Raw genomic sequence first — 114295 nt, 5'->3', positions numbered from 1 at the left:
GTGGGTCGGATCGTGCCAGTCCACGTCGGCGACGTTGCCGAGCATCAGGACCGCGACGACGACGAGCGCGATGTGGGACGCGTACAGCGGGATCGCCGCGGCCAGCGGGACGATCGCGAGCGACGCGAGGAAGAGCGCGGCGACGACGAGCGCGGTCAGCCCCGTCCGGCCGCCCTCCTCGATCCCGGCCGCGGACTCGACGTAGGCCGTGACCGTCGAGGTCCCGAGCACGCCGCCGACGGTGGTCCCGACCGCGTCGGCCATGAGCGGCTTCTCCATCTCGGGAAGGTTCCCGTCCTCGTCGAGCAGCCCGCCGACCTGCGCCACGCCCGTGAGCGTCCCCGCCGTCTCGAGGAAGTCGACGAAGAAGAACGTGAGGACCACCAGCGAGACGGAGAGCGCCTCGACGTTTCGAAGGCCGTCGACGAACGCGCCGGCGAGCGGCGAGATGTCGTACTGGGGCGAGGGGATCGACGGAGCGAGCGGCGTCCCGGGATGCGGGCTCTGCACGCCGGCCGACGCGGCGATCCAGCCGGCGACGGCGGTGAGGAGGACGCCGACGATGATCGACCCGCGAACGCCGCGGGTGTACAGCCCGAAGGAGAGGAAGAGCCCGAAGACCGAGAGGAGCGCGACCGGATCGGCGCCGATCGAGCCGAGTTGCACCAGCGTCGTCTGGTCGGCGACGACGACCTTCATCTCCTGTAAGCCGATGAACGCGAGGAACAGCCCCAGCGCCGCGCCGACGGCGAACTTGACCGGCTCCGGAAAGAGCCGGATGACGTACTCTCGAGCCCCCGCGAGCGTGAGCCCCATAAAGAGGATTCCCTCGATGACGATCGCCGCGAGCGCGGTCTCCCACGGGACGCCCATCGCGCCGATGACGGTGTACGCGAAGAAGGCGTTGAGGCCCATTCCGGGCGCGAGCGCGAACGGTCGGTCCGCGTAGACGGCCATGACGAGCGTCGCCGCCGCCGCGGAGAGGATCGTCACGACGGCCAGCATCTGCACCGTCTCGGTGTACGTGGCTCCCGCGACGTCGATACCGGGCTTCTCGCCCCTCGCGGCGAGGATCGCCGGATTGACGACGACGATGTACGACATCGTGAGGAACGTCGTCAGCCCGGCGAGGAGTTCCGTTCGGAGATCCGTAGCGCTATCGTCGAGATCGAAAAGAGCGACGAGCGATTCGCGTATCTTCATTTGCTACCCCTACGGGGAAGCCGAGACGGCCATTTAGTCCCTCTGAATCGAACCGTCCGAGGGGTGCGTTCTCGTCTAGCAGCCGGCCAGAGCGGCGACGCAACGCCGCGTCTCGCCCGTCGCCTTCCGGTCACAACGCTCGGCCCGTCGGCTCCGGTTTCCATACACCCAAAAGGTCGCGTTCCGTCTGTGAATGACGATGACTACCAGAGACGTTCACCTGCCGGTCGCGGCCCAGCCGACCGTCGACTCGATCGTCGACTACACGCGACGCGCGGAGGAGGGCGGCTACGACTGCGCGTGGCTCCCCGAGACGTGGGGTCGGGACGGCGTCACCGTCCTGACGGCGATGGCCGAACGCACCGCGGAGATCGATATCGGCTCGAGCATCCTCAACACGTACTCCCGGTCGCCGGCGCTGCTCGGCCAGACGGCGGCGACGCTGCAGGAGGTCTCGGACGGCCGATTCCGACTCGGACTCGGCCCCAGCGGCCCCGTCGTCATCGAGAACTGGCACGGGATGGAGTACGGCAATCCGCTCCGGCGCACCCGCGAGACGGTCGAGATCGTTCGACAGGTGCTCTCCGGCGAGACGGTCGACTACGACGGCGACGACTTCCAGCTCTCGGGCTTCCGGCTGCGCTGCGAGCCGCCGGAGACGCGGCCGCCGATCGAGGTCACCGGGATGGGACCGAAGGCCGTCGAACTCGCGGGCCGGTTCGCCGACGGCTGGCACGGGATCATGCTCACCCCCGAGGGGATGGCAGACCGCGTCGAAGACATCGAGCGCGGTGCCGAGCTCGGCGACCGGGACCCCGACGAGGTGCAGGTCACCGCCGGCGTCACCTGTTGTGCCCTCGAGGACGCCGAGCGAGCGCGCGAACTCGCCCGCCAGCACGTCGCCTTCTACGTCGGCGGGATGGGCACCTTCTACCGGGACGCCCTCGAGCGCCAGGGCTACGACGCGGCCGGCGACGTCCACGACGCCTGGCAGGACGGCGACCGCGAGCGCGCCCTCGAACTGGTCGACGAGCACGTCCTCGACGATCTCTGTGCCGTCGGCGATCCGGAGACCGCACGGGAGCGACTCGAGCGCTACGAGGCGGTCGACGGGATCGACGCCGTCGCGGTCAGCTTCCCGCGGGGCGCCGACGAGGAGGAGATCCGGCGGACGATGGACGCGGTGGCGCCCGACGCCTGAGTCGATTCACAAGTCGGTGGCGGGTTCAGTAAGTATGTCTGCGAACTGAACGTCGGTATCTCTGGTAGGTACTGATACTGTTCGCTGGATCGTGCTGAATACATCGCGCGTCTCTTGCAGAAACAGGAGAGTTCGATCGAGGCTATTGAATTGCCGATACGGGGAGGAACTCGGTATTCGCTCGCGGACTTCAGTGATCGAACCAATCGGTGATTCCCTACACGAGTGGGCTCGCATCGTCACCGAACCCGCTCCCGTATGTCTCGACGACTTCCGTAACGGTGACCTCATACGCATCGTACCACTCCGTCCACCGCTGTTTCGCGCGTTCGTGGTCCGCATCCGCTCCAAACGACTCGAGTGCGTCCAACGACTCCCAGTAGTAGACGACGAGAACCTCCTCACTCTCCGGTGCATGCCACGTCCGCTTGCCCAGATATCCCTCCGTGTCCTCGGCTGCTGCTTGTATCGCGTCGTTCAACTCGTGGAACTCCGCGTCGTACTCACCCGGAGCGAGGCGGAACGTCACCAAATACATCAGGACGATTCACTCGTCCACGCGAACAAAACGCTTCCCCTCGGAGCAGACGACGGTTAGCAACCAACGACTCGCTGCCCCACGTCGAAGCGGGTTTGGGTTCCTGGCCACCCTCGCCGGGAACTTCACGCCTATCTTTCGCAACTGAAAACATTCCTATGAACGTCCCGCTAAATCGGGTCCGAGCGGGTCCCGTGGTGAGTATCTGATGACACGACACGATAACCAGTCCGACAGGAATCGATTCGCGACCACCGCAGTCGGCGCAGCTGAAACCGAACCGCATCCTCACAGGGATGGTACTAACGACGTCGTCCCGCCGATTCACCTTTCGACTACGTTCGAGTGGGCCAGCGGGGAGGACGGTAATGAACACGACTATTCGCGCGAGAGCAATCCGACGCGGGCAGTCCTCGAAGAGCGGTTAGCCCGCCTCGAAGGCGGCGAGCACGGGTTAGCGTTCGCCTCCGGAATGGCCGCCACATCGACGACGATGCTGTCGCTGGTCCCCCCGGGAGGCCACGTCGTCTCCTCGGACACCATCTATAGCGGAACCGAAAAGCTCCTCACTGAACACATGGCCGGACATCTCGGCGTTGACGTCGACTTCGTTGACGCCCGCGACCCCGGCAACGTCGCCGATGCAGTCGACGCGGACACTGACTTGATCTGGGCAGAGACGCCGTCGAACCCCTTGATTAGGTTGTGCGATATCCGAACGATAGCCGACATCGCCGATGACCGCGATGCGCTGTTCAGCGTAGACAGTACCTTTGCGAGTCCGTACTATCAAACCCCACTCGAACTGGGTGCTGACGTCGTCGTTCACAGCACTACCAAGTATCTCAACGGGCACTCCGACTCGATCGGCGGTGCCGTTATCACCGACGACAGTGGGGTTTTCGAGCAATTAGCGTTCGCGCAGCGGGTCGGGCTCGGGAATATGCTTTCGCCGTTCGACTGCTACCTCGTTGCGCGAGGCATCAAGACGCTGCCCGCGCGGATGGAACATCACGAGCGGAACGCGATGGCAGTTGCCCGGTTCCTCGAAAGCCACGATCGGGTCGCTCGTGTCCACTATCCGGGTCTCGAGAGCCACCCGCAACACGAGCTCGCGAGCGAGCAGATGTCGGGGTACAGCGGGATGCTGTCATTCGAGTTCGACGGGACACTCATCGAACTCGAGGCGTTCATCGAGGGGCTTGAGGTATTCACCCCGGGAGCGAGTCTCGGCGGGGTCGAGAGCCTTGTCGAGGTACCGTCACTAATGATCCCAGACGAGTTCAGTCGTAGTGAGGAGTCGGCGGAGATTCCCGAGACGCTGGTCCGAGTATCCGTTGGCCTCGAAGACGCCGATGACCTCTGCGAGGATCTCCGGACGGCGCTACCGTAGGTGTACGTTCCCCTTCCACCCGACCGTCCCGATCCGCAAGCGGGTGGATCGTCCACCAGATGGGGTAGCCGCAACGGGAATGCGAACTGTTTCTAAACGAGAGAGTGCGGATTATTCGAGCGGTTCGATGACGTCTCCGGGGCGAATCATCCCGTCTTCGAGGATGTCCGCTCGGAGCCCACCTCGATGAGTGAGTGCCTGCAATACGCCGTCCTGAGTGATGCGTTGCAGATGATTACACGGTTCACACAGTCGATCCCCTCGACAGATGGCGTCACCGACTCGGAACCGTTGTCCAACGAGATGATTGAGTGCGACATCGCGGGTTTCGATGTTCCGTCGGTGTTCGCCCGGGGCGAGTTCGATTCCCGCTTCACGTTCGATTGCTGTGACAGCCTCTTGCTCGATCAACGTGAGGTCGTACCCATCGTGACGTTCCTCATCTGGCTCCCACTCGACGAAGGTTCCCGTCTCAATCTCGCTAAAGTAGCGGTCACCGCGGAGTCCCTGTCCGGCGACTGCTTCAGCGTCGGTCTGTTCTTCCATCTCCGCTTCGGCTTCAGGTGCGATAAAAACCCGTTCGACAGTGCCGCTCCCGGTCATGTGTGCTATGCGCGTTTAGCACGGGATAAACACTCGGGTGGAGGTATCGTTGACAAGGACTTCAGCGTGCGATTCTTAGCAGCCAGCAGATAGATCGACGGCTCTGCTGGTAACGCTCTCACCGAGACTGAACGCGAGTTTCACAACCGATTTCGCATGTCGAAACTGCGCGACTAGCGATCATCGGCCGCGGTCGACAGCTACAAACCGCGGATCGACGGAGTTCGTAGTATGCCCGGCAAGGTGAGCCCGGACGACCTGCTCGCGCACGTCTTCGAGCGGACGGGAACCGACGACGAGACGGTCCTCCAGGGGCCGGCCAACGGGGAGGACGCCGCCGCCATCGCTCCGTTCGACGGCGACGAGACGCTCGTGGTCAGCTCCGACCCGATCTCGCTGGCCGCGGCGGGCGTCGGCTCCCTCGCGGTGCCGATCGCGTGCAACGACGTCGCCGCCTCCGGCGCCGACCCGCGGTGGCTGACCGTCGTCATCATGCTCCCCGACGAGGAGACGGACCTCGAGGCGATCACTAGCGACCTCGACGCAGCCGCCCGGGACGTCGGCGCGACGATCGTCGGCGGCCACTCGGAGTACGTCGACCAACTCGAGCGCCCCCTCCTGTCGCTGACCGCGATGGGAACCGCCGAGTCGTTCGTCCCGACCGGCGGCGCAGAACCCGGCGACAGCGTGCTCATCACGAAGGCCGCAGGGCTCGAGGGAACGGCCATCCTCGCGACCGACTTCGGCGACGAGTTCGACGTCGCCGAGGCCGTCCGCGAGCGCGCCGAGGGATTTCTCGACGAGATCAGCGTCGCCCCCGACGCCCGCGCGGTCCGCGAGCACGCGACCGCGATGCACGACCCGACCGAGGGCGGCGTCGCGGCCGGCCTGCTCGAGATCGCCCGCGCCTCCGGTGTTCGACTCGACGTCGATCGGGAGTCGATCCCGATTCGCGAGGAGACGGCGCGGTTGTGCGAGGCCGCCGGCGTCGATCCGCTGCGGATCTTCGGCTCCGGCGCCTTGCTCGCGACCGTTCCCGACGACGCGGTCGACGACTGCCTCGCGGCGCTCGAGGCGGCCGGCCTCGAGGGGAGCGAGATCGGAACGGTCGAAGCGGGCGATCCGGCGCTCGTCCTCGACGGCGAGTCGATCACCGAGCCGATCGCGGACGATCTCTACCCCCTGTGGGAAGGCGCGGACGCGGACGACTGAGCGCCGGTCCCGTCGGACCCGAGGAGCGCGTCGACGGTCGCGTCGGCCAGCACGGCCGCCGGATCGACGACGGCGTCCGCCCCAGCCCGCTCGAGCGACTCGCCGGCCCCGGCCGCTTCGGTTCTCGACTCTCGGTCCTCGACGACGGCGATTCGAGCGTCCGTGCGCGACCGGGCCGCGGCGACGGTCTCGCCCGCGTCGATCCCCGCGGCGACGACGAGCACCGCGTCGCACGCCCCGAGACCCGCCCGCTCGAGCGTCCGGTCGGCGGTCGGATCGCCGACGATCGGGGCCGCGCCCTCGGGGAGTCGCGGTGCCGTCTCCTCGTCGGTCACGACCGCGACCGACGCGCGCTCCGCGAGCGCCTCGACGACGGGAGCGAGCGTCGCGTCGAAGCCGAGCGCGACGACCCGCGCCGGTCGCGCGGTTCCGTTTCCGGCCCCGCTACCGGGATCGGCGACTCCGGATTCCGGCTCGAGATGCGCGGCCGCCCGGCGTCCGGTCCGCTCGAAGTGCGTCTCGAGCAGCGGTGCGAACAGGCTGCCGACGGTGGCGGCGAGGGTCGCGGGTCCGAGCACGACCAGCGAAACGGCGAACAGCCGCGCCGTCTCCGTGGCCGCGTGTACGTCACCGTACCCGACGGTGCTGGCGGTCACGGCGGTGAAGTAGACCGCGTCGACGACGGTCTCGACGCCGTCGAACTGAGCCCTGAGCGCGTACGCGCCGGCGGTCCCGTAACAGAACACGCCGACGATCGCCAGCACCGCACCGACCTGCGTCGCGTCGAGCACGACCGACCGCGTGAACCGCCGGCTCGTCGCCGCGAGAACGAGGAGCCCGCCGGACGAGAGGACGACCAGCGGGACGGCCAGCGCCCGGAACTGGACGACGCCGTGGGCCGCGGCGAGGGCCACGAGGACCGCGGCCGCAGCGTACGCGAGTCGATAGCCGCGGCGCATTCCCCACGCGGCGACGAGGAGGGCGAAGCCGACGACGGTCCCGCTGAACTCCGCTACCGACTGGAGCTGCCCGAGCGAGCCACCGGCCTCGACGGCCGGCCGGGTGAGAATGGCGGCGACGCCGGTGGCGATCGACGCGAGCGCGATCGCGACGACGAGCCGGACCGTGACCCGCCGGTCCGGTCGAGGGAGGCGCAACGTCTCGAACATACCGGTCCCATACCGCCGACGGCGGTAAATCCCGGGGCGCTCGGGGGCGCCGTCGCGTGCCCGAATTCGCTTGCATGCGGCTTATTGGCACGGCTACGTTTCCACGATCATGGCGACAATCGCGTACGAGGGACCGGACGGAACCGCCGAGGAAACGGTCGACGCCGGCAACATCACCGATTCGGGCAAGGTTCAGGGCCTTCGGATCAAACTCGAGGACGGCTACATCCACCTCCCCTACACCCGCGTGTACTGGGTCCGGATGAGCGAGGACGAGGGGAAGGCCGACTACTCGTCGGCGTAGGAACGGGCGCCGCTGCGGTTCGAACTCGGTTTTACCGGGGGACTCGATCGGCGACTCGACGGCGGGCCGGACGCCGTCCCCCGTTCCGCCGGGCTCCGTCGGGCGCGTGTCGACGACCCCTAACTCCTATCCCAGATGAAACTACGGTAGAAGGTTTTACCCGGGCCTTCGCCTTATACCTCCCCAATGGATTCGACGCCCGACGCCGACGCGGAGCTCCGCCGTCGGGTTCGGCAACAGGAAGTCGTCGCGGAACTCGGACAACGAGCCCTCGAGACCGACGACCTCGACCGATTGCTGCACGAGGCCGTCGTCGCCGTCTCGGACGTCCTCGAGACCGAGTACGCGGAACTGCTCGAGTTACTCCCCGACGGTGACGAGTTCTTCCTGCGCGACGGCGTCGGGTGGCGCGAGGGACTGGTGGGGTCGGCGACGGTGCCCGCGGATACGAACTCGCAGGCGGGGATCACGCTCCGCACCGAGGCGCCGATCGTCGTCGACGACCTCCGCGCCGAGGACCGACTCTCCGAGCCCGCGTTGCTCGACGAGCACGGCGTCACCAGCGGCGTCAGCGTGATCATCGGCTCGGTCGACGACCCGTGGGGCGTGCTGGGCGCGTACGCGAGTGAGCGTCGCGAATTCGCGGAGGGCGACGCCGCGTTCCTCCGGAGCGTCGCGAACGTCCTCGCGTCGGCCCTCGAGAACGAGCGGACGCGGCGTGAACTCGAGGAGATCTACGGCCGCATCTCGGACGCCTTCTTCGCCCTCGACGAGGAGTGGAACTTCACGTACCTCAACGAGCGCGCCCACGAACTGATCAACCCCGAGGGGCGGACGCTGGTCGGCAAGCGCGTGTGGGACGAGTTCCCCGAGGCGATGGGCCAGCAGTTCAAGCCGAAGTACGAACGCGCGATGTACGAACAGGAGACCGTCTCGTTCGAGGAGTACTACCCCGAGCCGCTCGATCGCTGGTTCGAGGTCCGGGCCTACCCCTCCGAGACGGGGCTGTCGGTGTACTTCCGGGACGTCACCGAGCGCAAGGAGCGCGAGCGGGAACTCGAGCTGTTCCGGACGCTGCTCGATTACTCCACCGACAGCGTGCTGGTGATCGACCCGCAGTCGGGCCGGTTCCTCGACGCCAACGAGACGGCCTGTCGCAACCTCGGCTACGACCGCGAAGAACTGCTCGAGCTGACGGTGCCCGACATGGATCACGTGTTCGACGACATCGCGGACTGGCGCGCCCACGTCGAGGACGTGAAGGCCGAGAACTCGATGACGATCACCGGCGAACACGTCCGGAAGGACGGGACGACCTTCCCGGCGGAGGTCAACGTCGCCCACGTCGAACTGGATCGCGAGTACATGATCGCGATCGCCCGCGATATCACCGAACACCGAGAGCGCGAACGCGAACTCGAGGCATCGAACGAGCGCTTAGAGCAGTTCGCCTACGCGGCCAGCCACGACCTGCAGGAACCCCTGCGGATGATCTCGAGTTACCTCCAGCTGATCGAACGCAGGTACGGCGACGCGTTCGACGAGGACGGCGAGGAGTTCCTCGCCTACGCGATCGACGGCGCCGAGCGCATGCGCGGGATGATCGACGGCTTGCTGGAGTATTCCCGCGTCGAAACGCGGGGCGATCCGTTCGAACCGGTCGACCTCGAGTGCCTGCTCGAGGACGTCCTCGAGGACCTCTCCCTCCAGCTCGAGGAGACCGACGCCGAGGTCGAGACCGAGCCGTTGCCCCGCGTGCGGGGCGACGCCAGCCAGCTGCGGCAGGTGTTCCAGAACCTGCTGGCGAACGCCCTCGAGTACAGCGGCGACGAGCCGCCGCGGGTTCACGTCGAAGCGACGCGGCGCGAGAGGGGGCGGTGGGAGATTTCGGTCATCGACGAGGGGATCGGGATCGACCCCGCCGACCAGGACCGCGTCTTCGACGTCTTCCAGCGCCTGCACAGCCGCGAGGAGTACGACGGGACGGGTATCGGCCTCGCGCTCTGTGAACGCATCGTCGAGCGCCACGACGGCGAGATCTGGGTCGAGTCGGAGCCGGGCGAGGGCTCGACGTTCTCCGTGACGCTGCCCGCGGCCGACGAGTCGGCGTGAGCCGCTCGAGCGACCCGGCCGCGAACCCGCTCAGCCGTCGACGAGCAGCGTGTTCAGGGCGTCCGGAATTACGAGGACCTCGCTGCCGGGCTCGAGGGCGTCCGCGACGTCGTCCGCAGCGTGCATGAGACACTCCTCGACGACCTCGGGCGCGTCGCTGTTCGTCACGTAGAGGTCGTGATCCCGGAGGACGCGCGCGACGACGAACGCTCGCTGGGCGCCGGGCTGGTACCCCGTTCGCATCGCCTCGTAGAGCGATTCCGGATCGGTCGCGCCGCTCAGTCGTCGGTAGAACCGCTGCTCGCCGGTTCCGTCGCCGACCCCCTCCGGGAGCGCGGCGGGGACGACGAGCCGGCCCCCCTCGCGGAGCGGATTTCGGTCGCCGAGCGCGACGTAGGTCGCGGCGCGGGTCGTCTGGTAGAGGTTCGCGTCCTTCGGCGCGCCGACGCCGCAGACGACGGCGTCGTACTCGCGGTCGATCGGCACCGAGAGGGCGCCGCGGGCGATCGACGCGAGTTCGCGGACGACGCGACGCCCCTCGCCGGCGCGGACGCCGAGGACGCCCGCCGGCCCGTAGCTCAGGTTGATCGAGAAGTCCAGTCCAGCGAGGTCGCCGGCCGCGTCGATCGTCTCGCGGAAGGGGTTGTCCTCGACGCGGCCCAGTCGGACGCCCTCGCGGGCGAGCATCTCGGGGCCGTGCGTGTAGCGGATGATCGACTCGCTGCCGGCCCCGATAACGACGGTCTTCGCGCCGCCGCTGAAGCCCGCGTACTGGTGGGGTTCGACGACGCCCGTCGAGAGCACCGCGTCGGCTTCGACGACCGGCTCGCCGATCTCGACCGGCACGTCGTCCTCACTCACTGTGCCGACCTCGACCACCGATTCGGGATCGTGGTTGACCGCCAAGTCGGCGTGGGGTCCCAGCATCGCCTCGATCTCGTCGCCGGTCATCGGTCGGTGCAGCCCGAGTCCGACGACCACCGTCACCTGCTCGCGGGCCACGCCGCAGCGCTCGAGGCGCTCGAGCAAGACGTCGAGCAACACGTCGTCGGGCGCCTTGCGGGTGATGTCGGTGACGACGATCGCGACGTCGTCGTCGGGATCGACGCGGTCCGCGAGCGGCGGCCCGATCGGGTCGTCGAGCGCGCGTTCGGCGGCCGCGCGAACGTCGACGGGGGCGCCGCCGGCCGGTCGCGCGACCGTGACCTCGCAGTTAGGCAGGGAGACGTCGATCGCGCCGGTTCCGAGGGGGAGATCCATGCGTTCGGTTCGCACGCGGATCGTGAAAAGCGTCGCCGGTTCTCGCCGGGGACGGACGGCGCGAGAGGGATCGACTACGCCCGGAACGTCCCGGTCGCACCGATACCGAGGCGGCCGACCGCGATCGGCGCGAGGAACACCCACGCGACGAGCGCGGCGTAGAGCGCGACGAGCGCCGGCACGAAGGAGACGGTCGCCTCGGCGACCTGGATTGCAGCGGCGCCGCCGCTACCGACGGCGACGAGGGCGCCAGTCTCGAGGCGAGTGCGGAGGTCGGGAAGGCGATCGATCCACCCCGCGGAACAGAGTCCGCCGATCGCCCCGCCGAGGCCGAGCAGCGAGTCCTCGGTGGCTCCCGCGACGACGACGGTGACGAGCGCGAGTCCGAACGCGATCGCGAAGCCGCGGCGGGGATCGTCCCCCGCGAGGCGGGCCATAGCGGCGAGGAACGCGACGCCGAGGACCGCGCCGACGATCACGTCGCCGAGGTAGTGGACGCCGAGCACGACCCGGGAGAGCGAGACGAGCGCGACGAGCGTGCCGGCGGCCGCCAGCGCGCGGACGTCCCGCGTTCGGTCGGACGCGGCGACGAGCCCGCCGTAGACGACCGTGGCGGCGAAGGCGTGGCCGCTGGGGAAGCCGTACCCCTCGCGTTCCTCCTCGAGGGGGAGTAGCAGGACGTCCTCCGGCGGCCGCGGCAGGCCGAACAGGGCCTTAATCGAGAGCAGGAGGGCGAGCCCGGCGACCGCGTAACTGATCACGAGTGCGCTCCGGCGACGCCACCCCGACCAGAACAGGACGGCGAGGACGGCCATTAGAACCGTCGTTCCGCCGAGTTCGGTGACGGCGACGACGAACTCGGCGTACTCGGCGGGAAACAGTTCGCGGACGATCGCGCTTTGCTCCTCGAAGCGCATGTCGAGTGCCGTTTCTCGTCCCCGGAAGTAAACGTTCGTTTCTTCCCGCTCTCCGCCCCCGGCTGCAAGCGTCTCCTTTATTTCGGCGCGGATGGCACTCGCTGCCACGGAATGGCAACGTTCGTCGAATTGGAACTGCCGGCGGCCGAAACCGCGCTGGGCGAGACGTTCGACCGCGTCCGATCGTGTTACTGCTACCTCGAACGGGCGGTCGTCAGCGAGACGCCGGGCCTCTGGTTCGGCGGCGCCGAGCGATCGGCGATCGAAGCGGCCCTCGAGGCGGACCCCAGCGTCGACGCGTACTCGCGGATACGGGCGGCCTCCGACGAGTGGTTGTACGAGGTTCGGTTCGCGGCCGAGATCTACGAGATCGGGGCGCTGCCGTTCGAAGAGGGCGGCACGATACTCGCCGCCTCGGCCGATAGCGGCGTCTGGTCGATCCGAATGCGATTCCCCGATCACGAGAGCGCGACCCGGACCTACCGTCGATTCCTCGAGCGAGACGTCGACGTCGACGTCGCGAGCGTCCGGAAGGGGCCGAAAACTGGGCCCGAACGGCCCGGGTTGACCGTCGAGCAGTACGAGACGCTCGTGGCGGCCGTCGAGCGCGGCTACTACGAGGTTCCGCGGGAGGTGTCGGTACAGGAACTGGCCGACGAGTTCGGTATTTCGGACCAATCGGTCTCCGAACGCCTCCGCCGCGCGTCCTCACAAATTCTGGCGACGGAATTGAACGTGGCCGACGCGAACTCCCGCGCCGACGACCGGTGACGGCGACGCCCTCGCATCGCGCGGTCGAGCGCCGACGGCGGGTCGGTTCTCGAGGGGACTTGAACACCCTGACCATCCGCATGATAGCATCACGGACGCGTATCACGAACGGTTCGTAGATGGCCACCGATCGCTGGCCCCCAACCGACGGAGACGGCTCGACCGTGATCGAATACGCGCCCGACGACGAGACGCCGATCAGCATCGCGATCGTCCGCACGATCGCCGCGATCGAGAACGTCGATCCGACAGCCCTCGAGTTCACGCTGTACGACTACGTGAATCCCGAAGCGCTCGATCTACTGATCGAACACGAGGGGAGCGGCGGAGCGGAGATCCGGTTCACCGTCGACGAGTACGACATCTACGTTTTCGAAACGGGAGAGATCGTCGTCCGCGAATCGACGTGAGAGCCGCCGAGGTCCGACTGTAACGCCGCCGTCAGCGGGTCGCCCACTCGAGCATCCGCTCGTAGACGGGGTCCGTCGCCAGCGCGTTCGCATCGCCGACCAGCACCAGCGCGCGCTTGGGCCGCGTGAGCGCGACGTTAATTCGCCGGTAGTCCTCGAAGATCGGCCCCTCGAGCGCGCCGGTCGCGGTAAAGGAGACGATAATGACCTCCTGGCTCGAGCCCTGGAAGCGGTCGACGGTGTCGACGGCGACCTCGTCGGGGACGTGTTTCGAGATCTCCGAGACCTGCGCGCGGAAGGGGGCGATGACGCCGATATCCGTGCGCTCGAGCCCCGCGGCCTCGTAGGTCTCGATCAGGTCGGTGATTCGCGCGGCCTCCTCGCTGTCGGTGTACCGCCCCCCGTCGCCCTCGACGTCGACGAACGCGACCGGGTCCCGGAGGGCGGCGGGGAGACCTTCCCGGGAGACGCCCTCGAGGTCGTCGAGGGTTCGAGCGGCGACCTCGGGCTCAGCGGGTCGCAGCTCCCCGTCGTAGAACTCGGTGGAGGCGAACGCCTGAATGCGCTGGTTCATCCGGTACTGGCGGTCGAGCATGACGCCGGCGTCGGGGTGGAGGTCGACGAGTCGCTCGAACAGCGACTCGGTCAGGTCGTTCTCCGCCCGCACCACGGGCGGCAGCTGCTCGTGGTCGCCGACGAGGACGAACCGCTCGGCCAGGTTCGTCGCCGCGTGCGTTCCGGGTTCGGTCAACTGGGCGGCCTCGTCGACCAGCGCCGCGTCGAACGACTGCTCTTTCATGATTCGAGAGCCGCAGGTCGCCGTCGTCGCGGCCACGACCTGCGCGTTCTCGAGTTCGGCCACCCGGTCCTCGGGGTCGCCGGCGCGCTCGAGGCGGTACGGCTCCATGTCCTCGCGAACGCCGCTCTCGGATCCGACGCGGACGACTCGATCCTCGTCGATCACGTCCTCGAGTTGCTCGAGCAGCGCCTCGAGGGCGTTGTCGACGGCGCGATTGGTAAAGGCCGACAGCAGGACGCGCTCGCCGCGTTCGACCATCGCGCGGATGGCCCGAGCGATGGTGTAGGTCTTGCCGGTGCCCGGCGGGCCGTGGATCAGGGCGACGTCCTCGGCGCCGACGGCCAGCCGGACGGCCTCGTCCTGCGCGTCGTTGTTGCCGATGAAGGTTTCGTCGACGGATTCGAACTCGGGAGCCGCGCGGTCGAAGAGCACGTCCTTGCGTCGGTCGCTGCCCTTCAGGAGGAAGTCGTGCATGGCGACGAGCAGCCGGTCGGTCGTCAGCTCGGAGGGGTAGACGTCGAGCCGAGTCACCTCGACGGGTTCGTCGGCCGTGAGGACGATCTCGTCGTCGAGTCGCTCGATCCTCGCGAGTTCAGCGTCGCCCCGCACCGGGTCGCCGTCGCTGGCCAGCACCAGATCGCCCTCCCGGAGCTTCGAGTTGGCGCCGCTCGTCCGGCGGGCGCGCAGTTCCCACCGTCCCTCCGCGAGCTTCCGCTGCTCGAGGAACTCGAGGTCGATCAGCGCGCGGTCGTCGTCGGCCCGCTCCTGGGCCGTCTGTTCCCAGAGCTTGGCGTACTCGCGGTGGACCTCGCGGCGTTCCTCCTCGATGGCGCGGTAGAAGCGGTCGAAGTACTCGCGTTCCTCCTCGGGCAGGGCTTGTCCGATCTGGCCGGCTTTCGACTCCTGATCGAGCCGTCCCGAGACGACCATGCAGGTGTCCTGCTCGAAGCAGTACTCGCACTTGGCCGACCCCTCGTAGCCGGTCGGGACCTCGCCCTTGACCTCCATCGCCGCGAGTTCGTTGCGCAGGCGGACGACGAACTTCAACAGTCCCTGCCCCATCGAGAACTCCTTGGCCGGCGTGAGGTCGCCGGTCTCCTCGTTGCGCTCCAGCGTGGAGTTCTTGGTGTAGAGCAGCGTGCCGGTGTCGACGTCTCCCCCGTGCTCCTCGAGCAGGAGCGCGTAACACGCGGCCTGCACCTTGTCCTTGAACCGGGGTTCCTTCTTCAGGTTCTTCCCGGTCTTGAGTTCGACCGGCGCGCCCCGACGGATCGCGTCGGCGCGGCCCCGAATCCCGAAGGTCTCGCTGATGAGCAGTTGCTCCGAACGCCAGCTATCCTCTTCGGTCAGGCGACCCTGCTCGAGCCAGCCCTCGATCGCTTTCGCGTTCTCGCGGACGTCCTCCGCTACGGCCTCCGGGGTCTCGCCGAGCAGGCCGAGCTGGAGACCCCGCTCCTCGACGCGAGCATCGATGGACTCCTCGAGGTCGCGACCCCGCAGCAGATCGCCGAAGACCTCGTGGACGAGCGTCCCCTTCACGACGGGGTAGTTCAGCGGCACCCCCGAGAGCTTGTTCAGATAGTACAGCCGGGGGCACTCGACCCAGTTGCGCAGCGACGTCACGTTCACGAGGAAGGAGGGCTCGACGACGACGTAGGAGTCGCCGGTCGTCGCGTACTGCGTCTCGCCCCGAAACTCCGTCTCCTCGGCGTCCGTGACGAGCAGTTCCATCCCCGGCTCGAGGTACTCGGCCGACTCGGTCCACTTCCCCCATAGCGTCACCTGCGTCGTCTCGTGATCGCCCTCGACCGCCGTCGCCGCGCCGCCGTCTCGAGCCAGCGTCTCGCCGTTCGGGGACTCGCCGTCGGCGTCGTCCGCGAGGCGCAACGGCACCTCGGCGAGTTCGCTCCCGCTGACCGACTTCGTCTCGACCTCGCCCGCGACGGTTCCGCGTACGTGCACGGCTATCCGTCACGGCCGAGCCGTCAAAAACGCTATCGGTCGCGGCCGAGTTCCGCCGGGAAGTCGTCCCCGCGCCGACTCCTATATATCGAATCACCGGCACTCGCCGGTGTAACGATCGATTACCGGCGGGTAGCCGTTCCAGTCACTGGAACAGTCGTCGCCGTTTTTGCCGAGCCGATCGAATCGACGACCCACATGAGCAACTCGAACGGCGACGACCGCGATCGAGACCGATCGGACGGCGTCGAGGGGGGAGCCGACCGCGACGAGGGGATGCGGTCGCCGTCCGACGACGTCGACTCCGGGACCGGGGTCGGAGACCGGGACGATCCCGGGCGAGACCGCCGCGACGAGACGACCCGGGTCGCAAACGAGGAGCGCCGGCGAAAGATCTCGGTCATCAGCGGGATCATCGCCGTCATCGGCGCGTGGGTCGCCCTGTCGGTCGTCGCCCTCTACGACGTCTCGTCGGCCGCGTTCTGGAACAACGTCCTCGTCGGGGGCGTCGTCTTCGCCGCGGGGGCCTACAACTACTACCGGCTCGCCAACGACATCCCGCTCAGCGTCGGCGTCTCGGGACTGGTCGCGCTGCTCGGAATCTGGCTGATCGTCGCGCCCGCGCTGCTGGAGATGCCGGCCGGACTCGGGCTGACGGAGAGCCCGTTCTGGAGCACGCTCGCCTCCGGGCTACTGATCGCGGCCCTGGCCGGCTACAACGCTTACGACGCGCGCGAGGCGCGGTCGGTCGCGACGGACTCCGCGCGGGCCTGAATCCGGGCGACGCGGGCACGGACCCGTGCCCGAGTGGTCGGGTAGAAACGGACGTACGGAACGGGGGTCGACGCTAACCGCTGATTACCGCGTCGACCGGAGATCGGCCTCGAGGTCGCCCTCGAGTCGCCGGAGCCGGTGTTCGGCGGCGTGATGGCGCGTCGCGACGACGGCGAAGCCGATCATGACGACGGCGAAGCCGACCGAGACGGCGGGAGAGATGCCGTTGACGTAGCTGTTCCCGAGTTGACCGAGCGCCAGGGCGAGCGGGCCGAGCGCGAGGAGGGAACTCTTCGCTGGTGTAGCGAGAAACAGTTCGACGAGCGAGAGTGGTTGCCGGACGGACATGGGGAAAGCGTCGGTTACTTTCCTTGCTTCGAGGAGGCATCGTATCCCTTTTGGTTCGATTCGGCTCCTCGGTGGTGACGAAAACGGTCCCGATCGGCGCCGGCGGCGACGGTCGGCGCGACCGATACGTTCATTCTGTCCGCATCACAACCCACACGTATGCGGATTCGCGAGTGGCAGGACATACTCGAGGACGTCACGGAGCGAGACGTCGACCCGGAGCAGTGGCGCGCAGTCGCCGGCGATCGCGCCGCCGGCGTCGGCGAAGACATGTACCTCGCGCATCCCGGCGCCGGGGTCTTCTTCCTGAAGACCTACGCGAAGAACCCCTTCGAGGTCCGCGGGGTCGGCACGCGGGTCGCCCGCAACCTCGACGACGAGATCGGCGCCTTCCTCCCCGAGGCGGACACCGGCGGGCGGTTCGCCGTCCAGTCGCCCCCCGAGGACGAGGAACAGGCCGAAACGGTCTCGAAGCGCCTCGAGACCGTCCTCGAGACCCACGCCGACGCGCCGACGCGGCCCCAGGACCTGTTCGACGACGTCATGGAGGCCCTCGAGAGCCCCGCGTTCGGGCCGATGGAGTACGACCAGTACGACCGTCCCGACGAACTCGAGGACCTCTCGGAGCGGTTCGAGGAGGCCGACGAACTGCTGAACGCGGAGCTCGAGGACCTGATCGAGACCGACGAGGTCGATCGGGGCTTTATGTAAACCGAACTTTTTCCACCGAACTTTTTCCGCCTCGGGTTCGTTCGCTGCACTCACTCACCACTCGGCGCAAAAACTTCGATGAAAAAGGCCGCCTGAGCGGGGCGTTGCCTCGCTCAGGCGGCGAATCGTTCACTTCGTTTGTGAACAGTCGTATAGAGCGTCCGCCGCTCGACGCGTGGACAGACGTACTATGACCCGAACGCGCCTGCGACTGCGTCCGGTGACTCTATGGGGTCGGCTTCCGACGCCTCGGATATGAGCGACGGAAACGCTGACGGAGCCGAGGCCGTCGTCCGCGACTACTACGACGCGCTCCGGAGCGGCGACCCCCTCGAGCCGTACTTCCTCGAGGACGAGTCGACCGTCAAATTCGGGATCAGCGAGGCCCTGTTCGGGTCCGAGTCGGTCCGCGAGGCACTGGAGGAACAGACCGCGACGACCACGGACTGGACCGTCGAGAGCGACCACCTCGTCGTCGCAGAACGCGACGCGTTCGCGACGTTCGCCGACGAGGTGACGATGGCGTGGACGGACGCCGAGACCGGCGCGAACCGACAGTTCGAGACGCGGTGGAGCGGGACGCTCGTCCGGGACGGGCGCAGCGAACGGGACGCGGCCGGGGACGGAGCGGCGCCGCAGTGGCGATTCGCCACGATGCACGTCAGTACGGCCGACGACCTATGAGTCGCGGCCCCGATCGCGATCCGAGGCGTCGGGCCGCCGACTCGAGTTCGCTGACGGAGCCGTCGGCCCGACTCAAGGCCCTGTTCGTGCTGCTCGTCGGTCTCTCCGGCGGCACGATGGCGCTCGGGGGCGGCGCGTCGCCGCGCATCGTCGGGCTGTTGACCGTCGGCGGCGTCGTCGCCGGCGCCGCGTTACTCTGGTATCTGCTCTGGATCCTGGGCTAGGGAGCCGCGGCGAGGAACGACTCGAGTCGAGACGGAAACGGCGTCTCGATCGGTCGGTGATCGGCAATCGACGCTAGTCCGGGCCGGCGGCGATCAGCGATCGACGCGCTGGAGCCACATCGTCGGCGCGTCGAGTTCGTCCTGCGTCGGGAGGTTCTCGGGGCCCTCCCAGACGAGCGCCGCGGTCTCGAGGTCGCGGTTCTCGACGATCGTCTCGAAGAAGTGCTTTCCGCGCTCGTATTGGCGTTCCTTGAGTCCGAGGCCGAGCAGGCGACGGAACAGCTTCTGGAGCGGCCCCCGACCCTGCCGACGGGCGTCGAGCTTCCGGCGCAGATCCGCGTACTCGTCGTCGAAGGCGTGGTCCATCAGCAGTTCGGCGTACCCCTCGACGACGGTCATCGCGGCGTCGAGGTCCTGGAACGACGCGCGATCGAGCGAGCCGTCCGAGAGCTTCGCGATGCCCTCTTCCATGCGCTCCTCTAAGTGGTCGGAGAGCCACGGCGCGGCGCCGAACTCCGCGGCGTGGGTCACCTCGTGGAAGGCGATCCAGCGGCGGAACCGGTCGGCATCGACGTCGAGTTTCTCGGCGGCACCGAGGATGTTCGGCCGGACGAAGTACAGCGCGTGGGTCTCCTCGGGGTCGTTCGCCAGCAGCAGGGGATCGTACTGCCCGAGGACGTTCCGTCCGAGGAAGGCCAGCAGGACGGTCATCGTCCCCGTGTTGATCGTTCGGGCGACGCCGGGGAAGGCGCCGGCCGGCACCTGCTCCTCGAGGGTCCCCATCACGCGCTCGAAGGTCGCGATGTTCGCGTCCATCCAGTGGTGACGGTTCTGAATCTCGATGGAGTCGGGAACGTCGAAGTCGACGCCCGACACCGTGCGGATGCCGTCGCGAGCCTCCCGCACGTCGCGGGCGAACGCCTCCCGCTCGCCCGGCTCGAGGTCGAGGGAGCCGGGCTCGGTTACCGCCTTCGCGGCGTCCGCCGCGGACTGCCAGTCGATCATATCGTCACCGGACGCCCCGGCAACGGCCCGGGCGCTACGATAGAGATTCACACCGCGGAGTACGTGCAGGAAGCGCAAAAGCGTTCTGTCGGACGGCGACCGACAGTGAGTCGATCGCCGGACGGTCGGCGAGTCAGTTGACGATGACGTCCGGCTCCTCCTCGGCCTCGAGGTCGTCCTCGTCGTCGCCGCGGAACTTCTTGGCGGCCGCCGCGATGGCCACGAGCGTAACGAGCGCGATGACGGCGCCGATGGCCTTGCTGCCGCCGGACTCCTCGTCCTCGGAGTCGTCGACGTCGGTCTCGGGCTCGTACTCCGGCGTCTCCTCGGACTCGGTTTCGCTGGAGCCGAACGGCAGTGCACTGCCGATCGATCCGGGGCCGAACTGGGTGTCGCCGTCCAGATGCAACTCGACGAGGGTGAACTTCGTGTCGCCCATATGTAGGGTCTCGTGGAGTAGCCACTTATAGTGTTTGCTGGATGTCGCACAGCGGACTCGAGTCAGCGGGCTCTCGACCTCGGAACGTTTTCCGAGATCGATCGATTGTGTCTTCCACCACTAGTCTGGGACAAAGAATGGGGGTGACCGAGCCAGAAACCAACGCAAGGACAACAGTACTTCTGATTTTCGTCATGAACGTGCTCCTGCTCGCTGGAATCGCTTTTCTCGAGTAGCGCGTGTACGAAGTCACGTTCGTGTACTGGGTTGAGATCGGGTTGACCATACATCATAAGTCACTCATTGTAGAAAAGTCAACCGGATTTATGGCTCAAATTACGGCCGGGGTTTTGGGAACCGTATTTATCGGTGGGTTCTTTCTCCGTTCCGCTAACCGAACAATACATAGCGCGAACGTGTTCCGGTCAGTCTTCTGGGGTGGAGCAGCTACGTCTCACGAGCTCGCCGATGGCGAACCGGCAGTGATACGGGGAACTGTCATCGTCGACGAATCCGCATACGAAGCCGATAGAGTCGTTGAGGAAACCAGTTCTGCGGTTGCGCTATATCTATGGCGAGCTACATACCCTAATACAGAGGGCAGAGTGACCTTTGAATCCGGTATCGAGTCAGGTCAATTCAGTGTTAGTAACAACGGAAGGTCGGTCACTGTCGATCCGACATGGCTCCTCGGAAACTGTACTCGGCTGTCGGAGTTGTCCGTTGACGGCTGGAACTTCAATTTGAATATCGCTATTCCGCTTAGTGAGTCTCCGTATATCCATCTGACAAGCGCGATAACCACGAGAACGTTCAATGAGATCCTGGATCTAACCAGTGTAGACGAACCACAGCCAGCGAATAATAGAAGTGACGCTAAGCAATTTCAAGTCGACGTGAAGCCAATTCGTGAGGGGACAACGATCACTGTGTATGGCAACGTTCGGTTTGAGGACGGTGAACCGGTGATTTACGGAACCGATACGGTCCCGCTCATTATGTCGGACCAAGAGTTTGACAACCTCCGAACGGATCTCAGAACGACAATGCTCAAGTCAGGACTTGTCTCCGTCATTCTGATAACGATGCTCGTCAGTTTTTGGCTCGTTATTTTGGGATAATCTTCACCATAACTGATTCCACTCGATTGATTTAACGGCTATTGCTGAGATCGAATCTGTGTCGGTAACATCCGTCGTTCAGTGTGCCAGACCTCTAGAATGTGGAACGAGGGCAATTCGCGACGGCACCACGATGGAGACGGGACGATTCGCATCGAGCGAGGCTGGCCTGTGATATACGGGATCGATACGGTACCGCTCTCGATCTCGGATCGGGGGTTCGACGGACTCCGAAACGATCTCAAAGCGAGCGTGGCGACATCGGGATTCGCCGCCCTCGCTCTGCGAACGGGTATCGCCACCCTCTGGATCGTTTCTAGCCAGCCCCGATCGTGGCGTCTCGCGACGGAAAATCCCGACCGCATCTCCGTCGAGGGCGGGAATGCGGACACAGGACCGGTACGATTAAGTGTCCGTCACCTGCGGTCTTTCGTATGAGTGGACGACCGCTGGACGTCCTCGAGGCGTCGCTCGGCGAACGCGTCACGGTACGACTCAAGAGTGGCGGCGAGTACGTCGGCGATCTGGCCGGCTACGACCAGCACATGAATCTCGTGCTCGAGGACGTGACGATCCCCGAAGCCGGTGTCGACGAAGAGGCGCCGGTCGAAGACACAACGATTATACGCGGCGACAACGTCGTTTCGATCACTCCATGACTGGCGCAGGAACCCCAAGCCAAGGAAAGAAGAACAAGACGACGCACACCAAATGTCGTCGCTGCGGAGAGAAGTCCTACCACACCAAAAAGAAGGAGTGCTCGTCGTGTGGCTTCGGCAAGTCCGCCAAACGCCGCGACTACGAGTGGCAGTCGAAGAACGGCGACAACTGACGGATCTTCTCTTTCCTCCTTCACACTGCACGTTCCGTAGCGGTGCGGCTCGAGCCGATTGACTCGGCGTGAAACCGACTGGCACGGTGTGAGTCGGACTCGAGGCGAGACGACCTCCGTTCGAGCGGGGACTCATTCGAGGCGTGACGATTCGCACTCGAGACGAGAGATAGCGGCTCGTAAACACTGTTGTTTTTTGACCGAACTGATCACCGATAACTCGATTACACGGCTAAAGGCCCCAAATCTATCGATCTTCGTGTCTAACGTACGTTTATATAGTTGTCAAGCGTATACTATGTCGACCACGCCGGAGACGGCAGTCGGTCGAGGACGAGTCATGATCACTAACGCGGTCACCTACTTGAAGAACAGCGACGACGTCTGGAAGACGGCGATCATCGGCGGGCTGCTCGTACTGGCGAGCGTCCTGGTGCTCCCCGCCGTTCTCGTCTGGGGCTACGTCGTCCGAGTGCTCGAGCGAACGGGCCGCGGCGACGACGAGGCGCCGCGGTTCGACGACTGGCGGGCGCTGACGATCGACGGCGCGAAAGCGGTCGCGATCCTCCTCGCGTACGGCCTGCTTCCGTTCGTCGTCGGCGGCCTCCTGTTCGGGGGCGTCTGGCTGGCGGTCGGCGGCGACCCGGGAACGATCGGCACCGCGGCGCTCGGCATCGCGAGCCTGCTGACGCTCGCGACCGCGATCGCGGTCGCCTACGCCGTCCCCGCCGCGCTGGCTCACTTCGCGACGGCGGGCCGACTCGGCGCCGGCTTCGAGTTCGCCGCGCTGCGCCCGAGTCTCGCGACCGGGACCTACGCGGTCGGCTGGCTGCAGGCCGTCGGGATCGTCTTCGCCGGCGCGTTGCTCTCCGGACTGCTCACCGAGATCCCGATTCTCGGGGCCGTCCTCGGCGCGATCGTGTCGTTCTACGCGCTCGTGAGCGCCTACTACGTCATCGGGCAGACCTGGGAGCGGCTCCACCCCGTCTCGCTCGAGGGGACGCGAGAACAGCCGTCGGCCGAACGCCCGGCGATCTGAACCGCATTCGTTTTTTCCGCCGTCGGATACAGTCCCCCGTCAAACGACGGTCAGCCGCGGCGAACGACGGCCGTCCACCGATGAACAGCCAACTGTCGCCACTGCAGCGATACCCACCTGTTCGCAGTTCCGCGAGCGAGTGGGCATTGACTTCCAGTGACTACAAGTTCGGGCCCGCGAACACTCGCGTATGGAGACGACGGACGCCTTCGCCGGACTCGAGTGTGTCGACTGCGGGGCTACCTACGACGCCGCGGACGTATCTCACCGCTGTCCCGACTGCGACGGCTTTCTCGACCCGACCTACGAGTACGACGCGATCGATCTCGACCGCGAGACCCTCGCGGACCGACCGTTCGACTCGCAGTGGCGCTACGAGGAACTGCTCCCGTTCCCCCGCGAGTCGGCGGTGACGACCGACGAGGGGGCGACGCCGCTGGTCGACTGCCCCGACCTGGCCGACGAACTCGGCGTCGAACGCGTCCTGATCAAGGACGACGGCCGGAATCCGACGGGGTCGACGACCGACCGCGGGGGATCGGTCGCCGCGACGGCCGCCGCCCAGCACGGCGCGACCGACGTCGCGCTCGCGTCCACGGGTAACGGCGGACAGGCGGCCGCGGCCTACGCCGGCCGGGCCGACCTCGAGTCCCACGTCTACGTGCCCTCGCGCTCGAGTTTCACGAACAAGGCGATGATCAACGTCCACGGCGGCGACATGAACGTCGTCGGCGGCCGGTTCGACGACGCCGTCGGCGCCTACGAGGAGGGGATGGGCGAACACGACGACTGGTACTCGCTGCAGCCCTTCGAGACGCCCTACCGCCACGAGGGCGCGAAGACGACCCTCTTCGAGATCGTCGAGTCCCTCGAGTGGGCGGTTCCCGACGCGATCTGTTATCCGACCGGTATCGGCGTCGGGCTGGTGGGAGCGTACAAGGGGGCGACGGAGCTTCGCGAACTCGGGCTCATCGACGAGCTCCCGCCGCTGTACGCCGCCCAGGCCGCGGGCTGTGCGCCGATCGTCGACGCCCTCGAGGACGACCGCGACGACCACGAGCCGATCGACCGACCCGACACGATCTGCGGCGAGATCGAGATCGCCGATCCGCCGGCGAGTTCGCGCGTCCTCGAGGCCGTCCGCGAGACCGACGGCGGCGCGGTCGCGACCGAGGATCGGGACATCCTCGAGTCCGGCGTCCGCGTCGCCACGCACGAGGGCCTCGAGCTGGCGCCGAGCCCGGCCGCGGCGGCCAGCGGGGCGTGGGAGCTGGCCGAGCGCGGCGAGTTCGACGGCGACGAGACGGTCGTCATCGTCAACACGACCGCCGGCAACAAGGAGGGCGACGTGCTTCGCAGTCACCTGATGAGCCAGGGCGTCTAGTCGCCGATCGAACCGCGCCGTGCCGAGATCGGACTGACCGCCGTCCGGGCGTCACGTGGACCCGTCTGATCGTCGAAACGACACCGCCGGGCGTCAGTCGTCGTCGGCCCGCTCGGTGCCGGCGTCCTCGAGCGAGCCGGCGTTCGTCTCGTCGACGACGTCGATCGAGACGCCGGCGTCCATCCCGCGGTTGCGGCTCGCGTCGCCGAATCCGGCGCTGAGCACGCGCGTCAGGGCGTCCTCGACGTCCTCGTCGAGTTCCGTGATCCGGTCGGATTCGACCTCGACGACGAACCCCGTCGTGATGTTCGGCGACGTCGGCAAGAAGAGCACCTCGCGGCCGTCGTCGGTCACCTTTCCCGTTTTGAACGCCGTCATCCGAAGTCCGTTCCAGGTCTCGATCTTGACCGGTTTCTGCAGCGAGTCCTGTTCGCCGAAGGCGGTCTCGGCGGCCATTTTCGAGGCGTTGTAGACGACCCGCATCACGGGGACGCGGTTCGCGACGTTGTCGACGACCCGTTCGACGAGCCCGCCGACGGTCGTCCGCATGAGATAGCCGATGGAGAAGGTGAGGATCGTGAAGACGGTCAGCGCGACGATGACCCGGAGGAACTGCGCGAGCTGCTCGCGGGTCTGCTCGGCCTGCGCTCCGTTGCCGGGAATAAACGGCTCGAGGGCCTCGGGCTGGAGAATGAGCCCCGGCGTCAGCCCGGCGACGAGACCGTAGAGCCAGTAGATGACGTAGAGAGTGACCAGGATCGGGCCGAGGACGATCAGCCCGCTCGCGAAATCCCGCTTCCACGAAGCCATGTGGAGCAACTCTCACTAGGGGCTAATGAGCCCTTCCCTTTAGCGGTCGAGAAGCGCGCGGAGCGCGAACCGGACGTTCCCCGTCCGTTCGGTCAGCCGGCGGTAGAAGTACGATTTCCACCGGTTGCCGTACGGGACGTACTGGGAGACGGGATACTCGGCGGCGAGGTCGTCCTGAGCGTCCTCGCGGACGCCCATCAGCATCTGGATCTCGAAGTCGGTGCCGTACCGCTCGTGGCAGTCGATCGCGTGCTCGATCATCGCCGGATCGTGGCTGCCGACGGCGACGCCGCCGTCGTACCGCTCGAAGGCGTACTCGAGCAGCGACTCGTACTCCCGATCGATCCGGTCGCCGTCGCGGTAGGCGATATCGGCCGGTTCGTCGTAGGCGCCCTTGACGAACCGCACCTTCCCCGGCACGTCCGCGAGCCGTTCGACGTCCTCCCGGGTGCGCTCGAGGTTCGCCTGCACGCAGACGCCGACGCCGCCCTCGTGCTCGCGAGCGAGCTCCTCGAACGCGTCGAGGGTCGCGTCGGTCGTCGTGTGATCCTCCATGTCGATCCAGACGAAGACGTCCTCGGCGGCGGCCGCGTCGACGATGTCCGCGAGCGTCTCCCGAAACACGTCCTCGCCCAGATCCAACCCCAGTTGCGACGGCTTGACCGAGATGCAGGCCTCGAGGTCCGACGCGGCGATGTCCCGAACCAGCGCGCGGTACTCGGCGGCGTCGGCCCGGACGGATTCGCGGTCGTCGTAGTGCTCACCCAGGAGGTTGACGATCCCCGCGATATCGCGCTCGTTGAGCCGTCGGACGTGCTCGAGGGCCGTTGCCGGGGACTCCCCGGCGACGAAGCGGTTCGCGATCGGCGGGAGCATGGTCGTCCGTTCGACGGCCGTCCCTAAGGGAGTTTGTCCGGTTCGCAGCGCGAGACGTTCCGTCCCGTCGATCCCGCCGACCGGGCGTAGCGGATCCCGGTCTCGCGGCCGGGCAGGTGGAACGCCTTTACCGCCAGAGCGTTACCGTTGGGACGATGGCTACAGAGGCGACGTTCACGGTGCCCTCCGACCAGTTCCCGCTGGGGAGCGTGTTCGAGCAGTTACCCGACGTGACGGTCGAACTGGAGCGAATGATCCCGGCCCGTGACGTCGTCGTTCCCTACTTCTGGGTCCGAGGAACCGTCGTCGACGACATCGAGAGCGCGTTCGCCGAGCATCCGGGCGTGACGGACATCCGGCTCGTCGATTCCGTCGCCGACGAGTACCTGTTGCGCGTCGAGTGGGCGCTGGCGTACGACGGCGTCCTGAGCACGCTGACGGAGACGGAGATTCCGGTCGTCAAAGCGGTCGGCACGAGCCGGCAGTGGACGTTCGACGTCCGCGGGGACGATCGAAGCGACATCGCGGACTTTCAGCGACGCTGTCGGGAACTGGACATCCCGATCACGCTGACGAAACTCCACGCGCTGACGCCGATCGATACCGAGACCGAGACCGCACTGACCGACGCCCAGCGGGAGGCTCTCGTCCTCGCCTACGATCGCGGCTACTTCAACTCGCCGCGGGACGTGACGATGGCGGAACTCGGCGACGAACTCGGGATCACACAGCAAGCCGTCGCGTCGCGGCTCCGACGCGGCCTCGATCAGATCCTCGAGACGACCCTCTCCGAGTGAGGTGTTCCTCGCGCGGCCGCACTTAAACGAGTTGTATACTAAAAAGCGAGCCTGAACAGCGCGGCGGCCGTCTGTCGGTCAATGAGCAGGCGTTCCTTCGAGTTCGGCGTGGATCTCGAGTCTCCGGGAGACGAGATCGGCAGTTGGCGGTACGTGATTCCGGTCTTCGGCGTGGTTTTGCTCGTCAGTGCGATCGTTAAATCGGCCCTCGCGCTGGTGAGCAGCGGCGTGCTCCTGGAGGCGGCGCTCGATCTAGCGCTGATCAGTACGCCGGGAATCGCGATGCTGTATATCGGTCACTGGCTGCCGGAGACGACGATCCCGTCCGAGCTCTATCCGCGTATCGTGACGTGGGTGTTCGGCGGGGTCGCGGTCATGGCGTTCGTGATGGGGCTGCGAGTCATTCATCCCGGAGTCTCGGTCCGGTTCACGTTCGGGACCCAAGCCGTCTTGCTCTCGATCGGGTCGCTCGCGGGGCTGGGGATCGGGATCCACGAGGCCCAGGCGCTCACCCACGCCAGAACGCTCGAGGAACGGAACGAAACGCTGAACCGGACCGAACGGCGCCTCGAGGAGGTCGTGGCGGAACTGGAGGCGTCGAACGAGCAACTCGAGCAGTTCGCGCACGCGGCCAGCCACGACTTGCAGGAGCCGCTGCGAATGGTGACCAACTATCTGGAACTCCTCGAAGACCGGTGCGGCGACGAACTCGACGACGACGGCGAAGAGTTCCTCGCGTACGCGGTCGACGGCGCCGAGCGGATGCACGCGATGATCGACGGCCTGCTCGAGTACTCCCGGGTCGACACGCAGGGGGAGCCGTTCGAGGCAGTCGATCTGGACGCCGTGCTCGACGACGTGCTCACCGACCTGCAGTTCAGGATCGACGAGACCGATACCGAACTCACGCGAGAGCCGTTGCCCACCGTCGAGGGCGACGAGCGGCAGTTACAGCAGCTCTTCCAGAATCTGTTGACGAACGCGATCGATTACAGCGGCGACGACCCGCCGCGAATACACGTGTCGGCGACCCGAGAGGGGGCGACGCGGACGGTTTCGGTCCGCGACGAGGGGGTCGGCATCGATTCCGACGACGCCGACCGGATCTTCGACGTCTTTCAACGCCTCAACTCGGCCGACGAACGGGCCGGTTCGGGAATCGGGCTGGCGCTGTGTGACCGAATCGTCGACCGCCACGGCGGCGAGATCCGGGTCGATTCGGCGTCCGGCGCGGGCTCGACGTTTTCGTTTACGCTCACGTCCGGCGAACGGGCGGCCGATCCCGCCGCCGTCGAACGGCCGGATGCTCCCGACGACGTCGAGCGATCGGAATCGAACGCGCAGTTCGGCGGAAAATGCCCGACGGATTGACCGCCGATCTACGCTCCTCCGCGGGCTACCGCACCACGACCTATCGCAGTCCGTCTACGATCTTCGACACCCCTACACGCAGTAACGGGTTCCGAAATCGCACTTGTACCCAGTATCTGTATACGTACTATATGGATACTGTGGACAAGTTATTTATAATCGTTTCACCTGTGCCTACGTATGACGCGCGGACCGCCGATCGACGAACTCCACTTCGATGACGCACCGACCGTCGACTCCGTCCCGGGGCCGAACACCCGAGAGCTGCTCGAGAAGCAGCGCGAGATCGACAGCAGCGCGGTCGCGTACCCCGACGACATCCCGATCGCCTTCGAGGAGGGGAAGGGAGCGACGGTCCGCGACGCCGACGGCAACACCTACATCGACCTCTTCGCGGGGATCGGCGTCCTGAACGTCGGCCACGCGAACCCGTACGTGCTCGAGGCCGTCCACGAGCAGGCCGACAAGTTCGTCCACACGGTCGACTTCCCGACGGAGGCCCGACTCGAGCTGATCGAGAAGTTAGACGAGATCGCCCCCGACGGCCTGCAGGGCAACCAGAAGGTGGTCTTCGGCGGGCCGACCGGCAGCGACGCCATCGAGGCCTCGATCAAACTCTCCAAGTACAACACCGGTGGCGACGGGCTCATCGCGTTCCGCGGCGCCTACCACGGCGCGACGACGGGAGCGATGAGCGTCACCTCGAACAAGAAGTTCAAGGGTCACTACACGCCCCTGCTCTCGGACGTCGTCCACGCGCCCTATCCCCACCCGTTCCGGCAGGGCAAGACGCCCGAGGAGGCGGTCGATCACGCCCTCGAGGAGGTCCAGGCGATCGTCGAGGACCCCTACGGCGGCCTCGCGAACCCCGCGGGGATCATCGTCGAACCGATCCAGGGCGAGGGCGGCATCGTCACGCCGCCGGAGGGCTTCCTCCAGGGACTGCGCGACATCGCGGACGACAACGACGTCACGCTCGTCTTCGACGAGATCCAGAGCGGGCTGGGCCGCACCGGGCAGTGGTGGGCCAGCGACTGGGAGGGCGTCACCCCCGACGTGATGACCTCCGCGAAGGCGCTGGGCGGCGTCGGCTTCCCGCTCTCGGCGACGATGTACAGGGAGGAACTGGACACGTGGGGGTCGGGCGACCACGCCGGCACCTACCGCGGCCACGTCGTCGGGATGCGCGCCGGCACCCGCGCCATCGAGTACATTCAGGACCACGACCTGCTCGCCCACGCCCGCGACCTCGGCGAGTACATCCAGGGCCGACTGCGGGAGGCCGCCGACGGCACCGAACGGCTCGCCGACATCCGCGGCAAGGGGCTGTTCATCGGCGCCGAGTTCGTCGACGAGGACGGCCGGCCCGACGGCGACCTCGTCGACGCGATCCAGCGGTACTGCTTCGAGCACGGCGTCCTCGTCTGGACGGCCGGCCGGGAGGGCAACGTCCTGCGGTTCCTCCCGCCGCTCGTGCTGACCCACGACCTCGCGGAGACCGCGCTGGACGTCGTCGTCGAGGCGATCGAACAGGTCACCGAGGAAGCGAAGCAGACGGCCTGATATCCGAGTGAACAGCACCATGGCAGACACCGACCCCATCGAGACCGACGGTGCACCGAGCAACGACAACCCCTACTCGCAGGGCGTGGTGGCCGGCGACACGTGCTACGTCTCCGGCTACGGCCCGGTCGACCCCGAGACGGGCGAGACCGTCGACGGCGATATCGAGACCCAGACCGAGCGCGTCCTGGCGAACATCGAGAGCGTGGTCGACGAGGCCGGCGGAAACGGCCTCGAGGACGTCGTCAAGGTGACCGTCTACCTGACCGACCTCGAGGACTACGAGCGGGTCAACGAGGCCTACGGCGCGCAGTTCGGCGACGAACCGCCGGCCCGCGTCTGCGTGGAGGTCTCGCGGCTGCCCGAGGACGTCCGCGTCGAGATGGACGCGACGGCGTACGTCGGCTGAGGCCGCGGGCGTCCGTCGCTCGTCGCTGCCGGCAGCAACTGACTATCGAGACCTCTCACAGCAAGAACTGCCGAGACGGTCCGCCGAACCTGATTCCTCTCCGCAATCGTATACCGTCAGCGAGTAGCAGATATACGATTATTGACCACGATTAAGTAGTTCGGCCGCCTAGATGCGGCAATAATGGCCTACGACGTGCGAACGAGACTGCGTGATCTCCGCCGGGACTTTCACCGCCACCCCGAACCGGGGTGGCGCGAGTTCAAGACCACCGCCCGCGTCGTCTCCGAGCTCGAGCGGCTCGGCGTCGACGAGATCGCCGTCGGACGGGAGGCGCTGGCGACCGACGACCGCATGGCCGTCCCCGACGACGACGAACTCGAGCCCTGGCTCGAGCGGGCCCGCGAGGCGGGCGTTCGCGAGGACGTCCTCGAGCGAACCGCGGGGGGTCACACCGGCGTCGTCGCGGTCGTCGACCGCGGCGAGGGGCCGACCGTGGGGTTGCGAGTCGACCTCGACGCGATCTCGATGGCGGAGTCGTCGGCCGACGACCACCGGCCGGTCGCGGAGGGCTTCCGCTCGGAGCACGACGGCTACATGCACGCCTGCGGTCACGACGCCCACATCGCGATGGCTCTCGGGACGATCGAAGCCGTACAGGATAGCGACTTCTCGGGGACGCTGAAGGTGTTCTTCCAGCCCGCCGAAGAGATCTCCGGCGGCGGAAAGGCGATGGCCGAAGGCGGCTATCTCGACGACGTCGACTACCTGCTGGCCGTTCACGTCGGCCTCGACCACCCCACCGGCGAGATCGTCGCCGGCGTCGAGAAGCCGCTGGCGATGGCCCACCTGACGGCGACCTTCGAGGGCGCGAGCGCCCACGCGGGGAAGGCGCCCAACGAGGGCGGCAACGCGATGCAGGCGGCCGCGACCGCGATCCAGAACGCGTACGGGATCCCCCGCCACAGCGACGGCATGACTCGCGTCAACGTCGGCCACATCGAGGGCGGCACCGCGAGCAACGTCATCGCCGAGGAGGTCACGATCGAGGCCGAGGTGCGCGGCGAGACGACCGGCCTGATGGAGTACATGCGGACGGAACTCGAGCGGGTCTGCTACGCGGCGGCGGAGATGCACGACTGCGACGTGACGCCGCGGGTCATCAGCGAGTCGCCGCGGGCGGACAGCCACCCGGCGCTGCGGGATCTCGTCGGCGGCGTCGCCCGCGAGGTCGACGGCGTCGAGCGCGTCGTGCCGACGACGGAGTTCGGCGTCAGCGAGGACGTCACCTACCTCATGGACCGCGTGCAGGACGACGGCGGGCTCGCGTCGTACGTGCTCGTCGGCACCGACCACCCGACGAACCACCACACGCCGACGTTCGACATCGACGAGGCGAGCCTCGAGATCGGCGTCTCGGTGCTGGCCGAGACCGCCATCGAACTCTCGAAGCGACCGGTCTAAGAAGCGTCGCGGAGAGGTCACCTGTGGTTCAACCGTCACGTTCTTCGCAACAGAAACGTTAATTCGGCGGCCGACTGTGTGTCCTGTATGAGCCAGGACGACGTGCCGGAGTCCTTGCGGACGGCGGCCGACTCGGATCGACCGCGCGGCATTCTCACACCCTCCGATCGCGACTTCCTGCTCGGTCGGAAGACCGACTACACGGACCACTCGAAGAAACAGAAGCGAAATCGCATCCGGCGGCGGGTGCGCAACGCGATCCTCGATTTCAGCATCCTCTTCGAGTACATGGAGGAGCGCGACCGCGAGACGGTGTTCGATCCCGACGACGAGGATCGGGACGCCTACACGCAGGGGATCACCGACATGCTCGCCTTCCTCCACCTCGGGACGATGGGGTACCACACCCCCTTCAAGGACATGCTCTCCGAGGGCGTCGGCAAGGCCGAACAGCGGCTCGCGGGCTCGAACTACCGGATGGTCAACGTCGAGTTCAACGTCGAACCGGTCGGCCAGATCGACGTCGACGAGGTCGTCGAGAAACTCGACAACGAGGAGTTCGCCCAGTTGACCGACGAGGAACTCCGGGCGTTCGTCCGGCTGCTGACGATGTCCGACGGGTTCTCGCCCGAATCCGCCCGCGAACAGATCAAGGACCGGGTCGACGAGTTCTCCGAACGAGTCGCCGAGAGCGCCGCGGCCCGCGACGAGAAACTCGAGGAACTGACGAACTGACTGAATACGATCACTGTTGATCGCCGGCCGATCGACGCCGTCCGTCTCCGAATCGGCTACCGATCGTGCGGCCGCCTCGAGTCCGTCCGGTCGTCGGCCGGCACGTCCTCGCTGGCAGCGGTCGTCGTCCCGCGGCGCCGGATTCTGCGCCCGCCGCTGTGCTGCAGGTCGGGGATTCGAATCCGCTCCGCTACTCCGACAGCGGCCCGTGAAGGGTATTTTTGAGAGCGTTCAGGGAACGAATATACGCTAATTCCGGCATCGGTGGACGGATATCTAAAATCTCGAGAGCGGGCCCGATCTTCACGAGCGATCGTCCAATAAACACAATTCGTATGTGTTTTGGCACAGTGAGAAACACTTATTGTGTACGCAGTAGATTGACCCGGTATGCCATCACACAGCATGGCGATCGGCAGGTGGAGGCACGCTCAATCAGCACGCTGTCGGTCGATCGCGGGGGGGAAACGATGAGCGACGCCGAGAAGGGGGCGGTCGGTACGTTCCTCGAGGAGATCGATCCGATCGTCTTCGCCTTCGGAGCGTTGTTGACCGTCGGTGTCATCGGGACGTTCTTCATCAACCAGAGCCTCGTCGAGAACACGATTTCGACGCTCAACACCGTGATGCTCGAGTACCTGAACTGGGCATTGCTGGCGATCGTGTTCGCGATCGTCGTCTTCCTGTTGTTCCTGATCGTCAGTCCGTGGGGGAAGCTTCGCTTCGGTGACGATCCACCCGAGTACAGTTTCCTCTCGTTCTTCGCGATGTTGTACTCCGCAGGCTTCGCGGCGGGCGTCGTGTTCTGGGGGCCGACCGAGGCGCTGTTCTACTACGACAACCCGTCGCCGCTGTTCGACGTCGGCAGTCAGTCCGGGGCGGCGATGAGCGTGGCCATCCAGCAGACGCTCTTCCACTGGGCGCTGCCGCAGCTGGCCGTGTTCACGATCATGGGGATCGCGATCGGGTACTTCGCGTACAACTACGAGAACGTCCCTCTCCGCGTGTCTTCGGCGCTCACGCCGGTCCTCGGGAAGGAGAACCTGGACGGGCCGGCCGCGAAGGTCATCGACATCCTCGCCGTCTTCGCGACGATCGGCGGCGTCGCGACGTCGCTCGGCTTCATCGGGAGCCAGTTCGTCAGCGGCCTCAACTACCAGTGGGGGATCGACCTGGGTAACGCCGGGATCATCCTCGTGGTGACGACGATGACGCTCCTGTTCACGCTGTCGATGGTGCTCGGGGTCGATAAGGGGATCCGGCGGCTCTCGAACTTCAACATGATCCTCTTCGTCGCCTTGCTGCTCGCGACCTTCATTCTCGGTCCGTCGATCTTCCTCGTCATGCTCGGAACGCAGGCGATCGGCGGGATGATCACCGACTTCGTCGCGATGAGCCTCTTTACCGGTGCCGGCGTCGAAGGTGGCACCGAGTGGGCCAACACCTGGACCGTCTTCTACTGGGCGTGGGCGCTCTCGTGGTCTCCGTTCGCGGGACTGTTCATCGCGCGAATTTCCCGCGGTCGAAGCGTTCGCGAGGTCGCGTTCACTGGTATCGTCGCGACCTCAGCAGCGACGATTCCGTGGTTCATTTCGCTCGGCGGAACGGCCGTCTGGATGCAGCACAACGGGATCGCCGACTTCAGTGAGGTGATGGCGTTCGAACTCGGCGCCGAAACGACCGGCTTCATCATGTTCGACGCGTTCCCGCTCGGGACGGTGTTCATGATCGCGTTCATGTTCCTCGTCACGACGTTCTTCATCACGTCCGCCGACTCCTCGACGCTCGCCGTCTCGATGATGACGACCGGCGGGAAGGCACACCCCTCGAACATCAACCGGATCTTCTGGGGCGTGGTCCTCGGGATGACCGCCGCGATCCTCATGATCCTCGGCGGCGTCGACGCCCTGCAGTCGGCGGCGATCATTACCGGCGCGCCGTTCGCGTTCGTCTGCTTTATCGCCATGCTCGGGCTGATCAAACACTTCAGTTCGACCGAGGGTCGACTGTTACTCCAGGAGGAAACCGTCCTCATCGGCTCGAGCAGGAAGCCGGAAACGGAATCGCCGTCCGGTCCCGGCGGCGCCGTCGAAACGGACGACGACTAGCCGCTTTCGGCCCTCCGCCGCGCCGACCGATTCGCGGCGGCCGTCATGCTGTTCGGTTGTTCGCGTGGACCCGTCGCGTCTCATCCTCGAGAATCGATAACAAGATTTAATGTATGACGTACACATAAACTGTGTATGGATAGGGACACGGCGGAACCCGACGCGGACGCGCTTCCGGGCCCGAACGCCCAGCAGTGGGTCGACTTCCACCAGGAGTACTCCGCGCCCAGCGAGTACTCTCACGAGTTCGTCTGGGACGTCACGCGGGCGGCCGACGGCCCCTTCGTCACCGACGTCGACGGCAACGTCTTGCTCGACTTCACCTGCCACATCGGCGCGGCGCCGCTCGGGTACAACAACGAGAAGGTCCTCGAGAAGGTCCGCGAGTTCGACCTCGTCGAACCGATGAAGATCGCGGGCCAGGACATGTACTTCGGCTCCGGCCCGAGCCCGGAAGAGGCCGAGTTCCCCGGCTCGAGTCACCTCATGGAGAAGCTGACCGAGTTCTCGAGTCAGTACGGGATGGACACGGTCTTCCTCTCGAACTCCGGCGCCGAGGCGATGGAGAACGCGATGAAGATCACGAACGACCATCGGGCGCCATCCAAGTACGGCGTCGCGTTTGCAGGCAGCTTCCACGGCCGCACGCTCGGGACCCTCTCGCTGACGAAGTCCAAGGAGGTCTACACGCGACACTACCCGGAGATCGGCGGGATCGAAACGGTCCCGTTCTGCGCCGATCGCGGCTGCGACGCCGACGGCTGCGACTGCGGCTTCTTCGCGGGCGGCGGCTCGCAGCTCCGGAACATGCTCTCGCCGGAGGGCGGTCACGTCAACCCCGACGAGATCTCCTTCCTCGCGCTCGAGCCGATTCAGGGCGTCGGCGGCTACCGGTTCCCCAGCGAGGCGTTCATGCAGGAGGTCGCAGACGTCACCGACGAGTACGACATCCCGCTGGTCGTCGACGAAATCCAGTCCGGAATCGGCCGCACCGGCGAGATCTGGGCCTCCGACCACTACCCGATCGAACCCGACGTCATCGCCAGCGCGAAGGCGCTGCGCGTCGGTGCGACGATCTCGCGCTCCGAGGTCTTCCCCGGCGAGAAGAACCGGCTGGGGTCGACCTTCGGCGGCGGCGACCTACTGGGGTCGATGATGGGCGCGTTCACCCTCGAGGCCATCGACGAGTACGATCTGCTCGACAACGCCACCCGACGCGGCGAGCAGGCGAAGGAACTCCTGCGCGACGACGCACCCGAGTACGTCGAGGACGTCCGCGGCAAGGGCCTGATGCTCGCCGTCGAGTTCGACTCGGCGGAGCGTCGGAGCGCAGTCGTCGAAGCCGCGCTCGAGCGCGGCCTGCTCACCCTCGGGTGCGGGAAGAAGACGATCCGACTGCTCCCGCCGCTGGACTCGACCGAGCGCGAGATCGAACTGGGGGTCGGGATCTTCCTCGAGGCGATCGAGGCCGTCGGTCCGAGCGCGAAGGTCGCCGACTGATCCGTCTGCTTTCGATTTTCGTTTTCGCGGCCGACTCGAGCGCGGTCGCTGATCGTCTCGAGGAGAGCGATAACCGAATCCTGTGATGGCGGATCGTCGCCGGATTCTGTAATTCGAAGTCGATGCGGTCCCTAGTCGGAGTCGCTCGCCGCCGGCAGCGTGAACGTAAACGTCGAGCCCTCGCCCGGTTCGCTGGTAACCCGGATTTCCCCGCCGTGGCGCTCGATGATCCGCTCGCAGATCGCGAGTCCGATCCCGGTTCCGTTGTACCCCTCCCCCTCGTGATAGCTCTGGAAGACGTCGAAGATCTGGTCGCTGTACTCCGGATCGATGCCGACGCCGTCGTCGCTGACCGAGATTTCCCATTCGGGGTCGGTTTCGGACCGGCGCTCGGCGGAGACGCGGATGCGAGGCGGGCCGTCGCCGCTGTACTCGATGGCGTTGTCCAACAGGTTCTGAAACACCTGCCGTAACTGTCCGCTGTCGCCCTCGACGGTCGGGAGGGACTCGGTAGTCACCTCACCGCCACTCTCTTCGAACCGAAGTTGGAGATCGTCGAGAACGTCCTCGAGGACCGCGTTCAGATCGACCGGTTCGAGAGGGGCGCCCTCCGTCTCGACGCGAGAGTACTCGAGGAGGCCGTCGATCATCTCGCGCATGCGGTCGGCGCCGTCGACCGCGTACGCGAGGAACTCTTCGCCGTCCTCGTCGAGGTCGTCCTCGTACCGCCGCTCGATGAGTTGCAGGTAACTCGAGACCATCCGCAGGGGCTCCTGGAGGTCGTGACTGGCGGCGTAGGCGAACTGCTCCAGGCGCTCGTTGGAAGTCTCCAGCCGTTCGATGAGCTCCTCGAGCCGCCGTTCGCGTTCCACCCGTTCGGTGACGTCCGTGAAGAGGACACCCACTTGCGCGTCCGTTTCGCCACCGACCGGAAACGCGTAGCACTCGAGGACGAGACCCCGCGTCACCAGTTCGCGCTCGAACCGGACCGGTTCCCCGGTCTCCACGACGGTGTCGTAGGTCTCGAACCACTCCTGTCGTTCTCCCGGTACCACTTCTCGGATCGTCTTTCCGACGATGCCCGTCAGTCCCGTGTGCTCTTCGAACGCCGGATTCGCCTCGATATAGCGGAAGTCGATCGGCTCTTCGGGCGGCGTGTCGACCCGCTCGATGACGCAGTACCCTTCTGACATCGAGGTGAACAGGTCCCGATACCGCTCCTCTCGCTCTCTGAGTTGCTGCTCGCGCTGCTTTCGTTCCGTGATATCGGTGACGGCGCCGTGCATCCGGACCGGGTCGCCGCTCGCGTCGTACTCCACCTCGCCGCGGGAGACCATCCACATGAGATCGCCGTCGGCGTTTTCGACGCGATACTCGGCGCTGAACACGCCCGTCTCCAGCGCGCGGTCGAGTTGTTCCCAGATTTCGTCCTTGTCCTCCCCGGGAACCGGGTCGAAGAACGCCTCGATCGGGGCGCCCGTCGTCACCAGCTCCGGCTCCATCCCGTACGATTCCGCGAGGAATTCGTCGGCGGTGAAGACGTTCTCCCGAATATCCCACAGCCAGAGCCCGATCGACGCGGCGTCGGTCGCGACGCTCAGTTGGGCCTCGCGCTCGCGGAGCTGATCTTCCTTGCTCGCGCGCTCGATCGCCGCCGCCAGGATGTTCGCGGCGCTTTGCACGAAATTCGCTTCGTGCGTGGTGAACTCCCTTCGGTCGGTCGCGTGCGTGCCGAGCACTCCCCACGGCCCCTCGACCGAGCCGATGACGACGCTGATCCCGCTGACTACGTCGTGGTTCGTGAGCAGTTCAGGCCCGGAGAAGCGCTCCTCTTCGCGAAGATCGTCGACGATGACCGGCTCCTCGCTGATGAGCGTGTAGCCGGCCTGCGAATCGAGATCCGTGGGCACCGTCGCCGACCCGACGAGCCCGTCTCGCCAGCCGATGCCCTGCCGGAGGAAGACTTCGTCCCCGCCGGGTAAGCGCTCGAGCACCTTGCAGTACTCGTTGTCGAGCGTCTCGGCGACGGCAACCGAGACGTCGTGCATCAACTGATCGAGATCGTTGGTCTCTAACGCTCGCTGGCCGAGTTCCGCGATGACTTCTTGCTGCCGGATTCGGTCCTGAACCCCGGAGTCGATCGAGGAGGGCGATTCCATTCTACTACCGTATTCCGTCGCAGGTTACAAAGCCCCCTCGGTTACTACGGTGGGACGTTCAGTACGACCGATCACTGTCGTCAGTTTCGCCGTCGTTTTTGGTTCTCCGCACGCCTCGAGCGCGTTCACTGATCGTCGCCTCGCGACGGTCGAACCGCGACGTCACCGCGGTTCAGCGCGCCAGCGAGAGCGGGAAAGCGGCGGCGAACGAGCGGCTACTCGAGCGAGCGCTCGAGGACCGCAATCCCCTCGAGCGCGTCCAGAGACTCCAGAACCCCCTCGAGATGCTCCGGGCCGCTGCCCTCGAGGCCGACGGTCACGGGAACCCGGTTCGGTTCGTCGATCGACGTGCGACGGGCCCGTTCGAGGACGTCCAGTTCGGCGCCCGCCGACTCCACGACGTCCGCGATGTCACCGACGGCCGTCGGCCACCCCGCGACGGCGAGCCGCGCGTCGGCGTAGCGCTCGAGTTCGTGGAGCCCGGTCCGGGTGAGTTCGGCGTGCTCGGTGAGATTCACGTTCCCGCCGGAGATCACGACGCCGACGTGCTCGCCCTCGAGATCGACCGCGTCCGACAGCACGCCGGCCAGGGGGGTCGCGCCGGCGCTCTCGGCGACCGTCTTCGCGCGCTCGGCGAGCAGCGTCACGGCGGCGGCGATCTCGCGGTCGCTCACGCTGACCACGTCGTCGACGACCTCGCGGGCGATCGCGAACGTGGTCTCGAGCAGCCGGGTGTCGGCGATCCCCTCGGCGACGGTGTCGACGTCGGAGAGCGCCCGAATCTCGTCGGCCTCGAGCGACGGTTTCGCGTGGGCCGCGCCCTCGGGCTGGACGCCGATCACTCGAACGTCTCGCTCGGCGGCTTTCAGCACGGTTCCGATACCCGAGATCAGCCCGCCGCCACCGATCGCGACGAGGACGGTGTCGATCTCGGGATACTGCTCGAGCAACTCCAGACCGATCGTCCCCTGGCCGGCGACGATCGCCTCGTCGTCGAAGGGGTGGACGAACGTCTCGCCAGTTTCGGCGGCGCGCTCTGTGGCGTGCTCGTAGGAGCGCTCGTAGATGTCGCCCTCGACGACGACCTCGGCGCCGTAGCCGCGGGTCGCCTCGATCTTCGCCGCGGGCGTGACCTCCGGAACGACGATCGTCGTCTCGATGTCGAGCAGTTGCCCCGCCAGCGCCACGCCCTGGGCGTGGTTACCCGCGCTCGAGGAGATGACGCCCGCCTCCCGTTCCGCCGCCGAGAGCTGGGCCATCTTGTTGTACGCGCCGCGGATCTTGAACGAGCCCGTCCGCTGGACGTTCTCGAGTTTGAGTCCGATCGAGGCCGCGCCCGCCATCTCGGCGAACGTTCGGGACGTATCGAGGGGCGTCCGGTGGACGACGTCGTCGATGCGCTCGCGGGCGGCCTCGACGTCCGCGCGGGTGACGAGGCGCTCGCCCGTTCCGTCGGCCCCGCTCATTCGCCGCCCTCCCCGGCGTCCGCGACCGGCTCCGCTGCCGCCTCGGTCCGCGCGACCGGATGCCGGCGCTCGAGTTCCCGGATCGAGTCGACGAGGACGTCGACGCCGTGCTCTAAGCTGGCCTCGTCGACGTCGAACGTCGGCGTGTGGTGGCTCGTCGGGTGGTCGGTGCCGACGATCAGGTACGTCGCCAGCCCGCCGTCGCGCTGGACGCGGTCCATCAGGAAGGTGGCGTCCTCGCTGGCGCCGAAGTCGGCGGCCGGAATCACGCGGTCAATTCCGCGGACCTCGCCCGCCACCTCGCTGACCAGCGCCTGTAGTTCGGGGTCGCTGTCGGCGCGGGGCGACTCGCTGACGACGTCGAACTCGGCTCGGCAGCCGTGCATTCGGGCCGCGTTCTTCACCGTCCGCTCGAGTCGCTCCTTCGCGTACTCCATCAGTTCGGTCGTCTCGCCGCGGGCCTCGGCCTCCATGTGGGCGCGCTCGGCGATGACGTTGCTCGCCGTCCCCGCCTCGGCCTTGCCGATGTTCACCCGGGTCATCCCGTCGCTGTGGCGGGGGATGCCGTAGGCGTTCTCGATCGTCGTCCCCATCGCGTGCATCGCGTTGTCGCCCTCGTTGGGCGCCTTCCCGGCGTGGGCGGAGGTGCCCTCGATCGTCAGATCGACGTGGCACATCGCCAGCGGCTTCTCGATCCCCGCGACTACTTCGCCCGTCGGGTGGTCGAGGCCGACGTGGACGGCGAGCAGGTAGTCCAGTCCGTCCGCGAACTCGCTCTTCGCCATCGGACACCCGCCGCCGCCGGTCTCCTCGGCGGGCTGGAAGAAGACCACGAAGCGACCCGCGAAGTCGCTCTCGGCGATCGCCTCGAGGACGGCCAGCCCCCAGGTCATGTGGGCGTCGTGGCCGCAGGCGTGCATCGTGCCGTCGATTTCGGAGCGAAAGCCCTCGGCGGCGGGGTCGTGGTCCGCGTCGGTCGACTCCTCGATGAACAGCCCGTCGATGTCGACGCGCAGCCCGATCGCCGGCCCCTCGCCGCGCTCGAGCACCGCGACGGCGCCGGTGTTGCCGCCGGTCATCCGCTCCAAGAGGGCCGGATCCGCGCCGCGCTCGCGGGCGCGTTCGACCCACGGCTCGAGGTCGTCGTCGGTGACGGCCATGCGGTCGGCGGGGTCGTAGGCGTCCGGTCCGACGGCGAGTTCGTCGACGCCGACGGCCCGGATCTCCTCGACGAGGCGGGCCGTGGTGGAGAACTCGCGCCACGCGGGTTCGGGGTGGCGGTGCAGGCTCCGGCGGAGGCTGACGAGACGGTCCCGTATCGGCTCGGTCATGCGAGTCGCTGACGCGCCCCAGTGACTTAATTATACACAATCAGTGTTGACGTCGACTACACAAAAAGGATAAGAGAATCCGTGACAACCGTACGGTAACGCGTCGCCGCGACGCACCACACCCATGAGCACGAATCCAGACGTCGTCGTTCTGAGAGAGGGAACGGAAGGGCTGTCGATGGAATCGTACGCCGAGACCCTCCGCGAGCGGTTGCCCGAGCACGCCGTCGCGCTCGCGCGGACGCCGAAGGAAGAGCGCGAGCGCGTCCCGCAGGCGCGGGTCGTGACCGGCGTCACGATCGACGAGGACCTGCTCGCCGAGGCCGACCGCCTCGAGCTGTTCGCGTGTACGTTCGCCGGCACCGACCACGTGCCGATGGACGCGCTGGCGGATCACGGCGTCGCCGTCACGAACGCCGGCGGGATCCACGCGCCCGGTATCGCCGAGCAGACGATCGCCAACATGCTCGTCTTCGCGCGGAACCTCCACGAGGGCTGGCGCCGCAAGGAGAACAACGAGTGGCGCCACTTCCAGTCACACGAATTTACCGACAGCACGGTCACGGTCGTCGGCCTCGGCTCGATCGGGCAGGCGGTCGTCCAGCGCCTCGAGGGGTTCGAGGTCGAGACGATCGGGATCAGGTACACCCCCGAAAAGGGCGGCCCGACCGACGAGGTGCTCGGCTTCGACGAGGACGACGTCCACGAGGCCTTCTCCCGCAGCGACTACGTCGTGTTGGCCTGCCCGCTGAACGATCTGACCCGCGATCTCGTCGACGAGGACGCGCTGGCGACGCTGCCGCCCGAGGCCGTGCTCGTCAACGCGGCCCGCGGGGGCATCGTCGACACCGACGCGCTCGTCTCGGCGCTGCAGTACGAGGGGATCCGCGGGGCCGCGCTGGACGTGACCGACCCCGAGCCGCTCCCGAACGACCACGAGCTCTGGGACCTCGAGAACTGCCTGATCACGCCGCACACGGGCGGCCACACGCCGAAACACTGGGACCGGCTGGTCGACATCGTCGCGACCAACCTCCGGGCGCTCGAGGCCGGCGAGGGAGACGAACTCGAAAACGTCGTCTATCAGCCCGACTCGAGCTAACTATCGATGGCCACCGAACAACCGGGCTCCACGACCGATCACAGCGACCAGACGTCGACGCCCGACGAGAGCGAACTCGGACCGCCGTCGGATCCGCGCGCGGAGGACCCCGCCGGCGATCCGCGCGCCGACTACGACTACGTCGGCGGCGACGTCGACCGCCCCGCGCTCGTGGCGGCCCTGCAGGAGCGGATCGACGGCGAGGTCCGGTTCGACGAGTACAGCCGACAGCTGTACGCGACCGACGCGAGCGCCTACGAGATGACGCCCGTCGGCGTCGTCCTGCCGCGGTCGACGGCCGACGTCGCGAGCGTCGTCGGCTACTGCGCCGAGAACGGCATCCCGGTGCTCCCGCGCGGCGGCGGCACCAGCCTCGCCGGCCAGGCGGTCAACGAGGCCGTCGTCCTCGATTTCACGGCGCACATGAGCGACGTCCTCGAGATCGACCCCGACGAACAGCGGGCGACCGTACAGGGCGGAACCGTCCTCGCCGATCTGAACGGCGCCCTCGAGTCCCACGAGCTGAAGTTCGCGCCGGACCCCGCGGCGGGCAACCGCAGCACCGTCGGCGGCGCCGTCGGCAACAACTCGACGGGCGCCCACTCGCTGCAGTACGGGAAGACCGACGCCTACGTCGAGGAGGTGGAGGTCGTCCTCGCCGACGGCTCCGTCGAGCGCTTCGGCGAGGTGACGGTCGGCGAACTCCGCGAGCGGGCCGATCCGGACGGCGACCTGCTCGAGCGCATCCACGAGGCGCTGCGCCGCGCGATCGACGAGGAGGCCGCCGCGATCGGCGAGGTCTTCCCGCGACTGAAGCGCAACGTCTCGGGCTACAACCTCGATCGGCTGGTCGCGGAGGCCTACGGGCAGCCCGAAGCTTTCGACGAGACCGCCGCGGCGTCGGTCGCGATCGACGCCGACTCCGAGCCCGATCCCGATGCGACCGTCAATCTCGCCCGCGTCTTCGCCGGCAGCGAGGGGACCCTCGGCGTCGTCACGGAGGCGACCGTCTCGCTCGAGCCCGTTCCCGAGACCACGTCGGTAGTGCTGTTGACCTACCGCGACCTGCTCGAGGCGATGGCCGACGTGGACACCATCGTCACGAATCACGATCCGGCGGCCGTCGAGGCGATCGACGACGTGCTGATCGAGCTCGCGGAGAACACCGAGGAGTTCGCCGCCGTCGCCGAGCGCCTCCCCGCGGGCACCGAGACCGCGCTGCTCGTGGAGTTCTACGCCGAGGACGACGACCACGGCCGCGAGCAGGTCGCGGATCTGCTGGCCGACCGGCTGCCGGACGAGGAGGTGCCGGATCCGAGCGATTCCGAGAGCGGTAGCTCCGCGCCGGTCCGCGCCTTCGACGCCCTCGAGGCCCACGACCCTGAAGGGATCGCCGAGCTCTGGAAGCTCCGCAAGAGCGCGGCGCCGATTCTGCTCTCTCGTACCTCCGACGAGAAGCACATCTCCTTCATCGAGGACACCGCCGTCCCCACCGAGAACCTCGCGGACTACGTGGCGGACTTTCAGGAGGTCCTCGAGGAGTACGACACGTTCGCGAGCTTCTACGCCCACGCCGGCCCCGGCTGCATGCACATGCGGCCGCTGGTCAGCACCAAGAGCACGGCCGGCCTCGAGGCGTTCGAGTCCCTCGCCGACGACGTGACCGACCTCGTCGTCGAGTACGGCGGGAGCGTGTCGGGCGAGCACGGCGACGGCCGCGCCCGCACCCAGTGGAATCGCAAGCTCTACGGCGACGACGTCTGGGACCTGTTCCGCGAGCTGAAGACGGCGTTCGATCCCGACTGGCTCCTGAATCCCGGAAACGTCTGCGGCGACCACCGCATGACCGAGCACTTGCGGTTCGACCCCGACTACGAGTTCGAGGCCGGCTTCGAGCCCGCCCTCGAGTGGGACACCGACAACGGCTTCCAGGGGATGGTCGAACTCTGCCACGGCTGTGGCGGCTGTCGGAGCGAGCAGGAGACCACCGGCGGCGTGATGTGTCCGACCTACCGCGCCGCCGAAGAGGAGAGCCTGAGCACCCGCGGGCGGGCGAACATGCTCCGGCAGGCGATGAGCGGCGACCTCGAGACCGACGCCGTCGACGAGGAGTTCTTGGCGGAGATCATGGACCTCTGTGTCGGCTGCAAGGGCTGTGCGCGGGACTGTCCGAGCGAGGTCGACATGGCGAAGCTCAAGGCCGAAGTAGAGCACGCCGCCCACCAGCAGAACGGCGCCAGCTTGCGCGATCGACTCTTCGCGAACGTCGACCGACTGAACGCCGTCGGAAGCGCGCTCGCACCGCTGTCGAACTGGGCGGCGTCGCTTCCCGGATCGGACGTCATCGCCGAGAGGGCCCTCGGCATCGCTCGCGAGCGCGACCTGCCGACGTTCGCCAGTCGGAGTTTCGAGGACTGGTTCGAATCGCGGGGCGGCGCGCAGATACCGCGCGAGTCGGCCAGTCGCCGGGTCGTGCTCGTCCCCGACACGGACACGAACTACAACCATCCCGACGCCGGGAAGGCCGCGGTTCGAGTGCTCGAGGCCGCCGGCGTCCACGTCACCGTGCCGGACGGAATCACGTCGACGGGACGGCCGGCCCACTCGAAGGGCTTCCTCGATCTCTCGCGGGAGCGGGCGCGGACGAACGTCGACGCCCTCGAGCCGTTCGTCGCGAACGGCTGGGAGGTCGTCCTCGTCGAGCCCTCCGACGCCGTGATGCTCCAGTCGGACTATCTGGACCTGCTCTCCGGGCCCGACGTCGAGCGGGTGGCGGCGAACACCTACGGCGTCATGGAGTACGTCGATCGGTTCGACCTGCTCGAGGCGCTGCCGGTCGATAACGGGGGTTCTCGAGGCCGGCTAACCTACCACGGCCACTGCCACCAGAAGGCGACGAAGAAGGACGGCCACGCCGCGAGCGTCCTCGAGGCCGCCGGCTACGAGGTCGACGCCCTCGACTCGGGTTGCTGCGGAATGGCCGGGAGCTTCGGCTACGAGGCCGAACACTACTCGCTGAGTCAAAAGATCGGTTCGATTCTGTTCGAGCAGGTCGACGACAGCGACGGCGACGAAGTCGTCGCGCCCGGGGCTTCCTGTCGAACCCAACTCGAGGGCCACGAAGGTGAGTATCCGGCCCACCCGGTCGAGAAACTCGAAGCCGTAGTGAGGTGACTCGAGTCAGCGACGTGGGACTCGAGTCTAGTGAATTTACTGCGACTCCCGCTTTCGGTCGACGACGCCGTAGACCAGCGACCCGATGCCGACGCCGCTCCCGACCGAGTAGTTGCCCGACTCGTCGTCCATCGGGAGGAGGGCCCGCGTGATCGCGAGCCACAGCGACAGGAGGGTCAGGTATCGCAACGGGTGCTCACGGAACCGGCCGACGTACTCCGACTCGAGGATTCGGTACGCCATGCCGAGGCTGAAGCCTAGAACGAGGTACTCGCGGTCGACGCCTCGGTCCGTTCGGCGAGCGACCTCGAGGGTGCCGACCGCGGCGGCGAGTTCGAATCCCTTGGTGAGGTATCCAGTGAAGCTGGCCATGTCGAAGTTTCAACCATCGGACGGATCACGCTTTCGCTCGCGGTAATGGGGTGATGATCGGCATTACTCTCGAATCACGGTTCGTCTGGCTCACAGAGACCCTCCCTATCGCTTCGGCGACGCATCCGATGCTGGGTGGCGCACGCTGGGACGCGACGAACGGAAAGTGAGTCGCGTTTCGAAGTCGCGCGAGGTTTTCGCGAGTAGTGCGAGACCGAAGGTCCCGCGTACCATGCGAACGAGCCTCCGGCCCGTGAGCAGATAGCACGAGCGAATGGCTTGGAAGACGCGGAGCGTCTTCCAATGGATGAGCGAGCGACCGCAAGGAGTGAGCGAATCGGGCGGGGAGGGTGTGGTAAATCCACGCCGCCAAGCGTAGCAGAACGCGTCATTTTCACGGCCACGTTCAGACGGCGTTGTTCTTCGGACGGCTTCGTTCAATAACTGAATAGCTGACTCGTGATAGAGTGGAATAGAATACTCGTCCTGCTATCGTGGTAACGGGGAGCGCCACGCCCTCCCCAGCCGATTCGCTCACTCCGTTCGCTCATCCCTCGCACGGCTTCAGGACGCGATTCGTCAACGACTCACCGCGTCCCAGCGTGCGCCACCGTAGGTGATATTTCGGTCCGGAGTTGGTGGTAGCAGAGGTGACGCGGGCAGTCCGGTAGTGGTGCCGATTGACGAACACGGCTGCAAGCGGATCGTGCGCGACACGAACCGAAACGGAATCCGAAAAACCGACGCGAACGACTTACGGCCAGAGCCCGCGCGTCGCCTTCGCCTCGGCGATCCGCGAGAGCGCGACGACGTAGGCCGCGTCGCGCCACGTCAGGTCCTTCGCCTCGACCTCCGCGCGGACGTCGGCCCAGGCCTCGAGCATGTGCTCCTCGAGTTCCTCGTTGACGCGCTCGAGGGACCACTGTCGGCGGTTGATGTCCTGGAGCCACTCGAAGTAGCTCACCGTCACGCCGCCCGCGTTGGCGAGGATGTCCGGGATGACGTGGACGTCACGCTCCGCGAGGATGGCGTCGGCGGCGAACGTCGTCGGGCCGTTGGCGCCCTCGACGACGATGTCCGCGTCGATCGCGTCGGCGTTGTCCGCGGTGATGACGTTGCCGACGGCCGCGGGGATCAACACGTCGACGTCGAGTTCGAGGATCGCCTCGTTGGAGAGCGTGTCGGGGGCGTCCTGCTCGAGGACGGCCTCCGGCTCCTCCTCGTGGGTCGGGATCGCGTGCGTGTCGAGGCCCTCGGGGTCGTAGATCGCGCCGTTGACGTCAGAGACGGCGACGACGGTCGCGCCCCAGTCCTCGAGCAGGCGCGCCGCGTTGGCGCCGACGCTCCCGAAGCCCTGGACGGCGACGGTGACGTCCTCGAGGTCGCGGTCGTAGTAGTTGACCGCCTCGCGAGCGGCGATGGCGGTCGAGCGACCGGGGGCCTCCTCGCGGCCGTAGGAGCCGCCGATGACCGGCGGTTTCCCGGTGACGACGCCGGGGATGGTCTCGCCCTGCTGCATCGAGTAGGCGTCCATGAACCAGGCCATCGTCTGGGCGTCGGTACCCATGTCCGGCGCGGGGACGTCCTTCGTCGGCCCGACGACGTCGCGCAGTTCCTCGGCGAACCGGCGGGTGAGCCGTTCGGTCTCGTCCTCACTCAGTTGCTTCGGATCGACGGCGACGCCGCCCTTGCCGCCGCCGAAGGGGATGTCCATCACGGCGCACTTCCAGGTCATCCACATCGAGAGGCCGGTACACTCCTCGGCGTCGACTTCGGGATGGAAGCGCAGGCCGCCCTTGTACGGGCCGCGAACGTCGTCGTGTTGGGCCCGGTAGCCGGTGAAGACGTCGACGGAGCCGTCCTCGCGCTCGAGCGGGACCGAGACCTGCTGGACCCTGGTCGGGTGTTTCAATCGCTCGACGACGCCGGCGTCGACGTCGACGTGGGTCGCCGCTCGCTCGAGTTGGCGGCGCGCCGTGACGAGCGCGGATGCTGGGGCGTCGTCCGATCCGGTGTCGGCCGCTTCTGGGGGTGTCGTAGTCATCTATCGGCTAGTGAGATCGGTGACAGTAGTATGTCGACGGTACCATGGTCGGTGTGGGTCGGGTTATGTCGTGAACAGTTGCCGGGGGAAGTCCGCCAGCGTCTCCGCACCGTTGCTCGTGACGCGGAACGTTTCGCTGATCTCCATGCCGACCTCCTCGGTCCAGATGCCCGGGATCATGTGGAACGTCATGTCCTCCTCGAGGACGGTCTCGTCGCCGGGACGGATGCTGGCGGTGTGTTCGCCCCAGTCCGGGGGGTAGCCCAGCCCCATCGAGTAGCCGATGCGGTCCTCCTTCTCGAGGCCGTATTGGGCGATCGTCTCGCGCCAGGCCTTCTCGACGGACTCGCAGGTGACGCCCGGTTCGACGACGTCGAGCGCGGCCTCGATCCCCTCGACGACGATGTCGGCGGTCTCCTCGAGTTCGGTGGGCGGGTCGCCGACGAACGTCGTCCGCGCCAGCGGCGAGTGGTAGCGGTGGCGACAGCCCGAGAGCTCGATGATGACCGGGTCGCCGTCCTCGAACTCGCGGTCGGTCCAGGTCAGGTGCGGCGTGTCGGTGTGGTCGCCCGACGGCATCAGCGGGACGATCGACGGGTAATCCCCGCCGTACTCGTCGGTGCCGGCGATGAGGGCGTCGTAGATCGCCCTGGCGGCCTCGTACTCGGGGACGCCCTCCTCGATGGCGTCGAGGCCGGCCTGCATCGCGTTCTCGGAGATGCGCGCGGCCTCGCGCATGTACTCGAGCTCCTGCTCCGATTTCTTGATCCGCACCCAGCCGACCAGCAGCGTCGCGTCCTCGAACTCCGCCTCGGGGAGGTTCTCCTGGAGGCGCGTGTAGGACTTCGCGGTGAAGTAGGCGGCGTCCATCTCGAGGCCGATGCGGCCGTCGGCGACGTCGAGTTCCTCGAGGACGCCCGCGACGTAGTCCATCGGATGGAGGTCGTGGGGCGAGTGGACGTGGTCGTCGCTGTAGGCGCGGATGCTCTCGTCGGAGAGGGACGTGGTCGCTCGCGCGCCGCCGCCGTCCATGTCGCGACCGATCCAGACCGGCTCGTCGCGGTCGGGCGTGACGACGACCGCCTGGTGGACGTAGAACGACCAGCCGTCGTAGCCGGTGAGGTAGTTCATGTTGGCCGGGTCGGAGACGACGATCGCGTCGAGATCCGCCTCGCGCAACCGCTCTTTCGTCCGGGAGACCCGGCGTTCGTATTCGGCGTCGTCGAAAATATCTCGGGACATGATAACAGGCCCTACGAAGAGGCTCGACGAGGAATGCTAAAAGTTTTTCGTGTATGGTAGATACGGATACTGTTCACGAATGGAGTGGGACGGCGAGCGATTGTGGGACGCGTTGACGAGACCGTAAAGCCCCGTGCCGTCACGGGACCCGCAGGGACTCGTCGACTCGCCCGTTCGCCCCAAACCACCGGCGGTTAAGAGACCCGGGTTCGTTCCGGCGGATATGGCAATCCTCGAGACAATCGTGATCGCGTTCTGGGCGATGTTGCCCGCATACGTTCCGAACAACGCCGCGGTGTTGGCCGGCGGCGGACGACCGATTGACGGCGGCCGGACGTGGGGCGACAAGCGCATGCTGGGCGACGGGAAGACCTGGCGGGGCACCGCGGCCGGAATTGTCGCCGGCCTCGCGCTGGCGGGCCTCCTGACGGTGCTCGCGCCGGCCGTCGCCGACGCGACCGGAATCGACGTCCCCGAGTTCGAGCCGCTGGCTGCGTTGGGACTGGCCGCCGGGGCCATGCTCGGCGACATCCTCGCGTCATTTTTGAAGCGACGGACCGGCCGCCAGCGCGGCGCGATGTTCCCTGGCCTCGATCAGCTGGACTTCGTCGTCGTCTCCTTGCCGCTGACCGCGCTGCTGGCGCGGGAGTGGTTCTTCGAGGTCTTCACGGTGGGGGTCGTCGCCGTCGTCGTGATCCTCACGCCGATCCTGCACGTGACGACCAACATGATCGCGTACAAACTCGGGCTGAAGAACGAGCCCTGGTAAGTCCAGAGACGCGACACGCGACCGATTCAGTTCTCGGTATTCCTCGAGCTCAACGAGTACGGTTGTAGTACTCGGTGCTCATCCCTTCGTGTAGGTCGTCACTCGGTTGCGACATCGTTAATGAGCGCGAACGCTCTGTCACGCAACTCTCCGGTCATATGTAGCCCGTGCCTGTCGATACGTCGGACGAGTTCTTTCCCTTCCTCCGCAGTGAACTCGTCGTTGACGGCCCCACGACTACGCCTATCGTTCCGGTCACACGGGCGCTAAACGTTTGAGCGACCGTCCGGACACGTCTGTCGCCGCTCACAATTGTAATACCGGCGCGTGCGAGCACCGCTGCGATAAGACGGATGTCTCCATTCAGGGCATCGTCACCGAGGAGTCCTCGTCCGAACCCGGCTTATCGCCTCTTGTCAATTATATGACAGACTCTAGTTCTTCCGCGTCTTCGTCAGGGACTCGAGCGCTGATCGATGGTATGTATGCGTTGTAGTAAGTCAAGATACGTCAAATAGCTGCTGCCGTCAGACGCGCTGTCTCACGGAGAGTGGCACGTCCACGAACTAAAAGCGAGTCAATGAAACGACCGATCAGCATAATCTCTCGTCGTTCTGGAGTGCGTGGGTCGGCGAAAAAGCTGGTCTTGCTCTTCGACTACTCCATCCTATACTTTTCGAGATTAGCCACAATATGTTCTTGATCAGCTGCTGGTAGATCTTCGAAGCGTCGAACAGTTTCACAATCTAATCCCGGACATTTCATAACACGGTGCCGTTCAAGGACGTTCCCGGCGATGACAGTACCACAATTGGGACACGATAATGTAATGATTTGCACCATGGTTAGAGTTCCAGTAATGAGTTTTGCCCGACGACTAACCGCTCGCCATCAGGTTTCTTCTCGTGATTCGTCGTGATCGTCGCCTTGCGACCGATGAGACTGTCGACGATCGTTCGGTCGGCACTGACTTCAGATTCGCCGACGACGACGCTCGATTCGATGTGGGCACTGTCGATCACGCAGTCATCGCCGATGCTCGAGTACGGACCGAGATACGTATCGGACGTAACTCGGGTATTCTCCCCGATCGACACTGGGCCCCGAACGACGGCTCCCTCCTCGATAACACTCCCGTGGCCGAGTTCTACTCGCCCTGTTACGGAGACCTCGTCTTCGATCGTACCGTCGATTCTCGGTGTGATGTCATCGAGTACTAGCCGGTTGGCGTGGAGCACGTCTTCGGGCTTTCCGGTGTCTTTCCACCAGCCATGGACCACATGACTCTGGATTCGTTTTCCATCCTCAAGCAGCCCCTGGATGGCTTCCGTGATCTCATATTCTCCGCGCCAGGATTTGTCGAGAGCCTCAATTTGCTCGAAGATCGCCGGCGTGAAGACATAGATTCCGATGAGGGCGAGGTTGTTCGGTGGGTCATCGGGCTTTTCAACGAGTTGGATCACGTCGCCAGCATCGTTCACGTCGACAATGCCGTACCGGGACGGCTCATCAACCTCTTGCAACCCGATGCCGGCCGCGTACTCCTCTGTATTGAAGTCTTCGACAAGTTCCGTGATCCCCTCGCGCATGAGGTCGTCGCCCAGATAGACAACGAACGAATCATCGCCGACGAAGTCTTTCGCACAGCCGACAGCGTGGGCAAGACCAAGCGGTTCGCCCTGAACGATGTACGTGATGTCGACGCCCCAGTCACTGCCGTCGCCGAAGTATTCCTGGATCGCAGCTCGGCCTTTGTTGCCGAGGATTATTCCGATTTCGCCGATACCGGCTTCAACGAGATCATCCACGGCGTACTCGAGAACGGGCTTGTTGGCGATCGGCACAAGCTGTTTCGGACCAGTATGGGTAATCGGACGCAGGCGGGATCCAGTTCCGCCGGCGAGAATAACGCCTTTCATGGGTTATTCGTGCGGCGGCTCCTCCCAATCGAGCGGGATTTTGTCCGTGTTGTAGGGCAGACGCTCCTCGTCAGGATCCTCGTAGTCGTAGAGGTTCGTCGGGAAATTTAGCAGTAAGACACGCTCATCGCCAACGGCCTTAAAGCCGTGCCAGCAATCGCCTGGAATTCGAATCGCGTTCATGTTCCCCTCGCCGATAATATAGGTGTCAAGCTCGCCCTGCGTCGGTGAATCCTCTCGATCATCGTAAATTCCGACTTTCGCTTTCCCCCGCGGCACAACGAAGTGATCAATCTGCCCGCGATGGTGGCGATGCCAGGCCCGGATGATGCCGGGATACGTTTCTGAGAAGTAAGACATCTCTGGCTTGTCCTCGCCCGCATAGAACTCCCAGTCCGAGCGCCAGATCTCTGTGAGATACCCCCGCTCATCAGCGTTGATTTGGAGGTCTTTGATCGCTACATCGTGTATCATATGTTTACGGTCTGAGGGTCCCGTTCTTGCTTCATACCTCTTTTGGCCTCAGACTGCGGTCCAGTTATTACCAGAACGCTCAAGAGCAGAGGATATGTGGTTCCGCTATGGCAAAATTGAAAAAGATGACTTCTGGAGAAGCTACGCAGGCATTCAGGCCCAAATTATCCGCGATGATAGGACACTCATCAAAAACCCACTTATTAAACACGGACCACAGTCGACACATATTTTGAATGCGGTATCACCAAGTCTCACCTCTTCCCTGCCGTTCGGGGAGTACCTCATTGACGAGATCGCAACCAATTGGAATAGTGTTTAGTAACCCTCACGCACATTATACAACATGGATATACTTGTCATCGGCGGCACAGGGCTTGTCGGGTCAAACATTGTCAAAAATGAGACTGAGAGAAGTGTAGACATTCATTCAACGCATCATAATTCGGAAACTGAACTCACTGATATAGAGTTAGACAAAACCAATGTAGAACGTACGAACAGTATAATAAAGGAAATAGAGCCTGATGCCGTCATTGACACTGCTGCATTCCACGCAGTAGACGACTGCGAATCAAACCGGAATAAGGCGTGGTCAGTTAATGCCGCTGGAACGTACAATGTCGCCGTTGCTACAAACGCCGTTAATGCTCATCTGATCTATCTGTCGACCGATTACGTGTTTCCCGGTAATCCCGACGAAACACCATACAGTGAAGCAGATCCAGTCAGCCCACTTAATTACTACGCCGAGACGAAATACGCTGGCGAACAGGCAGCGAAGATAGCAGATACGGCGACGATTCTGCGATCAAGTGTAATTTACGGACTTGCCGCCAGTAACTTCGTCACATGGGCACTCAAAGAACTTGAAGATGGGAATGAGATTACAATTGTTGACGACCAGATCTCCACACCAACGTATGCCCCTGATCTGGCACAAACATGTCTAGAAGTGGCAAAGTGCGGCCTCACTGGTCTCTACCACGCAACTGGTCCACAATCCATTTCTCGATATGATTTCACTCGAGAACTCGCTGATTCATTTGGATACAACACAAATCTTGTAACGCCGATCAGTACAGAGGAATTAGGGCAGGAAGCGCCTCGGCCGACAGATAGTTCTTTGGACTCATCGCGTCTCTCTGGTATGATTGACTATGAGTTCCGAGGACCTGAGGAAGCGTTTACGACGATGCGACTTCGGTAATACACAAAAGGATATGTGCAGGAATTGTCTCGCAAAGCCACGACAAGCCAACTGACCGAATAGTTGGATATCAAATACTACTTTAGATAGCTAAGTGGGTAGAAACATCAGATGAGTCATGACAAGATAGATTCAAGGAAGAGGACAGATTCTCAGTCTACTGGGACTGTGGCGTCCAACGGTACCAAATAGGTAATGCTGCAGATCATGAGTAACCGCTCAATGGCAAGCATGACGCAACTCGAGTACTATGTTTGTGGTCCTGTTTTGATAATAGCGCCAGAAAAGTAAGGCTCTAGATGAGATTAACGGTAGTAACTGTAGAAGAGGGCTCTTGGCGGTCGCATAGCACAATCACCTGCTTGAAGGATCTCAGCGGCTATCAGACTCGGTGTATCGAAAACAGCGCCGGCAGTGAACTCCGCTCGCCGAGGGGTCAATAAATTAGGTGGAGTCCTAAGGAGTGGCGGACATCATGTCGAATGTCAGAAGAGCGCTATTCAGAAAATAATCCCGGAGTATGATCCGTTGTAGAAGTCCCTAAGTGGGAGCGAGATATGGTTTAGGAGAGCACCCATGTCGTGCCGCTAAAGGAATACAGACCTAAAAGTACAATGAAATTAAATACAATCTACATCTCCTGATCCGCAATCACTGATTCTTCGTCAGAGAGCCGTTCCTCAGCACGGTCACGATCCTTCGGATAGCCGATGTCGATACGCCAACCGTCCATTCGGATCGCGTCGATCGTCCGCCCGGACTGGATGAGCAAGTCGATCGCGTCAGGGAGTTCGTACTCGCCTCGATCTGAGGGTTGCACAAGGTGGCACGCATGGAAAATCTCCGGCGTGAACGTGTAGAATCCGGTCATGACGAGGTTCGACGGCGGATCATCCGGTTTCTCCACGACCTCGACGATCTCGCCGTATTCGTTGGTGTCGAGGACGCCGTACCTCGAGGCTTCCTCGTAGGGAACCTCCTCGACGAGGAAGGCGGCGTCGGCTCGCGCTTCCTGCTGACGGTTGATCACATCTCCGAGGTTAGCCCGGAAGAGGTTATCGCCGAGCATGAGGACGAAGTCGCTGTCGATATGAGGTTCAGCCTGGAGGATAGCATGGGCGAGCCCGAGCTGTTCACGTTGGTGGGCGTAGGTAATTGGCGTGCCACAGTACTCGTCGCCGTAACGTTCGATGATTTGCTCCTTTCGATAGCCGACAACGACGACGAATTCCGAGACGCCAATGTCGATCAGGTTGTCGAAGACGTTTTCGATCAGCGGCTTACCGTCGACTTCGACGAGGACCTTGGGCTTGTCTTCAGTGAGCGGCCGGATACGAGTTCCTTTTCCGGCTGCTAAAACAACTGCTTGCATACGCGGATTGATTCTATTTGACCGATATATGTTTTCGGGGGGTCCATTCCAAGCATAGTTTTTGAAATGACAATACTGGATAGGGTAATCGAATATATAAGTGAAGTGTTAGTATTTTATTAATGAAAATGACAGATGGTGATGGATACGAAAAGTATACTATGGAGCAACTTCCAGAGAAAGAACGATGACAGTACTCGTCACTGGTGGCGTTGGTTATCTTGGATCTCGGCTTATTCGAGAACTTCCTGATCATCCAGCCTTCTCAGACAAAGATATTCGTATTCTTGATAACTTCCGCCAGCCCCGTTACAACGCACTATGGGATCTTCCAGTCTACGCCGACTATGACTTCGTTGAAGGCGATATCCGTGATGAAGAAGTTGTTCGTGAAGCGATGGAGGGTGTAGATACAGTCTTTCACCTTGCAGCAATCACCAACGCACCCGAGACATTTGACATCCCTGAAAAGACATGGGAGGTCAACTATGATGGCGCACTAACCGTCTTCGAAATAGCCCGAGATGCCGGCGTTAATGAGTTCGTTAACGCCGTTACTTGTTCCGTCTATGGAACGACCGAGAAAAAGATTGAAGAGGGATTTGAGTGTGATCCTGAATCGCCGTATGGCGAAGCCAAACTTGAAGCTGAACAGGAAATGTTCGATCGGTGGAATGGAGAGATGGGACTGACCGGACTGCGTCTCGGTACTGTCTATGGATGGACGACTGGCATGCGCTTTGACACAGTTGTCGATAAATTTGCGTATCTCGCTGCAACTGGCCAACCGCTCACTGTCTACAAAGGCGCCGAAGATCAGAAACGGCCGTACCTCCATGTCCAAGACGCAGTTCGTTCGATGATGTTTGCAGCTGACAAACTTGGCGATGGTGAACCATACAATGTCGTCGGCCAGAACGGACGCCTTCAGGACGTCGTTGACGCCATTAAACGTCACTTCCCAGGAGTCGAGATCGGATACACAGAAGCAGAGCAACTGAACCAGTTGTCGTACATCGTAAGCGACGAAAAAATCCAGAACAAGGGGTTCGAAACAGCATACACTATCGACCAAGGCGTTGAGGAGCTAGCGGACAAATTCCGAGTATTCCTGTAGATTCAAACTTACAGGAAAATGATTTGACATCATGTACAAAATATGACTAGGAATATCGTCCTTATCTGTCTCGATTCTGTTCGAAAAGATTACTTTGATAGTCTTGCTGATCGACTACGGTCAAAGGCCTCGTCTAGTTTTGAGAACGCACGTGCGGCCAGTACGTGTAGCGCCCCAAGCCATGCAAGTATGATGACCGGTGAACTTCCCGAGGTTCATAGAGTCTATAGCCATAATCCTTGGTTCGATGTAGATCGCAATAATACATTTCTCGGGATACTCAGAGACCACCGCGCTATTGGCGTTAGCTCGAACACATTTGCTGGTTCCCCGTTCAAGTTCGACTCCCTGTTTGACGATTTTGTGGATGTATCTCCGGAGCGGAGATTCGCAAAAGGAATTGATGTTGAAGAGTACATGAATCAGACGGAAGCGTCGGGTATGTCACAGTATCTTGGTTACTTGAAAACTGCCCTGAAAAGCGATCACCCTATACCCAGTCTGGCTAATGGAGCGTACCTTTTCTTGGATAGAAAACTCCTCCATGAAGCACCGATACCTCGTCTGTTCGACGATGGGACGAATGCCGTGCTGAAAGCCGCTGAGAATCGATTCGTCGACAAAGAGAGTCCATTTGTTGGTTTCCTCAACTTAATGGAAGCACATGCCCCAATGGCACATTCACGAGTGTACGATGGTAAGCTTCACGACGCACCGGACTCGTGGTCCTCTCAGCAAACGCTTCCGTACGACGAATTGAATGTTCACGGAGGGTTTGAGCAATATGAGGTCGAGTTAGAGAACTATCGAGGCCTATACGGGGCGACTGTGGAGTACCTCGATCGAAAGGTTGCTGCGTTCATCGACACCGTTCAGAACCAAACAGAGAGAGAGACGACGTTCATTGTCACCGCAGACCACGGAGAGATGCTGGTTGAGCGTGACTCGGACCCGCTGTTTGGACATAATGTCCCTCGCGTGTCCGAAGAATTACTCCACGTACCTCTCGAGGTGATTAATCCACCGGAGGGAACACCCGATTGCGTCGAAAAACCGGTGTCCCACCTCCATCTTCCTTCCCTTCTGAAAGGTTTCGCTGAGGGGGAGTACGTTGCACCAGGTACAGATGTGGTGGTCGCCGAACGACTCACGAGCGTTCTCCCAGGGAAATTTGGGTTGAGCGGAGCGGACGCCGAACGATGGTGGCAGACTCGGAGGTGTGCCTACGTCGACGGCCGAAAAATTACTTGGACGAGTGAGGGAGACTGTTGGGAGTCATCGATTGACGGTTCGTCTACGGAGTCACTTGTACAAGAACTTGATTCGCCACCATCCGAAGTAACGGTCCAGTTCGAGAACGAAATCGAGACTCTTCGGAGCGAGCTAGGAATTGGGTCTGGCCTTGATACCTCAACAGTCGGTGCCAGAGTCGAGGGCCGACTTGAAGACCTAGGCTACCTCTAAATGTCGACAATATATAAACACTACTGTTGGTCATAGTCAAATTGGGGAATCGAATACCAGATGATGAACCATTCAGTTTTCGGTCTCTTCAATAGTATACACATACATGTATTCTCCATCACGGGCTAAGCCGGCATGCTCAAACCCGATTTTTTCAAATACTCGTTGCGACGCATCATTGTGCTTGAGAATTCGAGCGTGGGTCTCTGAATAGTCTTGAGTACGCAGCCAAGACAACGCGAACTCTACTGCCTTTGTCGCCACTCCCTTTCCCCACGAAGATACCTCGCCGATATATATGCCAACTTCAGGACAATCAGTATCAAGATCGGAGAGGCTGACGTTACCAACGTCACGCCATCGGTCGTTCTCTTGGAGAACTATGATCCAGTCTCGTCTATTGGTCCGGCCCTCCCACCACTCAATGTGCGTTTCCCAGTCAAGTTCTTTGTCCTGAATATAAAAATTCTCATACAGATCTGGGTGAGAGCGCCAAGCCATCATTAACTCGAGATCGTCTTCAGTCGCAGGACGGAATTCAATTTCCATATCGGGATCAGGAAATCTCCTGCAAAAAGATTACTGGCCGCAGTTGGTCGAGTGTCGATGAAGTTTTTACGGTTGACGCCAGTAGCCGGCCTATGGATCAAGAAATTCCTCTCTACGACGTAAACAAAATCATCGGTCGGGAAGTGCTGGAATCCATCGGCGAAGTTCTCGACTCAGGATGGTTAACTCTCGGCCCGAAAACGGAAGAGTTCGAAGCAACGTTCTCAGACCACCAAGACTCCGAGTTCGGCGTCGCGGTGAACTCGTGTACGTCAGCGCTCTACGCTGCTCTCGACGCTGTTGGAATCGGAGCGGGAGATACAGTGGTTGTTCCCGGAATCACGTTCGTGGCGACCGCGAACGTAGTCGAATTACTAGACGCCCAAGTCACCCTATGTGACGTTCAGGAGGACGGAAACATGGATCCAAGTGACCTAGAGAAAATTCTCGAGACTCGTGACGATGTCGCCGCCGTAATTCCGGTCCACCTCTACGGTCAGCCGTGTGACATGGAGGAGATCATGGATATCACTCAAGAACACGACATAGCAGTCATTGAAGACTGCGCTCACGCCCCGATGGCCGAGTTCAAGGGACAACGCGTCGGTTCGTTCGGTGATGCAGGCTGTTTCAGTTTCTACGCGACGAAGAACATGACGACGGGGGAAGGTGGAATGGTGACGACGAACGATCCCGAAGTCGACGAACATGTCAGAAAGATCCGGAACCATCACCAGACGATGACTCCAAAGGAGAAGAAGGATACCTGGGGATACGACGCAGATGGCACGGGGTTCAATTTTCGCATGAGCGAGATTCAGGCGGCGATGGGCATCGCCCAATTGGACCGTCTACCTGAGATGACTGAGAGTCGCCGTGAGGTTGCGGCAAGATACCAAGAGGAAATCGAGAAGATTCCAGGACTTCGTTGGGAGTCCGAGGATTCGCGGAAGAGCCATGCATTCCACCTCTTCGTCGTCCAAGTTGAGGATGAATATCCTGTATCGCGAAACGATCTATTCGATACCTTTGACGAGAACGAGGTGATTACCGGTGTCCACTACCCGCCAATTTCTCGGTTAAGTCAGTACGAGGACCTCACCAGACCAGTTCCGAAGGCCGACACGTTTGCCGACCGAATTCTCTCGCTCCCAATGTATCCAGACATGTCAGGAGATGAACAGAAGACCGTCTTGAGCGTCCTCCGAAACCCGACAGGGAGATGATCACCCAAAGTGGTCTTCCGCGAACTGAAAGATGGGAAATGCTGGATGCCCGCCTATCGCAAGCGCGGCGTAGGCAAGTTTCTTCTGCTTCGATGGTAACTCGCCGTTTGCGTACGCAGAACGGAACACTTTCAGCCGTTCGAAGAGTCCTACCGACGACGACTTTGTGACGATTTGTCGTAGCAGACGTTTCTGGGTACCGTCTCGCAAATCCAAAAAGGAAGCGTACCCATCAATATCGTATTCGAGCATGGTTGTGTCGAGTGATTCTCCAGCAGCGTATTCGGCGACGGCTCCGCGGTACTCGGGGAAGGAACAAGATCCCATATTGACTGGCGTCGGAAGGTCGAAGTCTTGTTGCTCTGAACGAAGTCCGTCTACGACCCGGGTCTGAAGACCGTCCGTGAGAAGTTGCTCCCAGCGACGGCCGACTGTCTCGTATTCGAATAGCGAATTACAGTACGACAGCTGTCGCTCTACCGTGGCTTCGCGTACGGACTTCTGTCCAAGGAGTTGCTTCGCGTCCTCCCCAAACGCAGTACCGTCATATTCAATGAACTCGTGATCTGGCGGGAGAAGATCGTTGTTCCCGGCAAAAGGGTAGTTGGGGTTGACGTAGGCAAGAACGGGAGTCTCACAAAGGGCTGCTTCCAAGCGCACCATGCTGCCACCAAACGGGATCGAGTCGACAAGTAGATTCGCCGATGTATAAATTGGTGCAAGATTCGGATATGGGCCAGATACATGGAATCTGTCAGTAACGTCCTCCGAAACCAACTCTCTCAAGCGGAATCCATCGGATGCGGTGATCAGGATGTGCTGTAGATTGGGATTCTCGTGCAGTATAGAGTCAACCGCTGCGGCGTATCCTCGACCGCCATCGCGGGTGAACTTGTATTCCGTCCCAACAGAGATGGAAAAATTGTCAGATTCACAAACTGGAAAGTCAGCCGGCAACCCAGTTTGAGGTTGAATATCAGAAGTTAATGAAATAACTCCGGCAGAGGAGAGGTTTCGATACGCGCGAGTGAGGACTGCACCTTCGGTTCGGGCGTCGATAACAGTATCGACTATGTTGCCACCAATCCAAAATACGTGATCGGCGTGGTTATAGAGAATCGAACGGAACGATGAACCAATGGCGGCAATTCCACAGAGCGCAGTAACGTCGTCTGGGTCAGTGAACAGAATTCCTTGGTTGGCGGATGACGCCGTCAGGTAGGAGGATATTTCGCGAACTCGCTCAACGTACGTGGATGTTGGGGAGAGTTCTATTAGGTCAACGTCAAGTACGTCAAGGGTCGATCGCAGTGCTGGAAACGAAGATTCCGAGTTGTCAGCATTGGTTAACAGTACTGCTTCTACGGTTACGTTAGTGTTGCGGACCAGATAGTCAATGACAAGCCGCATTGATTCGGAGTGACCGCCGTGGTCAGCCAACGAACTCGCAATGAACACAACACTCTGTCTGTCTCCAAACTGGTTTTCGGATTTTGACATTTCTTGTTGTTGAAGTTCGTATCCAACAGAGGAAATAAGGTCGTCCGCAGCACTACTATCCCAGATTCCCGGGTTCTGCCAGGCGGCCCAAGCACCAGCTCTGGTGTAGTCAAGTGCAGCCTCCAAATTACCGCCATTCAACTTTTCGCGTGCATTGGCGATACATGACCTGTACTCCGCTGCACCACCATCTATTCTTGTCACGATACGTCATCGACTAACCGACGGATCATAAGTTGGTTGGGTCACAGCGCAGAATCGGTCTACTATGTGAAAATCAGTTATTTATAGATGGGTGTTTTAGCTGACTGGGCACATGAGGCGGCTACGCTGTGGCTACTCCAGATATCCTAGGTCACGCAATTGATTTTCAATTTTCTCATCAATTCCGTCGGTCGTAGTGGACTTTTTGTAGGGTTTGAGGCTGTCACGAAGAAGATTTGCCAACTCATTTGTCTTTTCTCCGTGGGCCCCAGCGATATCAACAGATTCTGAGGGATCTTCTTCAAGATCGTGGAGCAGTTCCTGTCCGTCGTCGGACCAGCGATACTTGACGTGACCATCGAGAACTGCGCCGAGCGTTCTTGCGTCAGGGTGCTCGTAGTACGTTTTTGGATCTCCAGGGGATGTCGCGTGAGCGAATACTGGTTGGGAGGAGAGCTTGCCCCCTTCGACTACGGGGAGCAGCGAGCGGCCGCGAAGCGCGCTCGGAACTTCGATGCCAGCAGCGTCAAGGAGAGTAGGAAGAAGATCAACGAGTGAAACTGGCGTCGATACTTCGTGTGCAACGGCGCTCGGACTCGCTAAAAGTAGAGGGACATGAATCATTTCCTCTGTGAGGGTCATTCGCCGTGGTTTGGACGGGGCAGCGGCGTGCCCAAAGAACCCCCGCTCCCAGAGCTCCTCACCATGGTCAGAGGTGATAGCACAAACGCTATTTGGTGTGGCAAATTCAGAGAGCAAGCGCGAGACGTTTCGGTTGGCCCGGAGGATGCTGGCCTCGTAGGTGTGCCGCATGAGATTCCGTTGACGTTGGTCTAGGGGTCTCCGATAGTCCCCCACGGAAATGTCGAGTTTCGCTTGCTCGAACAGTCGCCGGTGGTGTTGTCTGTCAAGAGGTTCGTCGGTGAGTACGGCCCAGTCCTCGCTATCGAACACATACGGGTGGTGAGTGTCCATCATATGTATCCACAGGAAGAACGGCTCCTCAATCTCGTCCCGTCGGACTAGGAGTTCATCGATAACAGACTCATCAGGGGCGTGCGAAGGTGGCGGTGATGTGAAGCGTCGCTCAAGGTCCGTCAACCAATAATCGCCGAACTTCTTGATGTCCTCACTGTTCGGTGTTATCTCGATGATGTCACCGATGAGGCTCCGAATTCGTTCGCTTAAAGAATGCGCTGATCCACTACTGTTCTCTGGCTGGGTATGATCTACGACGATGTCGAATTCGTCCGTCACGCCGAACCGAGAAATCTGGACGTTGTTGTAACCCAGAATCGTCTGGTACCCTCCGTCATTGAAATACTCTGGAAGCGTCTTTGAGTCCCGATGCATGACGTGACCGTCCTCTAACGGCAGTTCGCCGGTCAAGAACGATGGGACCGAGGCTGGAGTATACGGGGCATTCGCGTAAGCGCTTGAAAACCGAGTCACGTCGAAGTCCAGAATGTCTGGACCAGTTGGAGAGCCGACGGTGTGCTTAGAATAGTAGTCATACCGAACCGAATCCATCGAAACCAGAATTACGTTCGGTTGCTCTTGTGTACTATCGACGGGCATAAAGGGTCTTAATTTGGGCTTCGCGTCCACCACCGAATAGTTTTCGTCACGCCTTCTAGTGCCTGTGATCCCATCCGAAGTTTATAGCAGGCCTACGAGTTAACGACTAAGTCGTGAAGTTGCGTTTTTCGTTACGCGTGAAAAGTGAGCCGGTACGGTCTTATGGTGCTCTATGTCGAAATTTGATCGCCTCACTGGATGTAGCGACCGGATCAATTTGAATTTTGTGAAGCGAGAATTGACACCGCGTCAGCTGATGGAGTTCGGTATTCGACTTCATCTCGCTGATTTCTCACTTTCGAATACCGCCGAGGATTATAGAAATTCGGTGACAAGCGCAGTCGCAAGGCGGTCCACGGTTGGATTCACAAGTGCGATTTACAGCCAGCAGATGGCGAGGATTTGAATTACGTCACGCTTGAGAGACAGCGGTTCAACTTGACAAACACCGCTATTGGAGTATACCGCGGTTGATCTGCAAACGAACAAAATCCACTATATACAGCTAGATTCAACGACTACAACCGCGTTAACAGAGTGATTCCTGCAGGAACTCCTGGAGAAACATAATCGTGTTTCTCGTTGATAGAGCAAAACATCTCTATGCTGCACTCCGTTGATATAGGCTCCGGTTTCGATATGAAAAACATAGAAATTAGAATGCTGTAGACCATATCTTTCGTGAGATAAAATATCGAACGTGTTTGCTATCAAATGTTCCAGTCATGTACAGCCTTCAACAGTTAAATCGTGGCTCCAAGCCTTCGTCGTCTGGCACAATGCGACAAACACCACACGACTCGTGATGTGAACCCAATTGTTAATAAGGGAAACCCGGTATTACAAAAGTATCGCAGCTAGACCTACTCATGGAAACAGATCGTCCCAATATTCTCTTGGTTATTCTAGACACTACCAGAGCAGAAAACTGCAGTTTGTACGGCTACCAGCGAGAAACAACGCCGTTTCTTGAACGGTTTGCGTCCGAAGCCACAGTATACACACAGGCAAGGGCTCCCGGGCCAGACAGTATTCTAAGTCATGTCAGCATGTGGAGTGGACTTAGCGTTCCCGACCATGGCGTCTACTCTTATATGGAGGAGATCGAGGCAGGACATTCCATCTGGGAGGAACTCCGTGACGAAGGGTATAGTACGGGGGCGTTCACTGAAAATCCGTTTTTCACTATTGAGGATATTGGACTCTGCCATGGATTCCAGACTGTTTGCGGGCCGCTCCCGAAACCGTTCAAGAGCGGGCTGAATCCAAAAGAATACGTCGGATCCAAAGAACAGTTTTTCAGAGATGCTTGGCAGAGTAAGACACCAATCCGGAGCGGAGTCAACGGACTCGGCACCAAATTCGTGAACACCAAGATCGGTTCCAGAATTGAACCGTATCTCTCAACGAATGCCGATGACTACGTCGACGCGTTCTTGAACTGGGAACGGGAGATTGAGACGCCGTGGGCAGCAGTCGTGAATCTGATGGACGCTCACGGCCCATATTACCCGTCGCGCAAAAACGACAGATGGAGCTCTCGTGCGGACTGGCGGACCCAGGATGACGTGGACGAGATGATCTGGGACTTCGCGAGCGGTCGGCGCCCTTGGCACGACAGAAAACGACTTATCGGTCTCTATGATGGTGGAATCCGAGACGCTGACGCGGGAGTTTTCCATCTCGTCAACCAGCTAAAAAAACGGGGAGAATTGGGGAACACCCTACTCGTGATTACAGCCGACCATGGGGAAGCATTTGGGGAGGAAAGCCGCATTCGAGACGGCATCCGAATTTCACAGCACTCGACCGGCCTACACGAGTGTCTGACGTGGGTCCCACTGGTGGTTTCACGTCCCGGTCAGTCAGAAGGCGCCTGTATCGATAAACCCGTATCGCTGACGAGGTTCTACGAGGTTGCCTCAGCAGCAGCTCGACAGCAACGAGAGCCGTTCGTGAAGGACGAGCCAGTCTTAGCGGCGACACCCGGCATCGAAAACCGCATGACGATGCCCGAAACCGTGAGAAAGCACTGTCCAGACGACTACGACCGATACACGGGCGATCTCGTGGCAGAGTACGGTATGTCAGAAGACGGTGTTACGAAGACACTTCGGTGGAAGGATCGCAAAGCGACAGTTGTTTGTCCTTCGCCCGGTTCATCGTATCGAACGGACTACACAACTCCAGATGTGGAACTGAGAGAGTTCGGGACGAAAAGCATCGCCGCAGATAAGACTGAAACGGTCGATGGAAACACGCTCAAAAGGCTTCAGGATCTCGGGTATGCGTAGATCTGGACAATTAGATTCTTAAGCCCAAAATCGCTACTTTCTAAGGATACGTTCGACAGTTGCACGGAGGATCTCTCTCTCTTCTTCGCCGTACACTATGTATAGGGCCACCAGTCCGTACCCGACTGAGGACACTACTGCCCACGAGAAGATCCACTGAAGACTTGTTCCGTCTCCGAGTATGAATTTCTGAGTACCGACGAAAAACCCAATCGCTAGCACTGGAAGGACGATCGCTTCGCGAGAAAACGGTTGGATATCGGCGAATTTGTAGAGCTGGACGACTCCAAGGGCGTTCGATACGAAATAGGACAACATCGTGGCGACGGCAGCGCCTAGCAGTCCATACTTTGGTACGAGGAAAAAATTCAAGACCACGTTTACCGCGGCAACTATGATAGTGTCGTACATAACCAGTCGATTATGACCCATCGACGTGAGAGCCGCCAGACTCGGGCCAGCAAATCCATGAATGAAAAACCCGACAGAAAGCACTGCTAATGCGGTTCCACCCTCTGCATACTCTGCACCGAAAGTCGACGAAATAACCGTTGACGGTTCAAGGACGAATACAAGGAAAGTGGGCAGGGAAAGTGCGACTGTCCACTTTACAACAGTCTTATAAAGGTGACGCATCCCCCGAAAATCGTCTTTCGAATGGTGGCGGGAGATAAGTGGAATTGTCAAGAAAGCGAACGCCTCTAGGAACGAGGTCAGGATAGTCGCAATCGGATAGATTACGTGGTAAACACCAACACTACCTACATTTGAGTAGAACGTCAAGAAGTACGTATCGATGTCCGAGAGAACCATAGACATTGCGCCACTCACTGCTAAGGGGACGGAGAACGTGAGAAGTTCTCGGTACATTCCACCTCTACCACTGACACCTTTGGTAGGCAACTTCAACGAGAGGGGCGTCCGTCGAACGAGGTACCAAAGTCCAAGAATACCAGTGACGACGTACGGAATTGAGTACGCAGCAATGCCGCCGATTTGATTAAGCGAAAATGCAACGGCACCACCGATAAGTGTTATCCTGAGAACCGGGTCAAGAACGTTCTCGACGATGACCTTTGGAACAGTCTTTTCGAGTCCTTGTACCGTCCCGTAGAAGTACGAGCGTACTACTGCAAACGGGGCTATGACAGTAAACACACGGATGACCAGTGTAGCGTCCCTGTTCTGGATAATTTGAATTGCGATGGGTTCTGAAAACATGAACAAAAGAGCGCTGATCGTGAGTGAGGAAGTAATGATAAGGAAAAATCCACTCGAGATGATGCGCTCGTGCATTTCTTTGTCCGAGTATCGAGGGAGATAACGTGAGACCCCGTTTGACAGGCCTAGCAGAGCTACCGTATTGACCGTACTGACGAGCACGATCCCGACAGAGACAAACCCGTAATCGACTTTTCCGAGATGATCGGCTATTAAAATTTTTCCTATAAACGAGATGGCATAATCGAAATAGGTTGCGAAAAGGACGATAGCCCCGCTCTTGAATAGCATTCGAATTGAGGCGAAAGTCGTAGAAGACGGCCCAGTGGTTTCAGTTGAGTCAGACATTGCAGCTGTGGCTGTCTCCCGGTATACGTTTCCTATTGATGAGCCTGTTCGTTTGCAGGGCAGCAAACGAAACAAGGAGGATAACGTGTGGGCATGAGTCACATCCTGTATCTCGGGAGAGTCCGGCAGTAGTCATAATTGGGGGACGTAGAAGGGAACGATCAACGTTACCCATCCAGTTTTCCACCACAGTGCTAACCAGAGTGGAGAGAAATGATATCTTCTGCGATATACTTCCACGAAAGTTCTTCTCGGGTCATCTCGTCGTCTCTGACCCACAGCGGACAGAGTTGTATCACCCGTTTTCAGAATGTGTTCTAATCTAGCTTCCAGTCCCTTATAAAAAAGTTCCACGATGAGCCGAGATACATGATCCTGAGACCGGCGGACTCCCACAGTTGGTGTTCGTTCACTTTCTTCCTCGCACTCGCAACAGGTAGTTCTCAGTCAAATACCCTCCACTCGAACTTAGCGGCGGTAAAGGGAAAAGACCGCATCTCCAATTTTGTCCCAACTGTGAGTGTGATCTGCCCTGCGAATATTTTGGCGACCGATAAGGCAGAGTGTGTCACTATCTACTTGAAGAGCTTTTTCGATCGCGGATTTAAGGGAGTCATCTTCATAGACTATGTTTTTATCCGAACCTAAGCTAGGTATTGCACCCTGAGCAGGTGCCACGAACGGTCGACCCATGCTCATAGCAAGGACAGCTGAACCTGAACTATAAATATGCTTATAAGGAAACACTGTGAGATCACAAGCAGCAAAATATGTCTGTACCTCGTCGTCGGAGATGTATTGCAAATTTTCAGTCACATCATCACGATCGGCAGCTACGCTTCGGATCAGGGGAATTAAGTCTTCGTGCTTCGGTTTTCCTGCGACGATAAGATGTGCGCCCTCGGGATCTAAGTCAGACCAAACATTGAGTAACTTTGGCACTTGTTTGTAAGGTCGGATCATCCCAAAATAGAGGAAGATCCGTTTGTTTTGAGGTAGTCCAAGGGATGAACGTGCTTTACGTTTTGACAGTTGCTCATCAGGGGGGTAAAAGGGGTGATAGTTCCCGTGGGGAATAGCAACCATTTTCGTCGTTGAAACATCCAAATACTCAGCTAACTCGCGCTTCGTATTGTCATCCCAGACCTGGACGGCATCAACCAACGAAAAAACTTGCTGACCAACCCACCGGTCCATCTCCTCGTATCGCCGTTCATGATTGCATTTGTTATGTACTGTCCAGACCATACGGTCACAAAAGAGATTGATAAGGTAGAGTTGGACGAGAAAGAACAGCGAAAATGCCCAGCACGCGTATTTTACCAAAGGAATACGGTAGAACCGCTCATAACTCCCGAAAAGAAAGTATACGTGAGTCCAGTGAAGGTGAAACACATCAGCATCCGTTCGGAGGACGTCAAGGAGGGGCAGGGCTAAAGGGCGAGCGGTCGTTGACCGCTTGACCTCTACACCCTTCTGTTCAAGACTCGAACTAAGCAATTCGAGATACTGATTTCCCTCGAAAAAGGGAGCCATAAGAACGCGCATATATGACCGCATTCCCGCTTCGGACGAAATAGCTTGCGCATCAGGACCGAAAATCGAAAGGGACACTCTACTTTGGATGAAAGCATAAGCAGTGAATCTCCTCCAAATCTCCCCGTACGTCGTTCAACCACCGACCGACGGAGGGTCCCATCGTGCTCACGGCCTTGTAAAAGAAATTCCTCGATTTGGTGGTCGTGTTGTCCGTTACTGTCAAGGAGTCTCTTCTGAGCAGTATCGCGAGCTCGACCTTCAGCGTAACGTCCATGTCGCAGAGGGTTACGATGAGTATCGCCACATACATCCAGCCCATGACATCGCAAAACTCACAATGCTTCTGGGATACCCCAATGTGTTTTCTGACCGGGCACTGAAGTTCGCTTCTGAGCCGCTGACTACACTTGCTGCAGACGCGGATGTTGTCCTCGTGCGTGAACCGTGGCAGGTCAACGCCGTTTCAGATCTTGTTGATCTTCCTATTGTTTACTCGAGTCACAATGTAGAAGCAGAACGGTTCGAAGAGTTTAGAGAAGGTGGCTATCTTAAAAAACGGGCATATGACCGAGTTATCAGACTCGAACAAACTGCGCTTGACGCAGCCGATTTAGTCATCTGTACTTCTGATCGTGACGCCGAAAGATACCAGAATCAGTTTGGGTATGATGGCCCAGTCCATATCGCCCCAAACGCTACATACCGGGCGAGACTTCGAGAACATGATCCTGACTCGCCGGCCGCACACCAGGTTCGAGAATCGTATGGGATTGACGCTACCACAACAGTAGCAACATTTGTTGGAAGTGATCACCCACCTAACGTTAAAGCTGTCAAGGCGATTCTTACGATGGCCGAACAACAAGAGGGTGATATTCACTTCCTTGTCATCGGGTCAGTTTGTAACGCCATCCAGTCTGCTCAGGACAGGGTAACGTTTGCAGGGTTTGTCGATGACCTTGAACCCTATTTTGACGCGACAGACATTGCTCTCAATCCAATGTCATCTGGGTCCGGTACGAATATCAAAGTTTTAGACTACTTTGCACGAAGTCTGCCAGTCATTTCAACACCCTTTGGCGTCCGTGGGTTTGACATCGAAGATGGCAGAGAAGCTATTGTGACTCCGATAGAAAACTTTTCGGACGCGATCACAGCACTTGCTCACAATCCTCATCGTTGTGATCGACTCGGTACAACCGCGCACAAACTCGTTGCTGAAACGTATACCTGGGAGACTGTTTCCGAGAAGGTTTATAAAGCCCTCATACAGCATTATGGGTGAGTCATCATGGAAAATCCACCAAGCGTCACCGCAATAGTCCTCAACTGGAACAATTATGAGGACACCGCTATATGTCTCAAATCTCTTCAGACAGTGGAATATCCGAATTTAGATATTCTGGTCATAGATAACGGTTCGACGGACGGATCTAGTGAGCGGATCGACACTGAATTTCCTTCGGTCGAGGTTCGATATAACGAGAAGAACCGCGGCTTTGCGGGCGGTATTAACCCTGGCATCCGGCAAACGCTCAATGAAGGCACAGAGTTCGTATGGATCCTTAATAACGATACGCAGTTTCCAGAGTCAGACGTTCTAACTCGGCTCATAAACACAATGATCGAACATCCTGAGATCGGCGTTCTGACTCCGTTAATTCGTGAACTCCCTGACACCGATACGATCTGGTTTTGGAAGGGGGTCGTAGATTGGCGAACTGCCAATGCTGACCATGTCGATATCCCGACAGAGCTTCCAACAGGGCTCGTCGAAACCGAATATATCCCTAATTGTTGCTCACTGTTTCGCTCATCAGTCTTTGAAGAAGTCGGTCTCCTTCCAGAGCAGTACTTTATCTACTACGAGGATGTTGATCATGGAATCCGAATCCGCAACGCAGACTACCGACTAGTAACTGATACTCGAACGACCGTCTATCACGAACAGGGAGGAACATCAGGTGACGAAATCCAACCGCTTTTCTCGTACTATAATGGGAGGAATACCCTCCTCCTTGCTAAGCGCTTCAGAGAAAAGCGTAAGGGGACCTTTCCGATCTGTTTTCCGATATGGACTGGAAAACAAATCGGCTACCGTGTCCTCAATGGAGGATACTCTGGGATTCTGCCATTCGTCAGAGGTGTTTTTGATGGTCTCCGTGAATGTACTGATAAAGGCCCTTACCCCTAAATCTATCAGGTGGAACAGATCCCATATCACTGATATAATTGACAACATGGTCTTCGATAGAGACAGAATGTCTACAGAGACTCGATTGCCGTAGGGTTATTGAGAAACGCCTACTCAAGATTTCTGGTCACCGGCAGCAATATCCTGACCGACGGTCAGCCATGACCGATCAACATCAATTAATCCGTATAGATAGCCGAAGCCGACAGCAGCGGTAAACACGAAGATCGTCACGAGTTGTTTTACCTTCGGGACCGAAGGGTCGGCCACGAGGCATTTCAGTCGCAATAGGACAAACCCGAACATGAGTTGTTGCAGATATTCGCTCTTGTCGCCTTTCGCCTCAGGTAACAGCAAATCCATGATCCGCTTCGAGTAGCCCTGCCAGAACGATCGGAACACCAACCAGCGAAAGTCCCCACGATAGTCGAACAGTTTGTGATGGACTACCGCATCAGTATTGTAGATCACGCCCCGCCCGTACTTATTCGAAATCCGGATACAAACCGGCGCCTCGTGAGCCTGGATGTGCCGATCGCCGTGGCGGCCCGTGTTCTCGTCGTAGCCGCCGACGTTCAAGAACACCTCACGGCGAAACGAGATATTCGAGCCGTACGTGTTCCGCAGTTCCTCCATGTGCTCGCCCATGCCGCGCTCGTCACAACCCACTAACCAGTAGAACTCTGCCGGGAAGAAGTCAGGTTTCTCGGTCACCCAGTCGGGGGCGACGTGGCCGCCGACGGCGAGGGCGTCGGTCTCCTCGTAGACGCGAGCCAACTCAGCAACCCAGTCCGGCTCAGCCACTGCATCGTCATCGATAAACGCGACGACGTCACCGGTGGCGATCTCGGCGCCTCGAGTCCGACTGTACGAAATCCCCTGATTCTCGTCGTTGCAGTGCAAGACGACGTTCTCGAGGGCTCCGTAATCGTTCTGGACGCGTTCGAAGACCGGTTCGTTCCCGTCGACGAGGATGACAACTTCGAGCGAGGCGTAGGTTTGTGAGAGGACGCTGTCGACGCACTCGGAGAAGACGTCGTAGCGGTCCATCGCGTAGGTACAGATGACGACGGAGACCTTCATCGAGACTCGATTGCAATGAACGCAGAATAAGCCTTTTCCTTCGGACACCTCGGATAATCAGTCCTCGAGCGTCGAACGTCCATCGCGTATCGATAATCAGTCGGGGAGAAAACTACCGGCGTTGTAGGTATTAGGGAGCCCGGATATCAAACGGCGGCCGGTAGATGACAAGGCTTATTCTCCACTTGTGTCTGGTGCATCCTAATGAGTACGGATACCGAACACGTCGAGGAGGAGTCTGAGACGTCACCCTCTCTCCTCGAGACGTGGTCTGACTGGTATCACATCCCCCTAATCGGGGCTGTGATGCTGTTTATGTTCTGGGTGCGGACCCAGGCGTACGACCAATTTGTCACCGAAGACGGCTCGCCCGCACTGGCGGGGGTCGACTCGTGGTATCAGTGGCGGACGATCGAATGGACGGCGGAGAACTACCCGAACACGATGCCCTACGAGGTATGGACCGGGTTTCCGGAAGGGAACTACGTCGGTCAGTTCGGGACGCTGTTCGACCAGCTAATTGTCACGGTCGCGATGATCGTCGGGCTCGGCGATCCGTCGCCGGAGACCGTCTACACCGTCGCGCTCTTGATGATCCCGGCGATGGCCGCGCTCGTGGCGATCCCGGTCTTTTACGCGGGTCGGCGCCTCGGCGGCACGCTCGGGGGCATCGTCTCCGTCCTCGTGCTCGCACTCGCGAAGGGACAGTTCCTGACGCGATCGACGGTCGGCCAGCTCGACCACCACATCGGCGAGGTGCTGTTCATGGCGATTTCCGTCGTCACGATGATGGTCGCGCTGACCGTCGCCGAACGCGACCAGCCGATCTACGAACTTGTCGTCGACAGGGACTGGGACGCGCTGCGAACGTCGACCATCTACAGCGTTCTCGCAGGGGTCGCGCTCACCCTATACATCTGGGTCTGGCCCTCCGCGGTCCTTCTGGTCGGTATCTTCGGCGTGTTCTTCGCCGTGCAGCTCTGTCTGGACTACCTCCGCGGGATCTCGCCGGACCACGTCGCCTTCGTCGGCGCGGTGAGCCTCGGCGTGACCACGATCCTGACGCTCCTCCTGATGGAAAACCCCGGTAGCACGAGTTCGACGAGCTTCGGACTGCTCCAGCCCCTCGCTGCCTTCCTCGTGGCCGTCGGCTGTGTCTTCATGGCCTGGCTCGCCCGCCAGTGGAACGATCGCGACATCGAGCGACGGTACTACCCCGTCGCCATCGGCGGTCTCATCGCCGCGGCGCTGCTGGCGATGTGGCTCCTCCTCCCCAGTATATTCGATTCGATCGTCGGGAACGCGACGCGGCGCATGCTCCCGTTCGGCGGAACGGCCACCGATCTCACGATTTCCGAGGCTCAGCCCCCGGAGGACTTCTTCGATAGCGTCTTCAGCGAGTTCGGAAGCGCGTTCTACACCATGCTCGCCGGTCTCGCCTTCGTCGTCATTCGGCCGCTGTTCGGTCGCAGAATCCGAGCCGAGCACACGCTCGTCGTCGTCTGGGCGCTGTTCCTGATCAGCATGGCCGCGACGCAGGTTCGCTTCATGTACTATCTGGTGCTGGCGATCGCGGTCGTCAACGCCGCGTTCGTCGCGGAGTTCGTTCGTCTCTTCGATCTGGATCTCACGGCGAGCCTCGAGTCGATTCGAGGGATCGAGACCTACCAGGTGATCGTGCTCTTCCTCGTCGTCATCCTGCTGTTCGCGCCGCTGCTCCCGCCGATCGCCGCCGATGGCACGTCCTCCTGGGAACAGGCCGAAAGCACCGGTCCGTCCGGCGACGCGATGGTCTGGGAGGGATCGAACGAGTGGCTCGCCGAGAACACGCCCGCGCCGGGCAACTGGGGCGAGCACGAAAACGCCGATCAACTCGAGTACTTCGGAACGTACGGCGCCCCCGCCGACGGCGATTACGACTATCCGGACGGGGCCTACGGCGTGATGTCGTGGTGGGACTACGGCCACCTGATAACGACGCAGGGAGAGCGGATCCCCCACGCGAACCCGTTCCAGCAGAACGCGCCGTCCGCCTCGTCGTTCCTGACCGCCGAGTCCGAGGAACGCGGCGAACTGGTGCTGGATACCATCGCCGCCGGCGAGAACCCGGCCGACAAGTCCACCGAGGAACTCGAGTCGCTGTCCGAGGGCGCCACCAACGAGGAGCTGCGGTACGTGATGATCGACTACGAGATGGCGGCCGGGAAGTTCTCCGCGATCACCGCGTGGTCCGGGCCGAACTACGAACACTACGTGACGCCCGAGGGCCACGAGGACGGACAACCGGTGAACATCAACGACTACCAGAACGGGACCATCCCGTACTACGACACGATGCAGTCGAAGCTGTACTTCGACGACGCGGACGGCCTCGAGCACTACCGGACCGTCCACGAGAACGCCGACGCCGGGACGGCGACGATCGTCACTTACGCGAACGTGTTCGTCCCCGGCGCCATTCAGGGACAGGTCGCCCAGGAGCTGCAGGAACTGGGCTACCAGGAGGGCGACGTGATCTACTACCAGGACGGCGAGTTCGCGGCGCCCGGCGAGGGTCGCCCGTCGGTGGCGATACAGCAGATGGGCTTCCAGCAGATCCAGCAGGTCCAGCAGAACCCGACCCAGCAGCTGCTCGGCGCCAGAAGCGCCGCCGCGGTGAAGACGTTCGAGCGCGTCGAGGGCGCGACGCTCACCGGCACCGTCGACGACGACGCCGACGTGCTCGGAAACGAGACGACGGCCACCGTCGAGGTCGAACTCGAGACGAACGCCGGTCGGACGTTCAACTACACGCAGGAGACCGAGGTCGCCGAGGACGGCTCGTTCGAACTGACCGTCCCCTACGCGACCAACGACGAACTCGGCGTCGAGGACGGCTACACGAACAGTTCCGTCGAAGCGACCGGCGAGTACGAGGTGACCGTCGGCGAGCCGGGCGAAACCGGCTACGCAACGGAGACGGCGGTTCCCGAGACCGAAGTGGTCACGGGCGAGACCATCACCGTCGACGGCTTCGAGCAGACCGAACTCGAGGACCCCGACGAGTCGGACGGCAACGAGACCGACGGGAACGAAACCGACGACGGCAACGAAACTGCCGACGGGAACCAGACCGACGACAGCAATCAGACTGACGGCAACCAAACCGACGACGGCGCCGACACCGAGGACAACTAACGACGACCCCGACCCGATCCCCGCCGTCGCAGTCGATTTTCGACCGGAATTCGCGTCGCAAAATCCGACCTCCTACAGCGACCTCCGGAAGTGAGAACGCTTTTCTCCTCGTCCGAAATAGCTCCGGTAATGCGGGACTTTCTCGCCGTGTACTGCAAGGGGTTCTCGATGGGCGCGGCCGACGTCGTCCCCGGCGTCTCGGGCGGGACGATCGCGCTCATCGTCGGCATCTACGACCGGCTGATCCGCGCGATCACCGCCGTCGATCCCCGGGCCTTTCGCCCGGCGCTGCGGCCGCACGATCCCGAGGCTCGAGCGCGACTCCGAACGGAACTCGAGCGAATGGAGATCCCGTTTCTGTTATCGCTGGGACTCGGCGTCGGGACGGCGATCGTGCTCCTCTCGAGTCTCATGCACGAGGCGGCGACGACGTATCCGGTGGCGACGTACGGCTTCTTCTTCGGGCTGATCGCGGCCTCGGCGGTCGTCCTCTACGGCGAGATCGACCGGTGGACGGCCGGCCGCGTGGCGATCTCGGTCGGCGCGATCGCGCTCGCGTTCGTCGTCTCGGGGACGACGGCGGGGAACGTCCCGCACGGGCTGCCGATCATCCTCGTCGCCGGCGCGGTCGCGATCTGTGCGATGATCCTCCCCGGCGTGTCGGGCGCGTTCTTCCTCCTGATCCTCGGCCAGTACGAGTACATGACGGGAACGTTAAGCGGGTTCATCGACGCCCTCCTCGACCTGCTCGACGGCGGCGCGCTGGCGCCCGTCCTCGAGACCGGAACGGTCGTCGTCGTCTTCGGCGTCGGCGCGGTCGTCGGCCTGTTCACGATGGCTCACGCGGTCGGCTACGCCCTCGAGCACTATCGGGCCGCGACGCTGGCCGCGCTGGTGAGCCTGATGGTGGGCGCGTTGCGACTGCCCGCCGAGCGCGTCCTGAGCAACCTCGGCGAGACGTCGCTCGGAACGCCGGGTATCGCCGTCGCGATGGCGTTCGTCGGCGCCGGCGCCGTGTTGCTGGTCGACTGGTACACCGACGACCTCGAGTACTGAGTGGTGACGAGGGAACGCAGGACGGAGCGTCGACGGGCGAACGCAAAACGAAGCGAGACCGATTTTCGATACCGAGGACTCGAGCGGAGTTCAGGACGCGGGTGCAGTCCCGTCTCCGTCCGAGGGCTCGTCGTCGGTTTCGCCGTCGGTGTCGTCGGGGCTCGGTCCGAGCGTCCGGAACGCGATCGTCGGGAACCGCACCGCGAGGGTGCTGGGGCGGCGGCCGCTCCCGGTCGCCGAGAGCGGAACGCGTTCGACGACGCCGCGATCGGCGAGTTCGTAGAGGAATCGTTTGACGGTGCCGGCGGTCAGCGACGATCGGTCGGCGATCTCGGTCGCGAGATCGCGGATCGGGCGGTCGGCGGCGTCGATGGCGACGAGATCGAGCAGCACCCGCTGGCGGGTCTCGGAGAGCGCCAGCACCCGATCGAGGTGGACGCTGTCGTCGGGAACGTCGGCTTTCGCTCGCTCGAGGTGCTCCGTGGCGACCCGGTCGCTCCCGTCCCGACTCGCGAGGACGGCGGCGCCGAACAGGGCCGCGAGCGCGTCGTGGGCGTTCCCGTCGGCCCACGCCGCCAGCTCGCGGACGGACTCGTGATCGAGCGCGCCGGCGGCGAGCCCCGTCGACGCGCGGTCGGAGATCACCTCGACGAGTTCGTGATCGCGGTAGGCCGGGACGGTGACGGTCGGCTGCTCGGCCGCCAGTTCGTCGGGGGCGTCCCGGCCGACGGCGACGGTCGAGACGCTGTCGCCGACGGGCTCGAGCAACTCGCGGGCCCGTTCGTAGGCGAGCGTCTCGGGCTCGTCGTGGTGGTCGACCGCGACGACCGCGTGGCGATCCGGCCGTTCGAGTTGCCGCTGAAGCCGGTCGCGGAGGTCGTCGGTCCCGACGCCGCTCTCGGGCACGGGTTCGCTCGAGAGCACCGAGAGGACGGTCCGGTAGAGGGCGAACGCGCTCTCGACGCGGCGGCCGTCGACGTAGACGAACCACGTCGAGGACCCGACCCGACCCGCCCGAGTCGTCGTGCCGATCGACCGAGACGATTCGCCGAGCTGCTCGTTCAACGCGTCGAAGACGGCGGTGACGATCGCGGACGTGCCCGCACCCGCCGGGCCGACCACGGCGATCGGCGGCGGCAACTCGCCGTCGAACACCGCCTCGAGCGCGTCGAGCAACTGTTCTAGGACGGGGCCGCGACCGATCGGGTCCGCGGGGTGGACCACCGGACTGAGGTAGTCCCGGTCGACGAGGATCTCGCGGTCCTGTCGCGCCGATCGCCGTCGGGCGATGCGCTCCCGCAGCTCCATCTACCCGGCCTCCCGGCGCCCGCTCGCAGCCGAGCCGGACCCGACCAGCGCCGCCTCGAGAACCTCGAGCGTGTGTTTGATCTCGTAGCCGGTGCCGTGTTCCATCTGCATCGAGCAGGTCGGACACTCGGTCAGCCCAGTTTCGGCGTCGGCCGCGTCCATGTGCTCGAACATCTCCTCGCCGATCTTCATCGACGTCTCGTAGTTCTCCTCCTTCCAGCCGTAGGTGCCGGAGATCCCCGAGCAGGAGTCGCCGACGTCGTGGGCCTCGATGCCGTCGATCACGCTGAGCACTTCGATCGTCTGTCCGTCGAGTCCCTGGTTACGTGAATGACACGGTGCGTGATAGGCGAAGTCGTCGAACTCGTCACCGTCGACCGAGCGCCCCTCGAGTTCGCCCTCGAGATCCTCGTGAACCCGGAGGTATTCGACGGCGTCCCAGGTGTTCTCGGCCACCGACTCGGTGTTCTCGAAATCGAACAGTTCGGGGTACTCCTGGCGGAGGGACATCGAACAGGAGCTACAGGAGGCGACGATATCGGCGCCGTCCTCCAACGCCGCGGCGAGTTCGCGGACGTTGGTCTCGGCGGCCCGCCGGGCGTCCTCTAACATGCCGTTGGCGAACATCGGCGTCCCCGAACAGGACTGGTCGGGGACCATGATCTCGTAGCCGAAGTGCTCGTAGACGCGGACGAGCGCCTTCGCGACCTCGGGCGTGTTGTAGTTCGAGTAGCAGCCGTGGAAGTAGGCGATCCGCTTGTCCGGGTTTTCGACCTTCGCACCGCCGCGCTTCGTCCACCACTCGCGGAACGTCTCGGTCGCGAACTCGGGGAAGTCCCGCTCGCTCGTGATCCCCAGGAGCTTCTCGCCCATCCACTTCGTCACCGAGAGCCCCATCACGAAGTTCGCCGTGCGGGGGAACGCCGCCGCCAGCGGCGCGAGTCGCCGGTAGTTCGCGAGGATGCGATTGCGGAGATACTCCCGAGAGAATGTGTCCATCTGCTCCTCGACGTACTCACCGCGGGCCGTGTTGTGCATCTGCGAGAGGGGGACCTCGGAGGGGCAGGCGCTGTCACAGCGCATGCAGTTCGAACACTTCATCACCGAGTCGTCGATGTCGTGGTCGTCCTGGCGCTTGAGCCGCCACTGCTCGGGGCCCTGGAACTTCGGGCCGGGGAACTCGTCGTCGACCTCGGCGACGGGACAGTTGGTGTCGCAGGTCGAGCACTTGTAGCAGTTGTCCGCCCCCGGCCGGAGGTCCATCTCTTCGGCCTCGGGGAACACCTGGATGGGTTCGAACTCCTCCTCTTCGGCTCCCGGTACGTGATCGTCGGTCGGTTGCTCTGCGTCGCTCATGAGTGTAGTCGTGGTCGTCGTGTCTCGATCGCTCTCGAGTCGGCCGGTCGGTCGTCGGTCCTCGAGTCGGCCGGTCGGTCGTCGGTCCTCGAGTCGGCCGGTCGGTCGTCGGTCCTCGAGTCGGCCGGTCGTCGGTTCTCGCTCGAGTCGCCCATTGCTACTCAGCCTCCTCGCCGGCCCGCGTCCCGGCGACGTAGCCCGTCGCGAGCGAGACGCCCGCGCCGGACTTCTCGGCGGCGAAGTCGTAGCCGCCGAGCACCGCGCCCGCGGCCCGCAGGTTCGAAAACTCCGGCTCGTCATCGGCGTCGAGCGGCCGCAACTCGCGGTCGGACGCGAGGCCGAACCGCGCGTAGGGCTGGTCGCCGAAGACGTCGTCGACGAACCAGTCGTAGCGGTCCGCGGCGTGGGGGACGTGGCAGTCGAAGATCGGCTCGAACACCCGTTCGCGTTCGGAACGGACGCCCTTGCCGACCAGCCCGCCCGTCGCGAGGACGTACTGGTCGGCGCGATAGGGGATCTCGGTGCCGTTGCGGTCGACGACGACGCGCTCGATGCGGTCACCGCCGCTGCCACCGTCGGCCGCTACCGCGTCCGCCTCGGCGGTCTCGTAATCGATCACCGGCACGCCCGAGGTGACGCGGACGCCCGCCTCCTCGAGCGCGTCGTACAGCAGGTCCTCGAGTCGCATGCCGGGCAGACTGGGCGGCCCCATGGGGACCTCGAAGACGTCGGCGCCGAGCGCGGCCGCGAGGTCGGCACGGACCTCGGCCGCGTGCTCGTCGCCGAGCACGGCGGGGAAGCCGACGCGGGATTCGTCCCCGAGGCGTTCGGCGACCGTCGTCGCGAGCGCCTCGCGCGCGCCGGTCTCGCCGGCGCCAGTCGTCACGGTCTCGTCCTGATCCAGCAGGTGAGCGTAGCGGGTCACCTTGGCGTCGTCCCGAACGACACCGGGGAACGGAATCGTCGCGCCGCGGGCCGAGAACGGCGCGCCCGCGGCCTCGAGGTGGGCGGCGGCCAGCGGCGCCTCGAAGTCCGGCAGGGTCTCGAAGCCGACCAGCAGCGCGTCGCGGTCGTCGCTGGCCAGGCCGTCGGCCGTCGAGACGGGATAGCGCGCGGTCGGCTTGACGGTGCCGCCGTGGGTCGGGACCAGCGCGTTCGCGTCGGTGTGGTCGCCCGCGTAGGCGTCGCCCGCGACGTCGTCGAAGAAGGCCAGCGCCTCGCGGACCGCATCGCTCCCGACGCGCTCGTAGGGGTGACCCTCGGGGAGGTCGGAGAGCGCGTCGAAGGGGTCGACGAGCGGGCCCTCCTCGGGCGAGTCAGGCGCGTAGCCGAGGATATCGATCAGCCCGCTGGCGTGGCGGAGCGTGCTCTGTTTGTACGTCACCAGTCGGACGCGGACGTCGGGCGCGGCATCTGCGGCCGCGAGCGCCGCGGTGGCGCCCGCCAGGCCGCCGCCGATCACGAGGACGTCGTCTTCGATGGCCATCTCAGGCCCCTCCGTCGAAGTCGGCGAACTCGATCGTCGTCGGCTCGCCCGCTGGATCCCGATCCCGATTCATCGTCGTCGCGTGTAAGGCGTAGTTGAGCATGGCCTGCGAGAGCTGTTCGCCCCACAGCGCGTGGCGCTCGCCCTTCCAGCGCTCCTGAAAGAGTTCGTCCAGCGCCGCGCGGACCGTCTCCTCGTCGTACTCGGGGTGGAGTTCGTTGGCCATGTTCTGACAGCAGAAGCCGCCCTGACAGTTGCCCATGGAGGCCCGCGTGCGGATGCGGACCGCGTTCAGGTCCGTCCCCGACTGGTCGATCGCGTCGCAGACCTCCGCGCGCGTGACGCCCTCGCACTGACAGATCACGGGGTTGGCCTCGTCGGTCTCGAGGACCTCGCTCGCCCGACTCCCCAGGCGCTGTTTGCTCCGGCGCGCGACCGGCGATCGGAGACCGAAATCGTCCATGCCGGCCTCGAGCGTTGCGATGTCTTCGCTGCCGGGCAGCGGTTCGTCGGCGGTGGCACAGGACGCGTTCACGCCCAGTTTCTCGCAGACGTGGTCGGAGATCTCCTCGGCCATCGCGCGGTAGGTCGTGAACTTGCCGCCGACGATGCTCGAGATGCCCGAGACGCCGTCGCGGTCGGCGTGGTCGAGCAGGAAGAAGTCCCGCGTGATGTCCGTCGGATCCTGCGTGCCGGTCCCCGGCGGCTCGTACAGCGGGCGCACGCCCCAGAAGGAGCGGATCGTCCGCGCCTCCTCGAGGATCGGAACGAGTTCCGAGAGGGTGTCAATCATCTGGTCGACCTCCCACTGGTCCTCGGGGAAGTCGTCCGGATCGGAGACCTCCTCGTCGGTCGTCCCGAGGATGGCCGTCGTCTCGTGGGGGACGACGATGTCGGCGTCGCCTTTCGGCCGGCAGCGGTTGATCACGGTGTCGACCTGCCGGACGTTCATGATCGTCATGACGCCCTTGGAGGGGCGCACCTCGATCTCGAGGTCGGCCATCGCGCCGATCTCCCCCGCCCACGCGCCCGTCGCGTTGACGACGTACTCGGCGGTGATCTCCTCGGTCGTGCCGGCCGCCGCGTGCGTCCGCTTACCGGGCCCCGACTCGTGGCGCACCTCGACGCCGTAGACGTCGTCGCCGTCGCGCAGGAGGTCCACCACCTCTGCGTGGGTCTCGACGCGCGCGCCGTGGGTCTCGGCGTCGATCGCGTTCGCGACGCAGAGCCGGAACGGGTCCACCGCTCCGTCGGGGACCTCGATGGCCCGTTTCACGTCTTCCGCGAGGTAGGGTTCGACCTCGCGGGCCTCCCGCCCCGAGAGGACGCGCGCGGGGATCCCGCAGTCCCGACAGCCCTCGAGTTTCTCCTGAAAGTAGTCGTCCGAGTCCTCGGGGCGCTGGACGAACAGGCCGCCGGTCTCCTCGACGCAGTGGCCGGCGATCTCCCGGAGGATCTCGTTTTCTTCGATACACTCCGTCGCGCTGGCGCGATCGGAGACGGCGTAGCGGCCGCCGCTGTGGAGCAGGCCGTGCATACGACCGGTCGTGCCGTCGGTCAAATTGCCCCGCTCGACGAGGGTCACCTCGAGGCCGCGCATCGCCAGATCCCGCGCGATGCCACAGCCCGTCGACCCGCCTCCGAGAACGAGGACCTCGGTGTCCGTTGCCATGCCTTCGTTCAACCCTCTCTCTCCCGGACCTTTATTTTATCGACGGTTCCGGAACGTCCGTAACGAGTCGATCGCCTCGAGATCGCCGCTCGAACGATACGACACCGACTGACCGCCCGAAACGGCCGAGATCCCTGAAAATGGTCGAAATAGCCGCTTACCACGGGTAATCAGGACAATACTGTCAGATAATATACGACATACAAATTAGGAGTTCAACAAATTTTATAATGATAGTAGGTATTGTTTACCAGTATCGTGCGATCGTCGGTAAAGACGTCGCGCGGAGCAACGAGGGAGATCACCAGTGACAGAATCCACGTACGTCGGTGCGGTAGACCAGGGAACGACCGGGACGCGCTTTATCGTGTTCGATCACGGCGGCCAGGTCGTCGCGAACGCCTACGAAACGCACGAACAAATCTATCCCGAACCCGGCTGGGTCGAGCACGACCCGATGGAGATCTGGGAGAACACCAAATCCGTTATCACGCAGGCGCTCGGTCAGGCGGGGATCAGTCCCGATCAGCTCGAGGCCATCGGCGTGACCAACCAGCGCGAGACGACGCTGCTGTGGGACGCCGACTCCGGCCGGCCGGTTCACAACGCCATCGTCTGGCAGGACCGGCGCACGACCGACCGCGTCGAGCAGCTCGAAGCGGAGGGGCAGGTCGAGACGATCCGCGAGAAGACCGGCCTCGAGGCCGACGCCTACTTCTCCGCGACGAAGGCCGAGTGGTTGCTGGACAACGCCGATCCGATCAAGCTCGAGCGCTCCCGGCCCGAGGACATCCGCGACCGCGCGGAGAAAGGCGACGTGCTGTTCGGCACGATCGATAGCTGGCTGATCTACAACCTGACCGGCGAGCACATCACCGAGGTCACGAACGCCTCGCGGACGATGCTGTACAACATCCACGACCTCGAGTGGGACGACGACCTCCTCGCGGAGTTCGACGTCCCGAAGGAGATGCTCCCCGAGGTCCGGCCGTCCAGCGACGACGACACCTACGGGACGACCGATCCGGAGGGTTTCCTCGAGGCCGAAATTCCGGTTGCAGGGGCGCTGGGCGACCAGCAGGCCGCGCTGTTCGGCCAGACCTGTTTCGACGCCGGCGACGCGAAGAACACCTACGGTACCGGCTCCTTTTTCCTGATGAACACCGGCAGCGAGGCCGTCACGAGCGACCACGGCCTGCTGACGACGATCGGCTTCCAGCGCTCGGGCGAGGACGTCCAGTACGCGCTGGAGGGCTCGATCTTCATCACCGGCGCGGCGATCGAGTGGCTCGAGGACCTCTCGCTGATCGACAACCCGGCCCAGACGGCCGAACTCGCCCGCAGCGTCGACTCGACGGACGGCGTCTACGTCGTTCCCGCCTTCACCGGATTGGGCGCGCCCCACTGGGACCAGCGCGCTCGCGGCACCATCGTCGGGATGACCCGTGGCACCCGGAAGGAACACGTCGTCCGGGCGACCCTGGAGTCGATCGCCTACCAGACCCGCGACGTCGCGGAGGCGATGGAGGCCGACTCGGGCATCGAGATGACCTCGCTGAAGGTCGACGGCGGCGCGGTCAAGAACAACTACCTCTGTCAGCTCCAGTCCGACATCATCGGCTCGGAGATCGTCCGCCCGGTCGTCGACGAGACGACGGCGCTCGGCTCCGCCTACGCCGCCGGACTGGCCGTGGGCTACTGGGACGACGTCGACAGCCTGCGGGACAACTGGCAGATCGACCGCGAGTTCGAGCCCGAGATGGACGCCGATCGAGCCGACAACCGCTACGCGCGCTGGACGGAAGCGGTCGACCGGGCGCGCGACTGGGCGCGGGACGACGAGGAGTGAACCATGCTCGGAACCGTACTCCAACTTCCGATCATCGGCATGGAGACCGAAGCGTTCGCCGTCCTGCTCATCGCCGCGCTCGCCGGCGGGGCGTTCGGCGCGGCCCTCGGCGCGCTTCCCTCTTTCGTCTTCACCGGCTTCGTCGTCTTCCTCGGCGAAGGGCTCGCCGTCCTCGAGGGCGAAATCGGCGCCGCCGAGGCGATCGGCGCCGGCGACATCGCGACGGGCATCACCGACGTAATCGGCTTCGGCGCGGTCACCGGGCCGCACATCGCCTTCGCCGGCGGCGTCGCCGCGACGGCCTACGCCGGGCAGAAGTACCCCGAGATGGAGCCCGACGACTGGGACTACCACTTCGGGAAGAACATCCTCTACGCCTTCGGGACCAAACCCGACATCCTCGCGGTCGGGGCGCTCTTCGGCGCGCTCGGGATGCTCATCACCCAGGTGATGGCCGGGCTCGGCTTCCCGACGGACAACATCGCGCTCTCGGTCGTGGCGACGGCGTTCCTGGCGCGGCTCGCGTTCGACTATCCGATAGTCGGCCGGGTCGGCGGCTCGAGCGTCCTCGACATGTCCCCGTTCGAGCGCGAGGAGAAGCGCGTGGCCGCTGACGGCGGGACCCAGACCGACCGGCTGGCGACCGAGCCCTGGCTGCCACACCAGTACGAGTGGTCCGGCGTCACCGCCATCGGCCTCGTCGGCGGGATCCTCGGCGGCTTTATCTGGCTCGAGACGGGCAGCATCTTCCTCGGCTACGCCATCTCGGCGATGAGTCTGCTCTTCCTCAACCTCGGGGTCGAGAAGATTCCGGTCACCCACCACATCACGCTGCTGGGCGCCGTCGGCGCGGTGATCGCGATGCCCGCGATCGGGAGCGAACCGGTCGCCCTGCTCGTCGCCGGCGCGTTCGGCGCGATCAGCGGCCTCATCGGCGAGGTGTCCCAGCGCGTGTTCTACTCGCACTCCGGGACCCACGTCGACCCGCCGGCGATGGCCATCGCGGCGTTCATGTTCGTCCTCGGTCTCCTGTATCTGGCCGGACTGCTCCCCAACGCGGGCTATCTCGGACTCTGAGGGAATCCGAAATTCGACTGTGGTCCGCCTTTCCCCACTTCTGGATGATGTCTGGGTTCCGGTACCATTGACGCTCACCGTGCGGAATGCTGTTTTCTGAGCGGCGCGTATCGGACGGGCAATTCGGCGCTTTCATCGGGTGGGCTAGTTTCACTAGATAGCTTTATCGTGCCACTTGCTGCCGTATAACACGGTGTTCGGCAATGGCAAAGGAGTGGCTCATCGAGGGAGACTACGTCGAAGCCTGCAACTGCGACGTCGCCTGTCAGTGCGTGTGGCTGGAACCGCCGGACGACGACGTCTGTACCGTCTCGCTGGCGTGGCACATCGAGGAGGGAAGCTACGGCGACGTCGACTTGAGCGGGGTGGACGTCGGCATGCTCATTTCGACCGATGAGGGCGTCATGTTCGCCCCCGAGACGGAGTGGGACGTCGTGTTGCTCGTCGACGAAACGGCCGACGACGACCAGCGCGAGGCCATCGAGGACATCTATTCCGGACGCGCCGGTGGTATCTGGGCACCCGTCGCCGATACGCACGTCCGGTCCGCCGACGTCGCGACCGTTCCGATCGACTTCTCGCGGGACGGATCGGATTTCTCCGTCGAGATCGGGGACGCCGTCGAGATGGACGCGAGCGGCGCGGTCGGGTTCAACGAGGAGGTCGGGACGGTCTCTCCCCACCCACTGACCGAGAGTCTCGAGGTGCAGACCGGCAAGTCGACCACGGCCACCGTTTCCTACGACGACCGGTTCACGTGGGACGTTTCGGGGAACAACGCCTACCTCGGGGACTTCGAACTGGCGAACTCCTGAGGACGGGACGACGGCGATACGGACGATCTACCATGGGGGGACACGACTCGTTTCGAGACCGGCTCACCCGCCGACGCGTTCCGGTCGTCGCGCTCGTCACGTACGTACTCGCGTTGCTCGCGTGGGCGGCGGTCGTCGGTCGGTGGCTCCCGATGCCTGGCGGACAGTCGGAGCTGCGGCTGTCCGACCCGGGAGCACCGGAGGCGATGGCGGTCTCGAACGGGTTGACCGGTATCTGCCTCTATCTGCTCATGTGGGGGACGATGATGATCGCCATGATGTATCCCTCGTCGGTCCCGCTCTTTCGGCTGTACGCCGAGACGCTCGAGGGGACGACGACCGCGGGGAAGGTAGCGCGAGTCGGGGCGTTCGTCGGAACGTACGCGCTCGTGTGGACGCTGACGGGAATCGTCCCGCTCGTCGTCAACGCGCTGGTGCCGATCGTCACCCTCGCGAACGCTCACGGCGGGCTCCTGGTGGGCGGGTCGTTGCTCCTCTTGTCGGGGTACCAGCTCTCACCGTACAAGTACCGGTGTCTGCGGTATTGCCGGTCGCCGCTCGGATTCCTCATGAGTCATCACCGATCGGGGGTGCGCGGTGCCGTTCGGATGAGCTGGCAGTTCAGCCGCTTCTGCGTCGGATGTTGTTGGGCGCTGTTCGCGTTCGTGGTGATCGTGGGCTCGATGAATCTCGTCTGGATGGCACTCGTCGCGGTCGTGCTCTCGCTCGAGCGGACGGTCACGTGGGGAGAGCAACTGGCACGTGCGGTCGGAGTTCTCGCCGGCATCGCCGGGAGTACCGTCATCGTGCTCGCACTGGTCTAGCAGTAGCGTTAAGATGTATTTTGCAGAGCGTGGGGGAGCGGACACCCAATCGTCCCTGGGGAATTTAGTAGGCGTTCTGCTATTACAGGACCGACAAAACGGATTTAGGCTCCCCAAAAGTATTTAGTACCTGAAAGGTATATGAGGGCCGAGCGATTACACACTATGAGATGAGTTCCCAAGAGACAACCGTCCGTCAACAGGCAGGCACCGTCGATGAAAACGCTCTCCGGCTCGATCAAGACAAGGCCGAGCAGATCGTGGAGGCACTAAACTCCGAACTGGCGAACGCGTACGTCCTCTACCACCAGCTCAAGAAGCACCACTGGGTCGTCGAGGGCGCCGAGTTCCTCCCGCTTCACGAGTTCCTCGAAGAGGCCTACGAGCACGTCGAAGAGGGCGCCGACGAGATCGCCGAGCGCGCCCAGGCGCTGGGCGGCGTCCCCGTCTCGGGCCCGTCAAACCTCGAGGACCGCGCGACCGTCGAGTTCGAGGGCGAGGACGTCTACGACGTCCGCACCATGTTCGAGAACGACCTCGAGATGTACGGCGACATCATCGAGTCGATGCGCGGCAGCATCGAACTCGCCGAGAACCTCGGCGACCCCGCCACGGGCGAGATCCTCCGCGAGATCCTCGTCCACCTCGAGGAAGACGGCCACCACTTCGAACACTACCTCGAAGACGACACGCTGGTCCTCGAGAGTGCCACTCACTGAACGGGTGACCTGAATGGCACAAAAACAAGGCCGGCTCGTTCGGGAACCCGATACGGGCGAGCGCCGTCAAGAGTGGGGCACTATCGCGGAGAACGCGCTCCGGATCCACCCCGCCGATGCCGAGGTGATCGTCGACGCCTTGAGCATCGACCACGCGGGATCGTTCAACCTGTTCTACCTGCTTCGCAAGCATTACTGGACCGCTGCAGGTGCCGAACACGAGGCGGTCGCTACCTTCCTCGAGGACGCCTACAAGCGCGTTCGCGAGATGAACGACGACCTCGCAATTCGGATCGTCGAACTCGGAGGGATTCCGCCAAACACGCCGCCGACGCTTCAGGACCGGGCCGAAGTCCACCTCGAGGCCGAGGATCTCTACGACCTTCGTGCCTCCCTGGACGGCGATCTCGAGGGGTACGCGACCCTGATCGTCAGTATGCGCGAGCACATCGCGCTCGCGGAAGAACGGAGCGATCCGGGCACGGCCGAACTGCTCCGCAACTATCTCGAAGACCTCGAAGCGGACGCTCACGTCATCGAGCAATTACTCGAAGCTGATACGCTCGTTCAAGCGGAGGTGCTGAAGGAACGATGACGAGTACACCACACCTCCGACGACCCGATCAGTCTCACCTCCGCCAGGAGTGGGGGACGGTAGCCGACAACGCGCTCCGTCTCGAACGGGACGCGGCCGAACGACTGGTCACGGCCTTGAACAGCGAGGTATCGGGTCTGTATATCCTCTTCAATCAGGTGCGCAAGCATTACTGGCTCGCCGAGGGGGCCGAGTGGGGACCGGTCAGTGGGTTCCTCGAGGATGCCGCCGACCGGCTCACGGAGATAACCGACGACATCGCCATTCGGATCACCGCGCTCGGCGGTGTCCCGGCCTGCGGGCCGATGGGGATCCGCCAACACGCGCCGATATACGTCGAAGACGCTCATCACTACGATATCCGCTCGTCGCTCGAGCGCGACCTCGACGGGTACGCGACGCTCGCGGTGCAGTGGCGCGAACACATCGAACTGGCGGACCGACTCGGGGATACGGCGACGAGCGAACTCCTGCGTCGCCATCTCGAGACACTCGAAGCGGACGCTCACGTCCTCGATCGGTACCTCGCTGACGATACGCTCGTTCTTCACGACGCGACGAGGTGAGTTGCCTCTGGGGACACCCCCGTCGGATTCGATTCATCGATATATCACGATATTCGGGATCGAAGTCACCGGCAGTCGGTTCGATGTGCGAAAAAGCGCGTCCCGGTTGAGACGGTACTGCGTAACCGCGAGTTCGACTCGATAAGCGTCTTTTAGACGGTTCCGAACCTTCGTATATGCCTCCTGACCAGAGAACGGGTTCACAGCTCGGAGCGTGAAGCCGTTGAGTAGATGGATACGGACTGCCACGATGTCGTCGTTGAGTCCGCATCGGTCAGTGTGTACATACCGAAACCGCGCTACGATCTACTGCTCGGGCAGGCTTTCGGACGATAGCGGGTGGCCGGACGACGTCACTGACCGATCTCTCGGTCTCGAGCGCACTGAACCGACTCCTTTAGGTCGCCCAGCCCTCGAGTGACGGCCATGACAGCCGATCCGCCGCTCGTCCTCGACATCGACGGCACGCTCACCCGCCCGGAGGGGTGGGGCATCGATCCGCGCGTCTTCGATCCCCTCCGCGAGTGGGACGCGCCCGTCGTGATCGCCACCGGGAAAGCCTTCCCCTACCCCGTCGCGCTCTGTCACTTCGTGGGCATCCCCGAACTCGTCGTCGCCGAGAACGGCGGCGTCGTCTACACCGGCGACGACGTCTTCTTCACCGCCGACCGCGCGGCCGCCCAGGCCGTCCTCGAGGACTATCGCGCCGCCGGCTACGAGACGGGCTGGGGTCCGGAGAACACCGTCAACCGGTGGCGCGAGACCGAGATCGCCGTGAACCTCGACCAGCCCGTCGAACCCCTGCGCGAGATCGCCGCGGACTACGGCCTCGAGGTGATCGACACCGGCTACGCCTACCACGTCAAGGACACCGATCCGAACAAGGGCGACGGCCTCGAGACGATCGCCGAGCACGCCGATATCGACCTCGAGCGAACCGTCGCGGTGGGCGACTCGATCAACGACGTCTCGACGTTCGAGGCCGTCGGCCGGAGCTTCGCCGTCGCCAACGCCGACGAGCTGGCGCGGGACGCGGCCGACGAGGTACTCGAGGACGTTCACGCCGACGGCACGCTGGCCGTCCTCGAGCGAGTTCGCGGGTCGGTCGACTGACTCGTGGTGGAGGTTCGACCCTCGAATTGATTATAAATCGAGAACACAACCTCACGCTGGCAACAGTGAGTGCCACGCCCTCCCCAACCGATTCGCTCGCTCTTTTCAGTCGCTCACTCATCCCTCGCACAATTTTGGATCACGGCTCCCTCGGCGGTCGCCGTGATCCAGCGCGCGCCACCGCAGAGAGCCACCTCGAGCGGACGCGTACACCGAACGACGGACTCGAGCGCGGCCGATCAGGCCCCACTCAGAACGCTTTTCTTTCGGCCGACGAACGCTCACGTATGGTAGTCGACACCCTCGTCGCCGTCGTCGGCGTGGTGGGGACGATCGGGCTCTTCGCCTGGACCTACCGGGACGCCACGGCCAACGAGGTCTCGAGGCCCCTGCTGTGGGCCGCCTTCTCCGGGGGCGCCGTCGCGGTCGGCGCGGGGCTGTTCCTGTTCACGTCCGCCCCGACGACCGGCACGATCATGACCGCCAACACCGGCCTGGTGCTGTACGGCTTCGAACGCGAGGTCACGCTCGAGGACGACGAACCGGCCGAACCGGGCGAGTTACCTCACAAGTAGGCGCCGCTCGAGACGGCCAATACGGAGACGCCGTTCGAGTTACCCCCGCGAGCGAAATCGGCCGCGTTCGACGCGCGACACCACACACCTTTTGGTCGGGCCCGACCAAGCGAGGGCAACATGAGCGACTCCGCCGACACCGGCGTCGAGGGCGGGACCGACACCGACGCCGACCGCGAGGAGGGCGCAGACGGCGGCGCGATGCAGGTCTCGAGTCCGGACTACCACAGCGAGAACCACACCGCCGCCCAGACCTGCGGCTGGACGGCAAACGCCGTCCGGGGCGAGGGGAAGTGTTACAAGTACATCTACTACGGGATCGAGTCCCACCGGTGCATCCAGATGACGCCGGTCGTCCGGTGTAACGAGCGCTGCGTCTTCTGCTGGCGCGACCACCAGGGCCACACCTACGAGATGGACGACGTCGAGTGGGACGACCCCGAGGCGGTCGTCGACGCCTCGATCCGGCTCCAGAAGAAGCTGCTCTCGGGCTTCGGCGGCAACGACGAGGTGCCACGGGAGGTCTTCGAGCAGGCGATGGAACCCCGACACGTCGCCATCTCGCTGGACGGCGAGCCGACGCTCTACCCCTATCTGCCCGAACTCATCGAGGCCTTCCGCGACCGCGATATCACCACCTTCCTCGTCTCCAACGGCACCCGGCCCGAGGTGCTCCGGGAGTGCGATCCGACGCAACTGTACGTCAGCGTCGACGCCCCCGAGCGCCACACCTTCGATCAGGTCGTCGGCGCGACGGAAGAGGACGCCTGGGAACGGCTGCTCGAGACGATGGACGTTCTCGCCGAAAAGGACGAGACCCGCACGGTGCTCCGGACGACGCTCGTCGAGGGCGAGAACATGCACCACCCCGACTGGTACGCCGGCTTCTACCAGCAGGCCGATCCCGACTTCGTCGAACTGAAGGCGTACATGCACGTCGGCCACTCGCAGGGTCGCCTCGATCGCTCGGCGATGCCCGACCACGAGGAGGTCATGGCGTTCGCCGACGAGGTCAAGGCGTACATGCCCGAGTTCACCGAGTCTCGAGGGGTGCCGGAGTCCCGCGTCGCGCTCCTCGCGAAGCAGAAGGACACCTGGGTTCCCAAACTCAAGAAGGGAAGCGAGTTCTGGGAGCGCGATCCGGTCGTCGGCGACTGAGCGCGTCGCCGATCGGTCGCGTTGTCGGTGCTATTGTACTCTGTCGCTCGCGTCGCCGACGCGATTGTATCGACCGGAGCCCGAGCCGTCGGAGCTATCGTTGTGTTGGCTATCGCTCGAGTTATCGGACCTGATACGCCGCTCAGTCGCTGTGCAGCGGCTTCGCCCGCCGCACGTCCCGCTCGAGTCGCTCGGCGTACTCGAGCCGAAGTGCTCGCGCCGCGTCGGGTCCGACCCGTCTCCGACCGCCGATCTCGTGGGAGAGCGGCGCGTAGGCGTCGACGTCGAACCCCATCCGCTCGAGGTACGATCGAACGGCGTCGGACTCGAGTCCCGACCGAATCGCGGCGTCGGTGTACTCGAGGACGGCGTCGAACTCCGGGAGCGTGATCGTCTCGTCCGTGACGCGGCCCTCCTGCCCGTCGACGCGCACGTCGGTGTTCTCGAGGTCCCCGACGAGGTCGGCCAGACGGTTCGCCAGGCTGACGACCTGGCTCGGCAACGCGGTGTCCGGCGAGCGCCACTCGACGGTGGAAAACGACGAGCGAAACTGGACGGGCGTCCAGACCGCGCTCTCGGGGTCGAAGTTCGACTCGAGGGTCCGCCGCGAGACCCCCGCGTCGGTCGCTACGGTCACGAACTCCTCGTGCCGTCGCTCGAGCCGTCGCGTCCACTCCGTGCGATCCGAGACGTAGCGCCAGAGCCACCCCTGGTGGGGGACGTCGTCGTACGCCAGCCAGCGGTAGCACTTCGACCGGGCGCCGGCCGCCATCGGACGCCCGCGGTAGTACGGCGACGAGTTGACAAGCGCCAGCGCGGGGTCGAGCGCGACGAGGGTGTTTAACTGATCGATTTCGCGCCCCGGCTGCTGTTCGACGTGGACGTGGGTCCCCGCGCAGTGGCGCACGTACTCGAAGTCCTCGCCGACGACCGTGTTCTGGATCCGCGTCCGATCGCTCGGCAGTTCGCGGATCCGCTCGTCTCCCACCGGCGTCGCCAGCGGCACGAGTCCCTTGCCGAGCTCGTCGGCCCGCTCGAGGACGGCGCCGATCCGGTCGAACAGCTCCGCGCGCAGTTCGGCCGCCGTCTCGCAAGGCGTGGTCTTGATCTCGAGCACCGGTTCGACGAACTCCCGTTCGGCTCCCGGCGACGCCGCGACGAGGTCGCCTGGCTCGGTCAGCCGTCCCTCGTCGTCGATCACCCAGTACTCGACCTCGATGCTCCGGCGTCGCGGTTCAGCGTGGTCTACGGACACGGGTAGTTCGGTGGAGCACCGGCGCGTCTCTGCTGCGGCGTGACTCGGTTCCGCCGATCAAAGATTGGTGGTAGCATATCACACGGTTCTATCCATCGAACACCCTCAAGAGTATTTCGTCTATGGAGACATTAGCCGCAACGACCGCGTATACGGGTCGGAATCGTACCGAACCCGTCTAAAGACGCGCTCGAACGCCGGGGACGGCTAGCTCTCGAAGCGCGAACTGCGGACGACGCCCCTGATCGTGATGCGGAGCTTTCGGCTGATCGCCGCCAGCGTGACGGCGTAGACGGCCGCGCCCAGCGCGACGATCGCGAGGAGCTGGTACCAGTGATCGACGGCGACGGCGCGTTCGACCGGAACGATCACGGCGAACATCGCGAGGCCGGCCGCGAACTGCTCGCCGAGCGTCCGCGGGAAGAGGACGACCGACGGGAGCTGCCGTTTGATGACGACCGCCGAACAGACGTACCGGAGCGTCTCGGCGACGACCGTCGCGATCACGACGCCGATCGCGCCGTAGACGAGCGTCAACGCGACGCCGAGGACGATGTTGATCCCGAGCGTGATCGCCGAGACCCGCGTGTTGATGTCGGGCCGATCGATCCCGTCGATCACGCTCGTGAGCACGCCGGCCTGGGTCTTCGCGATCTGGTAGAGCGCGAGTCCGACGAGGAGCACGGCGGCCTCGGCGTACTCGGGGCCGAAGAAGGTCACGACGAGCCGTTCCGGCATCGCGACGGCGCCGAAGAACATCGGGATCGCGACGATGCTCGTAAACGCCAGCGTGTTCGAGACGTCCGTCCCCAGCTCCTCGCCCTTGCTGTGTCTGTGGCTCACACGGGCCATCAGGCCGCTCGAGGCGGCCATCGTCACGAACGTCGCCGGCACCGTGAGCTTGAGCGCGACCTCGTAGTGGCCGGCGGCGGCGGGCGCCAGCAGGTAGCCCAGCAGGATGATGTCGAACCGATCGTAGGCCTGACTGAGCAGCGAGTTCGGAATGCTGAATCTGGCGTACGACCAGAGGTTTTCGACGGTCTCGCGACCCGGCGCGACCGGCCGCACGCGGACGAAGTACCAGAGGATCGGCACCGTCAGGAACGTCGCCGCGGCCAGCCCGTAGGCCATGCCGGCGGCGCCGAGCCCGAGCAGGATCAGCCCCAACTGGAGCGGGAAGGTCAGCAGCGATCGGAGCGCGTCGGTCCACATCGACGCCCCGACGCGGCCCCGCGCCTGCACCATCAGATCCAGCGGCTCGAAGAGGGTGACGGCGAACAGCAGGACGACGAACAACACCGGCGCCTCGGGGAGCCCCGTGTAGTCGACCAGCTGGTTCGACGCGACGAGCGTCACCGCGCAGACGAGCGCCATCCAGACCACCGTGAACAGCGCCTGGCTGCCGACCAGTTCGCCCGCCTCGGTGTCCGCCTCCGAGAACCGCTTCTTGACCGCGGTTCCCCACCCGTTGACCGCCCGGTCGGCGATCTTCACCAGCGAGAAGAGGAGGTAGTAGCCGCCGAATCCGGTCGGACCGAGCACGCGCGCGAAGACGATCGTTCCGAGGAACCCGATCGCGGCCATCGAGAACTTCGCGGCCGTCGCCTTGAGCGTCTCGCCGCCGAGGCTGACGGAGGTCGCGTCACTCATGGCTTCGTCTCGAGACCACCGTCACAGATACCCCAGCTCCTCGAGCTGGGATTCCAGACCGTCCATATCGGCCTCGGAGAGCCCCTCGCGGCGCTCGAGGTCGTCGACCAGTCGACCGAGCGTCGACTCGAGGGTCGCCGGGTCGCAGTCGCCGATCAGCTCGGTCCCGGACAGCCCCTCGAAGTAGTAACAGTCGGCCGTCGCGACGCCGTGGCGTTCGCGGTCGACGGGGCCGATATCGTAGCCGTCCTCCTCGAGCGCGAGCGCGCGTCGCTTCGAGATTCCGTGGAACTCGAGCAGCGCGCTCGATCGCGGCTCGGCGTCGACTGGGTCGCTCGAGCACAGCGGACGGAACGACTCGCCGCGGCGGTGAGCCGACTCGATACCGGCGAGGTCGAGTACCGTCGCGTAGACGTCCAGCAGGTTCACGAGGGCGTCCCGCGTCGGTCGCTCCGCGCCGTCCGCGTTGGGGGTTCGGTCGTCGGCGTTCGGGCCGGGCGCGGAGACGACGAGCGGGACGCGGGTCACCGGCGGGTGGAGACCGCCGCCGTGTTGCCACGCGCCGTACTCCCCGAGCGCTTCGCCGTGGTCGGCGAGGGTCACGACGTAGTCGAACTCGGCGGCGAGCTCCGCGTAGATGTCGCGGTAGATGTCCGACAGGTACCGCACGGCGTCGTCGTACGCGGTCCTGATCCGGTCCGGATCGGCCGACGGCTCCCCGAGCGTGGCTTTCACGCTGTCGAAGTGCGGCGACTCCTCGTCCGGATGGGTCTTGTACTCGTCGGGCGGGTCGTACGGCAGGTGCGCCTCCATCAGATTCGCGAAGAGGAACTCGCCGTCTCGGGCCCACGACCCGTCGCGGACGTACTCGAGGAACTCCGCCGCGCCGTCGTCGGGGTGGCGTCCCTTGAGGCCCATATCCCGGAGCTTCATCAGGGCGCCCTGTTTCAGCGACTGGGTCGTATCGCAGTCGTCGTCGACGCACCGCCAGAGCGCCCGGAGGTATCGTTCGGGACCGTCGGCCCGGTGTTCGGCGATGAACTCGTCCCAGTCGAAGACGTCCTCGCCGAGGCCGCTGAGCCGCCAGCCGCCGTCGAACTCGTCGAAGCCGTGGTGCCAGCCCAGCTGCTCCGAGATGTTGACGTTGCAGCTGAACGCTCGCGTCCGGTAGCCGCGGTCCCGGAGGAGTTCGGGGAGGCGAGTCGTCTCCCGGTCGAAATCCTGGGATTTGATCGTCACGCCGGCCTCGCTCGCGTACCGGCCGGTGAACAGCGAGGCGTGGGCCGGGGCCGTCCAGTGGCTCGTGCTCCACGCGTTCGCGAACTGCACGCCAGGCAGCCAGTCGAAGTGCTCGTCGAAGGAATCCGCCCGCAGGGTATCGAGCACGACGAGGGCGATGGATGGCTCGTCTCCCATGGTTGCGTGTCCGTTCATCCTACCAGCCCTCCGCCAAAGAACCTAGTCCCGGCAATGGACTCGACTGCGGGAGCGCTACTTGCCGTCGCTCTCCGGTCGACAACGCGGTCACGCTCATCCTCACAGGACCGTCGTGACCCCTTCCTCGAGGGCCTCGACCTGTTCGTCCTTCTCCCGCTCGAGTTCGTCCATGTCGAACCGGACCGGCTCGCTCGTGACGTCGCCCTCGATCGGGACCCGATCGAAGAGGTTCGCCCGCGGCGTGTCGAAGTAGAACTGCGCCCGGTTGCCGTAGGTCAGGGCGGGCAGGCAGGCGTGGATCCGGTCCGAGCGAACCACGTCGGCGTTGGCGTAGAGGAAGAGGTAGTCGGTCACCATATCGGAGACGAAGACGTTCTCCGCCTCGAACAGCGGCGTCTCGAGGCCGAGCAGTTCCCGCGCTCGCTCGCCGACCGGGAAGTGGTACGGTTCGTCGAAGGGCGCGTGATCGGGCCTGATGATCGTCGACGCGCCGTCGACGTCGGGCTCCTCGCCCTTGTCGAACGTGTGGACGTCGAACTCCCGGTTCGCCTCTGGCGGCTGGTGCGCGTCGCCCAGGAACAGCGAGCAGTCGATGCCGTCGTACAGGTACTCGACGAGGTCGCCGTACTCCTCGTAGGCGGTTCGATCTCGCGTGAGCAGGACCTCGATATCGAGCGCGTCGAAGACGGCCTCGACGTCCTTACGCTCGGCCTCGTCGTACTCCTCGCCACCCCCACCGATGATAACGATCGGAATATCTCGCTCCCTGAGTCGAGTGAGCGTGTCGAAGTACTTCCGGAACGTCGGCCGGGAGAGCACGCAGCCCGGCAGGACCGCCAGATCGGCGTCGATCAGTTCGCTGACGTTCAGCACGTTCTGCCGAATCTGGTGAGTCGGCGACTCGTAGTCCGCGCCGCGGCCCGCCATCCGTTCGAACTTCCGGGTCCCGCGCCACAGCGCCGCGGTGTCCGCCGCGTGGTTCGGGTAGCCGCCAGTCTCGACGATCTCGGCGTCGGGAAACGCCCGCTCGAGCATCGCCTTCGCCCCGTAGTCGATGAATCCGTTCCCGATGTTCGTCGTCCACGTCCGCAAAAGCAGGATTCTCATTGCGCCCGTCTCCGCCGGAATAGGGCATAATTATGGGGAGGCTACGGACATACAACAGTCCGATTCGGCGCCGGATGGCGGATTGGAGATGGTGGTCTCGAGTCGAATTGTATCGAGCGGAACGGTCCACGAGAGATTGCAGACGGTAATCCGTCGCTGACGGCTCCGTACCGGCTACGCGACGAGTGTCAGCTAGTCATCTCGAGACAGGAACGAATACCAAGCCTTAATCGTGACCAGCAGAGAGGGATAGATAGCGGGATGGGATAGCCAGGAGATTCCGGCGGGCTCATAACCCGCAGACCGGTAGTTCAAATCTACCTCCCGCTATGTTTTGGCGCGAACAAACTCGTGAGCGCCATCCATAGCACGGTGGTCGTTTGAACCAGACAGCGCTCGAGCGAAGCGAGAGTGCTGGCGTGGTTCAAATCTACCTCCCGCTGTGTCTCGGGGCGAACGCGAACGTCGATTCCTGTTCAAGGATCACGAACTCGAGGCAGCACCTCGCTAAAATCGGATCGCGGAGGATCGAACGCGACCATCTCGTCTGCAACCGAACGGCAGCTGCTACGCAAACGTGGAGGGAATGGCAAAGCGGTACCGTGCGGACACCGACGAGGAGCGGCCTGCTATCGTGGCGGCAGGGAATCGCCACACCCTCCCCAGCCGATTCATTCGCTCGCAGGCTCGCTCACTCATCCCTCGCGCAGTATCGACGGCTGCCCTCGCTGGCGCTCACGGGTCACTTCGTTCCCCGTTCACATTCGAGGTGCTCCCTCCAGTCGCACCTCGCTTCGCTCGGGCAGCCGTCAGCGCACGCCACAGCACAGCATCAGTAGCGATCAGTCGAGATAGCCGAGTTCGCGCAGGCGGTCGGTCGGCATGTCGATCCCCTCGTCGTCATCGGACGCGCTCGCGCCGGATTCCGCCGCGCGTTCCTCGACCCACCGGCGCACGTCGTAGACCGATTTCGGGTAGGTGTCCGCCGTGGAACTCGCGTAGGCCCGCCAGGAGTGACTCGCCGGCTTCTCGCCGGCGTCGGGCGGGTAGAACGCGGTCCGCATGCCGTGATCGCTGACGACGAGGAGTTCGTCGTCCGCGCCGAGGGCGGCGACGATCTCCTGGACGTACTCGCCGACGCGTTCGTAGGCGCGGCCAAGCGCGGCCTCGTCGTCGGCGTAGGCGTGGCCCGCCGCGTCCAGCGTGTGGACGTGGACGCCGGCGATCGAGACCGGATGCTCGAGCATCTCGCGAGCCCAGCCGAACTGCTGGGCGCAGAGCCCGAACAGTTCGCGCTCGAACTCGCTTCGGGGCATCCCCTCCGCAACGGCGTTCATCAGGTCCCAGGCCCGCTGGAGGGGTGTCCCGTCGTGGACGCCCGGCCAGTTGTGGACGACCGCGTCGTCGGCGTCGAACATCGACTCGCGGTCCGTCTCGCCGATGCGCTCGCGCTCGCCGGTCCGAGAGCGGACCAGTTTGCCGAGCGTCCCCCGCGTCGACTCGTCGAGGTGGCCGGTGACCGTCGAGGCGAGGTCGAGCGCGGGGTTTTCCCACTCGCTCGTGCCGCCGCCCGTAATGCCGTGTTCGGACGGCTCGAGCCCGGTCGCGACGGTCGCCCAGACCTCCGGCGTGTACGGGACGTCTTGCGTGTTCGCGAACGTCTCGATCTCGCCGCTCGACTCGAGGCGGAACGAGTCGAGGTCGAAGTGATCGATCAGTCCGGCATCGAGCGCGTCGAGGGCAAGTACGACGACGGTCATGCGTATCCGAGGTCCTCCAGATCTTCCTGCAGCGCCTCTTCCTTGACGACGTAGGCGGGATCGAACCGCTCGAGTTCCCGCTCGAGACCGGGGTCGTCGACCGGTTCGCCGTCGTCGAGTCGATACGTGCCGTCCGCCGTCGCGATGTGGTCGGCGGTCATCGCGGCCTTTCGATCCCCGTAGGCGGCGAAGGCGGTGTCGCGGTCGAACGTGCCCTTGCGGTGTTCGCTGCCGGTCAGGACCGTCGGCACGTCGATCAGGGAGACGACCTCGCCGGCGTCGGGGGCGTTCCGCGTGCCGAACGGGACGTTCAGCAGTTCGGGGCGCATCTCGCCGGGGTGGCCCCACAGCCCGTCCTCGCCGAGCAACTCGCCGTGGTCGCCACAGAAGACGACCCGCGTCTCGTCCGGGATCGCGTTCCAGAGGGGCTCGAGAGCCGCGTCGAGTTCGGCGATCTCCTGTCGGTAGAGGTCCCGAACGAGGGCCTCGTCCTCCGCGGAGCCCCGATCCGAGAGGACGCGACGGGTGACCCGCTGGGCCGTCGCTCGATCGACGTTCGCGCCGTCGGGGTCGTAGGGATGGTGGGGCTCCATGAAGTGCAGCCAGCCGAACCACTCCTCGCGGCCGTCGACCTCGCGCAGAAACTGGTCCACGACGTCCGCAGCGGGGCGGAACGACTTCTCGGTCTCCTCGACGTAGCTCCGGAGCTGCTGGTAGCGGTTGTAGCCCCAGCTGGCGACCTTGTAGGGAAGCGAGCCGCGCTCGAGGAGGATCGCGCCCTTGTCCTTCAGGGACTCGCCGCCGCCCTTCGGCGACGTGAACGAGTCGAACCCGGCCGCGTAGCCGTACTCCTGAGAGAGCAGGTGGTTCGTCGTGATCCCGACGCTCGGGGCGTCGAACTCGTGGGCGACGCTGGCCTCGGACTCGAGGCCGTTGCCGGCCGGATACTCCCCGCCGATGATCGCCGGGAAGCTGCCGGGCGTCGCGGTGCTCGTGGCGAACGCGGCGTCGTGGGTGTCGTCCAGGAACGCCAGGGTCTCCGGCATGTACTGGACGTGATCGGTTCTGAGCGAATCGACCGTGACTAGCAGGGTAGTGTCCGTCATGTGCGTGGTTCGTAACCTCCGTTCGAAGCGCGACGCGACCTCGCGCTCATAGGTATCCCAGATCCTCCAGCCGGGCGCGACTCGCCGCGTCGACCCCCTCGGCGTGGTCCCGGCCGTCAGCGTCCTCGTCGGTAACCCAGTCGCCGAAGGCGGACTCGAAGAGCCCGTCCGGAACCGTCTCGTCGGGTCGTTCGACCTGCTCCGACGGCGGTCCGGAGACGTCGTAGACGGCCTCCGCGCCGAGTTGATCGCGGTAGTACTTCCGATCGCCCTCGTAGACGACTCGCTGACCGCGGTCCCAGTACGATTCGTCGCCGCCCTCCGGGATGCCGGAGCCGGAGCCGACGATTTCGGCGCGAGCGCGCTCGCGCTCGAGGGCGAACGGATCGAACGGCTCCTCGCCCGCGAGCGACCGGACCGCGTCGCCGAGGTCGGCGTGGGAGGCGAGCCCGCCGACGTCGACGGGACGGGACGTATCGTCGACCGCGAGCTCGAGGGCGCCGTCGTCGGTGGCCACGACGTCGAACGGAACGTGTAACAGCCCCTCGGAGAGGCTGCTCATGTGGTTCATGAGGTAGCCGTCGGACTCGTAGCCGAGGTTCTCGCCGTGGTCGGCCGTCACGATCAGGATCGACTCGCGGTCGTCCTCCCGCGCTAGGGCGTCTAGGAGGTCGGTAACGACCCGGTCGAGGTAGTCGACCGTCGCGGCGTAGAGCCGACGGACGCGCTCGACGTCCGATTCGTACTCGCCGAGGCCGTCCGCGACGTTGACGTCCGAGTCCCGGAACGAACTCGAGTGGAAGTCGGACGAGACGCCGTGAATCGAGTCGTCGAGCCCGCGGAAGGCGGTGTGGGGTCCGTGGGCGTCCATGACGTTGGCGAAGGCGACGACCGGCCCGTCGGGCTCGGCGACCTCCCGCTCGAGGGTGCGGGCGATCGCCCGGCCGCCGAAGTCGGTCGGCTTCTCGATCGGCAGCTTCCGGCTCACGTCGTCGAGTTTGAGCAGGACGCCGTTGGCCAGCGAGCGCAGCGGGTGGTCGTGTTCGAGGGCCTCGCGGACGAAGTCGGCGTAGGCCGCCACGCCGTCGGTCGATCGGTCGGAGATGTGTTCCTGGACGTCCATCCCCTCCGGGAGTCTGCGGCTCGGCGAGATGGGTATCGTCCGGTCGAAAAAGCGGTCGAAGCCGAAGACGGGGCTGGCGTAGATGTTCGACGTGACGCAGACCGACTCGTACCCCTGCCGCTCGAGGGGTGTGAGCCAGGTGTCTTCGGCGTCGATCGGGTCGAACCGACGTTGGTGAGCGTGGACGCCGGTCTCCGACGCGACCGAGCCGGTCAGGAGACCGGCGTGGCTCGGGACGCTCCAGCCGCCGAGCGCGCGCATCCCCTCGAAGCGGACGGCCGCCCGCTCCCGAAGGCGGGTCGCGAATCGGTCGTAAACGTCCTTTCTGACGGTGTCCAGACAGAGGACGACGATATTCGGTCGACGATTGCCGGTCATGCGAACTCCTCCAGCGCGGCGCTGAAGCGGTCACCCTGATTCGATTCGGTCAGATCGGCGACGAGGTCTCGCTGCTCGCTCGCGGCCGACCGTCGCTCGTCCGGCGCTCGCTCGAAGACGTCCCGCAGGCCCTCGAGCAGGCCCGTCTCGGTCGGCGGGACGACCTGTCGCGGCGGTAAGAGCTCTCGGACGCCGGTCGCCTCGGTGACCACCGTCGGCGTGCCCGAGAGGATCCCCTCGAGCGCGGCGACGGGGAAGGCGTCGCCTCGAGAGGACTGGACGTAGACGCTCGCGCGGCCGAACCAGTCGGCGAAGGTGTCCAGATCGACGAAGCCGGGCGTGAGGACGCGGGATCTGTCCGCGTACCCTTCCGCCTCGTGGCCCTCGCCGAGGACGACCAGTCGCACGTCGGCGTCGACGGTCCGGGCGAACCTGCCGACCGCTCGAGCCAGTCGGTCGTAACCGTTGGCCGGTTTGGCCTCGCCGGCGGAAAGGATCGTGAACGGCTCCTGTGGCGAGGTCGGCGAGAGCGACGCGAGCCGCCCGTACTTCGCGTCGCTGATCGGCGGCCGGACGTAGGCGACCGGGTGATCGCCGAGGTACGGTCGCGCCCAATCGTAGACGTCCCTGCCGACCGCGATCACGCCGTCCAGCAGCCGCCTCGAGATCGGCTCGAGCCCGCGCCAGAGGTAGCGCGTCGGCCGCTCGGAGAGGGTGTAGAAGGTCTCGTCCGCGGCGAGGTAGACGAGGGTCGCGTCCGGTCGGCGGAGTTTGTACGCGAGCCCGGTCTGGAGCGGCGCGCTCCCCTCCGCGATGACGGTGTCGTACGCGGGGAGCGTCCCGCCGGTCCGAATCCGGTCGACGATCCGCTCGGTGTTGCCGTTCGATTCGGACGGACGGACGCCGGTCTCGAAGTGGCGACGGTCGGCGCCGACGGCGTCGGCGAACACGCGGTGTGCGGGGTGGGCGTCGCTGTTCTGGTAGAGGAGACAGCGATCGCCGGATTTCGCTCCCCGCGACTGGGCGGAGTCGGTGTCCGTCCGCACCCTCGAGTCGCCGCCCCGATCGCGAGCGGTCGCGTTCGCCGTCACCGATCGGCCACCCCCTCGGCGCGCTCCTCGTCGCGTCGCTGCTCGACTCGTCGAGTGTCGTCCGCGCGTTCGGGCTCAGATTCGGATCCGGGAACGGACTCCGACGCCGGCTCCGGCACGTCGATCTCGGTCGCCGCCGTCTCCGCGACGACCTCGCGCAGCCCGGCCGCGAAGCGGTCGTACTCGTAGCGCCGCGCCTCCGCGCGGATCTCGGTCGCGTCGAAGTCGTCGGGATCGAACCGACGAACCGTCTCGCGGATCGACTCGACGGTCGGCTCGAAGAGCAGCCCCGTCCGGGCGCCCTGCACCTGATAGCGCGTGAACCCCTCGTTGACGCCGAGGAGGGGTTTGCCGGCCATCATGGCCTCGGCTCCGACGAGGCCGAAGTCCTCCTGTTTAGGGGCGTAGACGACCGCGGTAGCCCGGGCGACCAGCGACTCGATGTCCGCGACGTAGCCCCGCACCTCGATGTTGTCGTAGTTCGCCGCGAAGGACTCGAGTTGCTCGCGTTGCTCGCCGTCGCCGGCGATCACGAGCCGTTCGTCCAGCCCCGCGAAGGCCTTCGCGATCGTGTCGATCCGCTTCTCGGGGGCGAGCCGGGACCAGGTGACGAAGTAGCCCTCGTCGCCCTCGTTGCGCCAGTCGCCGGTCACCGGCGGGTAGACGACCGTCGCGTCGCGGTCATAGAACCGCCGGATCCGGTCGCGGACGAGTTCGCTGTTCGCGACGAACCGATCGACGTAGTCGTTGGCCTCCTTGTCCAGCGCCCGCCAGCCCTTGGCGTAGGCCTTGAGCCCGGTCTCGACGAACGGCGCGTCGAATCCGGAGAGCCGGTCCCGGTAGAGGTCGTACAGCCACCGCGGCGGGCTGTGGGGGTAGTGGACGATTCGCTGTCCCACCTCGGGGACGTAGTACTTCGAGAGCGGCGCGCTCTCGAGGATCACGTCGTAGTCGGCGAGATCGGGGTGGGCGTCCGTCATATCGAGCGCCACGTTGAGCGTCTCGAGGGGGTTCATTCCCTCGTTCTTCCACTCGAGGAACGGACGCCACGGCAGCGAGGTGTACTTCGCCTGCTGGAACGGGATCACCTCGACGTCGTCGGGGATCTCGGTTCCCTCGGCGACGTAGGTCGTGTAGATCGGCGCCTCGAGGACGCGCGCGGCCTCGATGGCGAACTCCTCGCCGCCGCCGATGCCGGGGAACCGGTCGTGGAGGATCGCGACGTTCGCGTCTGCGTCGGCGTCGGTCACTGTAACACCTCCCGGAGTTCGTCGTCGGTCGACCAGGTGCCGTCGTGGGTCTCCTCGTCACCGTCGGCGCGGGCGCGGACGAGGGAGACGCTGGCGCGCAGCAGCGAGATCTGGGTGTCGAACAGCGAGTAGATCGGCTGGAGCGGCCCGAGCGCGTCCCGCGAGCCCAGCGCCGTGAAGGCGAGGACGCCGGCCGGCGTGAGCAGCCCGGCGGGGCCGAGGACCGCCAGCGAGCCGAGCGTCGCCAGCGCGAGGCCGGCGCCGACGAGCCACGGCGAGACGATCATGAACCACCAGTTGAAGGGCAGGACGACGCGGCCGTAGTTACCGTGGCGGCCGAGCGCGTCCCGCTGGCGCCACAGCAGGCGCAGGAGTCCCATCGCCCGGCGGTCCTTCTGCTCGCGGCGCTTGCCGAACTCGGAGTGGGCGGCCTCCTTGTAGTGGATCTCCGGATCGAAGACGGCGCGGCCGCCGTTGCGTCGGATCTTTAAGGCGAGTTCGCTGTCGTCGGCGATCGAGTCCTCGTCGATCGGAACGATGGCGTCGCGTTCGAACGCCGAGAACGGCCCGTGGAAGATCAGCGTCGAGTCGATGTGGGACTCGAGGATCTGGATCATCGTCTGGATGTCCCGGTAGCTCTGTTCGACCTCGCTGCCGCCGATGACGTCGGCGTTGCGCCCGGTCACCGCCTCGACGTCGGGGTCGGCGAGGTTCGCGACCGCTTTCCGGACGGCGTCGGGCGCCAGCCGGGAGTCGCAGTCGGTCTTGACGACGACTTCGTTCTCCGCGGCGGCGTAGGCTTCGTTCAGCGCGGTCGCGAGCCCGCGCCGCTCGTCCTCGCGGATGAGCGTCAGTTCCGGCTCCGGACGGCCCGCGAAGAAGGTCTCGACTAATTCGGCCGTTCCGTCGTCGCTCGAGTCGACGACGACGATTTCGATCTTCTCCGTCGGGTAGTCGAGCTCGACCAGCTCCTCGAGTTTCGATTCGACGATGGCGGCCTCGTTGTACGTCGGCAGCACGATGCTAACCGACGGTTCGCGGGGCCGCGTGTTCGCCGGCGTGCCCGACGGCCGCCGGAGATAGTACGCTCCCAGGTAGATCAGGTACGGGAGGCCCGTCAGTGCGACCAGTCCGAACAGGGCCTCGACGAGACGCTTCATGCAAGTACGCCTAAACGCTCAACAGACCGCGGTAAAACCGGACGGCTTGCATTGTGCAAGGAACGGCGTCGCGATGTCGAGCCCCGCGAATTTCGGCGGTGCGAGTCGAGCGGGGGCATCGGACCGAAACCTCGAGGGGACCGGTGGCTTTTTGCGCCGGGCGCGGAATTGCAGGACACGCGATAAACGCTCGACAACGCCATCACAGTTTTGTTACGCATACCACATTCGGTATGCTTTTAGGGAATCCGCCCATAGGCTCGGGTATGTCAGTCTCAGCTGAGTCCGCCGTCGGGCACGACGAACTCGCCGTGCTCAAACTGCTCGCGCTCGAGGGCGGTCTCGAGGGCGACGTGAAGATCTCCTGTTCTCACCTCGCGGATCGACTGGACGCGTCGAACCAGACCGCCTCGCGCCGGCTCCAGCGCCTCGAGAGCGCGGAGCTGCTCGAGCGCGATACGGTCAGCGACGGCCAGTGGGTGGCGATCACCGACGACGGCGAACACGCGCTCCACGCCGAGTACGAGGACTACCGTCGCATCTTCGAGACGGACTCGGAGATCGAACTCGACGGCACCGTCACCAGCGGCATGGGCGAGGGCCGCCACTACATCTCCCTGCCGGGGTACCAGCGCCAGTTCGAGGACCGACTCGGCTACGAGCCGTTCCCCGGCACGCTGAACGTCGACCTGCGCGACGACAGCGTCCGTCGGCGCGGCGCCATGTCGTCGCTCGAGCCCGTGCCGATCGACGGGTGGGAGGACGACGACCGCACCTACGGCCCCGCGGTCTGCCACCCCGCGACGATCGAGACGGCCGACGGCGACCGGTACGAGACCGCACACATCATCGCGCCCGAGCGGACCCACCACGACGAGGACCAGCTCGAGGTCATCGCCCCGGACAAGCTCCGCGAGGAGCTCGACCTCGAGGACGACGATCACGTCGTCGTCTACGTGGGTGGTCGCGAATGACCGGCCACCACGCCGGGCCGCGATCGACCGCGGACGGCGAGCCGAACGCGAGCGCCGACGGCGGCACCGGCCGGGCCGCGCGGGCCGGCGCCGTCGACGACGCCCTCGAGTCGCTGCGGGCCGGCGAGCCGGTGTTGGTCCACGACGCGGCCGATCGCGAGGGCGAGACCGACCTGATCTACCACGCCGATCACGTCACGCCCGAGGCCGTCGCCCGCCTGCGCAACGACGCGGGCGGCCTCGTCTGCGTCGCGCTGGGCCACGAGGTCGCCGAGGCGTTCGACCTGCCCTTCTACGCCGAGGAAGTCGACCACCCGCGACGGGCGACCACGAACTCGGCTACGACGAGCGCTCGTCGTTCTCGCTGACGGTCAACCACCGCGACACCTACACCGGGATCACGGACGACGATCGCTCGACGACGATCCGCGCGCTGGGCGAGGCCGCCGCCGCGCCCGCGGAGACCGATTTCGCCGCCGAGTTCCGCGTCCCCGGCCACGTCCACCTGCTGAAGGCCGCGCCCGACCTGCTCGCACAGCGGGAGGGCCACACCGAACTCGGCCTCGCGCTGGCCGAGGCCGCCGACCTCCCGTCGGCCGTCGTCGTCTGCGAGATGTTAGACGACGAGACCGGCGCGGCGCTCTCGCCCGCCGACGCCCGCGCCTACGCCGACCGACACGACTTCGCCTACCTCGAGGGCAGCGCGGTCCTCGAGCGACTGGGGTAGGAGCCGACCGACGACTGAACACGGACTCGTCCGCCTGGGTATCGGGGATCGATCGTTTCCCGAACGTCGCTCACCGTCCTCACGTATTTAACCGATACCGCGACAGGGTACCGCATGCCCTCGAGTTCCCGGCCGTTTACCGATCCGCTGCTCCGCTGGTACGAGAGACACGGTCGACACGGTCTCCCGTGGCGCGCGACCGAACGATCGCCTTACGAACTGCTTATCGCGGAAGTCCTGCTCCAGCGGACGACGGCGGCCGCCGTATCCGGAGCGTACGTTCCCTTCGTGACGCGGTATCCGACTCCCGAGGCCGTCGTCGCCGCTCCGTCGGACGAGATCGAGGATCGGATCGCACCGCTCGGTCTCTCGAAGCGCGCGGGGTTCATCGAACGGTGTTCGGGACAGCTGCTCGCTCGCCATTCGGGAAAAATTCCCCGCTGTCGGTACGAGCTCGCGGAGCTCCACGGAGTCGGAGCGTACACCGCGCGCTCGGTGGCGGTTCACGCGTTCGGAGAGGACGTCTCGGCAGTGGACACGAACGTTCGGCGGTTGATCTCTCGGTTCTTCGGTCTCGAGTGCGATTCGGACGCGATCGCCGTTCTCGCGGACGAAATAGCACCGTCCGATCGGAGCAGCGATTTCCTGTACGCCATGCTGGACTTCGCGGCCGACGTCTGTACCTCACGGAATCCCGAGTGCGGTGATTGTCCGCTCGGCGACGACTGCGTCAGCACCGGGCTCGCGAGCGATAACGCCGACTGAATTAGAGGCGCTCATCGGATGACGGCTTCGCCTACCTCGAGGGCACTCTCCACGTTCAGTTCCAGCGCGGCAACCGGATCGCCGGGACGACGGAGTTCGTCGGCGTGTCGCTCACGGGGCCGGTCAGGCGCAGTTCGTCGCCCAGTTCTCGGGATCGCTTGAAGGCGAGGCGATCGAGTTTCGGAGTTCGAGTTCGCTACGAGGCGATATCGCTTCGTTCGAACCAGCGCTGACTGGCGACGACGAGGACGGCGGTCATCGCGACCAGGATTCCGGCGTGGACGGGATCGACCGAACTCTCGAGCAACACGGCGTTGGGATCGAAGTACCGCATGGGGGCGACGGCGCCGACCGCCTCGTAGTCGGTGCCGGTCAGGAGGGACTCGAGCATGAACAGCCCGAAGGTGATCCCGAGGGCGAGCCGCTGAGCGATGCCGACGCGGTCGACGGCGACGGAGGCGACCAGTCCGATGGCCCCGCAGGCGAAGAGGTACGGAACGGAGAGGGCGTGGAGGGCCGCCAGGTCCGCGGCCGAAATCGGCTCGCCGACCAGCGTCGCGGCGACGAAGACGACGACCGGGGTGACGACGTTGACGACGACGATCGGGACGGCCAGCGCGGCGAACTTCTCCGCGACGGTCCGGGCCCGCGAGATCGGCATCGACAGCAGGACGTCCATCCGCCCGCGCTTGACGTCGTCGGCGATCGTGCCGGCCCCCAGATAGGCCAGGTAGAGCCCCAGCAGGATCGTCCAGCCGAAGACGTAGAGTTCGAAGGCGAGAAACCCCTCGAGGGAGGCCATCGTCCGGATGTCGAACAGCTGGATGACGCCCTCGGGATAGGCCTGCAGGAACTCCTCGTCGACGTCGTCGAACGAACCGCTGAAGGAGGGGTAGATCCAGACGACGGTGACCGCCAGCAGCGACATGGCGACCGAGAGGTAGAGGCTCCCCTTGAGTCGCTGGCGGCCGTCGTACCGGGCGAGTTCGAGCATCTCAATCGCCCCCCGGCCGCTCGGTCAGTCCCGGTTTCGACGCGGCGTCGGCGGACTCCTCGCCGCCGTAAAACCGCATGAAGACGTTCTCGAGGGGCGCCTCCTCGATCGACAGGTCGAGTAAGCGGTACTCCCGCAGGTGAGCGAGCAAGGCGTTGACGTCGCCGGTGAAGGTGAACGCGCACTCGGTGACCGCCGTCGTCGCGTCGTCGGTATCGTCGGCGTCGCCGGTGCGAACGACGCTCGTCTCGAGGTCGTGGACGCCGTCGATCGCGAGCGCCTCGCGGGGGATCGAAGTCGCGGCGCGCAGTCGAACGACCTTCCCGCTGCGGTCGAGCAGCGATTCGACGGGTTCGACCGTCACGAGGCGTCCGTTCCGGATGATCCCCACGCGGTCACAGAGCCGCCGGACCTCGCTCAACACGTGCGAGGAGAAAAACACCGTGACGCCGCGCTCGCGTTCCTCGCGAAGGAACTCGGCGAAGCGGTGCTGAATCAGCGGGTCGAGACCGCTCGTCGGCTCGTCCAAGATCACCAGCTCCGGGTCGTGCATGAACGTCGTCACGAGGCCGAGTTTGCGGACGTTGCCGTGGGAGTAGTCCCGAACCGGCCGGTCGAGGGGCGGTTCGAACAACTCGAGCAACGCCTCGCTGCGCTCGTCGCCCTTGATCGCGGCGTGGAGTTCGAGGACCTCCCGACCCGTCGCGGTCTCGTCGAACGCGGGGGCGTCCGGCAGGTAGCCCAACTGCCGTTTGGCCTCGAGCAGGGCGTCCTCGTCGGTGACGTCGCGGCCGAGCACGCGGGCCGTCCCCGCCGTCGGCGCGAGCAGACCGAGCAGCGTCCGGATCGTCGTGGTCTTGCCGGCGCCGTTGGGCCCGAGGTAGCCGAAGATCTCGCCGCGCTCGACGGAGAACGTGACGCCGTCGTTGGCCAGCACCTCGCCGTAATCCTTGGTGAGCCCCTCGAGTTCGATCGTAGCCATGACGAACCGTTAGCGACGCGTTCACATGTAACCCGCCGCCGGTCGCGATCCGATCAGAGGCGCTTCGAGTGAGGAGGAACCGAACTCATTTGTGATGGGACGTGGGCCGGACACGTATGAGCGAGATATTCGCACGAGATCTGGGCGGAAAACGCGTCGTCGGAACGGACGGGAAAATCTTCGGTCGACTCCACACCGTGACCATGGACCCCGAGTCCGGCGCGCTGCTCGACCTCGTCGTCGAACCCGGCGACGGCTCCCCGAGGACGGCGTCCGAGCGATCCGACGACGACCGACTGTGGGTGCCCGTCGATCGCATCGAGACGGTGAAGGATCAGATCATCGTTCGATCGTCCCGCTAAGGGCGGCCGGTACGGACGGGACGATCGAGAAGTACTACCCGTTCTCGAGACACTTCAAGGGACTCGACCGACGGTGACGAAAAACGGCACCGCCTCCTCGCGGCGGTACTCCCGCGCTTCCATCTGTTCGATTACGTCCCGTCCCATCTCGCGCCACGCGCCCCGGAGGTCGTCGTACTCCGCCTCGGTGAGTGCCCCCGAGAGCATCGTCTCGCGGTCGTCGGCCAGCCCCGCGCCGGTCGCCTTCCGCCGGGCCGCGACCAGCGCCATCTCGCTGTAGGGCGGCTCGACCGTCCGGACGTGATCGTACCGGCGCGTCTCGCGCACCTCGAGGCCGGCGTCCTCGAACGCCGCGCGGGCGTCGGCGCCGAGCGCGACGTCGGTCGCGACGCCGTCGAGGTAGGCGCTGCGGGCCCGCCGCTCGAGGCGGCCCTCGCGATCGACGCTCGAGTCGATCTCGACGGTGGCGTTGTTCGGTTCGACGGCCGCGACGAGATCCGTCGAGACGCGGGCGAACTCCGCGACGGCGGCCGCGGGATCGGGCAGGTTGATCAACAGCGCCTGACAGACCACGAGGTCGAAGCTGTCGTCCGGGAACGGGAGGCGCAGGGCGTCGCCGGCGACGGCGGGGACGGGATCGTCGCCGTCGGCCGCGATCTCGAGCAGCTCGCGGTCGGCGTCGCAGCCGACGACGGTGGCGTCGTCGGGGGCTTCCTCGCGCAAGACGCGGCTCAGCTCGCCGGTGCCGCAGCCGACGTCTAGGACGCGCTCGCGGGACCCGAGGGCGAGGGGCTCGAGGGCCTCGCGGGAGTCGGCCCACATCCCCTCGCGGGTCCGGCGCAGGTAGTCCTCGGAGAACTCGCGCACGGCTCCCGGTACGGCGGTCTCGAGTAAAAACGGGTCGGTTCGTCCTAACTACGAGACCGACCGGCCTCGCCGGTCTCGTTCTATTCTCGCAGTTCCTTGACCTTCTCGATGTTCCACGCGAAGCCTTTCCCATCTTCCGTCGGCGTCTCGAGCGCGAAGGGCAGGTCCCGCAAGTCGGGGTGGTTCACGATGGCCCGCATGCCGTCCTCGCCGATGTAGCCCTCGCCGATGAGCGCGTGTTCGTCCTTGTGGGTACCGACGTCGTGTTTCGAGTCGTTGAGGTGGATGTACTTCAGGTACTCCAGCCCGACCTCGTCGTCGAACCGCTGGACGGTCTCGTCGACCGCTTCGGGCGTCGTGAGGTCGTTGCCGGCGACCAGCGTGTGGGCGGTGTCGATGCAGATGCCGATGTCGGTCTCGGTGCGGTCGATGATCCCCGCGAGGTGCTCGAACTCGCCGCCGAGCTTCGTCCCGCTGCCGGCGTCTGACTCGATGAGAATCTGGACGCCTTCCGGCACGTCGAGTTCGTCGATGAGACTCGCCGCGTTGTCGAGGCCGCCCTCGACGCCCGCGCCCGTGTGCGCGCCGAGGTGGACGTTGACGTACGGGATGCCCAGTTTCGCGGCGGCGTCGAGTTCCGCCTGCATGCTCTCCTTGGACTTGCGCCGGAGGTCGTCCTTCGGGGTGCAGAGGTTGACCAGATAGGCCGAGTGGATCACCCACGGCCCCTCGAGTCGCTCGTCCGATTCCTCGCGGAAGCCGTCGGCGGCCTCGTCGCTGATCTCGGGCTGGGCCCAGACCTGCGGCGAGGTAGTGAAGATCTGCCCGCAGTTCCCGCCGAACGCGCGCTGGCGGTGGACCGCGTTGCGGAGATCGTCGTACGGCGGCGTTTCGTCGTCGGAGGAGACGCGCGAGCCGGAGATGGATACGTGTGCGCCGACCTTCATGGACGCCCGTCAGTACCGGTCGGTGATAGGTATACTGATTCTCGAGTCGACGCGGGTCCGCCCCCACCACGGGTCGCCGCCCGTCTCGAGCGGAATTCTGACCCTCTGCCGTGCCAGGGATCCGCATAACACACCCGAGCCGGAAGGAAAACCCGTTTAGTCACCCCGCTCCTCGGACGGACAATGAGTGCGAGTTACCGGATCGGACTCGTCGGCAAACCGTCTGTCGGCAAGTCCTCCTTCTTCAATGCCGCGACGATGAACGACGTGCCCGAGGGCGCGTACCCGTTCACGACCATCGACCCCAGCGTGGGCGAAGCCTACGTCCGCGTCGACTGTGCGGCCCCCGAGTTCGACGAGGAGTGTACCCCCAACGTCGGCTACTGCGACCACGGGACCCGGTTCGTCCCGACGAAACTCGTCGACGTCGCCGGCCTCATCCCCGGCGCCCACGAGGGCGCGGGGCTGGGCAACCAGTTCCTCAGTGACCTGAACGAGACCGACGTGCTCGTCCACGTCGTCGACTTCTCGGGACAGACCGACCTCGAGGGCGAACCCACCGAGGACCACGACCCCCGGAAGGACATCGCCTTCCTCGAGGAGGAACTCGATCAGTGGTATCTCGACGTCTTGGAGAAGGGTATCAACCGGTACGAGTCCGGGTATACCACCGAGGACGACGCCATCGAGGAAGAGCTCGCCGAGCAGATGAGCGCGTTCAAGACGAACGAGGACGAGATCAAGCGCCTGATTCGGCGGACGGACGTCGGCTTCGACCCCGCGGTTTGGGACGACGAGGACAAACTCGCGCTCGCGCGCGAGATCCGCACGGAGACCAAGCCGATGGTCATCGCGGCGAACAAGATGGACACCCCCGAGGCACAGGAAAACTACGAGGAGATCGCGAACGATCCCGAGTACGACCACCTGACGATCGTCCCCTGCAGCGCCCACGCCGAGAAGGCCCTGAAATCGGCCGACAAGGCCGACGTCGTCGACTACCGCCCCGGCGACGCCGACTTCGAGATCACGGGCGATATTTCGGGCGACCAGGAGCAGGGCTTAGAACAGATCCGCGAGTTCCTCTCCGAGTACGGCGCGACGGGCGTCCAGGCGGCCCTCGAGACCGCGCTGTTCGACGTGCTCGGCGTCGTGCCGGTGTTCCCCGGCGGCGCGAACGGACTCGGAAACGAACGCGGCGAGGTGCTGCCCGACTGCTACCTGATTCCGCCGAACTCGACGGCCGAGGACTTCGCGTACAGCCTCCACTCCGACATCGGCGACGGCTTCCTGCACGCCATCGACTGCCGGACGAACCGCCAGCTCGGCAAGGACTACGAGGTCGAGTCCCGCGACGTGATCGAGATCATCACGACGAACTGAGCGCCCGGTCGGCGCCTCGAGACGGTGCGGTCCGCGTTTCGCTGCGAGACGAACGGTACGTCGACGATTCGTGACGAGCACCGTCTCCGTTCGGCGACTCGCTGCGATCAGTTCGCGTCCGTCGCCAGCGGCCGGCAGGACGGGGCTTCGACACGATATCTATCTGTACATTCGTTTTTACGGTACTATATGGTTGCGAAGAATACAGTTCCGTCAGTCGTGCGCCGTCTATTTTCATCCGTCGATTGCTGATTGTAAATCATACCGTCGTATTTTGGGGAAAATATGATCCCAGGGTGCGAGTACTGCAAAATCGTGATTCATGGAGTTAGATGACGTTAGCAAGGGGGTTCTGTACGTACTGCAACATAACTCTCGGCAGATCACGACGCGCGAGATGGCGGATCGAATCGGCGTGTCGGCCAGCACGGTTCGGAATCGCATCGAGCGGCTGGAAGACGAGGGCGTCATCAGGGGCTACTATCCGGAAATCGACTACGATAACGCGGGGCTCCAGTTACACGTGCTCTTCGTCTGCGGCGCTCCCGGCGTCGAACGGAACGCGCTCGCCGAAGCGGCCAGAAACGTAAGCGGCGTCGTGAGCGTTCAGGAAGTTCTCGACGGGACGGAGAACGTTCGGATCGAAGCCGTCGGGACGGATACCGACGACATCGCTCGCGTCAGCGACGAGTTGAGCGCGATCGGTCTCTCGATCGCCGACTCGAAGGTGTTCAAGAGTTCGCACAGACAGCCGTTCGATCACTTCGGCGAACAACTCGTCGACGAGCCGGAATGACGGGGGGAACGCCCGACGCCATCGAGACGCTCGAGTACGAGCCGAAAACGGACACCTATCGGATCGCCTACGACGCGGGGACGACGCCGCCGAGCCTCGCCGTCGTCTCGGCGCTCGACTCCCTCTCCGACGGCGGATTCGACGCGCCGCTGTACGACGTGATCGACCCCGATGCGCTCGACCGGCTCCTGTCGCCGTCCGAGCCCGCCGAGACCGCGGATCGGCGCTCGATCTCGTTCGCCGCTCGCGGGTTTCGAATCACCGTTTCCAGTCGCGGGTACCTCGAGGTGCGATCGGACCGCGACGGGGACGGCGCGGAGGGATCCGAATGACCACCGACCGGTGGATGCGACGTCGATCAGCGACGACGCACTCCGTTCGAGTCGGGTGCCGACGCCAGTGGAGCGGACGCCCCGACCGCCCGAGAGACGGCGCGTGGCGTAGCGGAATCTCGTAGCGGATCGAGGCCGGACGGCGCGGGTTCGTGAGTCGTTTCGTTCCGTCGGACGATCGATTCGACCACCCCGACGGGAGAACTCCGAGAGATATCTTTATTGTCCCAACATTAACGCTATACAATAAAGTTTAGGTCGGTCCGATTCGCCTACTCGAGTGAGCAGTATGTCAGTTACAGACCGCCCCGTGCATCCGCCGAACGCTTCCGACAGCGAGACCGGTGAATCGGAAGCCGAAGCGTCCGCAGCCCTCTCCCCCGACGAAACGTTCCACATCCTCCAGACCTTCCGACGGCGGGAGTCGATCCGATACCTGCTGGAAAGAGACGGTCCCGTCAAGATGCGCGACGTCGCCGAACACGTCGCCGCGCGGGAACACAAGACGACCGTGGCCGAACTCACCTCCGCGCAGCGCCAGCGCGTCTACATCCCGCTCTACCAGTCACACCTGCCGAAACTCGACACGGCCGGCGTCATCGAGTACGACAAGCCGCGCGGCATCGTGCGGCCGACCGAGCGACTCGAGTCGTTTCGGCCGTATCTCGAGGCGACGACGGCCCCGACGGACGCGGAGCCCGATCGAGCGGACCGCGAGGCGTCCCCGAACGGGCAGCGCCGGTCGGTCGCAGGGCTCGGAGCGATCGTCGCCCTTCTGCTCGCGATCGCGGCGGAAGCGCTGCAGGCCTCCGGAGTGGTCCTCGGAGCGGTGATCGCCGCGCTCGTCCTCGTCGCGGTGGCAGTATTCTGAGCCGGACGCGACGCCGGGACCCGCTTACCGCCGCCAGATCACGCGCTGGGCCGCGTCGTTCAACCGACTCGAGAGGTCGGCGATCCAGCCGTCCGGCGACAGCGTTTTCAGTTCGGTCTCGTCGACCTCGATGCGGCCCTCCTCGTGCGGATTGCGAGCGGTCCGTTCGTCGTCGTCCCGGTCCTCGTTCGCGACGTCGACTGCGACAGACACCGAGCAGCGGCCGCACGCTTCGCGGTCGTTAGTCATTATCGATCACCCGTAATAGGGCCGCTCGACTCTTAAGTCCTGTTGGAGCGGCGGTTCGCGCGGACGGCGGTGCCGACGGACTTTTGGACGTGTCGTGCCATCAGGACGCATGGACAGCCCTCGAGTCGCGACGGCCGGTCCCGACCGGCAGCCGACACGCGACGCCCGATCCGGTGACTCGCATGAGTGACAGCACGCGCGACCCCGACGAGGCCGAGTCGCTCGAGCCCGCGGCCGAGTCGACCGGTGACGCCGCTCTCGAGGCGGTCCCCGACTGGGACGACGAGTACGTCGACCGGGTCAGCGACCGGCTGTTTCACAACTACGACCTCGAGAAGGACTACGCCGTCGAGGGCGAGCGGTTCGCGCTGTACGGACGGATGG

100 protein-coding genes, 1 tRNA gene and 2 pseudogenes (2 of these 103 running past the window's edge) are annotated in these 114295 nt (G+C 63.9%); 57 read left to right on the top strand and 46 right to left on the bottom strand.

Annotated features, from left to right (window positions below):
• Positions 1-1203, bottom strand: the 5' portion of a protein-coding gene (locus HTZ84_RS01100; RefSeq protein WP_174678991.1) for an NCS2 family permease. It extends 204 nt beyond the left edge of the window; only the first 1203 of its 1407 coding nucleotides appear in the window; it begins with the start codon at positions 1201-1203; the stop codon falls past the left edge of the window.
• A 199-nt stretch (positions 1204-1402) separates the two neighbouring features.
• On the opposite strand from HTZ84_RS01100, the gene HTZ84_RS01095 reads away from it, so the two are divergent.
• Positions 1403-2404: a TIGR04024 family LLM class F420-dependent oxidoreductase gene (locus HTZ84_RS01095; RefSeq protein WP_174678990.1), complete on the top strand. Its 1002-nt coding sequence runs from the start codon at positions 1403-1405 to the stop codon at positions 2402-2404.
• A gap of 217 nt (positions 2405-2621) precedes the next feature.
• Here HTZ84_RS01095 and HTZ84_RS01090 read toward each other — a convergent pair whose 3' ends face one another.
• On the bottom strand, positions 2622-2942 hold the full coding sequence (locus HTZ84_RS01090; RefSeq protein ID WP_174678989.1) for an antibiotic biosynthesis monooxygenase family protein: 321 nt from the start codon (positions 2940-2942) through the stop codon (positions 2622-2624).
• A gap of 208 nt (positions 2943-3150) precedes the next feature.
• Here HTZ84_RS01090 and HTZ84_RS01085 point away from each other — a divergent pair, with 208 nt between their 5' ends.
• Positions 3151-4335, top strand: coding sequence for a trans-sulfuration enzyme family protein (locus HTZ84_RS01085; RefSeq protein WP_174678988.1), 1185 nt, complete (start codon positions 3151-3153; stop codon positions 4333-4335).
• Between the two features lie 111 nt (positions 4336-4446).
• Here the strand turns inward: HTZ84_RS01085 and HTZ84_RS01080 are convergent, their stop codons facing one another.
• Positions 4447-4938 (bottom strand): MOSC domain-containing protein, encoded by a 492-nt coding sequence (locus tag HTZ84_RS01080; RefSeq protein ID WP_174678987.1) that lies wholly within the window; start codon positions 4936-4938, stop codon positions 4447-4449.
• Between the two features lie 231 nt (positions 4939-5169).
• Here HTZ84_RS01080 and HTZ84_RS01075 point away from each other — a divergent pair, with 231 nt between their 5' ends.
• The gene (locus tag HTZ84_RS01075; RefSeq protein ID WP_174678986.1) at positions 5170-6150 is read left to right on the top strand and encodes an AIR synthase family protein; all 981 of its coding nucleotides are present in this window, start codon (positions 5170-5172) and stop codon (positions 6148-6150) included.
• On the opposite strand, the gene HTZ84_RS01070 is transcribed toward HTZ84_RS01075, so the two are convergent.
• Positions 6114-7319, bottom strand: coding sequence for an ion channel (locus HTZ84_RS01070; RefSeq protein WP_174678985.1), 1206 nt, complete (start codon positions 7317-7319; stop codon positions 6114-6116). The genes HTZ84_RS01075 and HTZ84_RS01070 overlap by 37 nt on opposite strands.
• Before the next feature lie 109 nt (positions 7320-7428).
• Here HTZ84_RS01070 and HTZ84_RS01065 point away from each other — a divergent pair, with 109 nt between their 5' ends.
• Positions 7429-7623, top strand: coding sequence for a hypothetical protein (locus tag HTZ84_RS01065; RefSeq protein WP_174678984.1), 195 nt, complete (start codon positions 7429-7431; stop codon positions 7621-7623).
• 186 nt (positions 7624-7809) lie between these two features.
• On the top strand, positions 7810-9735 hold the full coding sequence (locus HTZ84_RS01060) for an ATP-binding protein (protein WP_174678983.1): 1926 nt from the start codon (positions 7810-7812) through the stop codon (positions 9733-9735).
• Between the two features lie 30 nt (positions 9736-9765).
• On the opposite strand, the gene HTZ84_RS01055 is transcribed toward HTZ84_RS01060, so the two are convergent.
• On the bottom strand, positions 9766-10995 hold the full coding sequence (locus tag HTZ84_RS01055; protein WP_174678982.1) for a lactate racemase domain-containing protein: 1230 nt from the start codon (positions 10993-10995) through the stop codon (positions 9766-9768).
• Between the two features lie 74 nt (positions 10996-11069).
• Positions 11070-11912 carry a phosphatase PAP2 family protein gene (locus HTZ84_RS01050; RefSeq protein WP_174678981.1) on the bottom strand — a complete coding sequence of 281 codons (843 nt, stop codon included), beginning with the start codon at positions 11910-11912 and terminating at the stop codon, positions 11070-11072.
• 111 nt (positions 11913-12023) lie between these two features.
• Between HTZ84_RS01050 and HTZ84_RS01045 the strand changes: the two genes are divergently transcribed.
• Both HTZ84_RS01045 and HTZ84_RS01040 read left to right on the top strand, forming a co-directional pair.
• Positions 12024-12683 (top strand): helix-turn-helix domain-containing protein, encoded by a 660-nt coding sequence (locus HTZ84_RS01045; RefSeq protein WP_174678980.1) that lies wholly within the window; start codon positions 12024-12026, stop codon positions 12681-12683.
• Positions 12684-12802: 119 nt separating this feature from the next.
• Positions 12803-13093 carry a HalOD1 output domain-containing protein gene (locus HTZ84_RS01040; RefSeq protein ID WP_174678979.1) on the top strand — a complete coding sequence of 97 codons (291 nt, stop codon included), beginning with the start codon at positions 12803-12805 and terminating at the stop codon, positions 13091-13093.
• A 31-nt stretch (positions 13094-13124) separates the two neighbouring features.
• Here HTZ84_RS01040 and HTZ84_RS01035 read toward each other — a convergent pair whose 3' ends face one another.
• Positions 13125-15854 (bottom strand): AAA domain-containing protein, encoded by a 2730-nt coding sequence (locus HTZ84_RS01035; protein ID WP_174678978.1) that lies wholly within the window; start codon positions 15852-15854, stop codon positions 13125-13127.
• 198 nt (positions 15855-16052) lie between these two features.
• Between HTZ84_RS01035 and HTZ84_RS01030 the strand changes: the two genes are divergently transcribed.
• Positions 16053-16628 carry an SPW repeat domain-containing protein gene (locus HTZ84_RS01030; RefSeq protein WP_174678977.1) on the top strand — a complete coding sequence of 192 codons (576 nt, stop codon included), beginning with the start codon at positions 16053-16055 and terminating at the stop codon, positions 16626-16628.
• A gap of 84 nt (positions 16629-16712) precedes the next feature.
• On the opposite strand, the gene HTZ84_RS01025 is transcribed toward HTZ84_RS01030, so the two are convergent.
• On the bottom strand, positions 16713-16976 hold the full coding sequence (locus HTZ84_RS01025; RefSeq protein ID WP_174678976.1) for a hypothetical protein: 264 nt from the start codon (positions 16974-16976) through the stop codon (positions 16713-16715).
• Positions 16977-17135: 159 nt separating this feature from the next.
• On the opposite strand from HTZ84_RS01025, the gene HTZ84_RS01020 reads away from it, so the two are divergent.
• From HTZ84_RS01020 to HTZ84_RS01010, 3 genes are all read left to right on the top strand, one after another.
• Positions 17136-17687, top strand: a complete 552-nt coding sequence (locus tag HTZ84_RS01020; RefSeq protein ID WP_174678975.1) for a hypothetical protein — start codon at positions 17136-17138, stop codon at positions 17685-17687.
• Positions 17688-17942: 255 nt separating this feature from the next.
• Positions 17943-18371 (top strand): nuclear transport factor 2 family protein, encoded by a 429-nt coding sequence (locus tag HTZ84_RS01015; protein ID WP_174678974.1) that lies wholly within the window; start codon positions 17943-17945, stop codon positions 18369-18371.
• Positions 18368-18595 carry a hypothetical protein gene (locus HTZ84_RS01010; RefSeq protein ID WP_174678973.1) on the top strand — a complete coding sequence of 76 codons (228 nt, stop codon included), beginning with the start codon at positions 18368-18370 and terminating at the stop codon, positions 18593-18595. Before HTZ84_RS01015 ends, HTZ84_RS01010 begins: the two co-directional genes overlap by 4 nt.
• Before the next feature lie 93 nt (positions 18596-18688).
• Here the strand turns inward: HTZ84_RS01010 and HTZ84_RS01005 are convergent, their stop codons facing one another.
• Both HTZ84_RS01005 and HTZ84_RS01000 read right to left on the bottom strand, forming a co-directional pair.
• Complete coding sequence (locus HTZ84_RS01005; protein WP_174678972.1) at positions 18689-19651, bottom strand: zinc-dependent metalloprotease; 963 nt, start codon at positions 19649-19651, stop codon at positions 18689-18691.
• An 82-nt stretch (positions 19652-19733) separates the two neighbouring features.
• Complete coding sequence (locus HTZ84_RS01000) at positions 19734-20039, bottom strand: hypothetical protein (RefSeq protein WP_174678971.1); 306 nt, start codon at positions 20037-20039, stop codon at positions 19734-19736.
• A 239-nt stretch (positions 20040-20278) separates the two neighbouring features.
• On the opposite strand from HTZ84_RS01000, the gene HTZ84_RS00995 reads away from it, so the two are divergent.
• From HTZ84_RS00995 to HTZ84_RS00975, 5 genes are all read left to right on the top strand, one after another.
• Positions 20279-21160 (top strand): hypothetical protein, encoded by an 882-nt coding sequence (locus tag HTZ84_RS00995; RefSeq protein WP_174678970.1) that lies wholly within the window; start codon positions 20279-20281, stop codon positions 21158-21160.
• A gap of 434 nt (positions 21161-21594) precedes the next feature.
• Positions 21595-21819, top strand: a complete 225-nt coding sequence (locus HTZ84_RS00990) for an LSM domain-containing protein (RefSeq protein ID WP_008894159.1) — start codon at positions 21595-21597, stop codon at positions 21817-21819.
• The gene (locus tag HTZ84_RS00985) at positions 21816-21992 is read left to right on the top strand and encodes a 50S ribosomal protein L37e (RefSeq protein ID WP_174678969.1); all 177 of its coding nucleotides are present in this window, start codon (positions 21816-21818) and stop codon (positions 21990-21992) included. Before HTZ84_RS00990 ends, HTZ84_RS00985 begins: the two co-directional genes overlap by 4 nt.
• Before the next feature lie 340 nt (positions 21993-22332).
• Complete coding sequence (locus HTZ84_RS00980; protein ID WP_174678968.1) at positions 22333-23031, top strand: DUF4013 domain-containing protein; 699 nt, start codon at positions 22333-22335, stop codon at positions 23029-23031.
• 190 nt (positions 23032-23221) lie between these two features.
• Complete coding sequence (locus HTZ84_RS00975; protein ID WP_174678967.1) at positions 23222-24415, top strand: threonine synthase; 1194 nt, start codon at positions 23222-23224, stop codon at positions 24413-24415.
• A gap of 93 nt (positions 24416-24508) precedes the next feature.
• Here the strand turns inward: HTZ84_RS00975 and HTZ84_RS00970 are convergent, their stop codons facing one another.
• Both HTZ84_RS00970 and HTZ84_RS00965 read right to left on the bottom strand, forming a co-directional pair.
• Complete coding sequence (locus HTZ84_RS00970; RefSeq protein WP_174678966.1) at positions 24509-25225, bottom strand: DUF502 domain-containing protein; 717 nt, start codon at positions 25223-25225, stop codon at positions 24509-24511.
• 39 nt (positions 25226-25264) lie between these two features.
• The gene (locus tag HTZ84_RS00965) at positions 25265-26101 is read right to left on the bottom strand and encodes a proline dehydrogenase family protein (RefSeq protein ID WP_174678965.1); all 837 of its coding nucleotides are present in this window, start codon (positions 26099-26101) and stop codon (positions 25265-25267) included.
• Between the two features lie 155 nt (positions 26102-26256).
• Here HTZ84_RS00965 and HTZ84_RS00960 point away from each other — a divergent pair, with 155 nt between their 5' ends.
• The 8 genes from HTZ84_RS00960 (at position 26257) to HTZ84_RS00925 (ending at position 36048) form a co-directional block, all read left to right on the top strand.
• On the top strand, positions 26257-26898 hold the full coding sequence (locus HTZ84_RS00960; protein ID WP_174678964.1) for a helix-turn-helix domain-containing protein: 642 nt from the start codon (positions 26257-26259) through the stop codon (positions 26896-26898).
• An 81-nt stretch (positions 26899-26979) separates the two neighbouring features.
• On the top strand, positions 26980-28269 hold the full coding sequence (locus HTZ84_RS00955) for a sensor histidine kinase (protein ID WP_174678963.1): 1290 nt from the start codon (positions 26980-26982) through the stop codon (positions 28267-28269).
• 180 nt (positions 28270-28449) lie between these two features.
• A complete protein-coding gene (locus tag HTZ84_RS00950; RefSeq protein WP_174678962.1) occupies positions 28450-29832 on the top strand; it encodes an aspartate aminotransferase family protein in 1383 nt (460 codons plus the stop codon).
• 19 nt (positions 29833-29851) lie between these two features.
• Positions 29852-30241, top strand: a complete 390-nt coding sequence (locus HTZ84_RS00945; RefSeq protein ID WP_174678961.1) for a Rid family detoxifying hydrolase — start codon at positions 29852-29854, stop codon at positions 30239-30241.
• A gap of 183 nt (positions 30242-30424) precedes the next feature.
• Positions 30425-31705, top strand: a complete 1281-nt coding sequence (locus tag HTZ84_RS00940; RefSeq protein ID WP_174678960.1) for an amidohydrolase — start codon at positions 30425-30427, stop codon at positions 31703-31705.
• 87 nt (positions 31706-31792) lie between these two features.
• Positions 31793-32440 carry a hypothetical protein gene (locus HTZ84_RS00935; RefSeq protein WP_008894147.1) on the top strand — a complete coding sequence of 216 codons (648 nt, stop codon included), beginning with the start codon at positions 31793-31795 and terminating at the stop codon, positions 32438-32440.
• A 470-nt stretch (positions 32441-32910) separates the two neighbouring features.
• Entirely contained in the window at positions 32911-34548 is a 1638-nt protein-coding gene (locus HTZ84_RS00930) for a BCCT family transporter (protein WP_174682504.1), read from the top strand.
• Between the two features lie 135 nt (positions 34549-34683).
• On the top strand, positions 34684-36048 hold the full coding sequence (locus HTZ84_RS00925) for an aminotransferase class III-fold pyridoxal phosphate-dependent enzyme (protein ID WP_174678959.1): 1365 nt from the start codon (positions 34684-34686) through the stop codon (positions 36046-36048).
• Positions 36049-36179: 131 nt separating this feature from the next.
• Here HTZ84_RS00925 and HTZ84_RS00920 read toward each other — a convergent pair whose 3' ends face one another.
• The 3 genes from HTZ84_RS00920 to HTZ84_RS00910 form a co-directional block, all read right to left on the bottom strand.
• Positions 36180-38207 (bottom strand): ATP-binding protein, encoded by a 2028-nt coding sequence (locus tag HTZ84_RS00920; protein ID WP_174678958.1) that lies wholly within the window; start codon positions 38205-38207, stop codon positions 36180-36182.
• A 215-nt stretch (positions 38208-38422) separates the two neighbouring features.
• Entirely contained in the window at positions 38423-39673 is a 1251-nt protein-coding gene (ilvA, locus tag HTZ84_RS00915; protein ID WP_174678957.1) for a threonine ammonia-lyase, read from the bottom strand.
• Positions 39670-41004: an amidohydrolase gene (locus tag HTZ84_RS00910; protein WP_174678956.1), complete on the bottom strand. Its 1335-nt coding sequence runs from the start codon at positions 41002-41004 to the stop codon at positions 39670-39672. Before HTZ84_RS00910 ends, ilvA begins: the two co-directional genes overlap by 4 nt.
• A gap of 124 nt (positions 41005-41128) precedes the next feature.
• Between HTZ84_RS00910 and HTZ84_RS00905 the strand changes: the two genes are divergently transcribed.
• Positions 41129-42106: an NAD(P)-dependent oxidoreductase gene (locus HTZ84_RS00905; protein ID WP_174678955.1), complete on the top strand. Its 978-nt coding sequence runs from the start codon at positions 41129-41131 to the stop codon at positions 42104-42106.
• 6 nt (positions 42107-42112) lie between these two features.
• Positions 42113-45280, top strand: a complete 3168-nt coding sequence (locus HTZ84_RS00900) for an FAD-binding and (Fe-S)-binding domain-containing protein (protein WP_174678954.1) — start codon at positions 42113-42115, stop codon at positions 45278-45280.
• A 36-nt stretch (positions 45281-45316) separates the two neighbouring features.
• Here the strand turns inward: HTZ84_RS00900 and HTZ84_RS00895 are convergent, their stop codons facing one another.
• The 3 genes from HTZ84_RS00895 to HTZ84_RS00885 form a co-directional block, all read right to left on the bottom strand.
• On the bottom strand, positions 45317-45652 hold the full coding sequence (locus HTZ84_RS00895; protein WP_174678953.1) for a hypothetical protein: 336 nt from the start codon (positions 45650-45652) through the stop codon (positions 45317-45319).
• Between the two features lie 754 nt (positions 45653-46406).
• Entirely contained in the window at positions 46407-47696 is a 1290-nt protein-coding gene (gene gdhB / locus HTZ84_RS00890) for a glutamate dehydrogenase GdhB (RefSeq protein ID WP_174678952.1), read from the bottom strand.
• Between the two features lie 63 nt (positions 47697-47759).
• Positions 47760-48938 (bottom strand): M24 family metallopeptidase, encoded by a 1179-nt coding sequence (locus HTZ84_RS00885; protein ID WP_174678951.1) that lies wholly within the window; start codon positions 48936-48938, stop codon positions 47760-47762.
• Between the two features lie 223 nt (positions 48939-49161).
• Here HTZ84_RS00885 and HTZ84_RS00880 point away from each other — a divergent pair, with 223 nt between their 5' ends.
• Entirely contained in the window at positions 49162-49707 is a 546-nt protein-coding gene (locus tag HTZ84_RS00880; protein WP_012944078.1) for a CDP-2,3-bis-(O-geranylgeranyl)-sn-glycerol synthase, read from the top strand.
• 845 nt (positions 49708-50552) lie between these two features.
• Here the strand turns inward: HTZ84_RS00880 and HTZ84_RS00875 are convergent.
• The gene (locus tag HTZ84_RS00875) at positions 50553-51626 is read right to left on the bottom strand and encodes a glucose-1-phosphate thymidylyltransferase (protein ID WP_174678950.1); all 1074 of its coding nucleotides are present in this window, start codon (positions 51624-51626) and stop codon (positions 50553-50555) included.
• 3 nt (positions 51627-51629) lie between these two features.
• Positions 51630-52100 carry a dTDP-4-dehydrorhamnose 3,5-epimerase family protein gene (locus HTZ84_RS00870; protein ID WP_174678949.1) on the bottom strand — a complete coding sequence of 157 codons (471 nt, stop codon included), beginning with the start codon at positions 52098-52100 and terminating at the stop codon, positions 51630-51632.
• Between the two features lie 346 nt (positions 52101-52446).
• Between HTZ84_RS00870 and rfbD the strand changes: the two genes are divergently transcribed.
• On the top strand, positions 52447-53310 hold the full coding sequence (gene rfbD, locus HTZ84_RS00865; RefSeq protein ID WP_174678948.1) for a dTDP-4-dehydrorhamnose reductase: 864 nt from the start codon (positions 52447-52449) through the stop codon (positions 53308-53310).
• A gap of 631 nt (positions 53311-53941) precedes the next feature.
• Here the strand turns inward: rfbD and aglF are convergent.
• Positions 53942-54682, bottom strand: coding sequence for a UTP--glucose-1-phosphate uridylyltransferase AglF (gene aglF, locus HTZ84_RS00860; protein WP_174678947.1), 741 nt, complete (start codon positions 54680-54682; stop codon positions 53942-53944).
• Between the two features lie 187 nt (positions 54683-54869).
• On the opposite strand from aglF, the gene HTZ84_RS00855 reads away from it, so the two are divergent.
• Positions 54870-55799, top strand: coding sequence for an NAD-dependent epimerase/dehydratase family protein (locus HTZ84_RS00855; protein WP_174678946.1), 930 nt, complete (start codon positions 54870-54872; stop codon positions 55797-55799).
• Between the two features lie 42 nt (positions 55800-55841).
• Entirely contained in the window at positions 55842-57263 is a 1422-nt protein-coding gene (locus tag HTZ84_RS00850; RefSeq protein ID WP_174678945.1) for a sulfatase-like hydrolase/transferase, read from the top strand.
• Between the two features lie 72 nt (positions 57264-57335).
• On the opposite strand, the gene HTZ84_RS00845 is transcribed toward HTZ84_RS00850, so the two are convergent.
• Positions 57336-57812 (bottom strand): GNAT family N-acetyltransferase, encoded by a 477-nt coding sequence (locus HTZ84_RS00845; RefSeq protein WP_174678944.1) that lies wholly within the window; start codon positions 57810-57812, stop codon positions 57336-57338.
• A 92-nt stretch (positions 57813-57904) separates the two neighbouring features.
• Here HTZ84_RS00845 and HTZ84_RS00840 point away from each other — a divergent pair, with 92 nt between their 5' ends.
• On the top strand, positions 57905-59038 hold the full coding sequence (locus tag HTZ84_RS00840) for a DegT/DnrJ/EryC1/StrS family aminotransferase (RefSeq protein ID WP_174678943.1): 1134 nt from the start codon (positions 57905-57907) through the stop codon (positions 59036-59038).
• Here HTZ84_RS00840 and HTZ84_RS00835 read toward each other — a convergent pair whose 3' ends face one another.
• Positions 59039-60742 (bottom strand): glycosyltransferase family protein, encoded by a 1704-nt coding sequence (locus HTZ84_RS00835; RefSeq protein ID WP_174678942.1) that lies wholly within the window; start codon positions 60740-60742, stop codon positions 59039-59041.
• Positions 60743-60874: 132 nt separating this feature from the next.
• Positions 60875-62320, bottom strand: coding sequence for a sulfatase family protein (locus HTZ84_RS00830; RefSeq protein ID WP_256403297.1), 1446 nt, complete (start codon positions 62318-62320; stop codon positions 60875-60877).
• A gap of 172 nt (positions 62321-62492) precedes the next feature.
• Here HTZ84_RS00830 and HTZ84_RS00825 point away from each other — a divergent pair.
• Positions 62493-63131, top strand: a pseudogene (locus tag HTZ84_RS00825) (IS6 family transposase).
• 58 nt (positions 63132-63189) lie between these two features.
• Positions 63190-64614 (top strand): sulfatase-like hydrolase/transferase, encoded by a 1425-nt coding sequence (locus HTZ84_RS00820; protein WP_174678940.1) that lies wholly within the window; start codon positions 63190-63192, stop codon positions 64612-64614.
• 33 nt (positions 64615-64647) lie between these two features.
• On the opposite strand, the gene HTZ84_RS00815 is transcribed toward HTZ84_RS00820, so the two are convergent.
• Both HTZ84_RS00815 and HTZ84_RS00810 read right to left on the bottom strand, forming a co-directional pair.
• The gene (locus HTZ84_RS00815) at positions 64648-66183 is read right to left on the bottom strand and encodes a flippase (protein ID WP_174678939.1); all 1536 of its coding nucleotides are present in this window, start codon (positions 66181-66183) and stop codon (positions 64648-64650) included.
• 468 nt (positions 66184-66651) lie between these two features.
• On the bottom strand, positions 66652-67731 hold the full coding sequence (locus HTZ84_RS00810) for a glycosyltransferase family 4 protein (protein WP_174678938.1): 1080 nt from the start codon (positions 67729-67731) through the stop codon (positions 66652-66654).
• Between the two features lie 91 nt (positions 67732-67822).
• On the opposite strand from HTZ84_RS00810, the gene HTZ84_RS22985 reads away from it, so the two are divergent.
• Both HTZ84_RS22985 and HTZ84_RS00800 read left to right on the top strand, forming a co-directional pair.
• On the top strand, positions 67823-69007 hold the full coding sequence (locus tag HTZ84_RS22985) for a glycosyltransferase family 4 protein (protein WP_174678937.1): 1185 nt from the start codon (positions 67823-67825) through the stop codon (positions 69005-69007).
• A 6-nt stretch (positions 69008-69013) separates the two neighbouring features.
• Positions 69014-69916, top strand: a complete 903-nt coding sequence (locus tag HTZ84_RS00800) for a glycosyltransferase family 2 protein (RefSeq protein ID WP_174678936.1) — start codon at positions 69014-69016, stop codon at positions 69914-69916.
• A gap of 114 nt (positions 69917-70030) precedes the next feature.
• Here HTZ84_RS00800 and aglG read toward each other — a convergent pair whose 3' ends face one another.
• Complete coding sequence (aglG, locus tag HTZ84_RS00795) at positions 70031-70999, bottom strand: glucosyl-dolichyl phosphate glucuronosyltransferase (protein ID WP_174678935.1); 969 nt, start codon at positions 70997-70999, stop codon at positions 70031-70033.
• 204 nt (positions 71000-71203) lie between these two features.
• Here aglG and HTZ84_RS00790 point away from each other — a divergent pair, with 204 nt between their 5' ends.
• Positions 71204-74176: an oligosaccharyl transferase, archaeosortase A system-associated gene (locus HTZ84_RS00790; protein ID WP_174678934.1), complete on the top strand. Its 2973-nt coding sequence runs from the start codon at positions 71204-71206 to the stop codon at positions 74174-74176.
• Between the two features lie 129 nt (positions 74177-74305).
• Complete coding sequence (locus HTZ84_RS00785; RefSeq protein WP_174678933.1) at positions 74306-75232, top strand: DUF368 domain-containing protein; 927 nt, start codon at positions 74306-74308, stop codon at positions 75230-75232.
• A gap of 90 nt (positions 75233-75322) precedes the next feature.
• On the opposite strand, the gene HTZ84_RS00780 is transcribed toward HTZ84_RS00785, so the two are convergent.
• The 4 genes from HTZ84_RS00780 to glpA form a co-directional block, all read right to left on the bottom strand.
• Positions 75323-76540 carry a Cdc6/Cdc18 family protein gene (locus HTZ84_RS00780; protein ID WP_174678932.1) on the bottom strand — a complete coding sequence of 406 codons (1218 nt, stop codon included), beginning with the start codon at positions 76538-76540 and terminating at the stop codon, positions 75323-75325.
• Positions 76541-77896: an anaerobic glycerol-3-phosphate dehydrogenase subunit C gene (locus tag HTZ84_RS00775; RefSeq protein ID WP_174678931.1), complete on the bottom strand. Its 1356-nt coding sequence runs from the start codon at positions 77894-77896 to the stop codon at positions 76541-76543. It abuts the gene before it with no gap.
• 157 nt (positions 77897-78053) lie between these two features.
• On the bottom strand, positions 78054-79382 hold the full coding sequence (gene glpB / locus HTZ84_RS00770) for a glycerol-3-phosphate dehydrogenase subunit GlpB (protein WP_174678930.1): 1329 nt from the start codon (positions 79380-79382) through the stop codon (positions 78054-78056).
• A gap of 1 nt (position 79383) precedes the next feature.
• The gene (glpA, locus tag HTZ84_RS00765; protein ID WP_174678929.1) at positions 79384-81054 is read right to left on the bottom strand and encodes an anaerobic glycerol-3-phosphate dehydrogenase subunit GlpA; all 1671 of its coding nucleotides are present in this window, start codon (positions 81052-81054) and stop codon (positions 79384-79386) included.
• A 307-nt stretch (positions 81055-81361) separates the two neighbouring features.
• Here glpA and glpK point away from each other — a divergent pair, with 307 nt between their 5' ends.
• The 10 genes from glpK (at position 81362) to twy1 (ending at position 90345) form a co-directional block, all read left to right on the top strand.
• Positions 81362-82903, top strand: a complete 1542-nt coding sequence (gene glpK, locus HTZ84_RS00760) for a glycerol kinase GlpK (RefSeq protein WP_174678928.1) — start codon at positions 81362-81364, stop codon at positions 82901-82903.
• A gap of 3 nt (positions 82904-82906) precedes the next feature.
• Positions 82907-83980, top strand: coding sequence for a hypothetical protein (locus tag HTZ84_RS00755; RefSeq protein WP_174678927.1), 1074 nt, complete (start codon positions 82907-82909; stop codon positions 83978-83980).
• Positions 83981-84183: 203 nt separating this feature from the next.
• A complete protein-coding gene (locus tag HTZ84_RS00750; protein WP_174678926.1) occupies positions 84184-84795 on the top strand; it encodes a DUF1326 domain-containing protein in 612 nt (203 codons plus the stop codon).
• A 32-nt stretch (positions 84796-84827) separates the two neighbouring features.
• Positions 84828-85619, top strand: coding sequence for a DUF2182 domain-containing protein (locus HTZ84_RS00745; RefSeq protein WP_174678925.1), 792 nt, complete (start codon positions 84828-84830; stop codon positions 85617-85619).
• Between the two features lie 170 nt (positions 85620-85789).
• A complete protein-coding gene (gene dpsA / locus HTZ84_RS00740; protein ID WP_174678924.1) occupies positions 85790-86338 on the top strand; it encodes a DNA starvation/stationary phase protection protein DpsA in 549 nt (182 codons plus the stop codon).
• A 13-nt stretch (positions 86339-86351) separates the two neighbouring features.
• Positions 86352-86933: a DNA starvation/stationary phase protection protein DpsA gene (gene dpsA / locus HTZ84_RS00735; protein WP_174678923.1), complete on the top strand. Its 582-nt coding sequence runs from the start codon at positions 86352-86354 to the stop codon at positions 86931-86933.
• A complete protein-coding gene (gene dpsA, locus HTZ84_RS00730; protein WP_174678922.1) occupies positions 86930-87499 on the top strand; it encodes a DNA starvation/stationary phase protection protein DpsA in 570 nt (189 codons plus the stop codon). Before dpsA (HTZ84_RS00735) ends, dpsA (HTZ84_RS00730) begins: the two co-directional genes overlap by 4 nt.
• 426 nt (positions 87500-87925) lie before the next feature.
• Positions 87926-88612, top strand: a complete 687-nt coding sequence (locus HTZ84_RS00725) for an HAD-IIB family hydrolase (RefSeq protein ID WP_174678921.1) — start codon at positions 87926-87928, stop codon at positions 88610-88612.
• A gap of 287 nt (positions 88613-88899) precedes the next feature.
• Complete coding sequence (locus HTZ84_RS00720) at positions 88900-89187, top strand: hypothetical protein (protein WP_174678920.1); 288 nt, start codon at positions 88900-88902, stop codon at positions 89185-89187.
• A 120-nt stretch (positions 89188-89307) separates the two neighbouring features.
• Positions 89308-90345: a 4-demethylwyosine synthase TYW1 gene (twy1, locus tag HTZ84_RS00715; RefSeq protein WP_174678919.1), complete on the top strand. Its 1038-nt coding sequence runs from the start codon at positions 89308-89310 to the stop codon at positions 90343-90345.
• Positions 90346-90487: 142 nt separating this feature from the next.
• On the opposite strand, the gene HTZ84_RS00710 is transcribed toward twy1, so the two are convergent.
• From HTZ84_RS00710 to HTZ84_RS00695, 4 genes are all read right to left on the bottom strand, one after another.
• Positions 90488-91600 (bottom strand): glutamate-cysteine ligase family protein, encoded by a 1113-nt coding sequence (locus tag HTZ84_RS00710; protein WP_174678918.1) that lies wholly within the window; start codon positions 91598-91600, stop codon positions 90488-90490.
• A 207-nt stretch (positions 91601-91807) separates the two neighbouring features.
• The gene (locus tag HTZ84_RS00705) at positions 91808-93250 is read right to left on the bottom strand and encodes an oligosaccharide flippase family protein (protein ID WP_174678917.1); all 1443 of its coding nucleotides are present in this window, start codon (positions 93248-93250) and stop codon (positions 91808-91810) included.
• A 21-nt stretch (positions 93251-93271) separates the two neighbouring features.
• Positions 93272-94684, bottom strand: coding sequence for a sulfatase-like hydrolase/transferase (locus tag HTZ84_RS00700; RefSeq protein ID WP_174678916.1), 1413 nt, complete (start codon positions 94682-94684; stop codon positions 93272-93274).
• Positions 94685-94786: 102 nt separating this feature from the next.
• Positions 94787-95794, bottom strand: coding sequence for a polysaccharide pyruvyl transferase family protein (locus HTZ84_RS00695; protein ID WP_174678915.1), 1008 nt, complete (start codon positions 95792-95794; stop codon positions 94787-94789).
• A gap of 255 nt (positions 95795-96049) precedes the next feature.
• Here HTZ84_RS00695 and HTZ84_RS00690 point away from each other — a divergent pair.
• Positions 96050-96124 (top strand) — tRNA-Met (locus HTZ84_RS00690).
• A gap of 512 nt (positions 96125-96636) precedes the next feature.
• Here the strand turns inward: HTZ84_RS00690 and HTZ84_RS00685 are convergent.
• From HTZ84_RS00685 to HTZ84_RS00660, 6 genes are read right to left on the bottom strand one after another with little or no spacing between them, the layout of a single operon-like run.
• Complete coding sequence (locus HTZ84_RS00685; protein WP_174678914.1) at positions 96637-97554, bottom strand: alkaline phosphatase family protein; 918 nt, start codon at positions 97552-97554, stop codon at positions 96637-96639.
• Positions 97551-98660, bottom strand: coding sequence for a sulfatase-like hydrolase/transferase (locus HTZ84_RS00680; RefSeq protein WP_174678913.1), 1110 nt, complete (start codon positions 98658-98660; stop codon positions 97551-97553). Before HTZ84_RS00680 ends, HTZ84_RS00685 begins: the two co-directional genes overlap by 4 nt.
• Positions 98661-98706: 46 nt before the next feature.
• Positions 98707-100161, bottom strand: coding sequence for a sulfatase-like hydrolase/transferase (locus tag HTZ84_RS00675; protein WP_174678912.1), 1455 nt, complete (start codon positions 100159-100161; stop codon positions 98707-98709).
• On the bottom strand, positions 100158-101252 hold the full coding sequence (locus HTZ84_RS00670) for a glycosyltransferase family 4 protein (RefSeq protein ID WP_174678911.1): 1095 nt from the start codon (positions 101250-101252) through the stop codon (positions 100158-100160). The genes HTZ84_RS00675 and HTZ84_RS00670 overlap by 4 nt, the downstream gene beginning before the upstream one ends.
• Positions 101249-102502, bottom strand: coding sequence for a glycosyltransferase (locus HTZ84_RS00665; RefSeq protein ID WP_174678910.1), 1254 nt, complete (start codon positions 102500-102502; stop codon positions 101249-101251). The genes HTZ84_RS00670 and HTZ84_RS00665 overlap by 4 nt, the downstream gene beginning before the upstream one ends.
• Positions 102499-103662, bottom strand: coding sequence for a glycosyltransferase (locus tag HTZ84_RS00660; RefSeq protein WP_174678909.1), 1164 nt, complete (start codon positions 103660-103662; stop codon positions 102499-102501). The genes HTZ84_RS00665 and HTZ84_RS00660 overlap by 4 nt, the downstream gene beginning before the upstream one ends.
• A 266-nt stretch (positions 103663-103928) precedes the next feature.
• Here HTZ84_RS00660 and HTZ84_RS00655 point away from each other — a divergent pair, with 266 nt between their 5' ends.
• The 3 genes and pseudogenes from HTZ84_RS00655 to HTZ84_RS00645 all read left to right on the top strand — a co-directional run bounded on the left by HTZ84_RS00655 (position 103929) and on the right by HTZ84_RS00645 (position 106128).
• Entirely contained in the window at positions 103929-104636 is a 708-nt protein-coding gene (locus HTZ84_RS00655; RefSeq protein ID WP_174678908.1) for a DUF120 domain-containing protein, read from the top strand.
• Positions 104633-105363 (top strand): annotated as a pseudogene (ribB, locus tag HTZ84_RS00650) (3,4-dihydroxy-2-butanone-4-phosphate synthase). Before HTZ84_RS00655 ends, ribB begins: the two are co-directional and overlap by 4 nt.
• Positions 105364-105477: 114 nt before the next feature.
• Positions 105478-106128 (top strand): HhH-GPD family protein, encoded by a 651-nt coding sequence (locus HTZ84_RS00645; protein ID WP_174678907.1) that lies wholly within the window; start codon positions 105478-105480, stop codon positions 106126-106128.
• A gap of 196 nt (positions 106129-106324) precedes the next feature.
• Here HTZ84_RS00645 and HTZ84_RS00640 read toward each other — a convergent pair whose 3' ends face one another.
• Together HTZ84_RS00640 and HTZ84_RS00635 are read right to left on the bottom strand one after the other, a co-directional pair.
• Positions 106325-107122 (bottom strand): ABC transporter permease subunit, encoded by a 798-nt coding sequence (locus HTZ84_RS00640; protein WP_174678906.1) that lies wholly within the window; start codon positions 107120-107122, stop codon positions 106325-106327.
• A 1-nt stretch (position 107123) separates the two neighbouring features.
• Entirely contained in the window at positions 107124-108104 is a 981-nt protein-coding gene (locus HTZ84_RS00635) for an ABC transporter ATP-binding protein (protein ID WP_174678905.1), read from the bottom strand.
• 116 nt (positions 108105-108220) lie between these two features.
• On the opposite strand from HTZ84_RS00635, the gene HTZ84_RS00630 reads away from it, so the two are divergent.
• Complete coding sequence (locus tag HTZ84_RS00630) at positions 108221-108466, top strand: PRC-barrel domain-containing protein (RefSeq protein WP_174678904.1); 246 nt, start codon at positions 108221-108223, stop codon at positions 108464-108466.
• Positions 108467-108520: 54 nt separating this feature from the next.
• On the opposite strand, the gene HTZ84_RS00625 is transcribed toward HTZ84_RS00630, so the two are convergent.
• Together HTZ84_RS00625 and HTZ84_RS00620 are read right to left on the bottom strand one after the other, a co-directional pair.
• The gene (locus HTZ84_RS00625) at positions 108521-109333 is read right to left on the bottom strand and encodes a class I SAM-dependent methyltransferase (RefSeq protein WP_174678903.1); all 813 of its coding nucleotides are present in this window, start codon (positions 109331-109333) and stop codon (positions 108521-108523) included.
• 80 nt (positions 109334-109413) lie between these two features.
• Complete coding sequence (locus HTZ84_RS00620; RefSeq protein ID WP_174678902.1) at positions 109414-110280, bottom strand: deoxyribonuclease IV; 867 nt, start codon at positions 110278-110280, stop codon at positions 109414-109416.
• A 183-nt stretch (positions 110281-110463) separates the two neighbouring features.
• Between HTZ84_RS00620 and HTZ84_RS00615 the strand changes: the two genes are divergently transcribed.
• The 4 genes from HTZ84_RS00615 (at position 110464) to HTZ84_RS00600 (ending at position 113662) form a co-directional block, all read left to right on the top strand.
• Positions 110464-111663 (top strand): redox-regulated ATPase YchF, encoded by a 1200-nt coding sequence (locus HTZ84_RS00615; RefSeq protein ID WP_174678901.1) that lies wholly within the window; start codon positions 110464-110466, stop codon positions 111661-111663.
• A gap of 322 nt (positions 111664-111985) precedes the next feature.
• The gene (locus tag HTZ84_RS00610) at positions 111986-112459 is read left to right on the top strand and encodes an Lrp/AsnC family transcriptional regulator (RefSeq protein WP_174678900.1); all 474 of its coding nucleotides are present in this window, start codon (positions 111986-111988) and stop codon (positions 112457-112459) included.
• Positions 112456-112791, top strand: a complete 336-nt coding sequence (locus tag HTZ84_RS00605; protein ID WP_174678899.1) for a HalOD1 output domain-containing protein — start codon at positions 112456-112458, stop codon at positions 112789-112791. The genes HTZ84_RS00610 and HTZ84_RS00605 overlap by 4 nt, the downstream gene beginning before the upstream one ends.
• A gap of 289 nt (positions 112792-113080) precedes the next feature.
• On the top strand, positions 113081-113662 hold the full coding sequence (locus tag HTZ84_RS00600; protein WP_174678898.1) for a DUF7344 domain-containing protein: 582 nt from the start codon (positions 113081-113083) through the stop codon (positions 113660-113662).
• Between the two features lie 24 nt (positions 113663-113686).
• Here the strand turns inward: HTZ84_RS00600 and HTZ84_RS00595 are convergent, their stop codons facing one another.
• Positions 113687-113911, bottom strand: coding sequence for a hypothetical protein (locus HTZ84_RS00595; RefSeq protein WP_174678897.1), 225 nt, complete (start codon positions 113909-113911; stop codon positions 113687-113689).
• A gap of 182 nt (positions 113912-114093) precedes the next feature.
• On the opposite strand from HTZ84_RS00595, the gene HTZ84_RS00590 reads away from it, so the two are divergent.
• Positions 114094-114295, top strand: the beginning of a protein-coding gene (locus tag HTZ84_RS00590; protein ID WP_174678896.1) for a hypothetical protein. The gene runs 440 nt beyond the window's last position; 202 of the gene's 642 nt are visible here — the first part of the coding sequence; it begins with the start codon at positions 114094-114096; its stop codon lies beyond the right edge, outside the window.

This window comes from Haloterrigena gelatinilytica, from assembly GCF_013342145.1.
In the GTDB taxonomy this organism is placed as follows: Archaea; Halobacteriota; Halobacteria; order Halobacteriales; family Natrialbaceae; genus Haloterrigena; species Haloterrigena gelatinilytica.
This window is presented reverse-complemented; position numbering and strand designations above follow the sequence as displayed.

Coding starts and splice junctions, on each gene's coding strand:
- HTZ84_RS00965 (WP_174678965.1), bottom strand. CDS start 26,101: ATGCTCCCGCCGATCGCGAACCGCTTCGTCGCCGGGGAGTCCCCGGCA.
- HTZ84_RS01055 (WP_174678982.1), bottom strand. CDS start 10,995: ATGGATCTCCCCCTCGGAACCGGCGCGATCGACGTCTCCCTGCCTAAC.
- HTZ84_RS00955 (WP_174678963.1), top strand. CDS start 26,980: ATGAGCAGGCGTTCCTTCGAGTTCGGCGTGGATCTCGAGTCTCCGGGA.
- HTZ84_RS00840 (WP_174678943.1), top strand. CDS start 57,905: ATGGATCAAGAAATTCCTCTCTACGACGTAAACAAAATCATCGGTCGG.
- HTZ84_RS00655 (WP_174678908.1), top strand. CDS start 103,929: ATGTCAGTCTCAGCTGAGTCCGCCGTCGGGCACGACGAACTCGCCGTG.
- HTZ84_RS00630 (WP_174678904.1), top strand. CDS start 108,221: ATGAGCGAGATATTCGCACGAGATCTGGGCGGAAAACGCGTCGTCGGA.
- HTZ84_RS00990 (WP_008894159.1), top strand. CDS start 21,595: ATGAGTGGACGACCGCTGGACGTCCTCGAGGCGTCGCTCGGCGAACGC.
- HTZ84_RS00900 (WP_174678954.1), top strand. CDS start 42,113: ATGGCCACCGAACAACCGGGCTCCACGACCGATCACAGCGACCAGACG.
- HTZ84_RS00775 (WP_174678931.1), bottom strand. CDS start 77,896: ATGAGCGACGCAGAGCAACCGACCGACGATCACGTACCGGGAGCCGAA.
- HTZ84_RS01040 (WP_174678979.1), top strand. CDS start 12,803: ATGGCCACCGATCGCTGGCCCCCAACCGACGGAGACGGCTCGACCGTG.
- aglG (WP_174678935.1), bottom strand. CDS start 70,999: ATGAAGGTCTCCGTCGTCATCTGTACCTACGCGATGGACCGCTACGAC.
- HTZ84_RS00615 (WP_174678901.1), top strand. CDS start 110,464: ATGAGTGCGAGTTACCGGATCGGACTCGTCGGCAAACCGTCTGTCGGC.
- glpB (WP_174678930.1), bottom strand. CDS start 79,382: ATGGCCATCGAAGACGACGTCCTCGTGATCGGCGGCGGCCTGGCGGGC.
- HTZ84_RS00975 (WP_174678967.1), top strand. CDS start 23,222: ATGGAGACGACGGACGCCTTCGCCGGACTCGAGTGTGTCGACTGCGGG.
- HTZ84_RS01070 (WP_174678985.1), bottom strand. CDS start 7,319: ATGTTCGAGACGTTGCGCCTCCCTCGACCGGACCGGCGGGTCACGGTC.
- dpsA (WP_174678923.1), top strand. CDS start 86,352: ATGGCACAAAAACAAGGCCGGCTCGTTCGGGAACCCGATACGGGCGAG.
- HTZ84_RS00885 (WP_174678951.1), bottom strand. CDS start 48,938: ATGTCCCGAGATATTTTCGACGACGCCGAATACGAACGCCGGGTCTCC.
- HTZ84_RS00945 (WP_174678961.1), top strand. CDS start 29,852: ATGGCAGACACCGACCCCATCGAGACCGACGGTGCACCGAGCAACGAC.
- HTZ84_RS00815 (WP_174678939.1), bottom strand. CDS start 66,183: ATGTCTGACTCAACTGAAACCACTGGGCCGTCTTCTACGACTTTCGCC.
- HTZ84_RS00725 (WP_174678921.1), top strand. CDS start 87,926: ATGACAGCCGATCCGCCGCTCGTCCTCGACATCGACGGCACGCTCACC.
- HTZ84_RS00810 (WP_174678938.1), bottom strand. CDS start 67,731: ATGCGCGTTCTTATGGCTCCCTTTTTCGAGGGAAATCAGTATCTCGAA.
- HTZ84_RS01020 (WP_174678975.1), top strand. CDS start 17,136: ATGCGGATTCGCGAGTGGCAGGACATACTCGAGGACGTCACGGAGCGA.
- HTZ84_RS00720 (WP_174678920.1), top strand. CDS start 88,900: ATGGTAGTCGACACCCTCGTCGCCGTCGTCGGCGTGGTGGGGACGATC.
- HTZ84_RS01025 (WP_174678976.1), bottom strand. CDS start 16,976: ATGTCCGTCCGGCAACCACTCTCGCTCGTCGAACTGTTTCTCGCTACA.
- HTZ84_RS00870 (WP_174678949.1), bottom strand. CDS start 52,100: ATGATACACGATGTAGCGATCAAAGACCTCCAAATCAACGCTGATGAG.
- HTZ84_RS01000 (WP_174678971.1), bottom strand. CDS start 20,039: ATGGGCGACACGAAGTTCACCCTCGTCGAGTTGCATCTGGACGGCGAC.
- HTZ84_RS00960 (WP_174678964.1), top strand. CDS start 26,257: ATGGCTACAGAGGCGACGTTCACGGTGCCCTCCGACCAGTTCCCGCTG.
- glpA (WP_174678929.1), bottom strand. CDS start 81,054: ATGGCAACGGACACCGAGGTCCTCGTTCTCGGAGGCGGGTCGACGGGC.
- HTZ84_RS00800 (WP_174678936.1), top strand. CDS start 69,014: ATGGAAAATCCACCAAGCGTCACCGCAATAGTCCTCAACTGGAACAAT.
- HTZ84_RS00600 (WP_174678898.1), top strand. CDS start 113,081: ATGTCAGTTACAGACCGCCCCGTGCATCCGCCGAACGCTTCCGACAGC.
- ilvA (WP_174678957.1), bottom strand. CDS start 39,673: ATGAGCGGGGCCGACGGAACGGGCGAGCGCCTCGTCACCCGCGCGGAC.
- HTZ84_RS00880 (WP_012944078.1), top strand. CDS start 49,162: ATGGCAATCCTCGAGACAATCGTGATCGCGTTCTGGGCGATGTTGCCC.
- HTZ84_RS00675 (WP_174678912.1), bottom strand. CDS start 100,161: ATGACCGGCAATCGTCGACCGAATATCGTCGTCCTCTGTCTGGACACC.
- HTZ84_RS00855 (WP_174678946.1), top strand. CDS start 54,870: ATGACAGTACTCGTCACTGGTGGCGTTGGTTATCTTGGATCTCGGCTT.
- HTZ84_RS00610 (WP_174678900.1), top strand. CDS start 111,986: ATGGAGTTAGATGACGTTAGCAAGGGGGTTCTGTACGTACTGCAACAT.
- gdhB (WP_174678952.1), bottom strand. CDS start 47,696: ATGACTACGACACCCCCAGAAGCGGCCGACACCGGATCGGACGACGCC.
- HTZ84_RS00780 (WP_174678932.1), bottom strand. CDS start 76,540: ATGGAGCTGCGGGAGCGCATCGCCCGACGGCGATCGGCGCGACAGGAC.
- HTZ84_RS00680 (WP_174678913.1), bottom strand. CDS start 98,660: ATGACGGACACTACCCTGCTAGTCACGGTCGATTCGCTCAGAACCGAT.
- HTZ84_RS00635 (WP_174678905.1), bottom strand. CDS start 108,104: ATGGCTACGATCGAACTCGAGGGGCTCACCAAGGATTACGGCGAGGTG.
- HTZ84_RS00930 (WP_174682504.1), top strand. CDS start 32,911: ATGAGCGACGCCGAGAAGGGGGCGGTCGGTACGTTCCTCGAGGAGATC.
- HTZ84_RS00875 (WP_174678950.1), bottom strand. CDS start 51,626: ATGAAAGGCGTTATTCTCGCCGGCGGAACTGGATCCCGCCTGCGTCCG.
- HTZ84_RS00785 (WP_174678933.1), top strand. CDS start 74,306: ATGCGGGACTTTCTCGCCGTGTACTGCAAGGGGTTCTCGATGGGCGCG.
- HTZ84_RS00920 (WP_174678958.1), bottom strand. CDS start 38,207: ATGGAATCGCCCTCCTCGATCGACTCCGGGGTTCAGGACCGAATCCGG.
- HTZ84_RS00830 (WP_256403297.1), bottom strand. CDS start 62,320: ATGCCCGTCGATAGTACACAAGAGCAACCGAACGTAATTCTGGTTTCG.
- HTZ84_RS01050 (WP_174678981.1), bottom strand. CDS start 11,912: ATGCGCTTCGAGGAGCAAAGCGCGATCGTCCGCGAACTGTTTCCCGCC.
- HTZ84_RS00820 (WP_174678940.1), top strand. CDS start 63,190: ATGGAAACAGATCGTCCCAATATTCTCTTGGTTATTCTAGACACTACC.
- HTZ84_RS00605 (WP_174678899.1), top strand. CDS start 112,456: ATGACGGGGGGAACGCCCGACGCCATCGAGACGCTCGAGTACGAGCCG.
- rfbD (WP_174678948.1), top strand. CDS start 52,447: ATGGATATACTTGTCATCGGCGGCACAGGGCTTGTCGGGTCAAACATT.
- HTZ84_RS01045 (WP_174678980.1), top strand. CDS start 12,024: ATGGCAACGTTCGTCGAATTGGAACTGCCGGCGGCCGAAACCGCGCTG.
- HTZ84_RS01080 (WP_174678987.1), bottom strand. CDS start 4,938: ATGACCGGGAGCGGCACTGTCGAACGGGTTTTTATCGCACCTGAAGCC.
- HTZ84_RS00645 (WP_174678907.1), top strand. CDS start 105,478: ATGCCCTCGAGTTCCCGGCCGTTTACCGATCCGCTGCTCCGCTGGTAC.
- HTZ84_RS00695 (WP_174678915.1), bottom strand. CDS start 95,794: ATGAGAATCCTGCTTTTGCGGACGTGGACGACGAACATCGGGAACGGA.
- dpsA (WP_174678924.1), top strand. CDS start 85,790: ATGAGTTCCCAAGAGACAACCGTCCGTCAACAGGCAGGCACCGTCGAT.
- HTZ84_RS00620 (WP_174678902.1), bottom strand. CDS start 110,280: ATGAAGGTCGGCGCACACGTATCCATCTCCGGCTCGCGCGTCTCCTCC.
- HTZ84_RS00895 (WP_174678953.1), bottom strand. CDS start 45,652: ATGGCCAGCTTCACTGGATACCTCACCAAGGGATTCGAACTCGCCGCC.
- HTZ84_RS00925 (WP_174678959.1), top strand. CDS start 34,684: ATGGATAGGGACACGGCGGAACCCGACGCGGACGCGCTTCCGGGCCCG.
- dpsA (WP_174678922.1), top strand. CDS start 86,930: ATGACGAGTACACCACACCTCCGACGACCCGATCAGTCTCACCTCCGC.
- HTZ84_RS00700 (WP_174678916.1), bottom strand. CDS start 94,684: ATGAACGGACACGCAACCATGGGAGACGAGCCATCCATCGCCCTCGTC.
- HTZ84_RS00705 (WP_174678917.1), bottom strand. CDS start 93,250: ATGAGTGACGCGACCTCCGTCAGCCTCGGCGGCGAGACGCTCAAGGCG.
- HTZ84_RS00940 (WP_174678960.1), top strand. CDS start 30,425: ATGGCCTACGACGTGCGAACGAGACTGCGTGATCTCCGCCGGGACTTT.
- HTZ84_RS01065 (WP_174678984.1), top strand. CDS start 7,429: ATGGCGACAATCGCGTACGAGGGACCGGACGGAACCGCCGAGGAAACG.
- HTZ84_RS00845 (WP_174678944.1), bottom strand. CDS start 57,812: ATGGAAATTGAATTCCGTCCTGCGACTGAAGACGATCTCGAGTTAATG.
- HTZ84_RS00595 (WP_174678897.1), bottom strand. CDS start 113,911: ATGACTAACGACCGCGAAGCGTGCGGCCGCTGCTCGGTGTCTGTCGCA.
- HTZ84_RS00640 (WP_174678906.1), bottom strand. CDS start 107,122: ATGCTCGAACTCGCCCGGTACGACGGCCGCCAGCGACTCAAGGGGAGC.
- HTZ84_RS00910 (WP_174678956.1), bottom strand. CDS start 41,004: ATGACCGAGCCGATACGGGACCGTCTCGTCAGCCTCCGCCGGAGCCTG.
- HTZ84_RS00850 (WP_174678945.1), top strand. CDS start 55,842: ATGACTAGGAATATCGTCCTTATCTGTCTCGATTCTGTTCGAAAAGAT.
- HTZ84_RS01015 (WP_174678974.1), top strand. CDS start 17,943: ATGAGCGACGGAAACGCTGACGGAGCCGAGGCCGTCGTCCGCGACTAC.
- HTZ84_RS00745 (WP_174678925.1), top strand. CDS start 84,828: ATGGGGGGACACGACTCGTTTCGAGACCGGCTCACCCGCCGACGCGTT.
- HTZ84_RS00750 (WP_174678926.1), top strand. CDS start 84,184: ATGGCAAAGGAGTGGCTCATCGAGGGAGACTACGTCGAAGCCTGCAAC.
- HTZ84_RS00755 (WP_174678927.1), top strand. CDS start 82,907: ATGCTCGGAACCGTACTCCAACTTCCGATCATCGGCATGGAGACCGAA.
- HTZ84_RS00660 (WP_174678909.1), bottom strand. CDS start 103,662: ATGAAGCGTCTCGTCGAGGCCCTGTTCGGACTGGTCGCACTGACGGGC.
- HTZ84_RS01060 (WP_174678983.1), top strand. CDS start 7,810: ATGGATTCGACGCCCGACGCCGACGCGGAGCTCCGCCGTCGGGTTCGG.
- HTZ84_RS00790 (WP_174678934.1), top strand. CDS start 71,204: ATGAGTACGGATACCGAACACGTCGAGGAGGAGTCTGAGACGTCACCC.
- HTZ84_RS01095 (WP_174678990.1), top strand. CDS start 1,403: ATGACTACCAGAGACGTTCACCTGCCGGTCGCGGCCCAGCCGACCGTC.
- twy1 (WP_174678919.1), top strand. CDS start 89,308: ATGAGCGACTCCGCCGACACCGGCGTCGAGGGCGGGACCGACACCGAC.
- HTZ84_RS01030 (WP_174678977.1), top strand. CDS start 16,053: ATGAGCAACTCGAACGGCGACGACCGCGATCGAGACCGATCGGACGGC.
- HTZ84_RS01010 (WP_174678973.1), top strand. CDS start 18,368: ATGAGTCGCGGCCCCGATCGCGATCCGAGGCGTCGGGCCGCCGACTCG.
- HTZ84_RS00905 (WP_174678955.1), top strand. CDS start 41,129: ATGAGCACGAATCCAGACGTCGTCGTTCTGAGAGAGGGAACGGAAGGG.
- HTZ84_RS00935 (WP_008894147.1), top strand. CDS start 31,793: ATGAGCCAGGACGACGTGCCGGAGTCCTTGCGGACGGCGGCCGACTCG.
- HTZ84_RS00950 (WP_174678962.1), top strand. CDS start 28,450: ATGACGCGCGGACCGCCGATCGACGAACTCCACTTCGATGACGCACCG.
- aglF (WP_174678947.1), bottom strand. CDS start 54,682: ATGCAAGCAGTTGTTTTAGCAGCCGGAAAAGGAACTCGTATCCGGCCG.
- HTZ84_RS00985 (WP_174678969.1), top strand. CDS start 21,816: ATGACTGGCGCAGGAACCCCAAGCCAAGGAAAGAAGAACAAGACGACG.
- HTZ84_RS00685 (WP_174678914.1), bottom strand. CDS start 97,554: ATGACCGTCGTCGTACTTGCCCTCGACGCGCTCGATGCCGGACTGATC.
- HTZ84_RS01075 (WP_174678986.1), top strand. CDS start 5,170: ATGCCCGGCAAGGTGAGCCCGGACGACCTGCTCGCGCACGTCTTCGAG.
- HTZ84_RS01085 (WP_174678988.1), top strand. CDS start 3,151: ATGACACGACACGATAACCAGTCCGACAGGAATCGATTCGCGACCACC.
- HTZ84_RS00980 (WP_174678968.1), top strand. CDS start 22,333: ATGATCACTAACGCGGTCACCTACTTGAAGAACAGCGACGACGTCTGG.
- HTZ84_RS01090 (WP_174678989.1), bottom strand. CDS start 2,942: ATGTATTTGGTGACGTTCCGCCTCGCTCCGGGTGAGTACGACGCGGAG.
- HTZ84_RS00970 (WP_174678966.1), bottom strand. CDS start 25,225: ATGGCTTCGTGGAAGCGGGATTTCGCGAGCGGGCTGATCGTCCTCGGC.